Genomic DNA, 115343 nt, shown 5'->3' on the forward strand with positions numbered 1-115343 from the left:
GTACGTGCGAAGCGTGCAATCGCCGAGTCATTGAGCACCTTGCCGATGACGGGGAGCTTCAACAACAGTCGGTCGACAAGATGCTGCAGAGGCACCGAGCGCTTGTAGAAGAACATGAACGCGGCGAAGGCCCCTGCCGCAATGATGGCGATCAGCCACCACCATTTCACGAACTGATCCGATATGCCGAACACCAAAGTAGTGAAAGCCGGCAGATCCGCTCCGAAGCTGATGAAGGTCTCCTTGAAGGTCGGGACCACGAAGACCATGAGGACACCGCAGACGATGATCGCCACCGCGATCACGGCGGCCGGGTAGAACAAGGCCTTCTTGATCTTGCCCTTGATCGACTCGATATTTTCCTTGTAGACCGCGATGGTCTCCAACACTGTCTCCAGCACGCCGGAGGATTCGCCTGCGCGCACCAGGTTGCGATAGAGCTCGTCGAACTGCACCGGGTATTGGCTGAGCGCTTCGTAGATGGAGGCACCGCCCTCGATGTCGTTCCTCACGCCGAGAACCATCTTCTTCATCGCCGGGTTCTTGTTGCCGCTGCCGATGATTTCCAGCGCCATCACGATCGGCACGCCGGACTTCATCATCGTTGCCAGCTGGCGACTGAAGATGGCGATGTCACGCGGGCCGATCTTCTTGGTCGCGCCTCCGAAGAAGGGTTTCGGCTTGGCCTTGACCACGGTCGGGGTGATGCCCTGCTTGCGGAGCTCGGCGCGCAATAGGTTGGCGTTCTTCGCCGTCTGCTCGCCCTTCATGACCACGCCGCGCTTGTCGCGGCCCTGCCAGACGAATTCGACCATCGGGTTCAGGCGGCGGGACTCGGCTTGGGTCCGGGCCTTGCTGATGGCGGCTCTGCGTGCGGACATGGCGATTACCTCAATCCTTGGTGACTCGGTTGATCTCGATGAGACTGGTGATCCCCTGTTTCACCTTGTCCAACGCTGAACCACGCAGGTCGCGGACTCCGCTGCGGAGCGACGCCTCGGTGATTTGCTGGACATTACCACCGGCCAGCACGATCTGCTGGATTTCGTCGTTCATGGGCATCACCTGGTACACGCCGGCACGGCCCTTGTAGCCCTCGGTGCAGTCCTCGCAGCCCACCGCCTCGTAGACGGTGATGCCAGCATGCACTTCGTCCGCGGTGAAGCCCTCGGCCAACAGGGCATGCTCGGGCAGGTGCACCGCGCGCTTGCAGTCGTGCAGGCGACGCAGCAGGCGCTGGGCAATCACCAGGCTGACCGAACTGGTGATGTTGTAGGGCGCGATGCCCATGTTCATCAGGCGTGCGATGGTCTGCGGCGCGTCGTTGGTGTGCAGGGTGGACAACACCATGTGGCCGGTCTGTGCGGCTTTGACCGCGATCTCGGCGGTTTCGAGGTCGCGGATTTCGCCGACCATGATGATGTCGGGATCCTGGCGCAGGAAACTGCGCAGTGCCGCGGCGAAGGTCATCCCGCGCTTGACGTTCTGCTGCACCTGGTTGACCCCGGGCAGGCGAATTTCCACCGGATCCTCGACCGTGCTGATGTTGCGGGTCTCGTCGTTGAGGATGCCCAGCGCGGTATACAGACTGACGGTCTTGCCCGAGCCGGTCGGGCCGGTCACCAGCACCATGCCGTAGGGCTTGTGGATGGCATCCATGAACAGTTTCTGCTGGATCGGCTCGTAACCCAGCTTGTCGATACCCAGCTTGGCGGCGCTGCCGTCCAGGATGCGCAGCACGATCTTCTCGCCGAACAGGGTCGGCAGGGTGCTGACGCGGAAGTCGATCTGCTTGGTCTTGGACAGGTTGAGCTTGATGCGACCGTCCTGCGGAATGCGCTTCTCGGCGATATCCAGCTGCGACATGACCTTCAGGCGCGCGGCAATGCGCTGGTGCAGCTTGACCGGTGCCCGCTTGGCCAGTTTGAGGATGCCGTCGATGCGGAACCTGACCCGATAGTCGGTTTCGTAGGGCTCGAAGTGGATGTCGCTGGCGCCCTTGCGGATCGCATCGACCAGCGCCTTGTTGATGAACTTGACCACGGGCGTGTCTTCGCCCTTGGCGTCCACGCCGGTGTCGTTGCTGAGGTCGTCATCGCCGCCGCTGACTTCCAGGCCTTCCAGGCCTTCGGAATCGGCCATCTCGTCGGCCATCGCCTCTGCGACTTCCAGCCACTGGTCCAGGCAGCGCTTGATGCGCTCGGCATCGACCAGGATCGGCTCCACCGCCAGGTTGGTGTGGAACTTCAGTTCGTCCAGCGCCTGGTGGTCGGTCGGGTCGCTGGTGCCCACGAACAGGCGTCCACCGCGTTTGAACAGCGGCAGGACCTGGTGCTTGCGCAGCAATTCTTCCTTGACCAGCGCAATCGCCGACTGCGACGGGTCGAGCGCCAGCGCATCCACCAGCGGCATGCCGAATTCGATGGAATTGGCAGCCGCGATCGCCGCGGGCGTGACCAGCCTGCGCTCGGCAAGATAAGCCGCCAGCGGCTGCTTCTCTGCGGTGGCGGAATCCATCGCCTTGCGCGCAGCGGCCTCTTCCAGCGCGCCATCCAGCACCAGACGCCGGGCAATGCCGGTAATTCCCATCAAATTGGCGGACGTGACTGCGCTCATCGGTATCCGCTCTCCCCAAGCGTGCGTTCGACTTTACCGCAACCTATCCCCATCCGCGATCTCGGCGTCGTTGGTGGCCTCGAGCGGTGCTTCGGGGTTCGCTTGTGGCGATGCGGCGAGCACCAGCAGCAGGCGGATGGTTTCGCTGTCACGCAGTGACGGATGCAGTTTGTTCCAGTATTTGTTGTAGAGCAGGGGCACGTCGGCATTGCGGCCAGAGGCCATTGCGGCAAACAGCATCGCTCCGAACACATACTTGCTGGACACGGCGCTGCCGGCGACCAGTGCGGCATCGGGGCCGTCGAGCATCGTCCTGCCCACGTCGAGTACGCGCGCGTGGTCATTGCGCGAGGCGGCATCGACGAATGCCAGGGCCTGGAGCAGCAGCGGCGAAGTGGGCGGGCATTCGAGCCACGCCGGCGACTGCCACAGGCCAACCTGCGCCGGGACATCCAGGAAGGCCACGGTGTCGCTCGCCAAGGCGAAGATCAGTTCGGCGTTGCGTCCGGGTGCGCCGTCCAGCCGGCAACTCATGCCCAACCCACGCAGCGCTTCAGCATAGTCGAGTTGCGGGTCATGGGCGTCGACGGCGGGTCGTGCATCACCTTCCACCAGCAAGCGCCTCAATTCGCGCGCGGCCTTCTGCTTGCTATCGCTCACGACCGGACGCCGCACGCCGGGTGGGGGCTGGTCGATGCTGCGTGGGCTGAAGCCGCCCAGGAACGGCACGACCGGCCATGGTGCACCGTGCCAAGGGTTGAGATCCGCCTTGGCTTTCATGAAGCGGGTCGCAGGCGCCTGGAGTTGCAGGATCGGAAAGAAATCCGAATTCGCCTGGGACGGGTGCAGGTTGGCATAGGCCACCAGCGCGCGGCGATCCATGACGAAGGTGTCCTGGAGATCGCGGACATCACGGAACCCGAGGCGCGCCAAGTCGTCGCGCAAGCCGGCATCGCCGAACAGGCGCGCGCCGAGGGCGGGGACTTTGCCCTTCGGGACAGCGATCAGTAGAAGATCCTCGCCGTTGGAGAGGTAGGCCTGGACATCGCTGAAGTGACCAAGCATCGCCCGCAGCACCGAACTGACCAAGGCGGGATTGATTTCGTACGTCTGCACCCATTGCAGGAAGATCCCGTCATCTTCCAGGTGCCTTGGCACGAAGGAATAGAACTCCTCACTGAAGAGCGTGGCGGTGCCGCCCATCCACGGGTTGGACGGCTCCGACACGATCAGGTCGTAGCGTCGCGGCGAGGAAGCAAAGAAGGCCTTGGCGTCATCGATCACGATATGCGAGCGCGGATCCTCGTAGGCGCGGCTGACCCGGTCGCCGAACAGTTTCGCGCCCTCGACCATCATCGGTTCGATTTCGATGGTGTCGACTTGCCCGATCCGCTCGCTGCCCAGCAAGGCGTGCGTGGTGAGGCCCGAACCGAAACCGATGACGCCCACGCGATCGAAGCGATCGCGCATCGACAGAGGCAATGCCGCGGCCATCACCATGGTGTATTCGTCGGCGATGATCTCGCCTTCGGGATGCATCGACAGGGCCGCGTCCACCTTGCCGTTGGTGGAGATCGCGCGCACCAGGCCCTTGCCCTCGCCGCGTTCGTACAGCGCCACCGAGGCGGTCTTGCCGTCGCGGTAGTAACGCATCCTGGTGTTGTCCAGGAACGTGCTGCCGTGTCGGTATACCGACGAGGCCAGCATCAGCGGGTCGAACTTGACCAGCCATAGCGACAGTGCAAGCGCGAAGACCGAAACAAGCGCGGCGAATACCGCCGGCCCCGGCCTGCGCCCGCTCCGTCCCGGGGCCATGACGTGCAGGACGACCACGCCCAGCACCAGATCCACCGCCGCCGCCAGCCACAACGCCAGCTTCAGCCCAAGCATCGGCAGCAACAGGTGTACTGCGACCAGCACGCCGACAATCGCACCCAGGGTATTAGTGGCATACACGCGACCGATCACCCGCTCGCCGCCCCCCTGGCGCAGGAGCTCCAAGGTGAGCAAGGGCAGTGTCATGCCCGCGAAGAACGCAGCGGGGAACATGACCAGCAGCGAGATCAGCCCGCTCGACAGGTTGTAGAGCGCATAACCCTCGCCAGTGCGGGCAATCACCCGCAGCAGCCAGCCGACCCATTCGAAGGCATGGGCATAGACGAACATCGATGCCAACGCCGCCAACCCCATCAACACCTGCACCCAACCCGCAGTGGCGAGTGGCGACTGCAGCCGGTCAGCGCGGTGGCGCAGCCACAGCCCGCCGAAGGCGATGCCGGAAATGAAGGCCGCCAGCATCACTTCGAATGCATGGATGGTGGTCCCCAGTGCCAGCGAGAGCATCCGCACCCAGGTGATTTCGTAGACGAAGGAGGTCGCACCCGTCAGTGCCGCCACCGTGAGCACCAGGAGCGGCGTGGCGGTTCGCATCCGTGTCCGTGGTGCGGCGGCTGGCTTTGGCGTGGCTGCGACCGCACCTTCATGCTTGCTGATGGGGTAGATCGCGACTGCGACCGCGATATTGAGCAAACCGGCGGTCATGATCGCGCCTGGCAAGCCCACTTTCGGCAGCAACAGATACGTGGCGGCGAGTGCGCCGATCGCTGCGCCGATGCTGTTGGCGAAATACAGGCCGGCCAGTACCCGTCCCTCCGACGCCGGCTGCAAGCGCATGTATCCGGCACTCATCAGTGGGAACGTCGCCCCCAGCAGGACGCATTGCGGCAGCACCAGCACGGTGGCCATTGTCCAGCGCAGGCCGTTGCCCGTGGCCGATTGCATGAGGCTCTCGTATGCCCACGCAGTGCCGGCGTGGTAGAGCGGATCGAACAGCAGGCCGAGAACGCCGATCACCAGTTCGATGACGGCATACGCCAGCAGCGGCCGGCGCAGCGACTCGGTACGCCGGCTCACCAGCCAAGCACCCAGCGCCATTCCCCCCATGAACAGCATCAGTACCAACGACTGCGCATACGCCGAGTGCCCGAGGAACAGGCCCAAGTACTGGGTCCAGATCGACTGGTAGATCAGTCCGGCGAAACCGGAGAGCGCGAAGATCCACAGCAGGGCATGGCCCAGGCGAGCCTTGTGTTCGCTCATCGCACGATCCCCTTCCCGAGTTGCAGGTCCGCCATGACGTCGGTGCAACGATAAAGACGCCAGGTCACCTGGGCATCATGGGTCACCGGGTCCATGATCGTCCATGCACCTGCGGCGCGCTGTGGTTGCTCGTAGGGCAGGACGATGTAGTCGGGACGTTCGTCCGCTCCTGCTGCACAGGCCTGCTGCATCGCGGCATCACCGATGTGGCAGCGCGCGCGCTCCTCTGCTGCTCGCGCGCGATCCTTGCAAAATCGATCATCTTCCAGCAGGGATAGAGGCGATTGAGTCGTCGGCGGCCGTCCATTGCCATGTCGCGGTTGAAGACCTGTCCCGACAGCTGATGCGGGCTGAAGAAGCTCGCGCGCTGCAGGACCAGCCACGGCCCGGTCAGCGTCTCATAACCCCACAGCACTTGTGCATCTTCCGGAATGCGCACGCCGAAGATGTCGGTACGGAAGGTCGCCCGCTCGAACGCGAGGACTTCCGGGGAGCGCAGGTCCCAGCGCACGGCGGATACCATCACGAGCGGGCACAGGACCAAGACAAACAGCAGGGTCCGTCCGCCCGTGGCCAATCGCTCCCAGAGCCGGACGCCGAGCAGCGGCAGGCCCAGGGCAAGCGGGGCGAAGACCAGCAGCCGGCGGTCGATGGCATAGAGATCCAGCCGGTAGTGCGCCATGCGGAACATGACGAACTCCGAATATGCATAGCTGGCGAACAGCAGCAGGATGCCGGCAGCCGACATCCATCCGACCAGTCGCTCCACCCGCGGCGGGCGTTCGGCCATGATGCGGGGCAGTGCGGGATAGAGCAGTGCCGGAGCGAGCCAGAGCCAGCCCCCCTGACCCCATGCGAGCGAGACCGCAAAGGCGAGCAGTAACGCCCGAGATCCGTTTTTCGCCTGCATGTCGCGATGGAGCAGGGCCGCAATCGCCGCCATCGCAAGCCAGTGTGCGAGCCAGTGGACGCGCCACAGCTGCAGACCGGCAGGCAGGATCAAGTGCAGGCCATCGACGAGTAAAAGGGTTGAGCCCAGCCCCAGTCCAAGCCCCGCCAGCCCCGCCACGCACCACGCACCGAACGCGCCGCGCAAGGCATGCCAGCTGTAAGCCAGTACGAGCACATCCATCAACAGAAACCTGAAGTCGTCCGTCGTCCAGCGCGTGAGGAAGAGTTGTGGCGTGTTGTCGCGGAGGATGTAGAGCCAGTTTTCATCCGCCGCCTGCAGCAAACCGGCAAATGGCGGGACGCCGCCAACGGCTAGGCCCAGCAGCGGGATGCCAAACCAGGCCGCATGCAGCCACCGTCGATCCTGCATCACCGCCCAAGGCCAGACGATCAACGCGGAGGCGATGGCTTGCAACGGGTGGAACAGCGCGGCCAGCGCCATGCATGCCGCTGCCAAGAACCAACGCTGGCGCGCCAGCATGCCGATGCCGAGCAGGCATAGTCCTTCGGCAAGCGGGCGCGGGGTGAAGAACTGTTCGCTGTAGCCGAACATCCGGACCATGCCGTACATGGTCGGCAGGCTGAGCACGCCCAGCCAGGCCCAGTAGCGTTGTCCCCGCGGCAGCAATGCCGTGAGGCAGAACCAGCCGGCCGCCGCGAACAGGAGGTGCGCAGCAAGTGCGCCCCACATGAAGAGCGTCGCCGGATCAGTCCACGCCAGTGCTTGCGCGACCAAGCGTGGGAAGAGCGTGTATTGACTCTGTCCCCCGCCGTGGACGAACACCAGGTCGTTGCCGTAGATCTCCGGCCAGCGCCGAACCAGCGCTTGACCGAGGTACAGCACCGAATCGTGGTTGATGCCGGCGTAGCGTCGCAGCTGCAGGATCAGTATCAATCCAAGTGCAGCCGCGGCGATGGCGGTAAGGCGTGAGTGCTGCAAGCGCGGTGGAGCAGGCAGGCTCATGGCGCGCGCGCGCTGCCTTGACCAGTCAAGACATCGGCTTGTTTCAAGGCTCGATTGATCGATGAGCACGAGTATAGTGACCAATCAGCCAATAGTTCGCGTCCGTTCGAGCTCATCCGACGCCACCGTCCCTCGGGTGGGAAGCTCAGGTCGAAGGGCAGCACCAGGAAATCGGGATGCAATACCTCTCCGGGACCGCAGGCGCGCGCAAGTGCAGGATCAGGAATGCTGCATCCCGCATACGTGCCGTCGCGGCTCGATAACTTGCAGCTTTCCACCGAATCAAGCAGCGGTCCTATTCTGCCCAGCCGCCGCCTCGCCTCGCGGATGGTGCCGGGATTGAACGCGATGCCCGAGAGATGTTGTTGGTCGTAGTAGTCGGCCCGTCCAAGCACCAACCATGTCGCCACCAAGCTCATGTCGTGCCAGTACACCTGCGCGTGTCTTGGCAGCGGCGTGGCGAACAGTTCGGGGTGGCCGGCCTGCTCGAGCACAAGTCGGCGTTGCGGGATCTGGATATCCCAGCGGAGGGCCGCAAGGGCCACCAGCGGTACCAGTCCGGCTACGGCGAGCAGAGCCCTCCCACGTCCTTCGATTCGCTGCCAAGCCATGGCTGCAGCAAACGGTAACCCGAAGGCGAGCAAGGGATACGCAAGGATGCGACGATCAATTGCGAAAGCGTCGAGCCGATAGTTGGCCAGCCTGAACGTAACCAGTTCCATAGCGATGTGTTGCACCAGCAACAGCGAAATCGCGATACCGATCAGGCTTGCCAGAACACGCAGTATGCGTGGCTGGAGTTGCGGCCCGACCCGTGGCCAAGCCCAGTAAAGCAAGGCAAACGGAACCCACGCCCAAGCAATTGCACCCCACGCCAGCAGGCCAGTGAGTGTCAGGAGCGCTGCCCGAAGGTGCGCGCGCTCGAGCAGGTCCCTTGAGATATGCAGGGCAAATGCGGCCATTGCGAGCCAGTGGGCAAGCCAGTGAACTCGCCACAACTGCAGGCCGGTCGGCAGAATCAGGTGCAGCCCCTCCACTAACACCAGGCTGGCACCAACTCCGAGCAACAATCCGACGAGCGTCGCAAGGCAAAGTCGGCCGAAATCGTCCTGGCGGGCGTGCCAGGCGTAGGCCAGCAGCGCCGCATCGAACACCAGGTACTGATAGTCCAACCTTGGCCAGCCAGTCACGAAAAGCTGGCCGGTGATGCCCCTGAGCTCGACCCACCAACTTTGATCAACGCGCAGTAGCAGCCCGTCGAATGGGGCCAGCCCCATCAATGCGGCGCAACAAATCGGCAGGATCAGCCAGAGCGCATGGAGCCAGCGCCGATCCTGAAGCACCGCCCATGGCCAGAGAACGAGCGCCGCCGCGAGCGCCTGCAGCGGATGCAACATCCCTGCAAGTCCCAAGCAAGCAAGCGCACCCAAAATATTTCGACGCAAGCCCAAACCCAACGCCACCAACGCCAAGGCTTCGGCGAACGGCCGCGGAGTGAGAAAAGGTTCTGCGTAGCTGAAGATCACTGTGCGGCCGTACGAAGCAGGCAGACCCAACACGCCCAGCCACGCCCAGTAACGTTGCCCGCCGGGAAGCAGCGAAGACAGGCAAAACCAGCTGGCCCATGCAAAGGCGAGCAGGCCCGCAAGTCCGCCCCAGAAGAACAGCGCCGCCGGATCCAGCCAGCCCATCAGCTGGGCCAAGACCCAAGGGAAAAGCGTGTATTTGCCCTGGCTTCCGTGGGCGAAATACAGGTCGTGGTTGTAGATGTCCGGAGACAGGAGGCGCAGCGCTTCGCCCATGTAGAGGGTGGCGTCGTGGTCGATGCCCCAATAGCGATGAGTCAGCAGCAGCATGGCTAAACCCAAAAGTGCGGCCGCAAGTCCGGTTCGAGCATTTCCTGGTTTAGCGATGGGTAGCATTGACAGATCTTCGTTGAAGTTCAGGTGTGCGTAGGACACAAATGCCGTTTGCGTCAGGCCCTAATCGCTTTGCGTTCTAATCCTTTATTCTGTCTAGGGCAATCTTCTGGCCGCACGGATGACTCGAATCGCAGTAGTACTTCCTGCTTACAACGAGGAAGAAACACTAGCAGCCACCATCGCGGGATTTCACTCGGCTCTTCCGAGCGCAAGTATTTGGGTGGTCAACAATAGGTCTACGGATCGAACCGAGGCCATAGCCGCGGAGACTATTCGTAAGCTCAAGTGCTCGGGGGAGTAATCAACGAGGACCGCGGTGGTAAAGGCAATGCCGTGAGACGAGCTTTTATGGATGTTGACGCGGATGTGTACGTTCTCTCTGATGCTGATTTGACTTACCCGGCGATGCAGGTAGGCGAATTGCTTGCTCCGATTTTCGATGGTAGGGCCGAGATGGTGGTTGGAGATCGCCACAGCGGAGGGAACTACGCCATCGAAAACAAGCGAGCTCTCAATGGCTTCGGAAATCGCCTGGTGCGCGGGCTCGTTAACTTGCTTTTCGGCAGTAACCTTGCTGACATCATGAGCGGCTATCGAGCTTTCAATCGTAAATTCGTCAAAAGTTATCCGATCTTGGTCGGCGGCTTTGAAATTGAAACGGATATGACACTTCACGCCTTGGACAAGCGCTTCCGCATCATGGAGGTTCCTGTCGATTATCGGGATCGGCCAGAGGGAAGTGTTTCGAAGCTCAACACGCTACGAGATGGGGCTCGTGTCCTCGCGACGATATTCAATATTCTTCGCCACTACCGGCCACTTCTATTCTTCGGCGGTATCGGCAGTGCTCTTTCTTTGCTCGGTTTGCTGGCAGGAATTCCTGTTGTTTGGGAATGGTTGGAAACCGGCTTGATCTATCGAGTACCAATGGCGATTCTTGCGAGCGGCCTGGAAATCATTTCAGTGTTGCTGGTTGCCATTGGTCTCATCCTTGACTCGATCGCACACCAAAACAGACAGGACTATGAAAGAGATCTTTTGGCGCGAGGAAACCGCTAGTCACTCAGGGGCTGTGGTGCTGCCTCCGATGACTCAGCTCGAGCCTGCTGGGGTCGTGACTCTTTTGCGCGCGAAGGCATGGAGCTCGTGGTGGAATACGGCAGGGCTGAAACGCTCTATCCACTCGCCAATTTGCCCAAGAAAGCGTCCGGCCTCGGTGAGGTGGCTAGGGCCGCGGTGTCTGTAGACAACTGCATCGAAGCCTCGTTCTTCCAACATGCTTGCCAGTAGCCCACGCGTGTTGGCGCGATAAAGCGTCGGAAAGACATCCTCGGATTCATGGGGTTGTCGCAGGAGTTGTCGCACCTTGTAGTGCAACCGATCCGGGATCATCAGCGCGGCCAAGCATGAGTAATGCCAAAGGTTCGGCGTGCGGATGCAGAGAAATCCCCCTGGCTTGATGACTCGACTTAGTTCGTCAAGGCTGTCGCGCGGGTTCGGGAGATGCTCGACTACCCACTCTGTGACAACCAAGTCCACCGATTCGCTTGCCAGTGGAAGCGGTGCGTCCATCGGTGAGATCAGCCGGAATTCGTCAATGTAAGGATTTTCCGCTGCATAGCTGTCCACATCGACACCGACTACGTGCTTCGCCTTCCTCGTGAATACCTGCACGTCGCGGGCGAATCCCCGATAAAGATCCTTGTGGAATCCTCGCCCGCATCCGAAATCACAGACGATCGAATCGCGTCGCAGTAGGGACTGCACTCGTGAATAGAAGGCAACTGCACCGTCTTGGTTCGTATATCCGCCAAATTCGTGCTCGGGGTAAAGAGCCTCGAAGGCACGCGATCTATCGAAATTCCTGTCGGTCATCATGCGTGTGCGCTCAGGTATCACGTAGCCAGGACAAGCCGAAGCTCCATCCTCGATGGACAAGGTAGATTATTGGTGCGGACAGAACACCAACACAGGCAACAGCGAGCGAATAGTGCATATGCATGCTCGTTACAAGCCATGAGCATGCAATCATGCCAACCGCGAGTTGGGTGGCTGTTGTCGCGACATAGCGCAAGAACTCCGGGGTGATCGCAGTTCCCGATTGGCGAAAGGTCCAGGACCTATTTAGCAAGAAGCCAACGATGGTGACGATGAGCGAGCTAAGCGCGAGGGAGACTAGGTAGTGAAAATTGAGATAGTGGGTCAAGATTACGACGATTGCGACGTTGAGCGTGATGCCGAGAAGCCCGGTCGCAATGTAACGACAAAACTCAGCGATCCTCGCTCTCGTTGTCACCTGCATCTCTCAGCCTCAACAGCGTAAACAGCGGCGTTGGTGTCCCGAATCGTGTTAGGGGTCAGGCAGTCTGCTGTCAACGCAAGAACGTTGACAAGGAAGTTTGCCGGTGCGAGCAACACAGACGCAGGCCCCAGTAGTTTCTTCGCCGCGAGCATGGGGAACATCGCCAGCCACGCTGCAGGCCCGCACAGCGGGGTTATGCGAAGTATCACGAAGCCGGCTTGCTCAAGCGTTTCGCGTAAACCATCTTGGGTCCAACGCCAATAATCGGTAGGGTGTGGGTGATATGGCCACACGCCATGAGTAGACAGAAAAAGCCTCCCGTCTCGGGTCAATACACGCCGAGTTTCTTCAAGGTATCTGGGTACTTCCCTTACATGCTCCAGTACCTGGAACGATACGACGAAATTCATGCTCTCATTAGTCAGCGGCAATGGCTGGTCGGCCTCTATACGCAGGTCCGGTGCGCCATCAATGTCTGCGCCGATATACCGTGCGCCTGCAGAAGTGAAAATTGGCCGGTACGGCATTGTGCCGCAGCCAAAATCCAGTACGACATGCTTGTCGAGTTCATTTGCGTGGGCGAACTTCCGGACGGAGTTCTCAAGGGCGGCGGCGACCAAGCCATCAGCCTGCAGCAGATACTTCAGCATATGCATCCTTCAGGCTCGAAAAATTTGCATCCCAATCGAAATGTCGGAGCGCGGTCTGTCGGCAGCGTAACCCCATTTCGAGAACGAGCTTGGGGTCAGACAGAAGGGTGACGATGGCTTTGTTGAATTCTTCTGCTTGCCGAGGACAAAGTATCAAACCATCAGCCATTTCGTTGTTCGTGTAGGCTGCGTCGTCAGTCGTGATCACGGGCAGTTGGCTCGCCATGGCTTCCTGCATTGCCAATGTAAAGATCTCGCCAACTGCGGGAAAGGCGAACACGTCGCAAGATCGGTAAAGTTCAGCCGTCTGGGCTTGGTCCAGTGGGCCGAGCCAGTGGACGCCTTCCATCAATCCATCTTCCGGGACTGGACCGGGTCCTGCAAACACAAGGTCGAAGCTAGGGTCCTTGGCGTTCAGCAGTATCTGGACGCCTTTCTTTTCGACCAGTCTGCCCACGAACAAAATTAATGGTCGATCTAGGGGCAGGCGGAACTGTGCGCGGATCGCGGCACGCTCGCCCTCTGCTGGTGGTCGGAATCTCCGTACGTCGATGCCATTGGTTAGCCATAGGATTTTCTTTTCGTTGATGCCGCGCGATAGGAGGAAGTCGCGAACATTGCGGTTGTACGCAACGATCTTCCTCGCGCTGCCGAAGATCAGCCTGCCCGCCGTCGCATAGACAACTCTTTGCACCCACATCACGAACCTGCTTGGGTGTTCCACTATCGCTACATGCTGCGTCAGTAGCATGGGCTTGCGAGCGACCTTCGCTAGTGCAGCAGATATCCAAGAGCTCATGTAGAAAACATCATGGATATGCACTACATCTGCAGATCGGATCTGCCGCCAAGCATCCACAACAAAGCGCGGGGAAAATATGGGGAAAGGAATGAAGAGAGTGTCCTCGATGACATGCCATGTGGGCACCCGCAACACTTCGATGCCTTCTTTCTCGGTTTCGCGCTGTTGCTTCGATTGCCAGAGAGACGAAATTATACGAACTTCATAGCCATTCCTGATTAGCCCTTGGGCTTGTTGCTGGACGACGATTTCCAAGCCTCCAACATGTGGAAGATAATGATGGGCCACGATCAGTGTGGTTGGCACAAGGCTTTCTCAGGGGCTGTTAGTGCGAGCAATAACCAAGAGTGACGTGCCTCCAAGAATACGAGCCGAAAGCTCCTTGTTCAGCAGGGAGAGCAGTCTACGGGGTAGCCAAAACAAATACTCACTGGTTGTGCGAGGTATATCTGTGAGGCGGCTGATGTATTGGAATTCTGTCACTGTGTAGCCGCAATCAGACAATGTCTCAAACGCTACGGCGGCTGTATAAAAGTGCAAATGTCCGTAATGCCTGCGTGTCCACCTTTGGTGATTGATCAAGATTCCGGCGACATGCATTTCTAGCGGGATATTGAATACGACGACGGGGGCCAATTTTTTGAGGCTTCGCAAAAACGCGAATGGATCTTCGACGTGCTCAAAAACATCCACACATAGAAGCAGATCGAAGCTCTGCCCGGACTTCGTAAGGTCCTCTAGGTGGAAGTTCAGGCGGGGTGATGCGCGCCTGTTGGCCAGATCGATTGCAGCCGGGGCGATATCGAAACCATCGAGCTGAACGTTGTCTGGAAACAGGTCATGAAGCTTGGCTAGTATCCCCCCGCGCCGCACCCGATCTCCGCAATCGACAACGGGGAGGGGAGATTGGATTGGTTCCATAGCTCATGAATGCATCTGGCTTTCCACGCGCTATCTTCTTCGCCCCAGGTCGGATTCGATGCAAGGTATTCGCCATCTGTGTAACGGTCATTTGCGGTTTTTTGCATTTCTTCGCCTGCAATTGATGTCCACCCTCGGTGAGGATACGTGTCTGGTTCGCTTCGCCTGCTGTTAGGCCAGTCGTAAGCTTAGGGGCTTTTGCTCGCGGGGGGGGCTGCTTGCGAGGAATCCGGAATTCTCCAAGAAGAACCACGTTGATCTATTGTCACCAAAACCGCCTCACCCGCGATCTTTCGCATGAGCGCGCGATCAGCTTCAGTTCCCTCGCTCAACATGTTGATGGTGCGTTCTTGGTTTCGTGGATAGTTCCTGACCAGATCGACGCTGTAGAGGGCGGGTCGGTCCGTAGAGAAAAAGACGACGGATCGGCCATCCTCCGGCGTAGGTGGTTGCTGCGCTATTGAAGTGTTGATCGTTTGGCGGGTCGAGTACATGAATGCTGGCATTGCCAGAAGGCCGGCACATATCGCGGTTGCAAGAAAGCTTCGTTGAGGCGATGTGCTTATCCCACGCACGGCAAAGACCCCGGCGGCAACGGCGACCAAGCCCCAAGCTGAGTGGACGTAGCGATAGCCCCAGCCATGCCCTTGGTCGTAAGGAAAGAAAAAGTAGAATCCGAAAGTGATGAGGAATCCCGCCAGCAGCAGACGCTGGATAGTCGTTTGTCGTCTCGCGATCAGCGCAAGGATGAGGGTTCCTGGGGCGGCCCAGATGAGGGCTTTCCACGCGGCATACGAACGGATAACGAGAAGTTCCAGGTTAGGAACGAAAAATATTCCCTGTAGCTTTTCCACCCATGAGGCGAAAAAGCCTGCATGCGTGGCGGTCACGCCAGAGAGGCGCAAGCCCATTGTGCTTGTCAACAGCGGCCAGCCGAGGCAAAGCAGCAATGTCAGTGGTAGGTATCCGGCTGCGAGAGGAACCAAGCGGCGGCGGCGCTCGGGATCGGCCAGCATCCAGATGAATACCGGGACTGCGAACAATGCATGAGGCACTGGGTTGTGCAATACGAGCGCGATGCTGCCGACTACGCCTGCAAGCATTGCCTGGCGCCATCCCGGCCGAAGCAGCAGCCAGAGGAACAGCAAGTTGAGGGTAAGCAGTGCCGACATCGCGTAGTAGGACATCGCGTTGATGCTGTACTGCGGGCAGGCCATTGCGACCAAGAACGCCCAACCAAATGCCTTGTCGGATCCACTTGCCTGCTTGGCCAGATCACCGATCAACCACAGGCCGATCGCACCCATCAAGGGGTTGAGCAACCATTCTCCACCGAACAGGGCAAATGGCGTCATCAAAAGGGCCAAACCGGGCCAATAGGCGGAGGCTGCCTGTCCCGTGTCATGGTTAACAAGGATGAAAACTCCTTGGAAGCCAGGGACCACCATTCGATCCATCAGTTCAGGAGGGTAGGTCGCCGTGAGGGCCCCGCTTGCAAAAATACGCGCTTGGAGCAATGGGGCGTATTCGTCCATTGCCAGCGGAAAACCTTGATACACGACGCGCGAAGCAATCGCCAATATGGAGAATGCGGCAATGCAAGCGGTTATCGGACGATTGGTGATCGAGTCGGCCAGTTGTTCGATGAATCGGTGCAGTGGGCGTAATGCGAATGCCAGCAGCAGCGCCCCAAGCATCGCAAGTGAATTCGTGAAGTCGTTGTAGAACAGCAGTCGGTAATAAATCTGGTAGTCGAACTCCCCGAGACCCGGCACGCGCCCGGAATACATGGCGAGTGGTGCTGCGATCGATAGCAGCAGCGTTAACGCCAGCAGACCCGTCGGCCATTCCGGCCGCTCTCGGCAATTCGGTCCTGTTGCAACCTCGGTTGCTTGCTGGCTCACCTCACTTCTCCTCGTGGTACTCGTCGTCCACGTTGATCCCCCAGATCGCCGCCTTGTCCACCTGGCCGCTGGTGATCTGCCGCGCGGCTTCCTTGGCGGTCAGCATCGAATGATCCTGGTTGTTGTAACGGTGCATGCCGTTGCGACCGATCAGGAACAGGTTGGGCACCGCGTCCAGCGCAGACTGCAATTCCTCGAAGCGCTTGTAGGCTTCGCCGAAATAGCCCGGGTAGGCCTTTGGCACGCGCAGCACCACGGCATCGCGCGGCGCATCTGCCTGCACCAGCCCGATCTGCACCATCTCCCGGTGGCCGAGCGCCTTGAGCGCTTCATCGTCCATGGTCCACAACGGGTCGCCTTCCTTGCAGAAGAACTCCAGGCCCAGCCACAGGGTGCCGGGATCCGCAACCATGTGCGGGCTCCAGTTGTTGAAGACCTGTACACGGCCCACGTTGACACCGGGCTCCTGGATGTAGATCCAGTTGTCGTCCAGTTGGCGCGGGATGGCGCTGCGCGGGTACAGCAGGCCGACGGTGATGAAATCGCGGTAGGAGAGGTTGCTGGCGATCGCACGCACCTCGTCGGGCCAGGCCGATGCGGAGGCTTGCACCAGGTCCTTGATCGGCATGGTGGACAACAGGTGCGTGCATGGCAACGCGTGCTCGTTGCCGTCCGCATCCCGGTAGGCCACGCCCAGCACTTGGCCGTTGACGATGTCGATGCGTTCCACGCGGCTGCGCATCAGCAGGGTCCCCCCTTGCTCGACAAAGCGTCGCGCTGCGGTTTCCCACATCTGCCCGGGTCCGTACTTCGGATACAGGAAACTTTCTATCAGGGACGTCTGTTCCGCCTTGCCGCCCAGGCCGAACACCTGCTTGAGCGCATGCAACAAGGCCTTGGTGATCGACAGGCTCTTGATCCGTTGCGCGCCCCAGGCGGCGCTGATCTCGTTGCAGGGCACGCCCCAGACTTTCTCGGTGTATTCCTTGAAGAATTGGCCATAAAGCTTGCGTCCGAAGCGGTTGACCAGAAAGTCTTCCAGCGAAGCTTCAGGACGTCGCGGATTGACCCGCGCCCACACGTAGCTCAGGCCGAAGGTGAAGGTCTTCCAGGGCCCCAGCTTGAGGAGGGTGTCGGGGTTGAGCTTGAGCGGATAGTCGAAGAACTGCTTGTTGAAGTAGATCCGCGACAACCTGCTGCGCAACAGCATGACGTCGTGGTCGGTCTCGCTTGCGGTCGCTGAAGGCGCGTCTGCCACTGCGCCCTGGTAGCGGAGCTCCCGTGCGGCATCCGGATCCGCGGAGGCGGCCACGGGCATCATCCCGCGCCACCAGTCCATCACCCAGTCCGACTTGGAGAAGAAACGGTGGCCGCCGATGTCGATCCGGTTGCCGTGGTGCTCGACCGTGCGCGAAATCCCGCCGACTTGATGATCCGCCTCGATCACGGTGATGTCGTGGACGCCGGAAGCCTGCAGTTCCAGTGCGGCCGTCAGGCCGGCGGGACCGCCACCAACGATGACGATGCGGGTTGTGGTGTTCATGCGCTGTCCTTGCTGGTCCGTAGTGCGCGCGCGGAGGCTGCGAACAGCAGGGTCTTGCGCACCAGGTAATTGAAGACGAAGGTCACGATCGCCGCGGCCAGCTTCACCAGTTCGGGCAACAGGTGGAGTTTGACGACGCCAAGCCAGAGCAGGACTTGAGTGATGCCCAGCCCGGCAATTCCGATCCCGACGAAGGCCAGGAACTCTACTGCCGGCGCGTCCGCGAAGGCGCGTTGACGGAACACCCAGCGGATACTCAGCAGGTAGGCGACCAACGCGCCCACGGCGAATCCGATGGACGCCGACCAGCCCAGGCTGAAATGCAGCAGCCGCAGGCAAGTAGACAGCGTGCCGAGGTCCGCCAGCAACGCAAGCACAGAGGCGGCGAAATAGCGAAACAGGTCATGCCGCAGCCATGCGGCGATAGGAAATCGTGTCATTGCGCCCCGGATCCGTCAGCCATGGGAAGGGCTGTTGCTCCCCATCCCTCGCGCCTGTCCCGATGATAAGGGACGCGGTTCACCAAGTGTTGTCGGTGGCAAAACACGTGGCGTCGATCACATGGCCGCGTCGCCACTCCGTTGCTGATGTTCCTTAGGAGCGATCGAGTGACGCGCCTTTGCGCATCGCTTGGCTCAGACCGACGGCGTCATCGTGCAGTTGCTGTTGTCGGCCCTGCAGCTCGTGCTCGCCGTTCCTGGTGCCTTGGGCGCAAAAGTGATGACAGTGCCGCTGGCGACGGCGGCGGCATCAATGGTGCCGGTCATGGAGCTGCATGCTTGGTTCGACGGTGCCGGGAAGCCTGCGAAGCTATTGGTCACGGCCACGATGGCCTGGTTCATGTAAGCCTTCGCTTCCGCTTGGCATGCGCCTTCCGCCGATCGAACCCGATAGTTGTTGTAGGCCGGTAGCGCAATGGCGGCGAGGATGGCGATGATGGCCACCACGATCATCAGTTCGATCAGGGTGAAGCCTTGCGAATTCCTGTGCATGTCGATTCCCCGGGGGCGTTTTTCGCTGGTAACAAACCATTACGCAATAAGCGGGCCAAGCGTCACGTGATGTGGCGTTGATTGCGTGTTTCCGTGATGCTGATCACTAGCCGATCGGCGTAGGTCGATGATCGGTAGCAACCAGCCTATTAGCGGCGCGGGAGCGCCGAGCGCGCTGCCATATCCAAGGCAAAAAAAAGCCCCTCTTGCGAGGGGCTTTCGGAACCATCCTTTCGGACGACTACGGTCGATTAGACCGACGGCGTCATCGAGCAGGTCGCGGTCGCGGCATTGCAGATGGTGGAGCTGACGCCCGGGGTCTTCGGGACGAAGGTCACGTTGGACGAGCTGGTGATGTCCCCGCTGGTGATGGTCGGGGCCGTAGCGCAAGCACCGGTGGTCACCGCAGTCGGAATCACCATCTGCGACTGGCCAGCAGCCACGGCCGAGTTGGTGTAAGCCTTGGCTTCAGCCTGGCAAGCGCCTTCGGCCGAACGGATGCGGTAGTTGTTGTAGGCCGGCAGCGCGATGGCGGCCAGGATGGCGATGATCGCGACAACGATCATCAGTTCGATCAGGGTAAAGCCTTGCTGCTTCTTCATGGTGTATCCCCTAGGGTTGGTTGGTGTGATCCACGTGTCGCGACATCCCGCTGTAACGGTCCTTCGGCAGCCGGATGGCTTTGGCACGTGCGAGAGTTATAACGCAGGATGCATGCCAATTCAGGACAGGTTGAAACTGAGCGCAATTCTGAAAGCGCGGTCACGTTTCTGGCCTGTGCTTGCTTATGAAATGTGACCATTTGCGTCAATAAACTGACGCATATCGTCACATTGTCAGGTCTGATTCAGGTACGCGCGCATGTCCGTGAGTAGCGACAGTCAATCGATCCCGAGTTTCTTCAGCTTGTACCGCAGCGCGCGGAAGGTGATGCCGAGCTGCGCGGCGGCGCGGGTCTTGTTGTAGCGGTTGTCGGTCAGGGCCTGCTCGATCGCCTTGCGCTCGATTTCCTCGATGAAGTTCGGCAGGGCGCTGGTGGCGGACTCGCGCGGATCGATCCGGGACGGGTCCATCGCGGCGGCGGCGGCTTGCGCGGGTGCGCTGGGGCGCATTTCCGGCAGCCGCAGGTCGGCGGCGCGGATGCCGTCGTCGTCGGCCAAGGCGAAGGCACGCTCCAGGATGTTCTCCAGTTCGCGCACATTGCCGGGGAAGTTGTAGCGGGCCAGTGCCTCCAGGGCATCCGCATGCAGGACCGGTTTCGCGCGGTGCTGGGCGTTGGCCAGGCGGGCGAGTATGGCGTCGGTGAGTTGCGCCACGTCCTCGCGTCGGTCGCGCAATGGCGGTACGCGAAGCTCTATGACGTTGATGCGGTAGTACAGGTCGTGGCGGAAGCGGCCGTCCTCGACCAGTGCCGCCAGGTTCTTGTGGGTCGCCGAGAGGATGCGCACGTCCACCGGCACTTCTCCATTGGCACCGACGGGACGCACCGATTTTTCCTGGATCGCGCGCAGCAGCTTGACCTGCATCGGCAGCGGCAACTCGGCCACTTCGTCCAGAAAGAGGGTGCCGCCTTCGGCCGCCTGGAACAGGCCGGGTTTGTCGGCATGGGCGCCGGTGAAGCTGCCTTTCTTGTGGCCGAAGAACTCGCTCTCCATCAATTCCGCGGGAATTGCGCCGCAGTTCACCGGCACGAATGGTCCGGCGGCGCGCATGCCCTCGTCATGGATGGTCCGCGCCACAAGTTCCTTGCCCACGCCCGACTCGCCGGCGATGTAGATCGGCGCTTGGCTGCGGGCGACCTTGGCGAGGGTCGTGCGCAGGTCGGCCATGGCCATCGAGCTGCCCAGCAGGCGGGCCATGGCTGGCCCGGCGGCGTCGGCGAGCCGGGATGCACCGCCAGCGGAGGCCTCCAGGCCCAGTTTCAGCGCGTGCTGGACCAAGCCGCGCAGCACCGACAAATCCACCGGCTTGCTGACGAAATCGAACGCGCCGGCCTTGAGCGCGCCGACGGCCGCTTCCTGATTGCCGAAGGCGGTGATCATCGCGACCGGGGTCTGCGGGTACAGCTGGGAAATTTCGCGCACCAGATCCAGCCCGGAACCGTCGGTCAGCCGCATGTCGGTCAGGCACAGCGCATAGGTGTTGTGGCGAAGCAGTGCCCGAGCGTCATGCAGGGACGAGGCGGTATCGCACTTCAACCCCATCCGTCCGAGCGTCAGGACCAGTAATTCGCGGATGTCGCGCTCGTCGTCGACGACCAGGGCGCAGGCTTGGGTGTTGCGGGCAGGGGCGCTCATGTCCGTCCACGATAGCGCGTTGCCGTGTTGCGTCCAAGTGCGACGCAGAGCGGCACTGCGCTGGGTTCGCCCCGTCAGACGGTGGTGATCGCGCGCGCGCCGGCCAGGCGGATGCGAAAGCAGGCACCACCGGCCGGCACCGGCACATAGTCCAGACTGGCCTGATTGGCCTGACAGAGCTCGCGGGCGATATAGAGGCCCAGCCCGGTGCCATGCCCCGAGGTCGTGAAGAACGGCCTGAACAGCTGGGCGGCGACCGTTTCCGGGATGCCGGGTCCACGATCGGTGACGTCCAGCACGGGTGCGCCGGCGCTGTCGAGGTGGGCATGCACGCCGATCCGTGCCGGTTCGCCGGGCAGGCGCCCGTACACCAGCGCGTTGTGGACCAGCACGGTGACCACCTGTTGCAGCTGGCGGCGGTCCACCATGGCCGCTACGGCAGTCCGTGGCAGATGGCCGTCGAGCCGATCGTTTTCCAGCGGATGACTCTCCTGGTATTCGGCGACGAAGCTGCGGACGAACTCGCCCAGATCGACGTGTTCGGGGCGGGCAGCCTCGCGGCGGGCCAGGCCGAGCACGTTCTCGACGATGCCGTTCATGCGATGGGTCTGCTGGTAGATGATCTCCAGCAGGCGACGGTCGGCTTCGGGGATGTCGCGGGATTCCTCCAGCAACTGGGTGGCGTAGCTGATCGCGGCCAGCGGGTTGCGGATTTCGTGGGCCAGGCTGGCCGAGAAGCGCCCCAGGGTGGCCAGGGTCAGAGACTCCGCGCGCCGCGACGCCAGCGAGGCATCGTCCAGGAACACCAGGACCTGGTCGCTGCCGGCCAGCAGGCGGGTGAAGCGCGGCAGGACTTCCGGCAGGCCGGGGCTGAGCTGCAGCGGCACCGGATCGCCATCGCCTTCCTGCTGCCAGCGCTGCAACTGCCGGGCCAGGTCCGGCGCAGCGGTGGCCAGTGTGCGCCGACCTTCGCCGGAGCTGCCCAGTTGCAGCATCGCCGCCTCGTTGGCCAGGCGGATCTCGCCGTCGCCCTCGATCAGCAGCACGCCGGTGCGCATGCGCCGGATGATCAGCTCGTTGACCTCGGCCATGTTGGCGACCTGGCTGCCGCGCTCCTCGGCCAACGCCTGGCTGGCGCGCATCTGCCGGCCGACCACGCTGGTCAGGGTGGCGATGGCGAGGTAACTGACCGCGAACATCAGGATCTCGGCCAGCGGCCGGTCGCGGCCATGGCCGGCCAGCAGCGTCCACATGTGCTCGCCGACCAAGGCCGCGCCGGCCACGGCGGCGATGGCCAGGCTCCAGCGCAATGGCAGCAGCAGGGCGGCGGCACCGACGTTGAACAGCAGCATCATCGCGATGCCGGCTGCGGCGTCGGGCAGGGCGTGCATGGCCAGCAGCGACGCCGCGATATCCAGTGCGATCCCGAGCAGGACCATCGGCCTGACATGCCCGCGCCTGCGCAGGAAGAACAGCAGGCACGCGGCCAGCAGGTAGACCGCCGCGACCGCCGACGCCAGCACGGGATGGCGCGGCAGGCCGCCAAGCCAGACCCCGACCGGACTGAACACGGTCAGGCACAGCAGCGCCCCCTCCAGCACCCGATAGAGGGTGAAGAAGTGCAGTTCGCGACGAATCGCGGCCTGGATCGGGCTGGGGCTGGGCGAGGACATCGGCCCGAGTATGCAAGATGGCTGGCCAATGCCGACGATGGTCGGGTCTGCATGCGGCGCTGCAACACGCTAAAATGCCGATCCGCCCGCAACCGGCCACCTGCCGGCCACGCGATGCGTCCATGCCGGCATCGGCAATCCTCTTCCCGGGTGACCCATGAATTTCCACGAATACCAGGCGAAACAGCTGTTTGCCGATTACGGCATCACGGTACCGGCCGGGCGCGTCGCGCGCTCGCCCGAAGAGGCCGTCGACGCGGCCAAGGCGATCGGTGGCGAGGCCTGGATGGTCAAGGCACAGATCCACGCCGGCGGGCGCGGCAAGGCCGGCGGGGTGAAGTACTCGAAGTCCTTCGACGAAGTGCGCGAGTACGCCAAGGGCATGCTCGGCACGAAGATGGAAACCTACCAGTCGGCGGGCGTCGCGCTGCCGGTGGATTCGGTGCTGGTCACCCAGGCCACCGACATCGCCCAGGAGCTGTACCTCTCGGTGATGGTGGATCGTTCCACCCAGTCGATTACTTTCATCGCCTCCGCCGACGGCGGCGTGGAGATCGAGAAGACCGCGGTCGACAACCCCGACGCGATCAAGACCCTCGTCGTGAACTACGTGCAGGGCCTGCAGCCGTACCAGACCCGCGACATGGGCTTCGCGCTGGGGCTGAACGCCAAGCAGGTGAACCAGCTGAGCAAGATCATGCTCGGCCTGTACAAGCTGTTCAACGAGAAGGACCTGGCGCTGGTCGAACTGAACCCGCTGGCGATCCTCACCGACGGCAACCTGGCCGTGCTCGACGGCAAGATCAACTCCGACGACAACGCCAACTTCCGCCACCCCGAGCTGGTGGAGATGCGCGACATCAAGCAGGAAGACGAGACCGAAGTCTTGGCCTCGAAGTACGACCTCAACTACGTGACCATGGACGGCAACATCGGCTGCATGGTCAACGGCGCCGGCCTGGCGATGTCGACGATGGACGTGATCAAGCTGGAAGGCGGCACGCCGGCCAACTTCCTCGATGTCGGCGGTGGCGCCAACAAGGAGAAGGTGACCGAGGCGTTCAAGCTGATCCTGCGCTCGCCCGACGTGAAGGCGATCTTCGTCAACATCTTCGGCGGCATCGTCCGCTGCGACATGATCGCCGAGGGCATCATCGCCGCGGTCAAGGAAGTGGGCGTCAAGGTGCCGGTGATCGTTCGCCTGGAAGGCACCAATGTCGATGCCGGCAAGGAACTGCTGAAGAACTCCGGCCTGGCGATCACGTCGGCCGACGACATCAACGACGGCGCGAAGAAAGCCGTCGCCGCCGCTGCTGCAGCCTGAGGCCCGAACCCATGTCCGTTTTGATCAACAAGAACACCAAGGTCATCGTCCAGGGCTTCACCGGCTCGCAGGGCACCTTCCACGCCGAGCAGATGGTCGACTACGGCACCCAGGTCGTCGGCGGGGTGACGCCCGGCAAGGGCGGCACCCAGCACCTCGGCCTGCCGGTGTTCAACACCGTCGCCGAGTCGGTCAAGGCCACCGGTGCCGACGCTTCCGTGATCTACGTGCCGCCGCCGTTCGCGGCCGACGCGATCCTGGAAGCGGCCGATGCCGGCATCAAGGTGATCGTCTGCATCACCGAGGGCATCCCGGTGCTCGACATGCTGCGGGTCAAGAACACCCTGAAGGGCTATCCGGACGTGGTGCTGGTCGGGCCGAACTGCCCCGGCGTGATCACCCCGGGAGAGTGCAAGATCGGCATCATGCCGGGCCACATCCACATGCCCGGCAAGATCGGCATCGTCTCGCGCAGCGGCACCCTGACCTATGAAGCCGTGAAGCAGACCACCGACGCCGGCCTCGGCCAGTCGACCTGCATCGGCATCGGCGGCGATCCGATCAACGGCACCAACTTCATCGACGCGCTGAAGCTGTTCCAGGCCGACCCGCAGACCCTGGGCATCATCCTGGTCGGCGAGATCGGTGGTTCCGCGGAAGAAGAAGCGGCCGACTACATCAGCAAGCACGTCACCAAGCCGGTAGTCGGCTTCATCGCCGGTGCGTCGGCGCCGAAGGGCAAGCGCATGGGCCATGCCGGCGCGATCGCCTCGGGCGGCTTCGGTACCGCGGAAGGCAAGTTCGCCGCGCTGGAAGCGGCGGGCGTGACCACGGTGAAGAGCCCGGGCGACCTGGGCGCGGCGATCGCCAAGCGTCTCGCCGGCTGATTTCGTTCCACATGCTGTGATCGACAAGCCGCCTCCGGGCGGCTTCGTCGTTTCCGGGCATCGTGGCGCGGCGTTGACGCGCGCATCGGCATGGTGCCGCGATGTCGGACAAACGCCAACCGCTGACACCCGAAGCCGCTTCCGCACGCCAAGGCGGACTGGTTTACGTCAGCGATACCGACCCCGGGTTGCGGCGTCGCACGGCAGGAAACGTGTTTCGCTACCTCGATGCACGCGGCCGCGCGATCCATGATGACGCGACCTTGCAGCGCATCCGCATGCTGGCGATTCCGCCGGCCTATCGCGATGTCTGGATTTGTCCGCGCGTGAACGGTCACTTGCAGGCCACCGGCCGCGACGCCCGCGGGCGCAAGCAATACCGTTATCACCCGCGCTGGGCCGAAGTGCGCGATCGCGAGAAGTTCGGACGCATCGAGGCCTTCGGCGCGGCGTTGCCGCGCTTGCGCCGACACCTGCGTCGCGACCTTGCGTTACCCGGTTTCCCGGAGCAGAAAGTTGCGGCGATGGTGGTCGCGGTGATGGCGGACACGCTGGTGCGCATCGGCAACGCCGGTTACGCGCGCGCCAACAAATCGTATGGCCTGACCACGTTGCGCAATCGCCATGTGCAGTTCCTGCGCGGCGGGCGTGCAAGGTTCCGCTTTCGCGGCAAGGGCGGCATCGACCACGACGTGGTCCTGGACGATGCGAAGCTGGCCCGGCTGTTGCAGAAGTGCCAGCAGTTGCCGGGCCAACACCTGTTCCAGTACCACGATGACGAAGGCCAGCTGCATCCTGTCGGCTCCGCGCAGGTCAACGACTACCTTCGTGACGCGATGGGGGCCGACTTCACCGCCAAGGACTTCCGTACCTGGGGCGGCACCCTGGCGGCGATCCGCCTGCTCGCCGAAATGCCATGGGACGAGGCCGGCGCCAGCCAGCGGGCAATGGCGGCCATGCGCAAGGCGGTCGAAACCGACGTGGCCCGCCAGCTCGGCAACACGCCGGCGGTCTGCCGCAAGTCCTACATCGACCCGCGCGTATACGCGGCGTGGGAGGGCGGCTGGCTGGCCCGCGCGTCCAATGGCGTACGCGGGCCGCGGCAGTGGGAAGCAGTGGCGCTGAAGCTGTTGCGCCGGCGAAGCAAATGACCCGGGCGACGACGACGGCTAGACTGCACGCATGACCCTACGCATCGCGATGGCGCAGTTCGATTTCCCGGTCGGCGACGTGGCCGGCAACCGCGACAGGATCGCGCGCATGATCACGGAGGCGCGCGACGAACACGGCGCCGACATCGTGCTGTTCCCCGAGCTGGCGCTGTCCGGCTATCCGCCGGAAGACCTGCTGTACCGGCCGTCGTTCCTGCGTGATTGCGAAGCGGCATTGAATGACATCGCGGCGAATGTGCAGGGCATCGTTGCGGTGGTCGGATGGCCGCAGAGCGCCGGCGCGGTGGTCTACAACGCCGCCAGCGTGCTGCGCGATGGTGTCATCGAACAGACCTATCGCAAGCGCGAATTGCCGAACTACGCGGTGTTCGACGAGCGCCGCTATTTCGATGTCGATCCGGATCGCGACGATTGCGTGTTCGAGGTCAATGGCACCCAGGTCGGGCTGGTCATCTGCGAGGACCTGTGGTTTGCAGAACCGATTGCTTCGACGGTGGCCAAGGGCGCACAGCTGGTGCTGGTGCCGAACGCCTCGCCGTTCGAGCGCGACAAGCATGCGCAGCGAGATGAATTGCTCGCGCAGCGCACGCGCGAGACCGGTGCGGCGATTGCGTATCTGAACGTGGTCGGCGGACAGGATGCGCTGGTGTTCGATGGCGCGTCGGTGGTGGCCGATGGCGATGGCAACGTGCATCCGGCCGCGGCGGCGTTCACCGATCAATGGCTGTTGGTCGATTTCGATCCGGCGTCGCGCCGCTTCACTCCGGTGCAGTGGATGGTGGACGGCGACGAAAGCCGCGATGCGCTGGCCTGGCGCGCGGTGGTGCGCGGCACCCGCGACTACTTCGCCAAGAACGGGTTCAAGCATGCCTGGCTTGGGCTGAGCGGCGGCATCGACTCGTCGCTGGTGCTGGCCATCGCGGTCGATGCGCTCGGTGCGGAGAATGTCACCGCGGTGCGCATGCCCTCGCGCTACACAGCCGATCTCTCGAACGACCTGGCGCAGGAACAATGCGACGCGATGGGCGTGACGCTGATCGCGCTGCCCATCGAAAAACCGTTCCAGGGTTACCTGGACACGCTGGCCGAGACCTTCGCCGGCAAGCCGGTCGACACCACCGAGGAAAACCTGCAGTCGCGCACCCGCGGCGCATTCCTGATGGCGCTGAGCAACAAGTTCGGCGGGCTGGTCCTGACCACCGGCAACAAGAGCGAGTACGCGGTCGGCTACGCCACCATCTACGGCGACATGTGCGGCGGCTACGCGCCGATCAAGGACCTGTACAAGACCGAGGTGTTCGCGCTGGCACGCTGGCGCAACACCGTCGGCGACCGGGTGGTGCCGGAGGCGGTGATCGAGCGGCCGCCGTCGGCGGAACTGCGCGACAACCAGAAGGACCAGGATTCGCTGCCGCCGTACGACGTGCTCGACGCGATCCTCTTGCGCCACGTCGACCAGGAGCAGTCGCGCGAGGAGATCGTCGCCGCCGGCTTCGATGCCGCCACCGTCGACAAGGTGCTGAAGCTGGTGCGCATCGGCGAATGGAAGCGGCACCAGGCCGCGCCGGGTCCGAAGGTGAGCCGGCGCGCGTTCGGGCGCGAGCGGCGCTATCCGATCACCAACGGGTATCGCGACTGAGAGGAAAGGGGAAAAGTGGGGTCAGAGTGGCCTTTTCTGCGAAGCGAAAAGGCCACTCTGACCCCACTTTTTGATTACTGCGCGATCCGCGGCTGCCTGGTCGGTCGGCAGACGCCGCGGTCATAGGCGCCAGTGCGGCGCAGGATGTCGTCGGCCTGCGGTTCGATGCGGCGGCCCACCAGCAACGATCCCACCACGCGTTCGATCAGGCCGTCCAGCCGGGTGACCACGTAGCAGGGCACGTCAGGTTCGTCGTGCGGCAGGCCGACGCCGCTGTCGTCGGTGAGGAACAGGTAGCGGCTCTGGGTGACCGCTGCCATCGAGCGCATCAGGTATTGCGCGTCATCGGCCACGCCACTGGCTGCGACCGGCACGATGTGCACGCCGCGCGCACGCAGGGCCAAGGCCTGTTGCCACGCGTCGTCGGCCAGTTCTGCGTGCGGCGGCGCATCCGCGACATGCAGCAGCACTTTGGCCGCATCCGTGCGCCAATCGAAGCGGTTGGCCTCGACGAAGGCACGATCCACCGCTTCGGGATAGTCGCCGCCACCGCCGGCCTGCTGGTCGCCCAGGTGCTCGCGCAGGTCTGCGAGGTTGCGGGTGAACTCGAAACGCCGGATGACGTACTCGTCTCCCTGATCGCGATACACCAGCAGGCCCACACGGATGTCGGTGTCCGTGCGGATGCGCCGCAGCGTGGTCACGATGCTGTCCAGTTCCGCCTGCAGGTAATCCAGTTCATCGCTCATGCTGCCGGTGGTGTCGATGGCCAGCAGGAGGTCGAGTGCCTCTGGAGCGCGACCGGCGATGGGCAGGGTGATGCTGATCGTGCGATCCGCGCCACGCCGCTCGAGGTCCACGCTGCGCTGGATCGGCTGCGATCCACCTGCGTCCACGGCGAGTTGCAGGTGCCCCGCCAATCCGTCCAGTGACGGGAAGAACACCGCCATGCCATTGGCGGCGGTCGGCAAGTGCAGGGTGCGTCCGCGACCGTCGCTGACCGACACATCCGCGAAGGCCACCGGTTGGCCGTTCTTGCCAACCACCCGCACCTGCAGCGGCGAGCGCGTATCCACGAACGGCAGGCCGGTTTGCGTGCGACCTTGCAGATAACGCTCGGCGTAACGTGCGTACTGGCCGGGGTTGAGCAGGTCGTCGTAATCGCCGGCGGTCAGGGTGCCGGACTGCACCTGCTGGCGGGCGTCGCCATGTTCCGGTTCACCGGGTGCGATGGATTTCGCTTCGGCACTGGCGCGAATGCGGCTGCCGCTGACCATCACGCTTTCCAGTCTCGCGCTGCTCGCGGCGGCATCCGCAGCGGGTGCCATCAGCCCGACGGGTGCGGCTGGTGCCGGTGGTGCGGGCGGTGGCATCGCCTCGCGTGCAGCATCGGTCGTGGTCGCCTCTGTGCCGGCAACCGTCTCGCGATGGGCGGCGCAACCCGCGAGCAGCAGGCCGGCGATGGCCAGGGGGAGCAAGCGTGCTTGGAAATGCGTGGTCATCGAGGGCGTCCTCTGCAGTGGCGTTCAACCGGCGAGCCGGGCGTGCCAAGCGGAAACGCGGGACGACCTCAAACGGGGTTGCGACCCATCAAATGAAAAAGGGTGGCGTGATGTTCCGAAGAACCTCACGCCACCCTTGTTGTTCGCTGCACGTGTGCGGCGTTGGCCGGTCAGTTGCCGTTGAGCGGGTTCAGGCGGGCTATGATGCCCTTGCCCTTGGGCCAGTCGCCGGCCAGCCACGGATGCTGCGGGTCGTTCTGCTGCAGCACCCGCTTGGCATCGGCGGCCAGGGTCGCGTTGCCCATCCGCGTGTAGGACTCGGCGAGCAGGGCGACGGCGTCGTTCTGGTATGCGGTCTGCGGGTAGGTTTCCAGCAGATGGGTCGCACGGTCGCTCGCTGATACCCAGGCACCGCGCTGCAGGTAGTACAGGCCGGTGTTGAGCTCGAAGCGGGCGAACTCGTTGCGCAGGAAGATCATGCGCTGGCGGGCGTCGGCGTCGTAGCGGCTGTTCGGATAGCGCGTGGTCACGATGTTGAAGTCGTTATAGGCCTGCTGCGGGGCCTGCAGGTCGCGCGTGCTCATGTCCAGCTTGAACGCCTTGGACAGGAATACCGTGTTGCGGCTCATGTTGCTGAGGCCGCGCAGGTAATAGAGGTAGGCGATGTTCTTGTGGGTCGGATACGTGCGGATGAAGCGGTCGATGGTCGACACCGCTTCGTCGTACTTGCCGGCCTTGTGCTCCGCGTAGGCCTGTTCCATCAATGCCTGTTCGGTGTACGGGCCATACGGGTACTGCGCGATCAGCCGGCCGAAGGTCTCGACCGCAGTGCTCCAGCGGCCCTGCTCCATCGATCCGTGGGCCTTGTCGTAGAGCTGGCTGACCGGCAGGCCCTCGTTCTTGTCCTTGTCCTTGAACATGCCCTTGACGCTGGAACAACCGCTTGCGGCGAGGACCAGGGCGACGAGCAGGGCGGGGCGCAGCAGGGTGGAACGGGCGGGCATGAGCATCGAGTCGGCGCCTGGAGGCACGGAGGCCTGGAGAGGGTGGGATAATACCAGCCCGTTTTGAGTGTCGGGCCGCCGCCGCTGTGCGGCGCCTGAACCGCCAGCCTGATCCCATGACCGAATCCGTAAGCCCCCGCCACGTCATCGTCCCCCAATCCGCAGCCGGCCGCCGGCTGGACGCGGTGCTGGCCGAACTGTTCCCGGAGTATTCGCGCTCGCGGTTGTCGGCATGGATCAAGTCCGGCGATGTCACCGTCGATGGCGCTGCGCCACGTGGTCGCGATCCCGTCCGCGGCGGCGAGGAAATCACCCTCTCCGCGGTGCAGGAAACCCAGACCCACGCGGTCGCCGAGGACATCCCGCTGGACATCCTGTACGAGGACGAGCACGTCTTCGTCCTCGACAAGCCGGCCGGGCTGGTGGTCCATCCCGGCGCAGGCAATCCGACCGGCACCCTGGTCAATGCCCTGCTGAACCGCGATGCCAGCCTGGAATTGTTGCCGCGTGCCGGCATCGTCCATCGCTTGGACAAGGACACCAGCGGGGTCATGGTGGTGGCGCGCACCCTGCCGGCGCATACCTCGCTGGTGGCGCAGCTGTCCGCACGCAATGTCCATCGCCAGTACCTGGCGATCGTCGCCGGTGCGCTGGTATCGGGCGGCAGCGCGCGCACCGGGATCGACCGCCACCCGCGCGACCGCCTGCGCATGGCCGTGCGCGAGGACGGCAAGGACGCAGTGACCCATTACCGCCTGCGCGAACGCTTCCGCAACCACACTGCGCTGGAATGCCGGCTCGAGACCGGCCGCACCCACCAGATCCGCGTGCACATGAACCACCTCAAGCACCCGATCGTCGGCGATCCGTTGTACGGCGGGTCGTTCAAGCTGCCCAAGGCCGCCAGTGACGACTTCATTGCGGCGCTGCGTGGGTTCAAGCGGCAGGCGCTGCATGCGGAAGTGCTGGAATTCACTCATCCGGTGACTGCCGATCCGATCCGTTGCAGTGCGCCGCTGCCCGCGGACATGCAACACCTGCTGCGCCTGCTGCGCGAGGATGCCGCGGCCCACGCGGAGGCGGAGCGCCAGCGTCGATGAGCGCCTGGCTGGACGCCGACTGGCCCGCGCCGCCCGGCGTCCGCGCGCTGACCACCACGCGCCACGGGCTGGGCGTCTCGCAGCCGCCGTTCGATACGTTCAACCTCGGCGCGCGCTGCGGCGATGACCCGGACGCGGTGATCGAGAACCGCCAGCAGTTGGGGCTGCCTTGGACCTGCCCTCGCTACCGCGCTGGCTGCGGCAGGTGCATGGCGTGGAGGTCGCATGCGAGCCAGGCTTCGATGAACCCGAAGCCGATGCCTCCGTCACCACCTCGCCTGGCACCGTCCTGGCCATCCTCACCGCCGACTGCCTGCCGGTGGTGTTCGCGGCACCAGGCGGCGGTGAAATCGCCGCTGCCCACGCGGGCTGGCGCGGGCTGTGCGCGGGCGTGCTGGAAGCGACGGTGGCGGCGATGCGGACACCGGCGGACAAGCTCGTCGCCTGGCTCGGCCCGGCCGCCGGACCGCAGGCCTACGAAATCGGTGAAGAGGTCTTCGCGGCCTTCGTGTCGCGCGATGCCGGTGCCGGCGCAGCGTTCGCGCCGACTCGGCCCGGCCACTGGAAGGTCGATCTGTATGCGTTGGCGCGTCGCCGCCTTGCTGCGGTCGGCGTCACCCAGGTGCATGGCGGTGCGTTCTGCACGATCAGCGATCCGGCGCGGTTTTTTTCCCATCGCCGCGATGGGCGCAGTGGCCGCATCGCCACCGTTGCGTGGATCGAGCGGTGAGCCATCCCGTGCCGCCCACCTTGTTCCAGCAGGCGCTGGGTGCGGCGTTCTTCAAGTTGCCGGCACCGGTGCGCACCCTGCATGCGGTGCGCGGTACCGCGCGCTACGCCGGAATCGCCAGTGTCGAGCGCGGACGCAATCCGCTGGCACGGCTGTGCGCACGCATCGCCGGCTTGCCCGGCGCGATGCAGGACGTGCCGATCACCGTCGAATTCACCGCCGACACGCGCAGCGAAACCTGGCATCGCGATTTCGCCGGCACGCGCATGCACTCGCGGCTGGCATACAAGAATGGCCTGCTCCGCGAGCAGATCGGCCCGCTGCAGTTCCGCCATGCGCTGCTGGCCAATGCCGGTGCGATCTGGTGGCGGGTCGCGGGCGTGCGCGTGTTCGGCGTGCTGCCACTGCCGGCGCGCTGGTTCCGTGGCGTGCGCTGTCGCGAATCCGAGCACGAAGGCCGCTACGAATTCAGCATCGATGCGCGCCTGCCGCTGGTTGGCCGCGTCATCCGCTACCAAGGCTGGCTGCTGCCGGTGGACGATGCCGCAGGCTGAGCCCGGCGGCGCGGTCATCGTGTTCGATGGCGTGTGCGTGCTCTGCAACGGCTGGGTCGGGTTCCTGTTGCGGCACGACCGTCGCGCTCGCTATCGCTACGCCGCGATGCAATCGGATACGGGCCGCGATCTGCTGGCTTCGCATGGGCTGGATCCCGACGACCCGGCCTCGTTCCTGCTGGTCGAACAGGATGTCGGCAACTCGCCGCGCATCTCCACCGATTCCGATGCGATCCGTCGCGTGTTGGCGGGACTGGGTGGCGGTTGGTGCGCGGCGCATGTGATCGCGCTTGTTCCGCGCCGCGTTCGCGATGCGGCGTATCGCTGGCTCGCCCGCAACCGCTACCGCTGGTTCGGACGCAACGAGGCCTGCAGCGTGCCCGCGCCCGAGCATCGCCAGCGCTTCCTCTGAATCCGGCCGCAGGCGATGTGCACGCGTGCCGTCGTCAGCGCGCGCGATATGGATCAGGCGGATTCCAGCGCCTGCAGGTAACCCCGCCGCCACGCATGGATGTCGTATTCCAGCAGTCGCGCCATCATGGCCTGCCAGCGTTCCTTGCGCTCGGCCAGCGGCATTGCGGCAGCGGTGGCGATCGCATCGGCCACGCCATCCACATCATGCGGATTGACCAGCAAGGCTTCCTTCATTTCCAGCGCGGCACCTGCGAGCAGCGACAGGATCAGCACGCCGGGATCGCCCGGATCCTGTGCCGCCACGTACTCCTTGGCCACCAGGTTCATGCCGTCGCGCAGCGGCGTGACCAGGCCGATGCGTGCCATGCGGTAGTAGCCGGTCAGCATCGCGTGCGGGATGTTGCGGTTGACGTAACGCAGTGGCGTCCAGTCGGGTGCGGCGTGGCGGCCGTTGATGTGGCCGGCGATCTGTTCCAGTTGATTGCGCAGGTGCTGGTATTCGTTCACTTCCCCGCGCGAGACCGGCGCGATCTGCAGATACGTCAGGCTGCCTTTCTGCTCCGGATGGCGCTCCAGGTAACGTCCGAACGCCTGGAATCGCTCCGGCAAACCCTTCGAGTAGTCGAGCCGGTCGACGCCGATCGCCAGCATCCGTCGTTCCAGGCTGTTGTGCAGGTTGCGCAAGGCAGACTTGCCGCCAGCCGCGGCCGCCTGCCGCGCGATGTGCGGGGTGTCGATGCTGATCGGGAAGGCAGCGGTGCGGATGCGTCGTCCATCCGCCGCCTCGATGAGGCTGTCGTCCACGATCCTGCCGCCGCCGTACAGCCGCACGTAGGTGCGGAAGCGGTCGTTGTCGCGACTGGTCTGGAACCCGAGCAGATCGTAGGCATACAGGGTGCTGAACAATCGCGCGTGGTCCGGCATCGCCATCAACAGATCGGCGGACGGGAGCGGAACGTGCAGGAAGAAACCGATCCGGCAGGTCACGCCGCGTTCGCGCAACAACGCCGCCAGCGGGATCAGGTGATAGTCGTGGATCCAGACGATGTCGTCTTCCCGCAACTGCGGTGCCAGGGTGTCGGCGAAAAGGGCGTTGACGCGCCGGTAGCCCTCGCGGGTGGCGCGGTCGTAGTCGACCAGGTCCAGGCGGAAATGCAGCAGCGGCCACAGCGTGCGATTCGAGAACCCGTTGTAGTAATCGTCCACGTCGGCCCGGTTGAGGTCGATGGTGACGTAGCGGATCCCGCCGTGCTGCTGTTCGTGGACGTCGCCGCTGTCGCCGCGCACGGTCTTGCCGCTCCAGCCGAACCACACGCCGCCGCGCTCGCCCAGCGCGGCCTGCAGGGCGACCGCCAATCCGCCGGGCAGGCTCTCGCCGGGAATGGCGACGCGATTGGACACCACGACCAGGCGGCTCATGACGCCTCCTGCCAGGAACGCGACAGCCGCATCGCGGCATTGATCAGGCCCACGTGCGAATACGTCTGCGGGAAGTTGCCCCAGCCTTCGCCATCCTCGAAGGCCATGTCCTCCGACAGCAGCCCCAGCCGATTGCGGCGCGCCAGCACGCGTTCGAACAACTCGCGCGCCTCGTCCTTGCGCCCGATCGCGGCCAGCGCGTCGATGTACCAGAACGTGCAGATGGTGAAGCTGGTTTCGGGTGCGCCGAAATCGTCGGGTGCCACGTAGCGGAACACGCCATCGCCGTGCCGCAGTTCGCGGCCGATCGCCTCGACGGTGGCCGCATAGCGCGGATCGTCAGCGGACAGGAAGCCGATATCCGCCAGCAGCAGCAGCGAGGCATCCAGATAGTCGCTCTGGAATGACGCGCTGAAGTGGTTGGCATCCGCCCGCCAGGCGCGTGCCAGGGTGATCGCGTGGATATGGTCGGCGCACTCGCGCCAATGCGCCGCGCGATCGTCCAGGCCGAGTTTCGACGCAATCTTGCCGAGACGGTCGCAGGCCGCCCAGCACATCGCCGCGGTGTAGGTATGCACTTCGGCGCGGCCGCGGAATTCCCACAAGCCCGCATCGGGGACGTCGAACAGGGCGAACGCGTGTTCGCCCAGTGGCTCGAGCCGGGCGAAGGTGCCGGCATCGCCGGGATCGGCCAGGCGCTGGTCGAAGAACAACTGGGTCGATGCCAGCACCACGCTGCCATAGACATCGTGCTGCTTCTGGATCCAGGCCAGGTTGCCGCGACGCACCGGGCCCATGCCGCGGTAGCCGGCCAGCGATGCGACCTCGTGTTCCTCGAGTTGTTCCTCGAAACCGATTCCATACAACGGCTGAAGGCTGCCGTCGTGGGTGGCGATGTTGAAGATGTAGCGCAGGAACTCCTCCATGCTGCGGGTCGCGCCGAGTCGGTTGAGCGCGCGCACCACGAACGCCGCATCGCGCAGCCAGCAATAGCGGTAGTCCCAGTTGCGCGAGGAGCCCGGTGCCTCCGGGATGGAAGTGGTCATCGCCGCGATGATCGCGCCGCTGTCTTCGTACTGGCAGAGCTTGAGCGTGATCGCGCTGCGGATCACCGCGTCCTGCCATTCCAGAGGGATCGACAGATAGCGCACCCATTCGCGCCAGTAATCCAGGGTGCGGCCCAGCGCCTCCTCGACGTAACCATCGATCGAGCGAGCCAGCGTTTCGTCCGGGCCGAGCACCAGATGCATGCGGTGGCCGAGCACGAATGGCAGGCTGTCGCGCAGATAACGCACCGGCACGTCGGTGGTCAGGCGCAGGGTGAACGCCGGCAGCAGCCAGCGAATGTGATTGCTGCCCCAGGTCTGTTCGGGCACGCGCCCCCCCAGTCGGCCAGGGGCCGAGCCAGGACGCGAATGCGCGGATTGCCGGACAGCGGGCTGATCCGCCGGACGATCGAGACCGGACGATAGAAGCGTCCGTTCTGCCGCCAGCGCGGAGCGAAGTCGACGATCTCCAGCGATCCGCCACGCGTGTCGTGGAGCACCGTGCGCAGCACGGCGGTATTGGCGATGTAGGCCTGTTCGGCGTGCGAGAAATCCTCCAGCTCGATGCCGAAATCGCCGCCCTCGTGGTCGCGGGGCGACAGCAGCGCACAGAAGGCGGGGTCGCCGTCGAAGGCGGGCAGGCAGCCCCAGACCACGCGACCATGCGCATCCACCAGCGCGCCGAAACTGCCATTGCCGATGACCCCGAGTTCGAGTCCGAAGTCGGCTTTGCCGTTGTTGGTCGACGCGTGATGCGGGTTCATCGGGCAGGGTCTCCGTCGTCGTGGTCGGTGCCGGGCATGCCCAGCCACGCACGTACATCAGCCGGGTCGAGCAGGCCGAAAGTCGCTGCGCTGTCCGGGCGTTTGCCGACAAGCACGCTGGTGCCGGCACGCGCATTGATCACGCGGAAGCCGGATTCGTCGGTGAGGTCGTCGCCGGCGAAAACCGGATGCCGCCCGGCGAACGGCGCTTCCTCCAGGAAGGCTGCAATCGCACCACCCTTGTCGCCGCCGACCGGCAGTAGTTCAACTACCCGGTCACCGTGCTGCAGCCGATAGCCGACCAACTGCGACAACGCGCTTTCGGCGAATGCGCGCATGGCGTGCTCCGCCTGCGGCGCTGCGCGCCAATGCAAGGCGAATCCGGCACGCTTGTTCTCCACCATCGCACCACGATGATCGATCGCCAGCGTTTCCGCCTCGGCGCAGAGGCGGCGCAACAGCTGGCTTGCGATCGGTGCGCGATGTTCGACATTGCGCGAGCGTCGCTCCAATCCATGCAAGCCGGCGGCCGGCAATCGCAGCGGCCAGAACAGGTCGTCCAATGCCTCCAGCGAGCGGCCACTGACCAGCGCCAGGGCACCGTCCAGTTGCTCCGACAGTGCGTGCAGACGCTCCCTCAATCCGAGCGGGACGATCACCTTGTCGGGTGCGTCGGCGAATTCCAGGAGACAGCCATCCACGTCGAGAAACAAGGCCCAGCCCTGATCGGGCGGACTCGGACGCGGCCGTTGAGGTGCGGACCGTGCGTGCATCGGCGCAGTATGGCCAATGCGGTGTTAGCAGCAGGTTGATGCCGCCTTGCGATGCGGCGTCATCGCCGGAACCGTCATCGATCGAGCATGGGCTGCGGATCGGCCAGCAACCAGTCCAGCTTGCGTGCCTTCGGCTGTCGTTTGAGTTCATGCTCGGCGCGCGAAGCGCTGGCGCGATCCGGGTACGCACGACTGCCGAGCACGCATTCCGGCGGATGTGCACGGGTGTATTTCGCGCCGCGGCCGGACGCATGTTCGCGGAAGCGGCGTTCGATGTCGGTGGTGATGCCGGCATACACGCTGCCACCGCGACAGCGCAGCAGGTACAGGTGCCAGCCTTCGCTCATCGCGGCGTGCGCGACAGCCGGTCGATCAGCACGGCGCTGCGCAGCGCCTGGCGGGGGATGCTGGTGAGGTCGACGCTCTCTCCCTCTGCATGCGAGCCCGAGCCTGCGGCGCCCAGGCCGGCAAGCACGTCGACATCGGCGGCGACGAAGCTGGAATCGGCGGCGCCGCGCTTGGCTGGATCCCATTCGCCCATGGCCGGCAGGCCGAGGTCGGCATTGACCTGGTTGAGCATCGCGAGCAGCGCGCGGTTGCCGTCGGTCGGGGCCATCGGCGGGTAGGAGTCCTCGAACACCAGCGACGCGCCGGTCTTCGGCAGGTGCTGGGCGACGATCGCCTGCATTCGCGTGCGTGCTCGCGCTTCCTGCTCTGGCGTCAGCGTGCGCAGGTCGCCGCGCGCCACGGCGCGCTCGGCGATGATGTTGGTCTTGCCCGAGGCGCTGCCGCGCGCACCGCCCGCGTCCAGCGTTGCGGGCGTGCCGCCGACCATCAGGCCGACGTTGAAAGTGACATTCGGCTCCGGGAGTTCGCGCCGGAAGGTGTCGAGGATGCGCACCAGCTCGTAGTTCGCGCCGTAACCGAGTCCATCGCCGAACACGCCACTGGAATGCCCGGTCATGCCTGTGGTGGTCATCTCCCAGTCGGTCACCCCACGGCGCGCCACCGTCGCGAAGTCCTGGCCGCCGTCGACGATCAGGCCTTCGTATTCGAGGGCGACGTCCGCCCATTTCCCGGCCGCGACCAGGTTGGCGCGCGCAGCGTCGAGCGGCGTGCCGGCCGATTCCTCGTCGCCGGTCAGCACGACCTTGATGTCGGCGTCGCGCAGGGTGCCGGTGGCATGCATCGCGCGCAACGCGCTGACGATGATCACCACGCCGCCCTTGTCGTCGCCGATGCCGGGGCCAGTCGCGTTGTCGCCATTGCGGACGAAGCGCTGGAACGTGGAGTCCGGTTCGAACACGGTGTCCAGGTGGCCGATCAACAGCAGGCGCTTGCCGCGGCCCTTACCCGTATGCGTCGCGACCAGATGACCCGCGCGTCCGGTTGCGCGCATGTCGATCCACTGCACGTCGAAGCCGAGCGGTTCCAGTTCGGCGCGGACCATCTCGCCGACCGCGGTGACGCCGGCAATGTTGAGCGAGCCCGAGTTCTGGTTGACCAGCCGCTCCAGCAAGGCGATCGCATGCGGCTGGTCGGCCTGGATGGAGTCGCGCAGCCGTTGCTCGGTCGCGGAGGGCGTGGCGGCGAGGCAGGGTGCTGCGGACAGGGCCAGCAGCAGGCCGCAGGCGAGCGTGTGGAAACGAGTCATCGAGCGGGCTCCGCAAAAGGCATGCGCGACCATAACCGACGCCGAACCGGCGCGTCCGATTTGACTTGAATCACGACGAGGCAACCGCATCTGGAACACATTGGCCGCGAGCGGCCCATTCCCTTCAAGGATTTCCCCATGCGCATGGACAAACTCACCTCGCGCTTCCAGCAGGCCATCGCCGACGCCCAGTCGCTGGCCGTGGGTCGCGACCACACCATCATCGAACCCGCACACCTGCTGCTGGCGCTGCTCGACCAGCGCGGCGGCGGCACCCGCCCGTTGCTGGCCCAGGCAGGCGTCAACGTGCCCGTGCTGCGCGAGCGCCTGACCGAAGCGCTCGACCGGCTACCGAAAGTGACCGGCCAGGCCGGCAACGTGCAGGCCGGCAACGACCTGATCCGCCTGCTCAACGTCACCGACAAGCTGGCCCAGCAGCGCGGCGATGCCTACATCGCCAGCGAATTGTTCCTGCTCGCCGCGCTCGAGGATTCCGGCGATGCCGGCAAGGCGCTGAAGGCCGCGGGCGGCAACAAGGCCAGGCTGGAACCGGCCATCGACAAGCTGCGCGGCGGCGAGAAGGTGCAGGACGAGAACGCCGAGGACGCACGCCAGGCGCTGGAGAAATACACCATCGACATGACCGCGCGCGCGGAGAGCGGCAAGTTCGATCCGGTGGTTGGCCGCGACGAGGAGATCCGCCGCACCATCCAGGTGCTGCAACGGCGCACCAAGAACAACCCGGTGCTGATCGGCGAGCCCGGCGTGGGCAAGACCGCGATCGTCGAAGGCCTGGCCCAACGCATCATCAATGGCGAGGTGCCGGAAGGCCTGAAGGGCAAGCGCCTGCTGTCGCTGGACATGGGCGCACTGATCGCCGGCGCCAAGTTCCGCGGCGAATTCGAGGAGCGCCTGAAGGCCGTGCTCAACGACCTGTCGAAGAACGAAGGCCAGATCATCCTGTTCATCGACGAGCTCCACACCATGGTCGGCGCCGGCAAGGCGGAAGGCTCGATGGATGCCGGCAACATGCTCAAGCCGGCTCTTGCGAGGGGTGAACTGCACTGCATCGGCGCGACCACGCTCGACGAATACCGCAAGTACGTGGAGAAAGATGCCGCGCTCGAGCGTCGCTTCCAGAAGGTGTTCGTCGGCGAGCCGAGTGTCGAGGACACCATCGCGATCCTGCGCGGGCTGAAGGAGCGGTATGCCGTGCACCACGGCGTGGAGATCACCGACCCCGCCATCGTCGCTGCGGCGACGTTGAGCCATCGCTACATCGCCGACCGCCAGTTGCCCGACAAGGCCATCGACCTGATGGACGAAGCGGCCTCTCGGATCCGCATGGAGATCGACTCCAAGCCGGAGGAAATGGACCGCAAGGAACGTCGGCTGATCCAGCTCAAGATCCAGCGCGAGGCGCTGAAGAAGGAGAAGGACGCCGAATCGAAGCAGCGCCTGGCCGACCTGCAGGAACAGATCGACGTGCTCGAACGCGAGTACAGCGACCTGGAGGAAGTGTGGAAGGCCGAGAAGGCGACCCTGCAGGGGGCGACCCGGATCAAGGAGCAGATCGAGGCCGCGCGCCTGCAACTGGAAGCCGCGCAACGCACGCAGGACTACGCACGCATGAGCGAGATCCAGTACGGCACGCTGCCGGAACTGGAGAAGCAGCTGGCCGCCGCGCAGGAGGTGGAGCACAAGGGCTTCACCCTGCTGCAGGACAAGGTCACCGCCGAGGAAATCGCCCAGGTCGTGGCGCGCTGGACCGGCATCCCGGTGAGCAAGATGCTGGAGGGCGAGCGCGAGAAATTGCTGGCGATGGAAGCGCAGCTGCACAGCCGGGTGGTGGGCCAGGAAGAAGCGATCAAGGTCGTGTCCGATGCGGTGCGGCGTTCGCGCGCCGGCCTGTCCGATCCGGACCGGCCGAGCGGCTCGTTCCTGTTCCTCGGCCCGACTGGTGTGGGCAAGACCGAACTGTGCAAGGCGCTGGCCGAATTCCTGTTCGACAGTACCGACGCGATGGTGCGCATCGACATGAGCGAGTTCATGGAGAAGCACGCGGTGTCGCGGTTGGTCGGCGCGCCTCCGGGCTACGTCGGCTACGAAGAGGGTGGCTACCTTACCGAAGCGGTGCGCCGCCGTCCCTACAGCGTGATCCTGCTGGACGAGGTGGAGAAGGCGCATCCGGACGTGTTCAACATCCTGTTGCAGGTGCTCGACGACGGTCGCCTGACCGATGGCCAGGGCCGCACGGTGGATTTCCGCAACACCGTGATCGTGATGACCTCGAACCTTGGGTCGCAGCACATCCAGGAGCTTGGCAACGACGACAGTCCCGAGGCCTACACGCAGATGAAGGCGGTGGTGATGAGCGTGGTGCAGTCGCACTTCCGCCCGGAATTCATCAACCGGCTGGACGACATCGTGGTCTTCCATCCGCTGGACAAGCAGCAGATCAAGGCGATCGCGCGCATCCAGCTGCGTGGACTGGAGAAACGCCTGGGCGAGCGCGGCATCCGCATCGAGTTGAGCGACAAGGCGTTCGAGCTGCTGGCGAATGTCGGCTTCGACCCGGTGTACGGCGCGCGTCCGCTGAAGCGTGCGATCCAGCAACAACTGGAGAACCCGCTAGCCCAGGCGATCCTCTCCGGCGCGTTCGCCAGCGGCGATAGCGTGCGGGTGGATGCGGAGGGCGGCAGGTTGGTGTTCGCGAAGGACGCCGCGACGAAGTAGCGAAGCGACGCCGCACCGCGGCGATGAAGCGGTTGGTGTCTAATCCCGGCATCACATCGGGAGCGTTGCCATGTCGCCATCACGTCAGTCGCGGTTCGCACGCATCGTCTTGCTGTCGTGTTGCCTGTTGTCGCCGATGGTGGCAAGCGCGCAAGGCACCCGTCACGTCGAGGTCCGGCTGGATGCCGCAGCGATGCAGCCCGCGGTATCCGGTCGCCTGCTGGTGTTCGCGATGCCGGTCGACAAGGCGGAAGCGGCGGCGAAGGATGGCAAGGTCGAGGCGGTGAACGCCAGCGCGATGACGCCCGAGGCGGTCACGTTCGCCGCGATGGACCTACCGCACCTGGCATCCGGTGCCAGCGTGGTACTGGATGCCGATGCGATCGCGTTCCCGCAGGGGTTCTCGCGCTTGCCGGAGGGCGAGTACTACCTGCAGGCGGTGCTCGATGCCAACCACGACTACAACTATGGCGGGCGTGGTCCCGGCGATCTCGTCAGCGAGCCGACCAAGGTGCGACTGGGCGCATCGCAGCGAATCCCGTCGCTGGCGTTGACCCGCGTTCTGCCGGAGCGGCCGGATCCCTGGCTCGTTCCCGAGGATGCACCCGCGGACGCGCGCGAGGCGATGGCCGCTGCGCGTGCGCAGACCGAACTGCTCGACTTCATCAGTCCGGCGCTGAGCAAGTTCTGGGGCCGCGACATCCACATGCGCGGCTGGGTGTTGCTGCCGCCTGGCTATGCCGATGCCGGCAATGCGCGCGCACGCTATCCGACCGCGTATTTCACCCATGGATTCGGCGGCAACCTGCCGGGCCTGGTGCGGAGCGTGGTGTACGTGGCGGACGCGATGCGCGACGGCAGCATGCCGTCGATGATCTGGGTGTTCCTGGACGAATCCAGCGCCACCGGCACCCATGAGTTCGCCGATTCGGTGAACAACGGACCGTGGGGCCAGGCCTTGACCAGCGAATTGATTCCGTCGCTGGAGGCGCGTTACCGGATGGACGGCAAGGCCTCCGGGCGCTTGCTCAATGGCCACTCGTCCGGCGGCTGGGCCACGCTGTGGCTGCAGGTCACGTATCCGAAGCTCTTCGGCGGCACCTGGTCGACTGCGCCGGATTCCAGCGACTTCCACGATTTCACCGGGCCGGATCTGTACGCATCGAATGCCAACGTGTATCGCAAGCCCGATGGCAGCGCCTGGCCGCTGGTACGGGTGAACGGCGAAGTGCTCTCGACGTTCGAGCAATACGCGCGGCAGGAAGCGGTGAAGGGCGCGGTCGGCGGACAGTTCGCGTCGTTCGACTGGGTGTTCTCGCCGCGCGGCGGCGATGGCCGGCCGGTGCCGATGTTCGATCGCGCCACCGGCAAGGTCGATCCGATGGTGGTTGCCTATTGGCGCGAGCATTACGACATCGCCCACAAGTTGCAGACCCAGTGGCAGGCGCTGAAGCCCGATCTCGATGGCAAGATCCGGGTGATCGTGGGCGATGCCGATACCTTCTACCTGGACGGGGCCGCGCGCCGGCTCAAGGCCGTGCTGGACGGGCTTGGCGCAAAGGCGGAAGTGCGCTTCCTGCCCGGCAAGACGCACTCCGATTTGTATGTCGAAGGCGATGACCGTCGCGCGCTGTTGAAGAAGATCGCGTGGGAGATGCATGCGGTCGCGCGGCCCGACGGCAAGCCACTCGCCACAGGCGCGAACGGCAAGTAAACGCGCTCAACTCGCGGCAGTTGCGGCCTCGGCCCGCGGCGTGCGCCACGGTGGGGTGGCCATCATCATGTCGACCAGCGAATAGGCCAGCTCGCGTTCGGCCAGCACCGCTGCATCGGCACCGTGGGCCAGCAGATGCTTGACCTCGGCGTCGCTGTGGGCGCGTGCCAGCACGCTGATGCCGGGGTGGATCGCCTTCAGGCGGGCGATGATCTCGCCGGCTTCCAGCGCCTGCGGCATCGCCAGGATCGCCAGCTGCGCGGTTTCCGGGCGCGCCGCCTTCAACACGCCCGCGGCGGCTGCATTGCCGCGCACCGTGACCAGGCCGTTCTTGCGCGCGAACTCGACCCTGTCGGGATCGCTTTCCACCAGCACCAGCGGAATCCCGCGATCCTGCAGCAGTCGCGTGAGTTCGCGACCGACCCGGCCATACCCGATCACGATCGCGTGACCGCCCATGTCCTCCGGCACCTCCGACAGCGGCTGGGTCACGGTGGTCACTGCCGTGCCCGGTTGCTGGCGTTTCTGCCACGCATCCAGCCAGGCGAACAGGAACGGGTTGGCGATGATCGACAACAGCGCGCCGGCCAGGATCAGGTCGTGCGCTTCCTGCGGCAGCAGCTTCTGCGACAGGCCCAGGCCAGCGAGGATGAAGGAGAACTCGCCGATCTGCGACAGGCTGGCGGAGATGGTCAGGCCGGTCAGTTTGGGCAGGCGCAGCAGGCGGACGATGGTGTAGCCCACCAGAGCATTGCCGAACACGATGATGGCTACCGTCGCCAGCACCAGCAGCGGCTGTTCGACCAGGATCGCCGGGTTGAACAGCATGCCGACGGAGACGAAGAACAGCACCGCGAACGCATCGCGCATCGGCAGCGAATCCGCCGCGGCCTTGTGGCTCAACTCGGATTCGTTGAGCAGCATCCCGGCGAAGAACGCGCCCAGCGCGAAGCTGACATCGAACAGATAGGCCGCGCCGAAGGCCACGCCCAGCGCGATGGCCAGCACGCTGAGGGTGAACAGCTCGCGCGAGCCCAGGCCAGCCACGTGCTCCAGGATCCACGGAATCGCACGCTTGCCGACCACCAGCATCACCACCACGAACGCGGTGACCTTCACCAGCGTCCATACCAGCGCACCGGCGATGCCGGCCGCACCGATCTTTTCGCCTGCGCCGAGTGCGCCGGCGATCGCCGGCAGCAAGACCAGTGCGAGCACCATCGCCAGGTCCTCGACCACCAGCCAGCCGATCGCGATCCGCCCGCGCCGGGTATCCAGCAGCCGGCGTTCCTCCAGCGCGCGCATCACCACCACGGTACTGGCCACCGACAGCGCCAGCCCGAACACGATCGCGCCCATCAGGTCCCAGCCATGCCACAGGCCGAAGCCGGTGCCGACCGAGGTCACGAAGGCGATCTGCCCCAGCGCGCCGGGGATGGCGATGTTCTTCACGTCCAGCAGGTCGCGCAGCGAGAAATGCAGGCCCACCCCGAACATCAGCAGGATCACCCCGATCTCGGCCAGCTGCGGGGCCAGGCCCTGGTCGGCCACGAAGCCCGGAGTGAACGGCCCGACCACGATCCCGGCCAGCAGATAGCCCACCAGCGGCGACAGTTTCAGTCGCTGGGCGAGCAACCCGAGCACGAAGGCCGAGACGAAGCCGACGCTGAGCAGGGCGATGAGCGAGGTGTGATGCGGCATCCGGGTTCCATCATCGCGGCGGCCCATGATCGCATGGCGGTCGTGGCCGCCGTCCGAATTACAATGTGCGAATGATTTCCTTCCGTAACTTCGCGCTGCGCCGCGGCGAGCGCCTGCTGTTGTCCGATGTCGACCTCACCCTGCACGCGGGGTGGCGGGTCGGCGTGATCGGCCGCAACGGCGCCGGCAAGTCCTCCCTGTTCGCTGCGCTGATGGGCGATGTCGAGCCCGACAAGGGCGACCTCGACCTGCCCGGCAAGGCGCGCATCGCCAGCGTGGCCCAGGAAACCCCGCACCTGCCGGACCCGGCGCTGGACTTCGTCCTGTCCGGCGATGTCGACGTCCACGCGGCCGTGCAGGCCGAAGCCAACGCCTTCGCCAATGAAGACTGGGAAGCGGTCGCCGAGGCCCACCACCGGCTGGAGGAGCTGAACGGTTACGACGCCTCCGCGCGCGCGGGCCGCCTGCTGCACGGTCTGGGGTTCCCGGCGGAAACGCATGGCAAGGCGGTCTCGGATTTCTCCGGCGGCTGGCGGGTGCGGCTCAACGTCGCCCGCGCGCTGATGACCCCGTCCGACCTGTTGCTGCTCGACGAACCGACCAACCACCTCGACCTCGACGCGGTCGTGTGGATGGAGGAATGGCTCAAGCGCTACGACGGCACCTTGCTGGTGATCTCGCACGACCGCGAATTCCTCGACAACGTCACCACCCACATCCTGCATCTGCATGATGGCCGGGCGAAGCTGTACGTCGGCAACTACACCGACTTCGAGCGCCAGCGCGCCGAGCACCTGCGCCTGCAGCAGATCACCCATCTGAAGGAACAGGCCGAGCGCGCCCACCTGCAATCCTTCATCGACCGCTTCAAGGCCAAGGCCAGCAAGGCCAAGCAGGCGCAGTCGCGGATGAAGCGGCTGGCCAAGCTGGCCGGCACCGAGGCGGTGCGCGCCGAGCGCTCCTTGCACATCACCCTGCCGGAACCGCTGAGGCTGCCGAATTCGCTGCTGTCGCTGCACGATGTCGAAGCCGGCTACGGCGCGGATGCGGTGATCCTGCACAACATCAATTTCGGCCTGGAAGCCGGCGACCGCATCGGCCTGCTGGGCCCCAACGGCGCCGGCAAGTCGACCCTGGTGAAGACCCTGGTCGGCGAACTGGAACCGCTGGACGGCGAGCGCAAGGCGCACCCGGACATGCGCATCGGCTATTTCGCCCAGCACACGGTGGAATCGCTGGTGTTCGGCACCACGCCGCTGGATCACCTGCGCACGCTGGCGCCGGACGTGTCCAACCAGGAACTGCGCGACTTCCTGGGTCGCTGGAATTTCCCGGGTGATCGCGCGTTCGAAATCATCGACACCTTCAGCGGCGGCGAGAAGGCGCGGCTGGCGCTGGCGTTGATCGCGTATCGCCGGCCCAACGTCATGCTGCTCGACGAACCCACCAACCACCTCGACCTCGACATGCGCGAGGCACTGGCCGAAGCGCTTTCCGATTTCGACGGCGCGATCGTGATGGTCAGCCATGACCGACACTTGATCGGACTGGTCTGCGACGAATATTGGCGCGTGGCCGGCGGCAAGGTCGAGCCGTTCGATGGCGACCTCGACGAATACGCCGCGTGGTTGCGCTCGCGCCCGGGCAGCGACAATCCCAAGACCCCGGCACCGAAAGCGCAGCCGGCGATCGCGGCCGCGCCGGCCAAGCCGGTGTCGAAGGTCAATCCGCACAAGTTGCAGAAGGCGGAAGCGCTGGTGGCCGACCTGGAAGCCAAACTGGGCGGCATCGACACCCAGCTCGCCGATCCGAAGATTTATGGCAACGCCGGACGCGTCGCCGAACTCGGCCGCGAGCAGACCGCATTGCGCAGCAAGCTTGAGACCGCGGAAGCCGAGCTGCTGGCGTTGTACGACTGAGACGCCGCTTGCCGGTTGTCTTGGTGGCCGCTAGGTTGCCCGCATGAATCGATTCGCTGCTGCTTCCATCGTCGCGTTGCTGGCCGCGCTGGCGGGCTGCGCGCATCCACCGTCGCGTGCGCCGCTGGCCCCGGCGGATGCCTTCCTGTCGGCGATTGCCCGCCATTGCGGGCAGGCGTTCGCCGGGCGGGTCATCGCCAACCTGCCGACGCCGACCGCGCCGGATGCGTTCGAGGGCAAGTCACTGGTCATGCACGTGCGCGGTTGCGAGAACCCCGCGCAAGGCTTGCGCGTTCCGTTCCATGTGGGCGACGACCATTCGCGGACCTGGGTGCTGACGCGCACCGCCCCCGGTCTGCGGCTGAAGCACGATCATCGGCACCAGAATGGTTCCGCGGATGCCGTGACGATGTATGGAGGCGACAGCGTGGATGCCGGAACCGCGTCGCGACAGGCGTTTCCGGTGGATGCCGAATCCGTGGCGATGTTCCAGCGTGAAGGACTGGCGGCATCGGTGACCAATGTCTGGGCCATGGAGATCGAGCCGGGGCAACGCTTCGTCTATGAGCTGGCGCGGCCGGGCGGGCGGTTGTTCCGGGTGGAATTCGACCTGTCGAAGCCGGTGCCGTTGCCGCCTGCGCCCTGGGGCGGTTGAATTACGCCGCGCGAGCCCCAGAATCGACGCTCGGTCCCCGGAAGTCGTTCGATGCCCATCTATGCCTTTGCCTGCGCTGCCTGCGGGCACCACTTCGACCGCTTGCAGCGTTTGTCGGATGCCGATCCGATCCAGTGTCCGTCCTGCGCCGTCGATGGCCAGGTCCACAGGCAACTGACCGCCCCGCAGTTCCGCTTGGCGGGCGGCGGCTGGTACGAGACCGACTTCAAGAAAGACGGCGACAAGAAGCGCAACCTGGCGGGCGAGGGCGGCGAAGGCGCGAAACCCGCCGCTGATCCCAAGCCCGACGCGAAACCTGCCGCGGCGGCTCCCGCCGCCAAGGTCGAGCCTGCCAACCCGGCCGGGGGCAGTGCCCCGGCCGTTTGAATCACGCCGTCAGCGGTTGCCGAAGCGGGCGCGGCAGCCGTGGTTCACCCACAGGCCGGTGCGCGCTGTATAGCCCCAGGAATAACCTTCCCGGCAGGCGTCCTTGGACAGCTGCTGGATCAACCGCGGCGAGCCATAACGGGCATCCCAGGCGCAGGTCGTGTAGCGGTCGCGGTCACTGGAGCAGGTCACGGTGTAGTTGCCGCCCTGGCCGCCGCCGCGGGTGCGGGCCAGGAACACGCCGCGGCAACCGTTGTTCACCCACACGCTGCCATTGCGCAGGCCGAAGTTGCTGTTCTCGATGCAGCGCTGATTGGACAGCTGGCGCTGCAGCTGGGCGCGGCCGACCAGGTTGCTGCCGCAGGTGCGCAGGCGGCCGTCGCTGCTTTCGCATTGCACGGTGATCTGTTGACCACCAGGACCGGGACCGCCCGGGCCGCCCATCCCTGGACCGAACTCGGCGCGACAGCCGCCACTGACCGTGACTTGTCCTGCCCTGCTGAACCAGTTCTGCCCGGCGATGCAGCGCGCACTCGACAGCTGTTTGGTCAACTGCGACTGGCCCCGCCACGGCGTGGCACACACACGGCTGCGGCCGTCGTTGCTCTCGCAGCGAATGGTCTGTGGGCCAGGTCCCGGACCGGGGCCCGGATTCCAGCCGCCGTTATTGCCCAGTGACTTGGCGATGTCCTGCTTGACCTTGCTGAAGGTCCAGCGCGACTGGCGCACCTGGTCCAGGTAGAAGCGCAACTGGTCGCTGGGAATGTTGCGGCCGCTGGACTGCTCGCGGTATTCCAGCGAAATCACCCGCGTCTGGTCCGCGGTGTTCAGCGTCCACAGGTCTTCCGGCGCATAGGCGCGTGCGCCGACTTGGGCTTCGGCGGGGATGGCCAGCGCCAGAAGGCCGCCTGCCATGCTGAGCGTGAGCAAGGACGCGAACAGCAGGCGCTGTGAAGTGGGACTTGGCATGGTGATACCCCGGGGCAGGTGGTCGTTGGATGGGAGCCGGGGCGGATCACCCGGTCGCCGGCACAGTAGCGCTGCACCCCGTTAAAATGGCGTTTCCGCGGCAGACCCAGATGTCGCCGCCCGAGTCATCTCCGGAGTTCCCATGCGTACCCATTTCTGCGGCCTCGTCGACGAGTCCATGGTCGGCCAGACCGTCACCCTCTGCGGCTGGGCCGACGTCGCCCGCGACCTTGGCGGTCTGTGCTTCATCGACCTGCGCGATCACGAGGGCATCGTCCAGGTCGTGGCCGAACCGGATGCCGCCACCGCCGGCAATGCCGATGTGATCGCCGCCGCATCGAGGGTGGGCTACGAGGACTGCCTGCGCATCACCGGCACCGTGCGCGCGCGGCACGCGGTCAACGACAAGATCAGGACCGGCAAGGTCGAAGTCGTCGCCGAGAAGATCGAGCTGCTGAACAAGGCGGAGCCGCTGCCGTTCCACCACCACGAGAACCCGGGCGAGGACGTGCGCCTGAAGTACCGTTACCTGGATCTGCGCAGCCCGGCGATGCAGCGCAAGATGCGCACCCGCACCAAGCTGGTCAGCGCGCTGCGCCACTACCTGGACGCGCGCGGTTTCCAGGACATCGAGACCCCGATCCTGACCAAGGCCACGCCGGAAGGCGCGCGCGATTTCCTGGTCCCGGCGCGCATGCATCCGGGCGAGTTCTACGCCTTGCCGCAGAGCCCGCAGCTGTTCAAGCAGATCCTGATGATGGCCGGCTTCGACCGCTACTACCAGATCGCGCGCTGCTTCCGCGACGAGGCCCTGCGCGCCGATCGCCAGCTGGAATTCACCCAGCTCGACATGGAGTTCGCCTGGGTCGGCGAAAACGAGGTGCAAGGCCTGACCGAGGACATGATCCGCCACGTCTTCCGCGAGGTGATGGGCGTGGAGCTTGCCGCCGAGTTCCCGCGGATGACCTACGCGGAGGCGATGCGCCGCTACGGTTCCGACAAGCCGGACCTGCGCATCGCGCTGGAGTTCGTCGACGTCGCCGAACAGGTCAAGGGCTGCGACTTCGCGGTGTTCACCGCCGCCGCCAACGATCCCGACGGCCGCGTGGTTGCGCTGCGCATTCCGGGTGGCGCGTCGGTGTCGCGCAAGCAGATCGACGACTACGCCGCGCATGCCGCCAAGTTCGGTGCGAAGGGCCTGGCCTACGCCAAGATCGACGAGGCCGGCGCGGTCAATTCGCCGGTGGCCAAGTTCTTCGCCGAGGGCGCGTTCGATGCATTGCTCAAGCACGTCGGCGCCGGCAGTGGCGACCTCGTGTTCTTCGGCGCCGGTGCGTACAACAAGACCAGCGACTTCATGGGCGCGGTGCGGCTGAAGGCCGGCAAGGACTTCAACCTGATCGCCGATGGCTGGGCGCCGCTGTGGATCACCGACTTCCCGATGTTCGAGTGGGACGACGAAGAGAACCGCTACGTCGCCCTGCACCATCCGTTCACCGCGCCGTCGGTCGATTCGATCGACGACCTGCGCGCGAACGCGAAGACCGCGGTGTCGCGCGGCTACGACATGGTGCTCAACGGGAATGAAATCGGCGGCGGTTCGATCCGCATCCACAACTCGGCGATGCAGTCGGCGGTGTTCGAGCTGCTCGGGATCGGTGCCGAGGAAGCGGAGGGCAAGTTCGGTTTCCTGCTCGACGCGTTGAAGTACGGCGCGCCGCCGCACGGCGGCATCGCCTTCGGCATCGACCGCATCGCCGCGCTGATGGCCGGCAGCGACTCGATCCGCGACGTCATTGCCTTCCCCAAGACCACGACCGCGCAATGCCTGATGACCGGCGCGCCCAGCCCGGTGCCGGACAAGCAGCTGGCGGAAGTGCACGTGTCCGTGCGGGCCCGCGAGAAAGCTTGATGGGTGATGCCGCGTCGCCCCTGCGAGGTATTGCCTGATGACAGCAACCATCCGTCGCGCTGCCAACGCCGATGCACCCGCGCTCGCCGAGCTCGGGTCGACGACCTTCATCGAAAGCTTCGGCCAGCTCTACGTGCCGCATGACCTGCAGGCCTTTCTCGACGAAAGCCACACTCTCGAGGCGTACGCGAAAGTGCTGGCGAACCCAAAGTACGCGCTTTGGATTGCCCTTCGTGACGGGCGGGCAATCGGCTATGCACAAGCCGGCCCCTGTGGCCTGCCGCACGAGGACGTGCAGCCCGGCGACGGCGAATTGAAGCGGCTCTACTTGCTCAAATCCGAGCAGAACGGTGGCGTCGGCCGCGCCCTGTTCGAGCAGGCGCTGGCCTGGCTTGAGCGCGACGGCCCGCGCACGCTGTGGATCAGCGTGTGGTCGGAAAATCTGGGTGCGCAGCGCTTCTACGGTCGCTACGGCTTCGAGTTCGCCGGCGAGTACGACTTCATCGTCGGCGAGCAGCGCGACCGGGAATTCATCTATCGGCGGCATCCGCGCACCGGCTGATCCGGATACGAAAACGGCCACCTCGCAGTGGCCGTTTCCGCATGCAGATGCGCAGTGCGATCAGTCGGCGACGACCAGGGTCACGTCGATGTTGCCGCGGGTGGCATTGGAGTACGGGCAGACGATGTGGGCGGCATCGACCAGCGCCTGCAGTGTGTCGCGCGGCACGCCGGGTGCCTGGATGGTCAGTTCGGCCTCGATGCCGAAGCCGGTCGGGATGGCACCAATGCCGACCTTGCCGGTCACGGTGGTGTCGGCGGGCAGGGCGACCTTCTGCTTGCCGGCCACGTGCTTGAGCGCACCGAGGAAGCAGGCCGAATAGCCGGCGGCGAACAACTGCTCGGGATTGGTGCCCGGATTGCCGGCACCGCCCAGGCCCTTGGGCACGGTCAGGGCGACATCGAGCACGCCATCGGACGACACGGCGCGGCCATCGCGGCCTCCGGTAGCGGTGGCGGTGGCGGAATACAGGACGGTTTCGATCGACATGGCGGGGGTTCCTGGGGCGGGTCGGATGCCAAGCGTACTATCCGGGCCATCGACAGGGGGCAGACGTGCAGGACGACATCAGTGAGTGAAGGCAAGCCGCGGGTTGTCCTGGTGCATGGGCTGCTCAACGCCGACTGGTGGTTGCTGCCGCTGTCCGCGCGGCTGCGCGCGGAGGGCTTCGATACCGCGCTGTTCGGCTATTCCAGCGTGCTGGATGGGCCGGAGCGGGCGGTGCCGAAGCTGCTGGAACGCCTGCGCCGCGAGCCGGCCGATGCACTGGTCGGCCACAGCCTGGGCGGTCTGATCGCACTGGAATCGTTGCGGCAGGCGCCGGAGCTGGCGGTGTCGCGGGTGGTCTGCCTGGGCTCGCCGCTGCGTGGCAGCCAGACCGCGCGCAACCTGGCCACGCGTGGCTGGGGCCGGCCGCTGCTCGGACGCAGCGCGTCGATGCTGTCTGGCGGGATGGCCGACTGGAGCGGACAGGCACAGGTCGGGGTGGTCGCCGGCGACGTGGCCCGCGGGTTGGGACGGCTGTTTGCGCGCTTCGATGGCGCTTCCGATGGCACGGTCGGCCTGGAGGAGACCCGCCTGCCGGGACTGGCCGACCATTGCACCGTGCACAGCAGCCATACCGGGCTGGTGTTTTCGCCGGACGCCGTGCGCCAGGCCGCGCATTTCCTGCGCCACGGCAGGTTCGAACGTGAGGCCGGGCACCCCGACGGTCCCCGCGCCGTATAATCCGCGCCCTCAGGTTTCCGCTGGACGATGCAATGGGTCGTGGTCCTTCCATCGAAGGTCGCAAGAACGCGGTCGACGCCAAGCGCGGCAAGATCTTCACCAAGGTGATCCGCGAGATCTCGGTCGCGGCGCGCGCCGGTGGCGGCGATCCGGCCAGCAACCCGCGGCTGCGCAGTGCGATCGACAAGGGCCTGGCGGTCAACATGACCAAGGACGTGATCGAGCGCGCGGTCAAGAAGGCGACCGGCGAGCTGGAAGGCATCGAATACGAGGAAATCCGCTACGAGGGCTACGCGCCCGGTGGCGTGGCGGTGATCGTGGACTGCCTGACCGACAACCGCGTGCGCACCGTGGCCGATGTCCGCCATGCGTTCGGCAAGTTCGGCGGCAACATGGGCACCGAAGGCTCGGTCGCCTTCATGTTCAAGAAGCAGGGCGTGCTCAGCTACGACAGCGGCGCGAATGAAGATGCCATCACCGAGGCCGCGATCGACGCCGGCGCGGAAGACGTCACCGTGTACGACGACGGTGCGATCGACGTGATCACCGCGGCGGACAGCTACGGCGAAGTGAAAGCCGCGATGGAAGCCGCGGGCCTGGCCCCCGGTTTCGCCGAAATCACCCTGCGTGCCGACAACGACATCGCGGTCGAGGGCGACACCGCCGAGCAGGTGAAGAAGCTGCTGGCCTGGCTGGAAGACATGGACGACGTGCAGCACGTCTCCTCGAACGCCGACCTCGGCGACGCTGCGTAAGATCGCCGGCCGCCCGCGAATCCCGACGTGACCCGCATTCTCGGCATCGACCCCGGTTCGCAACGGACCGGCGTGGGCATCATCGACGTGGATGCCACCGGCAAGGTCACGCATGTGCACCACCAGCCGATCAAGCTGCTGGATGCCGAATCCTTCCCGCTGCGCCTGCGCCTGCTGCTGGACGGCCTGTGGGCGCTCATCGAACAGTTTTCACCGGACGAAGTCGCGATCGAACAGGTGTTCCTGTCCAACAACGCGATGTCCGCGCTCAAGCTCGGGCAGGCGCGTGGCGCCGCGATCGCCGCCTGCGTGGCGCGTGACCTGCCGGTCAGCGAATACGCGGCCAAGGAAGTGAAGCTGGGCCTGGTCGGCAGCGGTGGCGCGGACAAAAGCCAGGTGCAGCACATGGTCGGGATCATGCTGGGCCTGCAAGGCAAGCTGCAGGCGGATGCCGCCGATGCGCTGGCGGTGGCGATCACGCATGCGCATGTGCGCGTCAGTGCCAACCGGCTGGGCGTGGCCACGCGCACGGCGTGGCGGAAATCAAGGTGAGGTGCCAGATGAGAGCCGCACGATGATCGGTCGTTTGAAAGGCGTACTGATCCACAAGGCTCCGCCTTGGCTCGTCGTCGACGTGCATGGCGTGGGCTATGAACTCGAAGCGCCGATGAGCACCTTCTACGACCTGCCCGAAGTGGGCCGCGAGGTGTTCCTGTTCGTGCACCACGCGCAGAAGGAAGACAGCGTCTCGCTGTACGGTTTCCTGCGCGAGTCCGAACGACGCCTGTTCCGCGATGTGCAGAAGGTCTCCGGGATCGGCGCGAAGATCGCGCTGGCGGTGCTGTCGGGCACCAGCGTCGACGAGTTCGCGCGGCTCCTGCAAACCAGCGATGTCGCCGCGCTGACCCGCATCCCCGGCATCGGCAAGAAAACCGCCGAGCGCATGGTGGTGGAACTGCGCGACCGCGCCGCCGGCATGGCCACCGGCCTGCCCTCCGGTGCGGCGACATTGCCGAACGATCCCTTGTCCGAAGCCATCAACGCCTTGCAGGCGCTGGGCTACAAGCCGGCCGAAGCCGACCGCATGGCACGCAAGGCCGCTGCGGACGGCGACACTGCCGAAACCATCATTCGAAAAGCGCTACAGTCCGCGCTTCGCTGAGGCCGGGAACCCCGGAATCGCATGTCCAATTCGCACTCCAGCCAGCCGCACGACCCGCATTCGCATGGCGATGGCCATGGCAAGGTGGGCCTTGCCGGACTGATCGTCGGCGCAATCGGCGTGGTGTTCGGCGACATCGGAACCAGCCCGCTGTACACCCTGCGCGAGGCTTTCAGCCCGCATTACGGGCTGATCGCCAACCACGACACCGTGCTCGGGATCCTGTCGCTGGTGTTCTGGGCGCTGATGCTGGTGGTCACCGTGAAGTACGTGACCATCATCATGCGTGCCGACAACGACGGCGAGGGCGGGATCATGGCGCTGATGGCGCTGGCCCAGCGCAGCCTGCCGAAGGGCTCCAAATCGACTTACGCGATCGGCATCCTCGGCATCCTCGGCGGCTCGCTGTTCTTCGGCGACGGTGTGATCACCCCGGCGATCTCGGTGCTGTCTGCGGTCGAGGGTCTGGAGGTGGTGGCACCGCAGCTGCACAGCTGGATCGTGCCGATTACCGTGCTGGTGCTGGTGGCGTTGTTCACCACCCAGCGCTTCGGCACCGCCAAGGTCGGCAAGGTGTTCGGGCCGATCACCATTCTCTGGTTCACCTCGCTGGCCGTGCTGGGCGTGATCAACATCCTCCACGAGCCCGAAGTACTGCACGCGATCAACCCGATCTGGGCGATGCGTTTCTTCGCGGAACACACCTGGGGCGGCGTGTTCATCCTCGGCGCGGTGGTGCTGGCGGTGACCGGCGGCGAAGCGATCTATACCGACATGGGCCACTTCGGTGCCAGGCCGATCCGCTATGCCTGGTACTTCTTCGTGCTGCCGGCGCTGATGCTCAACTACCTGGGCCAGGGTGCGCTGGTGCTGGAGGATCCGTCCGCGATCCGCAATCCGTTCTACATCGGCGTGCCGGAGTGGGCGCGCTGGCCGATGATCGCGCTGGCGACCGCAGCGACGGTCATCGCCTCGCAGGCGGTGATCACCGGCGCGTTCTCGATCGCGCGGCAGGCGATGCAGCTGGGCTACATCCCGCGCATGCGGATCAAGCACACCAGCCGCGACACCATCGGCCAGATCTACATCCCCGGCATCAACTGGCTGCTGATGGTGCTGGTGATCGTGCTGGTGCTGACCTTCCGCACTTCCACCGCGCTGGCCACCGCATACGGCATCTCGGTGTCGATGACGATGCTGATCGACACCCTGCTGCTGGCCATCGTGGCGCGCGCGCTGTGGAAGCGCTGGCGCTGGTGGGTGCTGCCGCTGTGCGTGGTGTTCCTGGTGGCCGATGTCGCCTTCGTGATCGCCAACGGCGCCAAGATCCTGGCGGGTGGTTGGTTCCCGGTGGTGCTGGGCGCGGCGCTGTTCACCCTGATGCGCACCTGGCGCCGCGGCCGCGAGTTGCTCCGCGAGGAAATCCGCAAGGACGGCATCCAGCTCGCCACCTTCCTTCCGGGCCTGATGCTCGCGCCGCCGGTGCGCGTGCCCGGGACCGCGGTGTTCCTGACCGCCGATCCCACCGTCGTGCCGCATGCGCTGATGCACAACCTCAAGCACAACAAGGTGCTGCACGAGCACAACGTGTTCCTGACCGTGGACACGCTGAATGTCCCGTATGCGCCCAAAGATCAGCGGCTGAAGATCGAATCGATCGCAGGCGAGGACTTCTACCGGGTGGTGGTGCGCTACGGGTTCATGGAAACCCCGGACGTGCCGTTGGCATTGATGCGCAGCTGCGACCAGTGCGACCTGGTCTTCAATCCGATGGACACCACGTATTTCGCCAGCCGCGAGACCATCGTCGCCGGCCACCATCGCGGCATGCCGATCTGGCGCGACAAGCTGTTCGCGCTGATGCATCGCAATGCCGCGCCGGCGACCGGGTTCTTCCGCATCCCGGGCAACCGCCTGGTCGAACTGGGCGCGCAGGTCGAAATCTGACGGTGCGCCGCACGGGTTGATTCCGGCCGTCAGCGTCTGCATCTCTTCGGGATGCAGACCATCCCGTTCTCCCTGCTCGACCTCGCTCCGGTCTGTGAGGGCAGTACGCCCACGCAGGCCTTCGCCAACGCCCTCGACCTCGCCCGCCACGCCGAAGTGCTGGGCTACAAACGCTACTGGCTGGCCGAACACCACAACATGCCGGGCATTGCCAGCGCGGCGACCTCGATCCTGATCGGGCACGTTGCCGCCGGCACCTCGCGGATCCGCGTAGGCGCGGGTGGGGTGATGTTGCCCAACCACGCGCCGCTGCAGGTGGCGGAGCAGTTCGGCACGCTGGCCGCGCTGTATCCGGGGCGCATCGACCTGGGCATGGGCCGCGCGCCGGGCACCGATCAGGCCACCGCCAAGGCGTTGCGCCGCTACTACGACAACGCCGATGCCTTCCCGCGCGATGTGCAGGAAGTGCTGCATTACTTCGAGCCAGTGCAGCCCGGGCAGGCCGTGCAGGCAGTGCCTGGTAGCGGGCAGGACGTGCCGGTGTGGATCCTCGGCTCCAGCCTGTTCGGCGCGCGCCTGGCCGCTGCGCTGGGCCTGCCGTACGCCTTCGCCTCGCATTTCGCGCCGGCCGCGATGGACGAAGCGCTGGCGCTCTATCACCGCGATTTCCGGCCGTCGGCGCGATTGCGTACGCCCTACGCGATGCTCGCGCTGAACGTGTTCGGCGCCGATACCCGCGCCGAAGCACGACGCCTGGCGACGACCCAGCAGCAGAGCTTCGTGCGCCTGCGCCGCGGCGAGCTCGGCTTGGTGCCGCCGCCGATCGACGACATCGAGGCGTTCTGGACGCCGGCCGAAAAGTCGATGGTGGCCGAGGCGCTGGCCTGCAGCGTGGTCGGCGACGCCAGCGACCTGCGCGAGGGCATCGCCGACTTCGTCGAGCGACATCGCCCGGACGAACTGATGCTGACCGGCAACATCTTCGACCACGCCGCGCGCAGGCATTCGTTCGCGCTGGCGAGTCAGGCCTTCATCGACACGCGGCTGGCGTAGCGATCCGCCCGCCTTGCCGCGCGGACGAAGGGGCATGGCAAAAGCGGCGATAATCCCCGCATGACCGAAGACCGCATCATCGGCGCCGGCGCCACCCGCGAGGACGAGGCCGCCGAGGCCAGCATCCGCCCGCGCAGCCTGGGCGATTACCTCGGCCAGCAGCCTGTCCGCGAGCAGATGGAGATCTACATCCAGGCCGCCAAGGGCCGCGGCGAGGCGCTCGACCACGTGCTGATCTTCGGCCCGCCGGGCCTGGGCAAGACCACGCTCAGCCACGTCATCGCCAACGAGCTGGGGGTCAGCCTGCGGGTCACCTCCGGCCCGGTGATCGAGAAGGCCGGCGACCTGGCTGCGCTGCTTACCAATCTGCAACCGTTCGATGTGCTGTTCATCGACGAGATCCACCGGTTGTCGCCGGTGGTCGAGGAAATCCTCTATCCGGCGATGGAGGATTACCAGCTCGACATCATGATCGGCGAGGGTCCGGCCGCGCGTTCGATCAAGCTCGACCTGCCGCCGTTCACCCTGATCGGCGCGACCACCCGCGCCGGCCTGCTGACCGCGCCGCTGCGCGACCGCTTCGGCATCGTCCAGCGCCTGGAGTTCTACTCGCCGGAGGAGTTGACCCGCATCGTCCGCCGTTCCGCGCGCATCCTCGGCATCGAGTGCGATGCCGACGGTGCCGGCGAGATCGCCCGCCGCGCACGCGGCACCCCGCGCATCGTCAATCGCCTGCTGCGCCGTGTCCGCGACTACGCGCAGGTCAAGGGCACCGGCGGGATCGACGCCGGCATCGCCCGCGCGGCGATGGACATGCTGAAGGTCGACCCGCAAGGCTTCGACGAACTCGACCGGCGCATGCTCGGCATCATCATCGATGCCTTCGACGGTGGGCCGGTCGGCGTGGAATCGCTGGCCGCGGCCCTCAGCGAAGAACGCGGCACGCTGGAAGACGTGATCGAGCCGTACCTCATCCAGCAGGGTTATCTGGTGCGCACCGCGCGTGGGCGCATGGCCACCGCGAAGGCGTATCGCCATTTGGGTTTCAAGCCGAAGGCGAACGGCAATACGGAATTGTTCGATGGCTGAGGCGTTTCACTGGCCTGCCCGCGTCTACTGGGAAGACACCGACGCCGGCGGCGTGGTCTACCACGCGCGCTACCTCGCCTTCATGGAGCGCGCGCGCAGCGAATGGATGCGCGCGCTCGGCTGGGATCAGGGCGTGCTGCGCGACCGCGATGACCAGGTCTTCGTGGTGCGGGCGATGGATATCGACTTCCGCGCCCCGGCCCGGCTCGACGATCAGCTGCAGGTCAGCGTGCGCCTGCTTGAATGCCGCGGGGCCAGCTTCAGCGTGGGCCAGCGCATTGAACGCGATGGCAACTTGCTGGTCGAAGCCCGGGTCCGGATCGCCGCGGTGCGCGCGTCCGACTTCAGGCCCCGGCCGATCCCCGCTGCACTGCTCACCGAATTGAAGCCCTTGCTGGAGACTCCTTGATGCCCGTCGCGATGCTGCAATCCATGCCCCAGCCGCTCCCGGAAGAGGCGGTGGCAACCACCACCGAACTTGCCGCCAACGCGGCGACGTCCGCGATGGCGGCAGGCGCGCATGACGGGATCAACTACATCGACCTGATGCTCGAGGCCAGCCTGCCGGTGCAGCTGATCGTGGCCTTGTTGTTGGTGGGGTCGTTGATCAGCTGGGTGATCATCTTCCGCAAGTCGCGCGTGTTCAAGCAGGCCAACGAGGAGGCACGCCAGTTCGAGGACCGGTTCTGGTCGGGCACCGATCTCAACAAGCTCTATGCCTCTGCCAGCGACCGCAGTCGCGTGTCCAGCGGCCTGGAGGCGATCTTCGAGAACGGTTTCCGGGAGTTCACTCGTCTGAAAGACAGGCGTGATCTCGAGGGTCGCGTGCAATTGGAAGGCGCGCAGAGGGCGATGCGGGTCGCCGGCACGCGCGAGATCGACCAGCTGGAACGCAACCTGGAGTTGCTCGCCAACATCGGCTCGACCGCCCCCTACGTGGGCCTGGTCGGCACCGTGTTCGGCATCATGGTGACCATGCACGACATGCTCAACAGCGGCGAACAGGCAGGCATCGCTGCGGTTGCGCCTGGTATTTCGGAAGCACTGTTCGCCACCGCCATCGGCTTGTTCGTGGCGATCCCGGCAGTGTGGGCCTACAACCGCTTCACCACGCGGGTGGAGCGGCTGGCCGTGCGCTACGACAGCTTCGCCGAGGAACTCAGTTCCATCCTGCAGCGTCAGGCAACGACGGGCTGACCGGGGTACTCCATGGCCGGAATCGCGATCCATCGCAAGCGTCGCAAGCTCAAGTCCGAAATCAACGTCGTGCCGTACATCGACGTGATGCTGGTGCTGCTCATCATCTTCATGGTCACCGCGCCGCTGCTCAACGTCGGCGTGGACGTCAACCTGCCGCAGGCCAATGCCAAGGCCCTGGACAGCAAGAAAGATCCGGTGGTGGTGCAGGTCGACAAGGACGGCAACCTGGCGTTGATGCACGAGGGCTTCGACCGGCCGCGTGCGGTGTCCCGCGAGCAACTGCTGAACATGGTGCGAGGCTTCAAGAGTGCAGACGCCGACCTTGTCGTCTACGTGGCAGGTGATCGTGACGCCCGCTACTCGGAAGTGCTTGACGTGATGGCGGATCTGCAAGGTGTCGGGATCGCTCGCGTCGGTCTGATGGGCGAAAAGACGGCGGGTAGCGCGGGCAAGTGAACGCAGATCGTCGAGGCAACCCGCAGGCAGGACGGGAATCCAGTACCGGCGTCAGTGTGGCGGTGTTGCAGGCGGTCGGCCTGCACCTCGGCCTCCTCGTCTTGCTGTGGGTCGGCGTGGACTTGCCGCGCGAATCGGTGGACGAGGCGGCGCGTGGCGAAGCGGTTTCCGCCGATCTGGCCACGGCATCCGAGCTCAGCGCCAGCATGCAGCGCGCGCTGCGTCGTGATCCCGAGCCGCTGCCACAGCCGATCGTCGAGCCCGAACCGCTGCCGCCGGATCCCGAGGACTTGCCCGAGCCGGTGATCGAGCCGCCTGTCGAGGAACTGCCGCCACCTGTGCCGGACCCGGCACCGGTCGAACAGGAACATGTGCAGCGTGATGCCGATTCCCCGCAGGTGGCCGATGTTGATCGCGAGCAGGAACAGAAGCGCAAGCAGGTCGAACAGGCAGAATTGGATGCCCAGCGCCGCCGCATGGAAGCGTTGGCCGAGATCCGCCGCCAGCGTGAAATCGCCGCGCGCGAGCGCACCATGGCCGAGCAGCGCGCGCAGCAGTTGAACGATGCGCGCACCACTGGCACCGCGCCCACCCGGCCACCGCCCGGCAATCCGGACAGCCGATCGTCGCAGAGCGCCGCTTACAGCGTGGCGCTGAAGGACGCGATCACCCGGCAATGGACTCGCCCGGAATCGATCCAGGTCGGGGTGCCATGTCAGGTGCGCATCCGCCAGATCCCGGGCGGAGAAGTGGTGGAAGTACAAGTCTCGGGAAGTTGCCCTTACGACGCATTGGGGAAGCGTTCTTTGGAAGCCGCGGTGCTGAAGGCTTCGCCGCTGCCATACGCGGGCTTCGAAGATGCGTTCAACCGCGACGTGATTCTCACGTTCCGTCCGGAAGATGTGGATGATCTGCGGCGATGAGGCGGTCCGTTGGTGTTCATCCTCGCTACCATCCGATGGGCGACTCTTCTCATCATTCAGAATCGGAGTTCCGCAGCTCATGATGCGATTTCGCCGTCGCCCGTCGCTCCCGCGCCTGTTGGCAGTCCTGTTGGCGGTACTGCCGCTCCATGCGTTATCGCAATCGCGGCCGCTCGAGATCGACATCGTCGGCGGCAACGCCGCGGCCCTGCCGATCACGGTAGTGCCGTTCGGTGGCAGCACCGGTGAAACCGATGTCGACGACATCGTCCGCGCCGATCTGGCTCGCTCCGGCCAATTCCGCACGTTGGCCGAGGCAGGCCTGCCGGAACGCCCGACCCAGAGCAGCGAAGTCGCGTATCCGACCTGGCGCATGCTCAAGCAGGATTTCCTGCTGGTTGGCCGCAGCGTGCCGAGCGGCGATGGTTACCGCGTCGAATACGAATTATTCGATGTCGCCAAGCAGCAACGCCTGCTCGGCTTTGCCCTGACCGCGCCGGCCAGTGCCATGCGCGACGTGGCCCACCAGATCAGCGACGCGGTGTACGAAAAGATCCTGGGCATGCCGGGCGCGTTCTGGACCCGGATTGCCTACGTCACCTCCAGCGGCCTCGGTCGCAATGCGAAGTACGCGTTGATGGTGGCCGATTCCGACGGCTTCAATCCGCGCACGGTGGTGAATTCGACCGAGCCCCTGATGTCGCCATCGTGGGCACCGGACGGGCGTCGTCTGGGCTATGTCAGTTTCGAAGGCGGCAACTCGGCGGTCTACATCCAGGACATCGCCAGCGGCGCGCGCGAGAAGGTCGCCAGCTTCCGCGGCATCAACGGTGCACCGAGCTTCTCGCCGGACGGCAACCGGTTGGCGCTGACCCTGTCGAAGGGCGGCAATCCGGACATCTACGTGATGGACCTGGGCAGCAAGCACCTGACGCAGGTCACCAACCACTTCGGCATCGACACCGAGCCGACCTGGAGCCCGGACGGTGCCAGCCTGGTGTTCACCTCCGACCGCGGTGGTCGGCCGCAGCTGTACCAAGCCCCGGCCGGTGGTGGCAGCGCGACCCGGATCAGCTTCGAGGGCACGTACAACGCCAGTCCGTCGGTGAGCTTCGACGGCAAGAAGATCGCGGTCGCGCAGGGCGCGGGCAATACCTATCGCATCGCCTTGCTGGATCGCAGCCTGGGCAGCCCGCGCTGGAGCCTGCTGTCGCCGGGCTCGCTGGATGAATCGCCAAGCTTCGCCCCGAATGGTGCGATGGTGCTGTACGCAGCGCGTGAAGGTCGCCGTGGCGTGCTGTACGCGGTGTCCGCAGATGGTCGCGTGCGCCAGCGCCTGGTGCTGGCCGAGGGTGACGTGCGCGAGCCGGCCTGGTCGCCCTACCGCAAGCGCTGACCGTCGCGCACCGATAACACTGCCGGACTAGACTGCAAGCCCATTCAGGCCCCTGAATCGAACGATCGAACGAGGAACTCCCATGAACGCATCCGCTTCCCGCATCGCCCGCACCCTGCTGCTCGCCGCACTGGCCTCGGCCATCGCCGTTGGTTGCAGCAAGAAGGTCAAGGAAACCCCGCCGACCGACACGGGCCCGAGCACCGGCACCACTACCACACCGGTCGATGATGGCGGCGCGACGCGTCCGGGTGCCTACGGCCCCAACGACCTCGACACCGATGCCTGCTTGCGCAACCGCGTCGTCTACTTCGACCTGGACCAGGACGCGCTGAAGCCGGAGTTCCAGGCGGCGATGGCCTGCCACGCCAAGTACCTGCGCGACCGCCCGACCGCGCGTCTGCGCCTGGAAGGCAATGCCGACGAGCGCGGCAGCCGCGAATACAACCTGGGCCTCGGCGAGCGCCGCGGCAACGCGGTGTCCTCGGCACTGCAGGCCAACGGTGGTGCCGCCAGTCAGCAGACCGTGGTCAGCTATGGCGAAGAGCGCCCGGTCTGCAACGAAGGTGGCGAGAGCTGCTGGTCGCAGAACCGTCGCGTCGAACTGGTCTACAGCGCCAAGTGATGCGCCTGGGAACCACCGTGGTGATGGTGGCGGCGATGCTTGCATCGCCGCTGGCCATGGCCCAGCGAGCAAGCCTGGCGGATCGCGTGGCCGTGCTGGAACAGCGCGCGGCCGGCGATCAGGGCGCGACCGAACTGGTCAACCAGATGACCCAGCTGCGCACGGAAGTGCAGGCGCTGCGTGGCCAGATCGAGGAACTGCAGCAGCAGCTCGAACAGGCGAAGCAGGGCCAGCGCAGCCAATACCTCGACCTAGATGGCCGGCTCAATCGACTGGAGGGCGGGGCACCGGCGGCGGCGTCCTCGACCTCATACCCCCTTCCCAGGCCCCCATGCAGCCGGCACCGGTTGCATCCGCCGGTACGCTGGCACCGTCGGAATCGGTGGGCGGGGTGATGGCCGGGATGGACGAACGCGGTGCGTACGATCATGCGTTCGAGGCGTTGAAGTCCGGCGACTACGTCGAGTCCTCGCGCCGCTTCCGCGATTTCCTCGCGGTATTCCCGGGCGGGCAATACGCACCCAACGGGCTGTACTGGCTGGGCGAGAGCTACTACGTCACCCAGAACTACGCGTTGGCCGGCGACCAGTTCCAATCGTTGCTGGACCGCTTTCCGACCCACGACAAGGCTCCGGGTGCGTTGCTCAAGCTGGGCCTGTCCCAGTATGGGCTCAAGCAGTACCCCGCCGCCGAGGCGACGCTGCAGCAGGTGCTCCAGCGCTACCCGGGTTCGGACGTGGCGCGCACCGCGGACGACCGTCTGCGTGCGATGCAACTCACCGGTGCCCGCTAAACTAGGCGCATGAATGCCGTCGTCGATGCGGCCGCCGCATCGGCGACCCAGCTCCAGCCCGAGCGGCTGAAACTCACCGAGATCTTCCTGTCGCTGCAGGGCGAAGCCCGCGATGCCGGCTGGCCGACCGTGTTCGTGCGCCTGACCGGCTGCCCGCTGCGTTGCCAGTATTGCGATACCGCCTACGCCTTCCACGGCGGAGAATGGTGGGACATCGACGCGATCCTGGCCGAGGTCGCCTCGCACGGTGCCCGCCACGTCTGCGTGACCGGCGGCGAGCCGCTCGCGCAGAAGCGCTGCCTGACCCTGTTGTCGAAGTTGTGCGATGCCGGTTACGACGTCTCGCTGGAAACCTCCGGGGCGATCGACGTTTCCGGCGTCGACCAGCGAGTGTCGCGGGTCCTGGACATCAAGACCCCCGGATCCGCCGAAGTCGACCGCAACCTGTGGAGCAACCTGCCGCTGCTTACGCCGCGCGACCAGGTGAAGTTCGTCCTCTGTTCGCGCACCGACTTCGACTGGGCGAAAGACATCGTGACCGAGCATCGCCTGCACGAAGTCTGCGACGTGCTGTTTTCGCCCAGCGCCACGCAGCTGCCCGCACGCGAACTCGCGGACTGGATCGTCGCCGGGAAACTGCCGGTGCGCTTCCAGATGCAACTGCACAAACTCTTGTGGAACGACGAGCCCGGCCGATGAACGCATCCCGCAAACCTGCCGTGGTTCTGGTGTCCGGTGGCATGGACTCCGCCGTGGTGCTGGCGATCGCCCGCGAGGCCGGCTTCGATGTGCATGCACTCAGCGTGCGCTACGGCCAGCGCCACACGTCCGAGCTCGACGCCGCATCGCGCGTCGCTGCCGCGCTTGGTGCGGTCGCGCACAAGACCGTGACCGTCGACCTGCGCAGCATTGGCGGTTCCGCGCTGACCGAAGACGGCATCGACGTACCCACCGACGATGATGGCCACGAAATCGGCGTCGGCATCCCGTCCACCTACGTGCCGGCGCGTAACACGATCATGCTGTCGGTCGCGCTGGGTTGGTCGGAGGTGCTGGGCGGCACCGACTTGTTCTGCGGTGTCAATGCAGTGGATTACTCGGGCTATCCGGATTGCCGGCCGGAATTCATCGACGGCTTCGAGCAACTGGCCAACCTCGCCACCAAGGCCGGTGTGGAAGGCAGCCGTTTCCGCGTGCATGCGCCGCTGATGCGCATGTCCAAGGCCGACATCGTCCGCGAAGGGCTGCGTCTGGGCGTGGACTTCTCGCAGACGGTCAGTTGCTACCAGGCCGATGCCGATGGCCGCGCCTGCCGCCACTGCGATGCCTGCCGGTTGCGCAAGCAGGGCTTCGACGAGGCCGGCGTGTCCGATCCCACGCGCTACGTGGACGGAGTCATCGGTTAGAATGCGCGCCCGCGCCGGTTGCGCGGCACCCGATGGGTCGTTAGCTCAGTGGTAGAGCTGCGGACTTTTAATCCGTAGGTCGATGGTTCGAATCCATCACGACCCACCATCTAGTCTTGACGCCTTTTCTCTGTCCCAGGCATCGCTGGACAACTCTTTAGTAATCAAAAGGTTGCCGGGTCTTTGCTGGTTGAAGAGAGCCAATTGGTGGCTCACTTTGCGATGTTGCGTCCCCTATTCTCAGGCGTCGCGTTTTGCCGACCAAAACACGCTCACTCTTTTGTTTTCAGCTCTAAGGGCTAATCCGCGCAAGCGCCCCCCATGGGGCAGGGCAGCCGGCCAGCGAACAGACGAATGAGAGCCGCAACGCTGCGGCGAAATGACGATCCCGCGCAGGGCCCTCGTGTCGGCGAGGACCCTGCCGTGAAGCGCCTTACCTCTTGCCTTTAGGCTTGTTCGCCGCTTGCGTCAGAGCGGAGGCGGCGACGGCCTTCTGCGCCGTGGTGCTCTTAGGGTTGCTCAGCTGCTTCGAAGCTTTCGAAGCAACGCTGGGGCTAGTCTTCTCGTTCTTAGCCATCAGTGCCATTCCAGGTGTCTGCGGTCGATCCCGCAGTACCGGCATTGGGGCGTAAAGCCAGCAATGCAATCCGGTCGCGACAACGATTTTGAGGCACCGCACAACGTCCGGAATGGCGCGCATTCCAGCCTCCAGAGCGCTGCCAGCAGCTTGGTCACCCCCTCAGCTCAGGGCGCCCTCAGCCGGGTAACCAGCTTCTTCTTGACGGTGTCACCTGCGTATGACTTCTCGACCTTCGATTCGCAGGGTCGCGTTTCAGCTGAAGGAAGCCGCAATAGTCACAGGCGATGTTGTATCTGAGAGGCATGAACTTGGCGCCTGACCGTATGACTTCATCTTGGCTGTGCGCGGTCTCGAAGAGTGAGACGCATGCTCGTAAAGTAAGGTGTCAAAGAGCCAACAGGGGCTAAGGATGCTCATATCGCGCTATTTCAACCTTAGTCGCAATCAGGCGACCCTCGATTTTCTCGACACCCACATAGACAGGGACATCCCCGTCTTTGTTGATCCGGCGGCATTGAGGTCTTTGCAGACCGATTGGGGGCAGCATTGCGTTTGGCTTCTTCAAAACTATTTTGAAGAAGTACTGGATGCCATTCGGAAAGGGAATGATGGCCGAGCAAAGCAACTCCTGGCCTGCCTCAACGAGCGCAATGAGTTTCACATTGGCTTCTCCAAGAAAAAGCCGAGGGGGCGCGGGCTAGGAGAAGTCTCGGCTGAGGACATCTGGGAGTCCCTCTCAAAGAGCAATGCGGCAACAACAGGCGCATTGCATGACTTGGAAGACACCATTCTTTTCGTCGACGGAATCGGGCCCGACAAACTCTCCGACGCGGTATGCAACATCATTCGTGGCCCATTGATTCAGTACACGCATCAGGCGTGCAATTACTACAGCGTCCCGCTGACCGCAGGCATCAACTCCGGTCCTATCTGGAACTCAAGGGATAAGAAGTGGGAGAGCAGTTTTATCCAGCTGCCGATGACCAAGCACGGCCCGCTCATCCTCATTCCCAAGGTCATAGTCCGTGCGAAACAATCCTATGGACACGAAGAATACTATCGGCACTACCTCATGCCTGTGCTACAGCAGCATCACAAAGATATTAACTCGTCCTTGGTGCACGTTCTGAAAAGCAAGAAGAACGAGGGCGTCAAGAAAGTCCACAAGACTGAGTTGTATGACCTATACGGTGCCAATAAGCTCGCGTCCGCAAAGCTTACTAGCCAGCACCCGCAAGCATTGACCAATTACCGAGAGGCTAAGAACGCAACCCCGTCTCGCCCTCTTGATCACTCAGCTTTTGCAGAAATCGAGAACGTTCCGACACCAGACTTCTCGTCTTTATTGAAGGATGTCACATCGCTTAAACCGGGCCAGAAGGACGCGACAGCGTACGAGCACGCAATCGAGAAGCTCCTGTCAGCTTTGCTATATCCGGCTCTTTCGTTTCCAGTGAAGCAGGACAAGATCCATGACGGTAGAAAGCGCATCGACATCACGTATGTGAATGATGCGAAGGATGGATTCTTTAGCTGGGTTGCCAGGAATCACCCTGCATCCCACGTCTTTATCGAGTGTAAGAACTACGGGAAGGAGATCGGAAATCCCGAAGTCGATCAACTCGCCGGTCGATTCTCTCCGTCTAGGGGGAAACTTGGCATCCTCGTGGTGAGGTCTATAGAGGATAGAGTCCATCTCCTGAAGCGCTGCAAAGACACAGCCATCGATCAACGTGGCTTCATCCTTGTGCTAGATGACACCGATCTGGTCGAGTTGATTAATCAGCGACACGCGCTAATGTACGGATACGGTGAGACCTCGCTGTATCAGCAGTTCAAGCTTCTTATCTCGTAGAGCATTCACCCGTGGACGGTACGCCACGTAGCCGGTATTGGTTAGTAGCGCTGTGCTTCGCCGGATCATACGGCCGCGCAAATCAAACGCTCGACAATCACGCGTCGCCCTGCCGCCTTAAACTCAACTACCACTACCTTCACTCATTCCGCTTGTATGCGCCGCAAAGAGCGCGCGCCAATATCCATGCGTAAGGCAAGCGCTGATCGGTGCGGCGGTCGTGCGGGGTCCGTTAGCGTAGTGATCTAGTGCAGTCGCTCCAGATCAGAGCCTCAGCTATACCCGATTGTCATTGGATCGAGACAGTGGGCTAGGATAGATCGACTATCGAAGGGGAGTTCAAATGGATGCGGTGACTTTGACGGCTGCCGAGCGGCTCTTGCTGACACGGGTTCTGGATCTACGTCTAAGCCTCTCTCGCAAGTCGACCCCGATGCTGCAACCGCTGTCCTTCTATAGTTCTGAGCTCAAGGGAACGAAACAAATCGCGGGCACATTGGATGCCGTGGCCACGACCGGCAAGCTCGCGGACGACAAGACGAGTCGCGATCGATATTTTAATTCACTTTCGAACCAGGGACTGGTTGATGGCTCCTCGCTTTCCCCAAAGCTCACACCCCTTGCTGATTTCTATCTCAGTGCTTGGAACACTGACAAATCCGATACCTTCTGGCGAGGCGCAGGGGGCAATGCAGTAGAGCTAAACGTCATCCGAGCGCTCGTCGATCAAATGCGCTCCGGCAACCTCGTCAGCGACGTGTTCAAGCTTGTCTGGTTTAACGCACAGACTTTCTTTGACAATGTCCCACCTCCCGCACTTGCTGAGGTACTGCCCTACCCGATGCGACTGTTAGCGTTGTTCCGAATAAATTCCCACGGATGGGAGATTGCTCGCTACTTTCGACTGAGCGCTGATGAGCGGGCGCAATTTGATGAAGCCTTTGCAAAGGTCCGTCCCAGCGATCAATGGACTCCATCAAAACAAATTGAAACTGCTGCCGCTCAGTACAAAGACGCCGCCAGAACCATCCAGGCTGATGTGCGGTTTCGCATTAGTGGCTTTCTAAATGCCTTTGATCAACTTCGTACTGACCTTGGGGCCGACCTGCCTCGACTTGATCGTCAGCTCGTTCTGAGATCTAGCACATCGGCAGGGGCCGGTGCTAAGAAGCTTGGAAGCAATGGCGGCGTATCACTTGGGACAGGTTCTCTGCCTCACCCCCATCAGCTGATAGTGACAGGCTGCCCAGGGTCCGGGAAAAGCTACTACGTAGATCAGTTGATTCAGTCCACGGGATGCACAGTCTTTCGCACGCAGTTCCATCCAGAGTCGTCTTTTTTTGACTTCGTAGGAGCATACAAGCCGCAGCCGGTCTATGAAGCTGTGGACCCTGCCCACCAGCTAGAAGAAGGTGACGGGAAACGTTTTGGTCGCGGTCGGCCCATCATCGACTACCGCTTCGTACCAGGGCCGCTCACAAGCGGATTGGCGCATGCCCTCGCCAACCCCAACGAAAACGTAGTCGTGCTGATTGAGGAGATCAACCGTGGTAATGCCGCAGCGATCTTTGGGGACACCCTGCAACTGCTTGATCGTGACGAGACCGGAGCGAGTCGCTATGGAGTCACTGCATCACCAGACATTCGCAGCTACTTCGCAGGAATAGGGCAGCCGCTCGAGACGATTCGGCTCCCAGGCAACCTGTACTTGTGGGCGACGATGAACAGCGCTGATCAAGGGGTATTTCCCCTGGACACCGCGTTTCGTCGACGGTGGAATTACGTATACAAGGGATATACAGAGCCATGCTTGTATCCCGAAGAATTGGCACGCATCCGTTACGCTGACCAGGTATACCCATGGGACGTGTTCCGCCGAGCGCTCAACGACAAGCTCGTTGAGCTAGGGATACATGAGGATAAGCTGATCGGCCCATATTTCTTGACGAGCGACCAGCTCAGGAATCCTGAGAGCATTCTAGAGAAGCTGTTTCTTTACCTGTGGGACGATGTGCTTCGCTTCCGCCAAGACTCGCTTTTTACTAAAAAGAGCTTCTCTTTGGTTGGAGCCCTTTGGACGAACGGTGCCGGCAGTCCCCTTCAGTTGACGCTTTCCTCACCCATCGCAGAGCCCGTGGTTGCAGAGCCTGGCGAAGAGCCATTCGATTCTCAATCGCCGTCTGCGGGCCAAGTTGCACAGGCGTAGTCGTGGGTCTTGTCACGTTGTGTGAGGGGCGTTCGCTGGGGCTTCCAGAGTGGGGGTCGTGCCTAGGCATCGACGCGACCACGCTGAAGCACCTCATCCATCTTCGCATTCTTCGCGAAACGATATCGGGAGACTTCGTACTTTCGTTCGCAGGGATAGTCATTTTCTCTGATCGTGTTCTGTTCGCAAAGCCGAAGTTTGGCGACGAGATCGCTATCGATCTTGGTGGGCTCCTGAGAGTGCTGCGAGCGTACTTCACGCGAAGCGCGTCCCGTCGCCCTACTCTTGATTACACCCGCGATCCTGAGTTTGGAAGCGCCGACGTTCTTCGTGAGTTCGACGCTTTAATTGGGCTTCAAGAGTGGTTTTACGCGCACGGACTATATCGATCTGAGCAGACGCGCAGTAGCGATCGTGGTCGTCCACACTGGGTCAAGACAGTAGCTCGGGCTCCCGCGTTGGTTATGCAGGGATCTGTCGTCTATCCGTCGACCGTAGGGGTGCGGACCGAAGGAGTCCTCAACGACATTAGTGCCCTGCAGGCAAGCTTGCTGCGGTTACTCTTACTGCGATATGGCTTCCCGGTTCCCGCCGCCATCCGAAACGCGGAACTGGCAACAGGCGCGGCAATTGACAAATGGCCGCTTGATGAGGACGCCCGCAAGTATTACCAACGCCGGCTGCAGATTGAACAACGCAATGTATATCGCTCCGATACCTTGCGCCTGTTCAAAATTCTTCGAGAACTACTGGGCACGCAACTGGCCGAGCCAACAGCGCAGGCGCAAATTTATGGAACGACGGCGTTCTATAGCGTATGGGAAGACGCTTGTCGCACGGGAGTGGCGCAGGACTTAGATCCGGCGTCTGTCACTTCGATCGGACAGCCCACTTGGTGGGTTCCCGAGAGCGGTGGAAAGAGTCCTATTTCGCAGGGTCAAACACCCGATCTAATTGTTCTTCGCGATGAGTGGCTACTTGTACTCGACGCAAAGTACTACTTCCCATTCCCCCAGGGTCGACCGGGCGGCCCCGACATCATCAAGCAGGTCTACTACGCGGAGTCGCTGGGGCATACGGAAGGAAAGGTTCTATCTGTGTTCTTGCTGCCGCGGCCTGGAGCGAAAGCTCCGGAATTCTTGGGCTACGCCACAATTGAAGGCGCACAGCGTGCCTTCGATAGGGTCGAAGCGTGGGGCCTAGACCCGGAACTCCTGTTACGCGACTATCCGAACCTGTCACCCAGTCGCTCGAACTCCTTGATCGACTTCATCGTTGCCAGCCGCAGTCGTGTGAACGAACTTGTCGACCAGCCCCCAACGGGAGTTGGTAACTAGCGGGGATACACATTCCGAGTTCGCCCTGGCGATACGATTACGGCGAACACCGTGAAACAGGTATTCATTGACTAGGCCCTTCTGTTCGCCCACACGGCTCTGATAGTTCTTTCGTATTTCGAGTGCTGGCACTACCTCGGAGTGAGAAAACAAGTCAGAGTCATCGAAGAGAGTGCGCAACTCCTCAAGACCTTCATCCGTCGGCTCATCGACAGACGCCCAATGATTCCAGTGATTGCGCCCTCCGTAGTAGCTGAGGACGACATGGTCGGCGTCTATGTTCTCAATCAATCGACGGAGAGAAGTGACGAACTTGCGCCGATAGCAAAAGTCGCTTGCGAAATCGTCTTCAGGATGCTGGCCTCGCACATGTGAGAGGCCTGAAACGTACGCTTCGACATCCGAAAGAAAAGGATAGGCAGCCACAAAATTCAGGAAGTGATAATAGGCGCTGTACTGCCTGAAATTGTAAGGAGGGTCGAGATAGGCGATGTCGTGTCTTGCAAATACCCTTGCTACGTCGACAGCGTCAGCGTTAGCAATCTCACCAACTGGTTGTGAGCACGACACGAGTGGCACCCTTAGCTGAAAATTCTGTTCCGCATTGGGCCAAATTCGATCACGGTTGAAGTCATGAAACGTCCCATTGACGTTCGCAGTGATGACCACTTCCTCCAGAACCGCGGTCATTAATAGAAACACCTCATTACGCGTCAGCTGCCCATCCGCCCACCACTTCCTTATCGTCGCGAGGACGCCGTCTAGGAACAAGGCGTTCTGCCTCGAAAAATAATTTCGCGCGCCCTTTGCACCGCGCTGGCTTTCATACTTGGATCTACTTCCCCATTGAGTGAAGCAATCAGTAATTACCCCAGAGCTAGTGTTGCTCTCTCCGATTAACTGGAGCCTCACGAGAACATTCGCGAGTGCCGACAAGTCCACAAATGCTTCCGCAGCAGAGACATTTGGCAGGTACGCGTGGCCAAACCTCGCTACCGAGCGGGCGAGTTCGTGTTGCATGTGACGCATGCGAAACGCGTTGACTCTACGAGTGCGTACCGCTGAGAAGATCGGAGGCTCGTCTGTCCCCAAATAGGCTTGGGCCAAGACGTAGCTAAAACGATTGACGTCGCACGCAGCTGTCGTCCAACCCCGCCCCCGAAAATAGCGCGAGACGTTATTCGTCCCCGCAAAAACATCCGAAATTCGGTTTGCAGTTGGGATACGAGACTTGAAAAAGCCCTCGATCAGGGGAAGCAAGGAAGACTTGTTTCCGAGATACTTTTCCATTCATGCCTCGCAGATAATGAGTCTTTCAGCGTCGCTTCTAATGGTCGTGTTTTGAGCCTTTGCGTTCAGTTTCCTATGGCTATGTCCGGTAATTTCCATAACCGAGACTCGCCTGTAAGACCGGCCGGCCGTCGCAACCAAGTCCTTTAGGGGCATTAACCGAGCGCGCTGTCCTTCATTCTCGTCATAAGGCGAGTAGGACATGACAAGCGCCGCCCCGTGCTTCGCGGCACCAGAAAAGAGGTGAGCGAACGCCTGGGGTGCGGTCGATGGAACGCAAAAAAGCGACTGATGACGATCAGCTCGATACACCCCTCTCATAACTGCGATGCGCCCACTCTTCGTCATCTCAGCGAGCTTTGGCGAGTCCCGTAGAACTAGAGTCTCTAGGACATGGTAGAAGCGGGAGTAGTGATCAATCGTGTACGGCGGGTCAGCGTAGTACATCCGGCAACTTCGATCGCGCTCAACAAAGTCCAGTACGTCACCTCGAACGACGTCATGTCTACAAGGACCCGAGAGAGCTTGCTCTTGATAACGTGCCGCCCAGGCTTGAAACATGCCGATGGCATCGAATGCACGGTCGCGTAGCGCGCGACGCAGCAAGAGCGCAGGAACACTACCGTCCGCTTTCTTCAGTCGCATCGGCTGCGCAAACTGCTTACCAACGGTGTTTACGATCTCGCTCGCGGTGCTCAGTAGTACCGCCATTGCGTGGCGCTTGGACGACGCGTTCTTCAACATTCGTGCAGAGATATAGATTGCGTCTAAAGCAATAGCCTGCCTATAGGCGAAGTAGGGCCCGCCAAAATATCTCGTCGCAGTTAGGTCTCTCACCGTGAAGTCGCTCGCGTCCAGTTGGGCATTTGCCTGACTTAGAAGCCGGGACAGAGATGAGGGGCAGCTTTCGTGAGGACGTTGGTTATGGATGGCTAGCGAACCGAATTCCATCAGGTCAACAAGCTTTTCTGGATTCCCCGTCACAGCGTCCTGCAACGCTTCGCCCTCGACAGCGAGCAGCGGAGATAGGTGCATTTCGATCTGCGAAGCGATAGATCTTGCGCGCTCAATGAAGGTCCTGTGCGTCAGTCTCGCGTAGTCCTCAGCCCGTCCCTCTAACAAAGCGGTTGTTAACACCTCTGAAAACGCCTGCACATCCACAGCCGTCACAGGACGATCCCGCCCTATGAACGCGCTTACAACCCCGCTTCCAGCGAACAGATCGCCCACACGATCTGTCCCCGGAGCAACCTCTGCAACTACGGCGGCGATGGTTTCCGCCAACCGCTGTTTGCTGCCCAGATACTGGATTGGTCGAAACGCCGCCATTGGGGTTTTATTCGCGGGAGCAGATGATGCTAGGGCGGCAAGTTCAACCAAGCGCCGTCTCGCTGGCTGCGACCGTCCATTCTCCCAGTATCCGACCGTTATTTGAGTCACGCCGAATCGCCGTCCGAACTGCGCTTGGGTCTCTCCGAAACGAGCGCGCAGCTGGCGAATGTCGGATGAATTCATGAGATGTGTTATACAACACATCTACATTAGGCGGTAGTGGCCTGTTGGGTCGTCGCATCAAGGGGAGTCGTTTACGCGCGAGCGTGAAGCGCGGCGAGCGTAAAGGCGGCCAGGTCAGAGGTGGGCTATTCGGTCAGGGCTGCCGTCAGTCTCGACATCCCTGCGGAGACCCGTCGCGGCTGGATTACCTGCTTCCTAGGCCAGGTGCCGCGCGTTAGCGACCAGATCGGAGTAGCGCCACGCCACGGGCGAAAGGATTGGCAAAGCCGCAACCGAGCGTAGGGCTTCCTTTACGCTGTATCTAATGCTCGGGAATTTGCTACACCCGGTGTAGGACCGTTTCGGGGCGGGCCGGGAATCCGCGGGCCTCCTTCTGGGAAATGCGGTCAGATCCTCGCCACTCTGAAATTGCCTGATTCCAGTTCCCCTCACTCATTGATCGTATGGCTGCCCACGTCATAGTTGGAGGTGCTTTACCTTCGGCAAGGCGAGCGACAAGGTCAGGTGGTACGCGCAAGCACTTCAGTCCTCGTGTGACGTGGGCACCCGCAATACCCGTCCTATGGACGATCTCCTCTGCCGAGAAATGCTCGCCGGTCGTTAGCGCCCTGGCCCATGCCCGCCCCTGTGCAATCGCCATGAGTAGGGTTTTGTGTCCAGGGGTTAGGGCTGCAGCAATCGGGACTGTTGATTCTTCGAGGATGCGGGTTTCCCCCGCCGCCTTCATCAGGTTTGCATCGACAGCCTTAACTAAACGACCCTTTCGTCCAGCCTCCGTTCGACCTGCTGAGGCGGTCGTTTTCAGGAGTAAGGCAGCGAGCTGCTCTGGTCCTGCGGAGAGTTCGACGTGTCGCTCGTCGACGACCACTCGGGCACCCACTTTGAATAGGAGCTCGCGTTGCTTGGATCCGCTCAGTGTCTTCCAACGCTCAGCGAGTTGCTCAGCCGCTCTTCGCAGCGCCGCGCTGTCATCAGGCCCTTCAATCTTAAGTTGCAGATCCAAGTCGCGGGCGGTCAGCAAGGCCAGCCACTGCTCGGTCGCAATGCGCTCCAAATCAAACGCCGGCAGACAAAGCCGTTTGATGGCGTCGCCGCCGGCTTCGCACTCCCCAGGGCGCAGGAGGTAGTAGCGATAACGCTTGCCGCCCTTCGAAGTGTGGACTGGCATCAGCCTGTGCCCGTGAGGATCAACCACGAGGCTCGCGAGAAGGCTCGGGTTGCGGGTGTTCGTGCCCAGCTTCCTGGTATGCCGTTTGGATGCAAGCTGGGCTTGGACCTTCTCCCAGAGAGCGGCCGGCACAATGGCCGGATGTTGACCAGGGAACCACTCGCCTGCGTGATGCGTCTCCCCTCGGTATAGGCGCTGGTTGAGGATGGCGTACAACCCACCGCGCGAGAACGATGCTGAGGTTGTGGAGCCGCCCCGCTGCAAGCGAACTCGGCCGCGGGTGCCGGCGGCATCCAACTCGCGCTTCAGGGCTTGGACACATCCGAGTACTAGATAGCGCTCGTAGATGCGCGTGACCAAGTCCGACTCCTCAGGGTCTACGACCAGCTTCTTCTCGAGCAAGCCATAGCCCAGCGGGGCGTTCCCACCCATCCACATGCCCTTACGCTTCGAGGCTGCGATCTTGTCCCGGATGCGTTCACCGGTGACCTCGCGTTCGAACTGTGCAAATGACAGCAACACGTTCAGCGTCAAGCGCCCCATGGAAGAGGTTGTGTTGAAGTGTTGGGTGACCGAGACGAACGAGGTCTCGTGCTGGTCAAAGACTTCAACCAGTTTGGAAAAGTCCATCAAGGAGCGCGTCAGGCGATCGATTTTGTAGACCACCACCAGATCGATCAGGCCCGCTTTGATATCCGCCATCAGGCGCTGCAGGGCAGGGCGGGTCAGGTTGCCTCCGGAGAACCCGCCATCGTCATAGTGGGTGGGCATGACCTTCCAGCCCTCATGCCGCTGACTGGCGGCATACGCCTCACAGGCCTCTCGCTGGGCATCCAAGGAGTTGAAGGCCTGATCGAGCCCCTCTTCGGATGATTTACGGGTGTAGATGGCGCAGCGAACGGCACCTCCATCGCCTTTTTGCATCAGGTGGCCGCCTTCGCAGAGGCCACCTTTTTCAACCCAAAGAACACTGGCCCAGACCAGGGGGTTCCCGTGATTTCCCGGGCAATGACCGAAAGGCTGCCGTAGGTCTTGCCCTCGTAGACAAAACCCGGGTCCGCGACGGTCACGGTGTACGTCTTGCCCTGCCAAGCGCGCAGGAGACGAGTACCGGGTTTCAGCCGGCGCATGGGGCGGGGACGGCCTGTGGGCCCTGACCCCGGCGCTTGGGGAGCAGCGTCGCGAGATAGGCCTCCACTGGCGCCGATAGGCCGCCGTGCGCGACTTCCTGGGCATGAAAGCGAAGCAGTAACGCGGCCACCGGGCGGCGCATCTTGGGAGAGAGGGGGCGGTTGAAGGCGGCCTGCCAAGCCGCCGCCAGCTCGGGGCGGCTAGCAAGGGGTGAGGCCGGTGATTCTTGGGGCTTGTGTACGTGTGTTCGGCTGGTTGGCATGGCGATCTCCTTTCCACCATGCACGCTCTGGTCGGGCATAGAGTCAAGTCAAAAAAGAGACCAGCGCCAGCTTAGAGACCAAAGATCTCTTGAGCCCGATTTGACAGCAGAAAATGGTCGAACTCGTGCAGGTGAGACGGCAGCTTGTCCTTCCGAGGGGCGGGGCGGGGGTCGGTACGCATGTAGAAGTGGACTCGGCCACTCGATCTTTGCTGCGCATGCGAGAGAAGCTCGCCATGGGTCAGCAGCCAGACCATTTCGGTAGATAAATCCACCAATGCGACCAGTTGGGCAGGCGAGGCCTCCGGAACCCACCAGTCCAAAGCAAGTTTGCCGCGACCCCCTCCGGGCTTCGCCTTGAGATTCGCTTTGACCTGGATGGTGAGGGCAGTCTGCAGCTTAGGTGCGTACACGACCAGGTCGATACCGGTGTCCGTGCTCATCGGTGCGGACTCGATGCCCAGCAACAAGAGCCGGTATTGCACGAGCAGCTCGCCACACTTGCCGATCTGGGCGGGCTTGAGCGACGTCGGAATCGAAGTTGGCATCGTGGCGAACAGTATCCTAAATTGGGATAAACCCGGGTTGGGATTACTAGGTAGGTCGGTTCCCGCTCCGGCCTACCACCTTGAAGTCGATCTACCAGGATGCTTACCAGAGCTTGTTGACACTCTTGGTCGAGGCCCGAAACACCAGTGGCCTCACCCAGCAGCAGGTCGCCGACAAGCTAGGGCGGCCCCAATCTTTCATTTCTAAGATCGAGAACGGGGATCGCCGACTTGATGTCATCGAGTTCTTGGAAATCTGCCGCCTGCTCGACACCGATCCACATGCTCTCCTGAAGCGCATCGACGGGACACGTAAACGCCGGTGACCTAGGTGCAATGCACGCTCTAACGGCGCGCACAGTCAAGACCTGGTAGCAGTGGTTTTCTAGCGGGGAATTTCGCGTTGCGGAAGGCGCGTTTTGACGCTCGAAGGCGGCGCAAGCTTGTGTCTGCGTGGATGCGGAAGGCTCGCCTAACCTCTTCTGGTAATGCCAGTCACTACAAGTTTCATCGCGATGGGCACACGGTCAAACTAAATACCCAGATTTATGCCCCCGGCCAGAGCGATCTGAGGGGGTGGGGAAAAGGACCTCGCTGCCTAGAGTGGTCATTGACGTCAATCGCGTGGAAATGTACATTTAAACGATGAAGGATCCATTCAAAACTCGTCCACTCTCATTCGGGCAGGTCGTGTATGCGATCTCGGGTTCAGCGCAGCCAAGCCCCGTCCTGATTGATCGACTGCGTTACCTAAGCCGGTTGGGCATTCCCTTTGCGCCTGAGGAAGCCACTGGAAGCGGGAATCGACGGGGCTACACATTCGATCATTTGTTTGAATGTGGTGTAGCGATCGTTGCCTGGGACTTCGTGAAACCAAGGGACCTCCAGCAGATCGTCGCGAATCATCGAACAGCGCTGCGCAAAGTGGGGCGCGATACGTTGTCGCTGATCGGGCCCGAGTGGGGGCGTTCGTGGTCAATCCCGAGCCGGACCGTATGCCTGGCGATGATCGCCGTATCGTCCTGACAGATCGGCATGATCCAGAACCATGCACGTTCTATCTGCTGGAAGGCGCTGACCGAAAGCCTGGAAGATCTACCGTGCATGCCCTTCATCGACTTCCGCATACAGCAAGAATCACGGGGCGTCACATTGCGCTCAAGTCGCTCGTCGCGACGCTCGTATTTCGGGGCATGGAGGCGCCGGAGACAAAACCCGGGCGCCAGTAATATTGGGCCATATAAATGTAAAACGACATACGAAGGAGACGCACATGGCTAGTCAGTCCTTGAACATTGAACAACGCAGCATCGATAGCTTCACCCCTTGGGCAGGCAACCCACGGAGCCACTCAGACAAGCAGCTCGCCCAGCTCGCGAAGAGCATCCAGACCTTTGGGTTCAATTGTCCGGTACTTATCGACGCAAACAACAATGTCATCGCCGGTCACGGCCGGCTCCTGGCGGCGCGCCAGCTAGGGTGGACGCAAGTGCCCGCCATTGCTCTGGAACACCTAACGCCCCAGCAAGTGCAGGCCTACAGGATTGCGGACAACCGGCTCACCGACCTCTCTGAGTGGGACGACGCTCTGCTGGCAGGTGAATTGAAAGCCCTGCATGAGGCCGATCTCGACTTTGACCTCACCGCGATCGGCTTCGAGCTGCCGGAGATTGATCTGCGTATCCAGAGCTTGTCGCTGGATGGGACGGAGGCGCCTACGCCGCCGACGCCCTCCCATGGCGAGACAGTCACTCAGCTGGGCGATCTTTGGTTGCTGGGAAAGCACCGCATGGTTTGTGGCAACGCGTTGGATGCAGCGGCCTACGCCGTGCTCTTGGCTGGGGAGCGAGCAGATCTGGTCATCTCAGATCTACCATTCAACCGCTCGGTGACTCGCGACCTGAGCCACAACGGCAAGGTCCAGCACGACGAATTCCCGATGGCTAGTGGCGAGATGACATCAGCCGAATTCACGAGTTTTCTGGCGCAAACCTTCGGCCAGGTGCAGGCGCATTTGGTGGATGGCGCTTTGGTCTATGCATTCATGGACTGGCGTGGAATGACCGAGATCCTGACCGCCGGCCAAGCGCTTGCGTGGGAGCTGAAGAACCTGGTGGTCTGGAACAAGGGCGTTGGCGGGATGGGCTCGTTCTATCGCAGCCAGCACGAGCTGATCTTTCTCCTCAAGGCCGGCCGAGGTAAGCACACCAACAATGTCCAGTTGGGCCGGTTCGGCCGCAACCGGACCAATGTTTGGGACTACCCAGGATCGAATGCGTTCTCGCGTCAGGGTGCGGAAGGCGAACTGCTCAAACTGCATCCCACGATCAAGCCCTTGGAATTGATCGCCGATGCCATCCTGGACGCCTCTGAGCGAGATGGCGTGGTGCTGGATCCCTTCGTGGGGAGCGGCACCGCGCTCCTGGCGTGTGAAAAGACGGGGCGTCGGGGGCGCGCCATTGAGCTGGACCCGCGCTATGTGGACCTCACCGTCCTGCGCTGGGAACACATGACTGGCCAGAAAGCCGTCCATGCCGAGACGGGTTTGAGCCGGGATGCACTGCGCGACTCGCGTGCCGAAGGAGGTGCGTCGTGACGGACTACGACGTTGGCTACCGGAAGCCACCGAAGTCGAGCCAGTTCCAGAAGGGGCGGTCCGGCAATCCCAAGGGCCGCCCAAAGGGGACGCTCAACTTGGCTACGGCATTCAATCGTGCGCTCAGCGAGAAGATCGAAGTCGTTGAAAACGGTCGTAAGCGCAAGATGACGAAGCTGGAGGTGGCGGTCACCGCGATGGTGAATCGTGCCGTCAAAGGCGACGCCAAAGCGATGCAGCAGATGCTTGTCTTGTCTCCGCTCGTGGGGCTGGAAAGCGCGCCTGCCGGTCAACTTCCCGAGACCGATGCCATGGTGTTGAAGGGCCTGCTGGAGTCTTTGCACGCAGGAGAGCTGCCATGACAATCTCAGTAGAGCAGTACAACGCATTGCTACGTCAGGATCTTGGGCTCTTCATTCGGCGTACCTTTGCGCACCTCGATCCGCAGACAACGTATGCGCACAACTGGCATATCGATCTATTGGCAGATCGACTTATGCAAGTAGCCGACGGCAAGATCAAGCGCTTGATCATCAACGTGCCGCCTCGAAGCCTGAAGTCGATCATGGCCTCGATTGCGTTTCCCGCCTGGCTGCTCGGTCGAGAGCCAACGAAGCGGGTCATCTGCGCAAGCTACGGGCAGGATCTGGCCACAAAGCTGGGGCGAGATTGCCACGCGGTCATTAGCTCGGATTGGTATAAAACCGCGTTCCCGACGCGCCTCATGACCAGTCGCAGCCCCATCGCAGATTTCGAAACCCTGCAGCGAGGAGGGCGCTTGGCAACCTCAGTCGGTGGCGTGCTGACAGGGCGTGGCGGTGAAGTTCTGATCATTGATGATCCGGTCAAACCGGATGAGGCGATGTCCGACAGTCAGCGCAAAGTCGCCAACGAGTGGTTTGACAACACCCTGTACAGCCGCCTCAACAACAAAACCACCGGTGCAATCATCATCATCATGCAGCGGCTGCATCTCGACGATCTGGTCGGGCACGTCTTAGAGAAAGAAGGCTGGGAGGTCGTCAGTCTGCCCGCGATTGCGATCGAAGATGAGACATGGAAGTACCAAGTACTGACCAAACCCCGGGTGTACGTGCGTGCGGCGGGCGAGGCACTGCATCCGAACCATGAGACGCCCGAGGCACTCGCGGCGCTCAGAAGCACGCTCGGTGAGTATGCGTTCTCCGCACAGTATCAACAGAGCCCTGTGCCTATGGGGGGCGGTTTTATCAAGGAGGCGTGGTTGCAGCGCTATACAGACAAGACGAAGCCGAAGTCCTTTGAATACATCATGCAGAGCTGGGACACGGCCAACAAGGCGTCTGAGGTCGCGGACTACAGCGTCTGTACGACGTGGGGTATCAAGGACAAGAAGATGTATTTGCTCGAAGTGATTCGCGAGCGTCTTGAATACCCAGAGCTCAAAAAACTGGTGCTCTTGAACCGGGACAAGTGGGATGCGAGGCACGTACTGATTGAAGACAAGGCATCAGGCGTGCAGTTGATTCAAGAACTCCAGCGAACAAGCTACAAGATCATAGGCATCAAGTGCGCCGGTGAGAAAGCGATGCGGGTGCTGGAGCAGACACCTGCGATTGAAGCGGGCAAAGTTTTGTTCCCGGAAGCAGCCCCTTGGCTCAATGGCTTCTTGAACGAGGTGCTGACGTTTCCGTTCGGGAAATATGACGATCAAGTGGATTCAATGGCGCAGGCGATCAAGTGGATCGAGACCCATATTGAGTACGCCACACGCATTGATGTGAGGTGGCCGTAGCGGTACTGATAGCCAGGGGCTTCGGCAAGTGAAAATCAATGCTACGTGCCCAAGGTCGTGAAGCGGTCTCGGCTTGAACGAAGTGTTAGAGCGCGGGAAAAAGCATGTCGAATAGCTGCTGCCAGTTGAGAGGACCTTGGAACTGGCTCACGCGTACATTGCGGTAGTTCTCGCGGATTTTTCGTGTTCCGTCAGGTGCTCGTCTCCCAGGAGACTTCGAGACGACGAAACTAGCGATATCTGGCATGGGTTCGATGGGAGTCGTGCCGCCGTAGAAGCGGAAGCTTGATAGCGAAAGATCATTGAGACCATGCGACATAAGGACGACGCATGCTCCTGGGAGCAAAGCAAATGGAGCGCGGACGGAGACATGCGAGGGTGTCTTCTCGGCATGAGCTTGCTTGAGTTGAACGTAGCGGAGTTGGTTCTCGCACGCCAGGATGATGTCAAAACCTGCGTCGTCAACCTCCGAATTGAAAACCTGAAGCGAGCGCTCGGGATCTCGTTGCCAGAGCAAAGATGAAAGGCCCGCAACCAAGGCGTGACAGAGCACGTTTTCAACGTAGCTTGATCGCTCCGCTAGCGCCTTAATTCGTACATCGCGCGAGACATCATTCATTCGGTCTAAAACCTGAATCAAGCGGGACCGGTTTGCGGCCTTGGGCAGGTGAAAATTTATAGCACTTGCATGAGGCCGCGAAGCGATGGCGCAAGAGATCAAATGAGTGGGGACGCATGTGGAGTATGCGACATCACTCAATGTTCGCTGGGTGTATTGAGGCTGGAGACGTGTTTCGAAAGCTTTAGGGCTGTTACAGCTTCGCAGTTATGAAAGCATCAGTAGCGCCGACAAGATCTCGGATAAAGCGGATGTGCTTTCGCAAGTCTTCGCGAGTTACTGCGTGCGGGGTCGGTTGCCCAGCGATAGGGCGCCAGGAGCGGTGCGCAATGTCTCCTCGCTTTCGGGCAAGTTTATTGAGCTCGCTTCGTGCTCGGACAGGATCGTAGTGGTTCCAGACCCAGCCTTCCGTGATGTCGATGCAAAGTACTTGTCGAAGATTGCCCGGATGCGGTCGGTGCTAGGCGTGTGGAAAAACTTAAGATCATTCTCTAAGGATGACTTATAGAACTTGGATAGACGGCTTGCGTCTGACCCGAGACCCGCCACTGCGTTGGCAGCCTCGACAACTCGATCTTCGACGTAGGTCTCTAGCGCTGCGAGCGCCATGACTAGGCTTGCGCGCTTGAGAACCTCGGCGTCAGGCCGCGGGGGCTGGCTGTTGATTGAGTCAAAGTGAGCCAGCAGGTCAACGGCGTCCTGAATGGCATGCTCGAATGATTCTAAGGCGGTTGAATTCATACGCAATCTCAAACATCTCAAGGATCTCTGACCTTCGCTTGTGACGAACAGCCCGAGGGATTAGACGGAGTGAAGAGCAAACGTCTCCCGATATCAATAGTGTGCGTCAGGGCGCCCGCACCGTGTGGTGCGCCAGGATTCCACGCAGCCACTCTTCGGACTCAGGATATTGCTCGGCCGGAAGGACAAACTCTTGCCCTTTGGCGACGCTCTGGAGCTCACAATTGTCGGCCCCAATGACCACCGATCTAGGCGCTGATGATAGGAAAGTGCTTGACGATTCGTTGTGGGATAGAACCATCGGGGCAGCTGCCAGGCGCTGCGAGATTTGCCGGGGGCGGTTAATCGCAGTGGGTCCCGCAGATGAGGAAAGAGACCGCCACCTGAGATCTGAGGCACAAAGCGTGAGCGCTCGCTGGCGATATAGAGAGTGTTAGCTCTGTGGGTGTAGTGCGCGGGGCTAGCAACGTGCGGGTGATTCCCAATCCAGGGGTACTGGTGCATGGCGCGGTCACGATCAATGACTACCGCTAGAACGTCCCCGACCTCTAGCCATCCAAACAGCACATGGAGGTGAGGGGCATTTCGAGCGTACCGCCACTGTCCCTGCACATTTTCGACTTGTCGAAACCACCCAAAGAACAAGAACACGTCACCGACGCCGACCTTCTGTGACGCAAGATGGCTCTGTGCTGCGCCCGTCTGCCCGAGCGAGGGGCGCCAGCCCGGTAGTTGGAGATCAGGCCGGCGATTCAAATCTGGGTCGAGATGAATGGTGGTCGCCAGTGAATGTCGCCCTTGGCTTAGATCAGAGATCAGCGCGCCCAGGTCAACTCCATCTACCGCAAGATCCTGCATGCGAAAGACGTCATGCGATGAGGGAATGGGTAGGGGAAGCAGTCGTCCATCAGGAAGAATGGGGCTCGGCATCCCACCGTACTGGCTGTCAAAGCCCTTCCTTGAAAAGATGATCCGGCCATCAAAGCCGGATGACTCCGCCGGGTGCAAGTGAGTAGGCGACCTACGCTGGGGTGAACAGGAAGGCATGGGTCGATCGACCTTTGCCTTTTGGTGTTTGGCACTCGTCGAACCAGGCTCCGCCACGGAAACGGCAGGAGCGATGACTTTCGCATCAATGGGCATGCCATGACGACCCGTTGGCCAGCTGCGCAACCAGCCAACTAGCTTGCGGACATCGTCCTTTTTTCGGTTGACGTGAATGGCATGCCCTTGAGTGGTATGCACAAGGTGCAGGAGTTCATTAGGAAGCGGAACGCTGTTGGCACCGAAGTACCAAAACCGTTCGCTTAGTAGTACATATCGACCACTAATGTCCCTTTGGGCATTGTCGGGTGTGTGAACAACGTTAGGTACCTGCTGCAAGCCGCCATAAGGATCAGGCTTGTAGATGTTGTCGGGTGGTGAGGCATGTCCAGGTTTGCGTGCGGCGAACCGCGGATCTTCCCAGTACTCGCTCAAGGTGAGACGCTCAGAGACCTGCATTGCGTATAGGACCTCGCCGGGGTGCTTGGACCGGAAGCCCACGATCCAATCTCCCACCTGCGCACTGGCGCGGATCTTGGGTTTACAGATCGCAAGCGAGCACAAGCCGTCGTAAGGTCGAGGCGCAGTCCCACCGTCATAGGCCACCACATAGCGATAGATTCGTGTATCTGGCGAGGCAGACTCAGGAGCCATTTCTATTTCCAACCCAGAATGGGGCTGCACGTGAATGAGATACCAGGAAAGAAGGTGTAGACAGGGTCTGTCATGGCACCAAAGGCACCTGTCCATGAGGGTCTGGAGAAAAATCCGGGTACAGAGATCTTCCTCGTAGGGTGACGGGATCAAAGCTAAAAGCATGCTCCAGTGGACTATCGCTACAACGTCCGATCAATCGCCCGGGGAACGCTTCGCCGCCGTCAGCGATCTCCACGTCGCCCGAGCAAATCGAGCACGAGGCGTGATGCCTTACGAGCTGGAACCAGCCACCTGCCAGCTTGCTCTTCGCATCGCGCACTAGTTTGAATTGGCCATGGAATTGGTCGTAGGCAAGCAATATGTCATTCGCAATGGTGACTCTGTCAGCTGGAAGCCGGATGAGGGGCCTCATGGCCTGCACCCAGAGGTAGCTCAAGGCGGCTGCTGTCAGAAGGTAGGAAAGGTCGCCGGCACTTAAAGGCCGTGATCCTCGCATCGTAACGAAGGCCACGAACCAGAGCAGGAGCAGAGCCAATGCTTCAAGGATGGTGGCGCCGACGAGCAGATAGCCGCGCCAGCTCCTCATTCGAAATGGCTGCTTCCCAAGAATGGGACGTAGCCACCAGGCGGCCTTCGCGGGTTCAACTTGGTATTCAACTAGCCCTGAGGTCGCGGTCCTCGATTCGGGGTAAAGACGATCGTCGGAGGTGTCATCTATCGCTGGCAGTGGCAGGAAGTCCAATCGATAGAGCGTCGTATTTCCGCGCCCACCACCGGTCTGCAGGGTGAGCTGTGGGATGACGGAGAGCTCCGCGTGGCGGCAGGCTTGTTCCAGGGACGCTTGCCGCGCATCCCACCACCGGCGGACCTCGGCGCTCGGGAGCCAGCGAGAGGCCGGTGTCTCAGGCATTCGTCCGCCGTACTTGTCGTAGTAGTACTTGCGTAGCGTATCCGCGTCCAGGGCGGGGCTGGCATGTCCCCCTGCAGGTAGCTTGCGGTGTCTGCGGCTAGAAGTGCTAGCGCTTGGGCAGGACGATTGTTGCCTCCGACCTGATCTAGCCACGCCCGCAGCATGGTGGCGGCTGCAATCTCCTGGGAACCGGTTTGTGAGGGTTTCGGGCTGTTTGCGTCCATGGCGGCTCCCCAGGCTTGTCCTTCCCGCAGTCTGGAAGGAAAGCCGTCATGCGCCAAGGTTCGTTTCCCTCGTCCGATGCCTCATCGCAGGCAACCCGCCCCATGCTGGGCGTCCTCAAGGTCCCCTTCGGCCTGAAAGCCGGCCGGATGTGGAGCCCCAAACAGGTGGCCGCGGGCCGAGAGTGCGGCTGCGTCTGCCCGGCCTGCGAGGCACCCTTGGTGGCCAAGGCAGCCGATAGCACCTGTAGGCGCCCACATTTCGCCCACCTGACGATGACCGATTGCCGGGCCGGCTACGAGACCGCGCTCCACAGGAAGGCTAAGGAATTGCTTGCCGAGCATGCTGCCCTCCTGCTGCCTGCTTGGGACGGTGAGGCAGACATGCCCAATCCCCCACAGCTGCAGGACGACACGGGCCAATGGATGTCCGGGACGCGGGTGGAGTTCCCCAGCCGGACGGCTGGTTTGCGGAATATCCGGTTGGAGGAAGCGCAGGGCGACTACACCCCTGACGTGATCGCTGAAGACGAGGCGGGTGAGCTCTTGATCGAGATCCGGGTCAGCCACGCGGTCGATCCACTCAAGCGCCGACGCATTCAGTCTGAGGGCAAGCGCCTGATCGAAATCGACCTGTCGCGTCTGGACCCGGACGCTCTCCAAGACGACGTTCGGCTCGTTCAGGCGGTCCTGCATGCGCCAGAGAATCGTGTCTGGCTTGCGTGCCCTGAGGCCACCGACGCGTGGCGAGAGTCCTTCAGGGCCCTCAAGGCCCAGGTGGCCCAGCGAAATCTGGAGATTGCGCAGCTGCGGCAACGCCAAGAGGAAGCACAGAGGGCCCAAGCGCGTGCGGCCGATCACACCCAGGCGCAGCAGGCCGAGCGCTTGGCGCAACGAGAACGCTACCGGGCGCAGGAGCGCGCCCCATATCAAGAAGCCCTGGAGGATCTGCCGACACTGGTCTCGATCGCGCGTATCGAGACCTTACTCGCGGAGTACTTGGCTCGGGACGGGGAGGAGGCAGACCAGTTGATCGCCCAGATTCCGTCGCAGACGGTGCAGCAGGCAGTGCGCCACTACGGTACGCACGCCTGGCTCTACCAAGTCCATCCGCGCCTTTGGCAGGGCGCCTGTTACCACCGGTTCGTGCTCGGACAACCTGCGGGCAGCCAGTTCAACCAGCGAGAACTGGCGCGCTGGGTCATGCAGCGGTTTGGTCGGGACGAGGTGTTGTTCTCACTGTTCCGGGCGCAGTACAGCTTCCGGGATCGGGCGCGGAAGGCTGGTTTTCAGAAGCGGCGCATCTCGCATTGGGCGTTCACTGACCTCGAGAACCGGCAGGTTCCGGATTTCTACAAGCCCATCAATGCGTTCGTTGACCGGCTTGTCTACGCTGGTGCGTTGCAACCCGTGCCGGGACTTCTGGGTGAGATCCGCATCAACGATGCGATGTGACGCGGTTTCTCGCGTGGAGGCGCTTTGTGGAACGCCAATTCTCACGACAAGAGTTCTTCGATTTGATGTGGTCCAAGCCAATTAAGGACCTTGCGCCCGACTTTGGGATTTCAGACGTGGCCTTAGCCAAATTCTGCCGAAAGCACAGCGTCCCGCTGCCTGGGCGCGGCTATTGGGCCAAGCTGAAAGCCGGGAAGCCAGTGATGGCGTTTACGTTGCCGCCTCGGGGCCTTGGTCAGCACGAGACGATCAGCATTGGCCACGATGAATGGCGGCGGCGAGATGAGCAGGAAGCACGTCTGAGGGAGGAGGAGATTCCGCCACCGCCTGAGTTCCCCGAGACGCTGGTTGAACTCAGGCAGCGAGTTGCCAAGCTGGTAGGCAAGGTCACTTATTTGAAGGGTCTCGATCGCACTCATCGTGTAGTCGCAGCCTTACTAGAGGCAGACAAGGCCCGTATTGAGAAGCGAAGCGCTTCTTCATACCCCTCTATTTTCGACGAACCATTCTTTTCGTCTCCCTATGAGCGCCGCCGACTCAAGCTGTTGAATTCAATCTTTCTTGCCCTAGCGAAGTTGGACGTTTCAGCGTTTGCCCAAGGCAAGAACCCAAGTGATTTCGAGATCCGAGTTGGGGACTCCAGTCTGACGTTGCGGCTGGACGATCCAAAAATTAAGAAAGAGCGCGAGAGCTGGCGTCCTTCGTCGGATATTCGTCGTCCCGCCTCGGATCCATTACAAATGTCGATCTCCTGGCACCTGGAGAAAGTCGACGGTTTGCGCCTCCTGTGGAGTGATAGCAAGGAGGCGGCGATTGAGGGGTTCTTGCGGGAGATCGTTGTCGAACTAGTTGTTGCGGGGGACATGCAGATCAGAATGGCAGAGCTCCGTCACCACGCATGGCGCGTCCAGCGCAAAGCGGATCTGATTGAAGCCGCCAGGAAGCGCGAAGAAGAAGCCAGGCAAAAGGAAATTGCTCGTCTCCAGCGTCTTGAAAAAGCCAGGATTGATCAGCTATTTGAAGACGCGATATGCCTGCGTCTCTCTAATGATCTACGCGCGTATGTCGAGGCGGTCCAAGTAGCCAATACATCCTCTGAGACACCTGTTTCAGAGCAGGAGATGTCGCAATGGATTGTTTGGGCGCTGGCGCAAGCCGACCGGATTGACCCGGTTCGGACTCATTCGCTCTTGCGACAAGTCGTGGACACCGGTGAGGAGTCCGAGAAGGATGGCGCGCGGCCGCTCACCCAAGGCCAATCTGATCTTGAGCTAGCTAAATCGGCATGGCACCCAAACCGTTGGTACACCAGACTTCATCGATAGATGAGCTAGGGACAGCGACTGCCAACGGACCGAGCCTTGGACATGCGAACATTCAAGGACCTTTCCTTCACGTTCGATCTCCAACGATGAAATATCCCAAGACGGCCGCGACAGGGCATGCTGGCGAGTTTTTCTTTGCCTACCAAGTCGCCAAGGTTCTAGGCTGGCCGTGCCGCATTTTCGACATCGACATCGGTGTCGACGCGCAGGTGGAAGTCCTTAACGCCAAGTGCGAGAGCACCGGGAAGTTCGTTGCTTTTCAGATCAAGACCACGGCCATCGAGGGCGTGAAAGGACGATATGTCGACCCGGAGCAACTCGCCTACTGGAAGGGCCTAGAGCACCCGGTTTTCCTAGTGCTAGTCGATCTGGAAGACGAATCGATGTACTTGCACCGCATCGATCGCCGGAGACAATACCCCAAGACGAAGGGCGGTCTAGTCCACATAGCCTTCGACCGACAACGAAATCGCTTTGGACCGGACAGCGAAAGAGACTTCAGCGCGGCGGCGGATGAAGCGCAGCTTCAGGCTGTCGAAGTTCACCTCGATCGTGTTCGAACCTTTACCAAAGACATCGAGATCGAGCTGGCTCGCCAGGAGTCTGCACCGGACCCGAGGGGTCTGATCGAAGTCATGCGATGTCGGAGTGCGGCTCGCGAGCATGTGCTCCGCGCGGAAGCTTTGGTGCGCAATAGTGGTGTGGGCCTCGATTCGTATCAGCGGGTCGAACTAGCTTTCGAGCGAGCGCTTGGTTTGCTCCGGCACCGCATGTGCGACTGGAACATGGAGGAGGACTGGGATGGCGCGCGGGATGGCGATGGCGACATTCGTCGTTTCCTTGACGAAGGCGACACTGTCGATCCCGGCGACTGATACGCGTGGCGACAGCGGCGCTTGCTACCATCGCTTCGGAAGGGGCTTGACGATCGTCATCCTGTGTCGCTCGTCTTTAAGAACGAAACCGCCACGAATCAGATCGCGCAGGATGTGGTTCACCATCACGCGAGTGGCTCCCACTTGATTGGCGATTTCCAGCTGCGTGAGATGGCGCGGAACGCTCCTCTCTGTAGCTACTTCGATCGCCGATTCTTCCAGCAAGGCCGCGACGCGTTCGTAAACCCCATCAAGTGCTAGGCCACGTATTTTCCGCGTCGCGAGTCGAAGCCGAGAAATCAATTGCAATACGAGGCACTCAGCAAATTGGGGATGCGCGCGCATGAGCTCGCGTATCTGGTCGCCGTCGACGATAAGACACTCTGAAGGCGCAACCGCTTTGACCGAAGCAGATCGCGTGCCACCGTCCAAAAACATCTCACCTAATACTTCGCCAGGATCGAGCGTGTTGTACACGACTTCGCGGCCGTTCTCTTTGGTGGAATACACCTTGAGTCGCCCAGTGACTAGGACGTACAGCGTTTCGGAAGCGTCCCCCTCTTGAAATAAAACATCACCGGTCGCGAACTGATGCGTATCGCCGTTCGCAGCTAACTGCGCTAATAGCTCCGGCGGAAAGGAGATGGAATCCACATGATCCATGGTGTGGCACCTGCTCGAAGAGATTCATTTCATGAATAGGCTTAGCCCAAGTGAAGGCTCGTCATCGGTCGCCTTGCGGAGATGTAAACAATTGACGTTGCGGTAATGCGCAATCTACGTCATTAGGAAGAGCTGGGGCTCGAATCGATGCGCGAATCTTCGCGCCGAACGTCCGTGCACCAGAGCCAAGGGGTTGGCTTGGGGAACGAGCACGGTTTGGCAGTGTCATCACGCCGTAAACGGCGCTTTGTTGGATAGATCAGCTGAGGGCCTCGCTTTTCCCGAGGGTGACACTGGTGTGGAGCGTTCTCATCTCAATCTAAGGGATCGTCTTACGTTCGAATCCTTGGTGTGCTGAGGGCTAACGGTAGGAAGCCGAGATGACCAACTCAAATGCGTTGCTCGTAAAGGTTCGCGGCAATGGGCACAGCGTGACGCAGGCCTTGGCGGCTGGTGGGGATGGTTGGCAGGTCGAGCCGATCTTGTCGGTCCCTGCCCGGGATACGAACGGAAAGGCATTGGGCGCTGGTGGCACTGAGCCCTCTACGTGGCTGCGCGTGAATCGAGGCGGGGGCGCAGGGACGGCTTGGGACAAGGCGCACGCGTTAGTGGGTCCAACCAGTCCCTTGGCAGGCGCTATGGGGTTGCAGGAAATCGAGGCCGTAGAGCCCGATCTGGAGCAGCAATGGGAGTTCCAGGGTGACCAAGGGTCACGTGATGCCGCATTGGCGGCCGCGGACCGCTGCAGGTTCGAAACGCAAACCCGTGAAGGGGGCCGCGCGCTGGGCCAAGGTTTGGCGTGGCACTTAGGCGATGACTTCTCCGGGCTGCGGGCAGCCCGCCATCAGGTAGATGACAAGCAGCGGGTCATTCGCGTCGCCCACTTGGACACCGGATTCGACCCGCAGCATGTCATTCGGCCGAAGGGGCTCCGCCTCGACCTGCAGCGCAACTTCATGCGCGGCGAGCAAGCCAATGATGCGAGTGACCAAACCCCGCCGGGTATGGCGTGGAAGCGCAATCGTGGTCACGGCGCGGCCACGCTTGCACTGTTGGCCGGCGGTGGATTTCCAGCGACGCCACCTGATTGGTCGGGGTTTACGGGTGAGTTTGGAGGCGCGCCTGACGTCGAAGTGATCCCCATTCGGATCGCAGACTGGGTCGTGCGCTTCACGGTGGGCACGATGGTCCAAGGTTTCGACTATGCGCGTGCGAACGGTGCCCATGTCCTATCTATGAGCATGGGCGGGGTGTCGTCCCAGGCACTCACGGACGCTGTCAACTTGGCCTACGACGCCGGCATCGTGATGGTGACCGCCGCCGGCAACAATATTTCACGCAGGCCGACGCCCAAAACCGTCGTGTTCCCGGCCCGGTTTCGGCGCGTGCTGGCGGCCTGCGGCGTGATGGCCGATGGGCGGCCCTACACGGGCCTGGACGCCGGCACCATGCAAGGCAACTTTGGGCCAACAGAGAAAATGGCCACTGCGCTTGGGGCCTATACGCCTAATGTGCCGTGGGCCAAGATCGGGTGTGGCACCGTGGTGGACATGGATGGCGCCGGCACGTCGTCTGCGACACCGCAAATCGCCGCCGCCGCCGCCCTGTGGCTTGCCGAGCATTGGGAAACGGTGCGCCAGTACCCCCATGCGTGGATGCGGGTGGAGGCGGTACGCCAGGCGCTTTTTTCCACCGCGGGGAAGACGACAGGGCAGATGGGCCCGGAGCGCGTGTTTGAAACGCTCGGGCAAGGGACCGTACGCGCCCACGCTGCATTGGCCTTTCAGCCGCTTGCTAGCACACGCCTAGTCAGGGCCGCACCTGCCGAAGCCTCGTGGTCCTGGCTCAACGTGTTGTTCGGGCAAGGGGGCGTCAGCCTGACGCAGCGCTGGACGCCTCAGCAACGCGCGATGCTCGCGCTTGAACTCACGCAGATGGCGCAGCGGGCGCGGGAAGTCGATGACGCGATTGACGATCCCGATCGGCCGGCAGAAGACATTCCTCCGGCGGCACGGAACCGGTATCTAGAGGCTGCCTTGGCCGCAGGGAACCCGTCCAAGCCAGCAAGAGAATTTTTGGAATCGGTCTTGGGCAAATCCGGGCCGACAAGCGCGACTAAGGGCATCGTGCGTGCGCCGGTCAAACGCCGGACCCGCGCAGTTGTGCCACCCAATCGACGCTTGCGCGTGTATGCCCTCGATCCCAGCCTGGGTCGGCGATTGGAATCGTCGGCGCTGCGCGAAACCGTCCTGACCTTGCCTTGGGACGATGAGCCCCTCAACAAGGATCCACTCAGGCCTGGCCCGGTTGGGGAGTATCTGGAAGTCATCGATATCGATCCGGCCTCGGGGAAGATCTACGAGCCGGTCGATTTGAACGACCGCTTCTTGCTTGCGCAAGACGGGCTTCCGCCCTCCGAAGGGAACCCGCAGTTTCATCAGCAAATGATCTACGCGGTCGCGATGACCACAATCGGCCATTTTGAGCGTGCATTGGGCCGACCTGCCCTGTGGGCGCCGGACGGGGATAAGGAGACGCGGCGCTTACGCATCTACCCGCACGCCCTGCGCGAAGAGAACGCGTACTACAGCCCAGAAAAGCGGGCGCTGCTCTTTGGGTACTTCCCCGCACGTTCCGATCGAGGCGACAGCGTTGCGCCGGGCTCGATGGTGTTCACCTGCTTGTCCAGCGACATCATCGCTCATGAAATGAGCCATGCACTCCTGGACGGGCTGCATCGTCGCTTCGAGGAAGCATCTAATCCTGACGTCGTCGCGTTTCATGAAGCATTCGCAGACATCGTGGCGCTATTCCAACACTTCACGATCACGGAGTTGGTGCGCTTCGAGATCGGCAAGGCGCGTGGCGACCTGTCCGCTGCAAAGTTGCTCGGAGGCTTGGCGAAAGAATTCGGCGAGGGCGCAAATCGTCGCGGACCGCTGCGCGACTACGTGGGTACGGATATCACGCAACTTGATTACGAAACCACGACACAGCCTCATGCCCGCGGCTCGATCCTCGTCCATGCGATCTACGAAGCGTTTCTAAGTGTGGTTTCCAGGCGCACCGCGGATCTCGTGCGGATGGCGACGGGCGGGACGGGTGTACTGCCCGCTGGGGCATTGCACCCGGATCTCGTGGCGCGTTTATCCACCGAGACCTGCGCAACGGCGACCTATTTCCTGCAAATGTGTATTCGCGCGCTCGATTACTGCCCGCCGGTCGACATTACGTTTGGCGAGTTCCTGCGCGCAGTCATCACGGCTGATCGCGATCTGGCTACCAATGACGCCCACGGCTATCGCACGGCGATCCTTGAGGCCTTTGGCAGACGAGGCATCTTGCCGTCCGGCATTCGGACGGTCTCGGAGGAAACGCTCGCTTGGGGCACCTTTGAGGATTCAAGGCCTACGTACCTTCCAAAGCTGACCGCCGCTATCCGAATTCCTTGGGCCAAGGAGCTTGATCGCTCGGAAATCTTCAAACTCAGTCAACGGAATCGATGGGCACTTTGGACCGCGTTAGGAAAAGTATTTGCCGAACACCCCGAGGCGCTGAGGGAATTCGGGCTTGCCCCGAACATGCCGCGCTACAAGCGAGACGGGTCAGCCATGGGGGACCTCAAGCCCGGCAGCACGACCTTTGAAGTACATAACGTGCGCTTTGCGCGACGACTGGCACCGGACGGCTCATTCCGCACCGAGGTGATTGCGGTCATCACCCAGCGACAGCCGTTGTGGCGGGACCCCAAAGATCACAGCAAGGGATTCACCTGGTTCCGCGGGGGCGCCACGCTGATCTTGGATCCGCGCGAAGGCAAGGAAGAGATTCGGTACAGCATCATCAAAAACAGCGCGAGTACCTCGCGTCAAGCTCGGCAACACAAGATGGGCGAGCGCGGTTATCTGTCGCCCTTACGGAAACTATATTTCGGCGAAGACACCGCTGAGCCCTTTGCGCTGATCCATGCGGATCGGGGAGGCGAGCATGGCCACTAGGAAGACGGCAAAGCGTGCGAGCCCCAAGGCTCCAGCACAGGCCACGGTTCGCTTTTACTGCCAAGGCATTGGTGATAGTCATCTGCTGCGTTTTCAGAAGGCGGATGGCAAAGATTTCTGGATGCTGATCGATTGCGGCATCCACACCTCGGTCAAAGGCGGACCTCGCACGGTGGATGCCATCGTGGCCGATATTTCGTCAGCAACGGATCGCCTGGATGTGGTGGTGGGCACCCATGAGCATTGGGACCATCTTTCAGGCTTCTGGACGGCCCGCGAGGCCTTCAAGAACATCAAGGTGGACGAGGTTTGGGTCGGGTGGACGGAGAACCCTGAGGATGCCCAGGCGCAAGAGCTGGACAAGTTCAAAGGTAAAGCCCTCGCAGCCCTCCAAGGGGCACAAGACAAGCTCTCAAAGACTGATTCCAAGCACCTCGCCGCCGTGCGTGACGGGGTCAATGGACTCCTCGGATTCCATTTTGGGCTGGAGGGGCAGAAGGTCCGTGCATGTCGAGACGCGCTTGTGGGTATGGCGAGCAAGAAGGTCCGCTACCTTGCGCCGTCAAAGCGACCTCTAACGATTCCAGGGCTGCCAAACCTTCGGGTCTACGTGATGGGACCGCCACGCGACGAGGGCTATATCTCGATTCGAGAACGAAAGAGTGAGATGTACGGGCTCGGACAAGCGCTGGCCCGGGCCGAAAGCCTAATGGCCGCCATGCAGTCTGAAGATGGGGGGCGCAGGACTCATCCGCACCTTTTGAACCCAACATGGGTATTGAGCTAGAAGCCATGTTGAATGGTGCGGTAGACCTGGCTGACGAATCCATTCGACGAACACACACGCTACTGAAAGCGTCTTACCTGGATGAGGCTTACCGCCGGATCGATTACGACTGGCTAAGTGCCAGTGCAGAGTTGGCGCTTCAACTGGATGATCGGACAAACAACACGAGCCTGGTTCTGGCCTTTGAGTTTGTCGACACCGGTCGCGTCATGTTGTTTACCGCTGATGCTCAGGTCGGCAACTGGCTGAGCTGGCAGGACCTCTCCTGGACTGTCGACGGCGCGAAAGTCAGCGGCTCGGAGCTGCTCGGGCGGACCGTGCTGCTCAAAGTGGGTCATCACGGCAGCGAGAACGCGACGCTCAAGGAGAAAGGTCTGGAGCTCATGAACCACCCGGACTTCAGTGCCTTCATCCCGACCAATAAGGAGGACGCCACCAAGGTGAAATGGGGTGAGATGCCTTACGAGCCAATTCTGGAGGCTCTGGATGCGCGTGCGGGGAAGCGCGTTTTGCGCGCTGATGATCCGTGGGCGCAACACGCGACAGGCTCTCGTGCGCCGTTCAGAGCGCCCTCTGGGTCATTGAGGGCGATTCGCCGCAGTAATACGAAAGGCTTGTGGGTCGAGGTGGACGTTTCCTAGTGCACGAGGGCGCGTTACCGCGAGTCGGCGAAAAACTGGACAGTTTGACTCAATGAAACTCGGCAAAGACATCTAGAATAACTCTGAAAAATCTCAATTAGACAGCGAGGCTGATGCACGGTTGGCAAGACTAACCTTCGCGACTGACAAATCTTCCCCGAATATAAAATTTACATAAGTGGAAGGGGAATAAGTTAAAAGAGTTCTTATATCTGGGTCGGAAGTATCCTCAGCATGCCTCTGCGCGAGTAGGGGAGGTTCATGCGCGAAACTTTATTTGCCGGTCCTCTTCTAAACAGTCAAGCTCTTGGTTTCGCCTTCATGTTTTTTGCAGGCGGTCTAGCTAATTAGACTTTCTCAGTCTCTGGTTGCTTGTCTATCGACCCTATTAAAATCTGCATCGTGGCCACCACAGGTGGCGCAATTAGCGAATTTAATCACGAGGCCTGCTAATCCATCTGCTGGACAAGAAAAAATGATTAAGCTAAATCGCGGCGCAGCGCCTGTCATTCTATCCAGTGAAACCGCGGAGGAGGTAAGCGCCGACTTAAGAGACTTCTATTTAAAGCCATCCTTTGAAAGGTCTCAGTCGAAGTTCGCAAGTGGATTAATGTCAACGAGACTTTTCACTAAGATAAGGCCGATCCTGTACCGGCGCTTTGACAGAAAATGCGTCTATTGCGAAACAGTGATAGAGCGCCCTGATTTAGAGTTCTTTAGGCCGCGCGCAGTTTCCACCAACTTGGACGGCACCGTGGATAGCGACCACTACTGGTGGCTAACACTCGAATGGAGGAACTATCTTCAGGCGTGCTCAGTTTGTAATGCCCTCAAAGGAAACAGATTCCCAGTAAATGGGAAGCGCTGTCAGATCGAAGCAAAATTTGAGGAGGTAATACTTGAAGATGCCCTTCTGCTCGATCCTTGTATTGATGACCCTCAAGAATATCTGATCTTCCTAGAAGACGGGCGTGTCACGGGCAATCACGCTCGCGCCCAGGTCACAATTGACGTTCTTGGGTTAAACCGTAAGACACTAGTAGAGGCGAGGAGTCGAAGCCTCACCTCGTTCAAAATAATGTTGGATCTCTTTGGGCGAAAGAAAAGCAGAGAGGACAGCGTAAGAGCCATCACCGGCCGGGTTGCTTCGCATGCCGAGTTTGCAGCGATGCATCGGCAATTTGCCGCAGCCATTCACCGAGATCTTACCGACGCCGCCGCAGATGAAGTTACGCTATTCGATCTGCTGAATAGGCCGGCTCTGACAGGGCCGGGTTCTGACACTAGCGAACAAGCTCTGAAGCACGAAAGCTCAAAACTCGACAAGCGCACTAAGCGGGAAGAATCATTTTCTTTGAATGCTAATAATGTGTCCGAACGATATTACAGGAGATCTCAATACATAGAGAAGATAGAGGTTACAAATCTTCGTGGTATTAGAAATATAGAGTTGAAGCCCGAAATTGGGGAAAAAGGAGGCTCCTGGCTCGCCATTGTGGGTGAAAACGGGACCGGCAAGAGCTCGCTCTTGCAGATGCTCGCATGTGCCTTGAGCGGAAAACTCATCACGAGCAGAATGAAAATTGTGGCTTCCTCATATGTAAGCGAAGGCTGTGAAAGCTGCAGAGTAGCGGTTCATCTAACCGGCCTATCCGATCCTATAGTTTTGACGCTTGCATCAAGAGACAACTTAATAAATATTGAGCCCGCGAGCCCAAAGGTAATAGTTCTGGCATACGGAGCCACCCGATTGCTATCAAGGAATGGGAAGGGCTCAACTGACGGCGCGCGCCTGAATATCAGAAATATATTTGACCCATTTTCGCTACTTGCAGATGGACGCTCATGGCTGCTCGGCTTAGAGATCGCAGACTTCGACCGTGCATCGAAAGCACTTTCCGCATTGCTGCCGGTTTCGGACGGTGTAAGGTTAGTAAGAGTCGATGGAGAGGTCTATATACAGTCAGGGGGCCGAGCCGACTCGCTGTTCGAATTGAGTAGTGGTTACCAGGCGATACTCGGGTTAGCTCTCGATATTATGAGTTTCTTCAGAAGAAGTTGGGAGGATATGGAGTCGGCGGAAGGGATTGTACTTATCGATGAAATTGACGCACATTTGCATCCACGCTGGAAATTGAGGGTTGTAGGGAAGCTACGCGAAGTATTTCCCAGAATTCAGTTCATCGCCTCAACTCACGATCCACTTACATTACGTGGCTTGGAAGGGCACGAAGTCGCTGTGATACGACGCGACTTAAGTGGCACCTCTAGGCTTGTCGATCCGACGCCTAATTTTATATCTCCAAAGCACATGGGTGTAGAGCAGTTGCTAGCTTCGGAGTACTTCGGATTAAACTCTACAGAAGATACAGAAGTCGATCATATATACGAGCGCTACTATCAGCTGCTTGGAAAAAAAGATTTGCATCCTGATGAAGAGGAAGAACTCTCGAGCTATCGCTCAAGACTTGACCATAGAGGTCAATTTGGCGCCACTCCACGTGAAAGGATGATTTATGAGGCTGCTGACGAAATAATCGCAGATGGTAAACGACAAGAAGGAACTGTCGACAGGGCTGCTGCTAGGGAAAAGCTAAAGTCAGTGTGGCGAGAAGTGAGCCTCCAGTCCGCCAGTCAGAAAAAGGCTGGAGAATAAATATGATCAGATTGGTGCGAGGGGCGTGTCCTCAAAGCCTGTTCGGGGAGAGTTCTAAGGGTGGAAGAGAGGCTAAAGAGGCTGCGGCAGCATTCGCCGCTGGTATTAAATATGACTCATTCGTTGCATATAAGAGTAAAGATGTGGTGCATGCGCTTAGAGCTATGACAAATGGCAAATGTGCATATTGTGAATTTAACTATAGTCCTGGAGGACCGGAGGATGTTGAGCACTTCCGGCCTAAAGGAGCGATATTAACCCAGGCTGGCGTTAAACTCAGCGGTTACTATTGGCTTGCGGCAGTTTGGGAGAATTTGCTGCCTTCATGTATTGACTGTAATCGAGCGCGAACTCACGAGTTTGAAAACCAGGCCGAGGGTGTTTCGGGGAAAGCAAATAAATTCCCTATTAAGGACGAGCAACATCGTTGGGTCGATCCAGCAGTATCTGTGACCGAAGAGTGCTTGCTTCTGAACCCTTGTGAGGTAGACCCAAGCTTACACATTGAGTTTATTGAGAACGGACTCATACGCCCACGAACGGCTGCCAATAATCAAGAAAGTATTCTGGGCAGAACGACGATTGAGGTGCTTGGGCTGTCAAGGCGAGCGCTGGTTCAAGATAGAGCGTTCGTCGATAGAATGGTTCGTTCATTCATTGTCTCGGCGATAGAGGCGTGCGATAAAGAACTAATGACGACCGACGCGTCCGAGAAAGCAGGCTGGCATGCCCTAGCTGTTAGTTGGTTGACGGCTGCAAAGGCGTATCTTGAGCCTGAACGCCCGTACTTGGGCATGGTAAGGTCGATATTCAATGAGTATGGTATTACTATATAACCGAGTTAGTATAAGGGTGACTTGAAGTTTCTGAGTGTCATATAATGGACGCTCACCCAGAGCTGACCAACTTAGGGTCGTGATGCGAGCGTAAAACTCACCCGCCTGAAGTCGCATCCTTGAAAGGGCAGTGATTCCTGGCGCTTCCGCAGTAGCACCACTGCCGGTCGACGCCGCTCGGAACCCGAGCCAATGGAGACCTCCCGACACACCGACAAGTGACAACCTCCCTTGTTCCGTGGGGCAGTTCTCAACGCGCAGATCGGGTAAGTTTCACTTGCGCGTCAACAGCCTGCTTCTGATCTAAGGTGAAGGTCGACGACTTAGGCAGTCCCTGCGAGCACGCGGGTAACAGTCGCCGCGTCAAACCCTAGAAATGGGTTGGGCGTAGTGCCGCTCCATAGCGGGCTGAAATCGTCGACGCCTCGGGCTTCGGCCTCGGCCCTTAACGGATCCAGTGGCTGGGAGGTCCAGGGAAACGCCGGAGGCAGCGTCGACATCGCGCCCAAGTCGCGCATAAAGCGGTTCACGAGTCCGCGTGCGGGCGGCCGGTGAACAAATTGGTGATTTCCGAGGCTGGGGCGGGTTGCTGCAGCGCCGTGCGATGTATCTCCGTCGTCCTCGCCTCGGGACACAGCAAATACGCTGTACCTGGCTGAACGGCAACGGCGCCTGCAGCTAGCATCGCCAACACGTCCGCCCTGTTTCCGATGCCGCCAGCCGCGACGATCGGTACCGTGAGTGAACGTGATAGCCGCGCAACAAGGTCGGCTGTCGACAATTGCAGCGTCAGGTCGTGTGACAGGAAGTGGCCGCGGTGCCCACCCGCCTCGATGCCTTGGGCAATGACAACGTCCGCGCCATGGCGCTCGAGCCAAGCGCCCTCATCGACCGTCGTCGCCGAGGCCAGCACCGTTGCGCCCCAGGCCTTAATCCGATCGAGGTGGGCCGGTGCAGGAAGCCCGAAATGGAAACTCACGATGCGCGGACGGAACGCCTCGAGAAGATCAACCGTCGTAGCGTCGATCGTTCGCCGCGCTACGGCGGTGCTGGGCTCGGGCTGTTGGAGGCCAAGTTCCAGATAATAGGGTTCAAGCGTCTGGTGCCAGCGCATTACCTCGGCGGGCTCAGGTTCGGCCACCTGATGGCAGAAGAAGTTGAGATTGATGGGTCGCGCCAGCGTGGCGAAGCGTTGCAACGCCGCTTCAAGCCGAACTCCATCAAGCATGGCGCAGGGCATGGAACCCAGGCCGCCGGCCTCGGAAACGGCGATGGCGAGGGCCTCGTCCTGTACGCCGGACATTGGGGCCTGAATGACTGGAAGTTCGGCATCAAGCAGTAAAGGCGATCGGGCGCACGTGGCAAGCTCCTACAGCGCCTCATTAATGCTACGCCGATGTCCGCGCCCGACCAAAAGCGAACTCTCAGCTGTGGCAACTCAGTGCCTAACGCTCAGCCAAGGAGGTACATCGGCCCCTCGATAACTTGAGTCAGGCCTCGCGCACCGTCTCCCAGTCCAACCCGAATCGGGCCAGGTACTTGCGCAGTCGGTCGGCGTCGTTGGTGCTGGCACGCTGGCCGCGTGATACGGCGAACAGCTCGCGCCCGGCCTGCGACATCGACTTGCAGCGTGTGCAAAGCGCCACCACGTCCTCGAGCTGCACGCGGTCGAAGCGGTCAAGCGCGGCGTAGCGCTCGCCAAGTAGCGCTTCGAGCCGGCTCGGCGCAACGCCTCCCTGCCATTGCCGGCGTAGGCGGGCGATCTCCTCGTCGACCTGTGCAACCTGGATGCGCCCAGCCTCGGCGAGGGTGGCAAGGCGCTGCACCGAGGCACCGAGGTCGCGGAAGTTGCCGGCCCAGAGCGCCTCGGGACCCGCCGCAAACGTCACGTATCGGGCCCGCGCTTCGCGGTTGAACGCCACGCGCTGGTGCTGCTCGCGCGACCAGCGCTCGAGCTCGAAGTCGAGGTTGGGCTCGATGTCCTCGCGCCGCTCGGCGAGGCCGGGCAGCCGATACGTCCACAGGTTCAGGCGCGCCAGCAGGTCGTCGCGGAACCGGCCAGCGGCCACCGCGACGTCGAGGTCGCGGTTGGTGCCGGCAATGAGCTGGAAGTCGCTCTCGACCTCCTTGTCGCTGCCAACCGGCAGGAAGCGCTTCTCCTCGAGCGCCCGCAGCAGCATCGCCTGCTCATCCAGGCCCAGTTCGCCGATCTCGTCGAGGAACAGCAGGCCCCGGTGCGCTGAGCGCAGCAGACCCGGGCGGTCGCCGACGGCACCGGTATACGCGCCCTTGATGTGACCAAACAACGTGCTCATGGCGCCGTCGCCTCGCAGCGTGGCGCAGTTGACCTCGACGAAGCGGCCCGGCAACTGGTGTCGCGCTGCCTTCAGCTCGAACACGCGCCGCGCGAGCTGGCTCTTGCCGGCACCGGTCGGTCCCATGAGAAGCATCGGAGCGCGCGAGCGCGTGGCCACTGTCTCGATTTGCTCGATCATGCGGTTGAAGCCGGCATTGCGCGTGGCGATGCCGTTCTTGAGCAGCTCCCGGTCAGTGAGCTTGCGTTGCGCGAAGCGCTGCGCGATGCGGTCGTAGCGCGACAGGTCAAGGTCGATCACGGTGAAGCTGCCGGGATTGCCGCCGGCCTGCGTGCGGGGTGGAGATGTCTGCAGCAACTTCCCGGGGAAGTGCCGACTCTCGGTCAGCGCGAACCAACAGATCTGCGTGACGTGCGTGCCGGTGGTGATGTGGACGAAGTAGTCCTCCTCCTCCGGCTGGAAGGCGTAGTCGCGCAGGAAGTCGTGCAGCGCGGCGTACACACCCTCGAAATCCCATGGATCGGCGAGCGCGAGGTCGTGGCGACGCACCTGAGTCTCCGGCGAAACCTGAGCGAGGTCCGCGACTGCGACGTCGGCGTGCTTGCCGAACTTCGCCTCGTCGACGAGCAGCTCCATCCGGTCCACCTGCCAGTGCTCGTGCATGCCGAGCGCGACCGTCGGACGCCATTTTTCCCACCGGCCCGGGCCGGTGCCCGCGTCGATTTGGGTGCCGAACATGCCGAGGATCACCTGGCGGCGGGCCATATATCCATTTCGATAAAACGCGCGCGTCAAATATACATATCGCGGCAACGCCTGTCGCGGGGGAAATTTGGTATTCCTTTGTATATCAATGCGATAGGTGTGATGAGGCTGGGTTGGCACGATCGGTGCTCTATGGAAATCGTCCCCAACCACCGAGGAATGCCCAAATGGCCAACACGACTCTCTTCAGTTCCCTGCGCGGCGCGTTCGTGCCGAACGCCAGCGCCCGTAATGAAGCGGGTGGCCTGGCCTACGTTCGCACGCCGGAGTCGGCGCTCGCCCTCTACGCGGCGACCGGTTGCCTCAACGGCACCTTCTACGCGTCCGCTGCCGAACAGCTCGACAAGGCGCTCGCGTTGGCCGCGCAGTGCGACCCCGCGTTCGTGGCCCGCACGGCCGTGTACGCCCGCCAGGTCGCGCACATGAAGGACATGCCTGCGCTGTTGCTGGCGACGCTGAGCACCCGCGACCGCGAGTTGCTTGCGAAGGCCTTCCCGCTCGTGGTCGATAACGGCCGCATGCTGCGCAACTTTGTGCAGATCGTCCGCAGCGGCGTCGTGGGCCGCAAGTCCTTGGGCTCGCTGCCCAAGCGCTTGGTCCGCCAGTGGCTGGAGCGAGCGTCCGTCGACGCGATCGTGCAGGCGGCGATCGGCAACCAGCCGTCGCTGGCCGACGTGATTCGCATGGTCCACCCGAAGCCGGTGGACCCCGCGCGCCAGGCGCTGTATGCCTGGGTCGTGGGCAAGCCGTTCGACATAGAGGCGCTGCCGGCCAAGCTGCAGGCGTACGAGGCGTTCAAGCGCGTGCCGGTCGGCCAGCTGCCGGACCTGCCGTTCCAGTACTACACCTCGCTGCGCCTGTCGGCGAAGCAGTGGCGCGTGCTGGCCCGCAACGCCTCGTGGCAGACGTTGCGCCAGAACCTCAACACGTTCGCCCGCAACGACGTGTTCACGGACGGCGAGACGGTAAAGGCGCTGGCGGCGACGCTACGCGACCCGGCAAAAATCGCCAAGGCGCGCGTGTTCCCGTACCAGTTGATGATGGCGTACACGGCTTCGGGTGGGGGCGACGTGCCGACGGCAATCCGCGAGGCCCTGCAAGACGCGATGGAAGTCGCGACTCGCCAGGTGCCGAAGCTGGATGGTCGCGTCGTGGTCGCGGTCGACGTGTCGGGCTCGATGGGCTCGCCGGTGACAGGCCATCGCAAGGGGGCCACCACGTCGGTGCGTTGCGTCGATGTCGCGGCCCTCGTGGCGGCGTGCGTCCAGCGCAGCAACCCGGACGCCCGCGTGCTGCCCTTCGACACCGACGTGCGCCCGCTGCAGCTCAACCCGCGCGACAGCGTGATGACGCAGGCGAAGCAGCTCGCGTCGTTGTGCGGCGGCGGCACCTCGATCAGCTCGCCGCTGGCGCGCTTGAACCGCGAGGGCGCCATCGTTGACCTGCTGGTGATCGTGTCCGACAACGAGAGCTGGGCCGACACCCGTGCGGGCGGCGCGACCGAGACGATGCGCCAGTGGGCGCAGATCAAGGCGCGCTGCCCGCAGGCGAAGCTGGTCTGCATCGACCTGCAGCCGGTGGCGACGAGTCAGGTGGTCGAGCGCGATGACGTGATCCATGTCGGCGGCTTCAGCGACGCTGTGTTCGACTTGCTCGCGGTGTTCGCGGCGCAGGGCGCCAATAGCCCGCGCTGGGTCGACAAGATCAGTTCGATTGAGCTGTAGCCAACAGGAGAATGCCCGTCCGCAATGGGGTGGACGGGCTTTAGGAGGAAGGCTTCATCCCGAATTCAAATGACGTTGGCGGTACGCGAATGCCGCCGGAACTACATCACTCTTAATGACCAGGTCGCGGGTTCGAATCCCGTCCGCCCCATTCGACGGGGCGGTAGCTCAGCGGTAGAGCAGGATGTTCCGGCAACTTTCGTCGCGTAGCGGCAACGGCAAGCGCGGTAACCGGCGTCGCCGCCGAATGCCGATGGAACTACAGAATCGCCAGGTCGCGGGTTCGATTCCCGCCCGTCGCGAGACGGTAGCTCAGCGGTTAGAGCAGACGACAATGTTCCATCACCTTCGTCGGCAGCGGCACCGGACTAATTCAACTGCAACAGGAGTCATACCGTTTCGCCGCGTCGGACACGAATGCCGACAGGAACTACACCTTTTGACGGTCGAGGTCGCGGGTTCGAGTCCCGCCCGCCCAGCCATGTGGGGCGGTAGCTCAGCAGGCAGAGCGCGAAAAATACGTTCCTTCACTTTCGTCGTGCCCGGCACGGTTTCTTTTCAAGCGGTGAATGCCGTCGGAACTACACTGGTTCCCCCGCAAGGGGTTGGGTTCAAGTCCCACTGTCGCAAGGCAGAGCGTTCCGACACTCTCGTCACCGCCCTTTTTGCCCGATTCGGCGCAGTTGGGCGCAGGAGCCGGCGGATGCCGGCCCGACTACAGTCAATTGTCCGGCCTCAACCTGGCCGCCGGCTTCTGCGCCCAGCATCGCTTCAACATGAGAATTATCAAATGAGCCAGCAGAGTTACGACGTCATCAACGAGCCGGGCGCCGCGCCGATCAAGCTGTGGACCCGTGGCGTGCCTTTGGAGGACGAGGCGCGCAAGCAGCTCGTCAACATCGCCAAGCTGCCCTTCATCTACAAGTGGCTGTCGGTAATGCCCGACGTGCACCTCGGCAAGGGCGCGACCGTGGGCTCGGTTGTGCCGACCATCGGCGCGATCGTGCCGGCCGCGGTCGGTGTCGACATCGGCTGCGGGATGATCGCGGCGCGTACCACGCTGGTCGCGTCCGACCTGCCTGACAATCTCGCCCCGCTGCGCAGTGCCATCGAGCAGGCCGTGCCGCATGGCCGCACCGCCGGTCCCCGTGACAAGGGCGCCTGGGAGAATCCGCCGGCGCTAGCGATTGAGGGCTGGGCGCAGCTCGAGCGCGACTTCGAGCGCATCAAGGCCAGCCACCCGAAGCTCGCGAAGACGAACAACCTCGTCCATCTTGGGACGCTCGGTACGGGCAATCATTTCGTCGAGGTGTGCCTGGATGAGGAGGAGCGCGTGTGGTTCATGCTGCACTCTGGCTCGCGCGGCGTCGGCAATGCGATCGGCATGCACTTCATCGAGTTGGCCAAGCAGGACATGCGCCGCTGGATGATCAACCTGCCGGACCAGGACCTGGCCTATCTGCCGGAAGGCAGCGAGCACTACGAGGATTACGTATTTGCGGTCGATTGGGCGCAGCGCTACGCACGCATCAACCGCGAGATCATGATGAAGCACGTGGTCGAGGGTGCGCGCAAGGTGATCACGAAGCCGTTCGAGGCCCAGGCCGAGGCGGTGAATTGTCATCACAACTATGTGCAGCGCGAGCACCACTTCGGAAAGGACGTCTTCATCACCCGCAAGGGCGCGGTGAGCGCGCGCAAGGGCGAGCTCGGCATTATCCCCGGCAGCATGGGCGCCAAGAGTTTCATCGTGCGCGGCCTAGGGAATCCGGACAGCTTCAACAGCTGCAGCCACGGCGCCGGTCGCGTCATGAGCCGCACGCAGGCCAAAAAGTTGATCAGCGTCGAGGACCACGCGAAGGCGACCGCGCACGTCGAGTGCCGCAAGGATGCGGACGTTGTCGACGAGTCGCCCGCCGCGTACAAGCCGATCGAGGCGGTGATGGCGGCGCAGAGCGACTTGGTGGAGATCGTGCATACGCTCCGCCAGGTAGTTTGTGTGAAAGGCTGAAATCGACGCGGCAAATGCCGCAAATACGTTTTTTGGAGTTGCAGATAGATGGAGATGCTCGAACTTGATGGTGCCCCAGGCGGCGGCCAGCTGCTGCGCAGCGCGCTGTCGCTTTCGCTGTGCACGGGCATCGGCTTCACGTTGCAGGACATCCGCGCGAAGCGCTCGAAGCCGGGGCTGATGCGTCAGCACCTGACGGCCGTGAACGCGGCTGCGCAGGTCGGCGGCGCGCGCGTGCACGGCGCCGAGCTAGGCGCAACGTGGTTGCGCTTCGAGCCTGGCGCCATCCGCGGCGGCGATTACTCGTTCGCGACGGGCAGCGCCGGATCCTGCACGCTCGTTCTGCAGACGATACTGCCGGCGCTGTGGCGCGCGGACGCGCCGTCGCGCGTGCGCCTGGAGGGCGGCACCCATAACCCGCTCGCTCCGAGCGTGGATTTCCTCGCAGACAGCTTCGTGCCGCGCCTGCGCGACTTCGGCATCGAGGTCGGTCTCGCGCTTGAGAGCCCCGGCTTCTATCCGGCCGGGGGCGGCGTGCTGCACGCGACCGTGCAACCCGCCGGTGAGCTCCGCGCGTGCGCGTTCGAGGCGCGCGGGGAGCTCGAGCGCATGGATGGCACCGCGCTGTTGTCGGGACTCTCTTCGGACATCGGCCTGCGCGAACTCGCCGTGCTGCAGGCCCGCTTCGGCCTTGGCGAGGACGCGCGCCACTTGCGCCAGGTGCGACCCTCCCGCGGCCCGGGCAACGCACTCATGCTGCGCGTGCGCCACGCGGCCCACGGGACGACGTTTACCGGGTTCGGCGAGCGCGGCAAGAGCGCCGAGGCGGTCGCCACGGGCGTGGCCGACGAGGCTCAGACGTACCTCGCGTCCGGCGCCTGCATCGACGAGCACCTCGGCGACCAACTGCTGCTGCCGATGGCACTGGCCGGGAAGGGTAGTTTCACCACGACCGCGCCGAGCGACCACCTGCGAAGTAACGCGGCACTGATCGAGAAATTCCTGCCGGTGGAGATCTCGTGGGACCAACAGGACGAGACAACGTGGCGCGTGATAGTAGAAGAATGACGCATTTACACTCAAGACGGCTGCAACAAAGGATCTCGATGTTCGCCGTGTGTAGGGCGGTCTAGATTTTCCGTGCTGCCGATCGGAGTTAGCAAGCCACTGAGGGCGCCATGAAATTGAAGTACCTTCGTCCAATCGCCTTAGCTGCGACGTTTACTAGCATGTCGATGGCTTCCCCAAATGGGATGACCCTAGAGCGTGAGCGTTATGCGGCACCTAGTGGCTCGTGCGATGGATATCCGCGGTTGGACATTGGGACGATAAAGGGGATGTGCGCTGGCCTAGTTAGTGGCCCCACGTTGGGCAGCAATCATCGCAAAATGGCGTTGCCACGCTCGCTTGTTCAGCTCGATGATCGCACATGGCTTGTCACTGATCTGGGCTCGTGGGATCTCCCTCGCGGGGTTGTGTGGAAGCTCGAAAGTCAGCGAGGCGAGGAAGCGATTCTCACTCCACTGATTCGAGACCTGAATCTTCCGCACGCTCTATCAATAGGTCCGGATGGCCTGGCCTACGTAGGCGAAATGAGTCGCATTATTCGATTCGATCCGCGCGCACCAAATCCCGTCGATACGATCGAAGTCGTAGTTGCCGGGCTACCTGACAACAAACTTCACGACAACCGTCATCCATTGTCCAAGTTTGTGTTTGCACCAGACGGCTCATTGCTTGTGAATATTGGTGCACCATCCGATCAGTGCGTGAATTCGCGTGGACAGGCACTTGGAAAGGTCTGCCCCGAAAGCGAAGAGGGTGAGCAGGCGGCCAGTATTCGACGCTATGCGCTGATCTCGCCCGGGCAGTGGGCGCCTGAATATACAGTCCACGTGCGTGGGCTTAGAAACTCTGTTGCCTTGGCCGTCCATGCCTCTGGCACCATCCTCCAAGCTGAGAATAGTTACGACTTCGCCACTCGCTGGAGTCCGTTTGAAGAGCTAAACGTCATTCGTGTTGGTCACCACTATGGCTGGCCCTATTGCGCCGACATGGGAGCTGCCACTCCCGCATGGAAATCAAAGGCGAGTTGGTGCAAGTCGAACGAGCATGAGCGACCAGCGATCTTGCTGCCGCCTCACACGGCGCCGCTGGATATGCTCTGGTACGACGGAGCGATGTTCCCGAGCTTGCAGGGTCGTCTCTTGATGTCATGGCATGGCTATCGATCTGTCGGAGGACGAATTGCTTCCTATGCCGCTGACGAAAATGGGGTTCCGGTCTCTGATAAGGACGCCTCATTTCCGGTCTATGGTGCAAAGGCGCGCCCCTTTGGTGCGAGCCCTGCCGCCACTCCTGTCGTGCTTACACCCGGCTGGGGACTTGTGCCTGGTAAGCGACCCCAAGGGTCGCCAGTTGGTTTGGCGATCGCGAAGGATGGCGCTATCTGGACGACCGATGACCGGGCGGGGCTCGTCATTCGACTCGCACGAGATCAATAAATACTGCGTCCGGCACCGGCACGTGAGGTTCTTGCCCCGCCATCCCATAGCTATAAGCGAGCGATCTCAGGCAGGCTATGGCAGTGCCTGTTGCGCAGGCGCTGGTTCAAATAGTGCAGCTGGCGGGCTTGGGTCGGACAGGGCCAGCGCTAACGAACGAGACTGAGACGATGTGCTTCCAGTGAAGCCCCGTACCAATGGCGCGAGAAACTCTCGCTGTGCTTTGCTTTGCGGCTTGGTCCCGTCACTCCTTGCGTGTACCGCGACGGCGTCGGGACAAGACAGAGCCGAGCTAGGTGATCAGGCGAAGACGCTGGATGCTGTGGTTGTCACCGCACGCCTGGATCGGGTGCCGGCCTTCGAGGTGCCTGCTTCGATCACCACCGTCGAGATCGAAGGACGGAGCGGATTCAACTTGGGGCTCCCAAAGCAGCTTGGTCGGGTCGCCGGGGTGAGCGCGCGGGACCGCCAGAACTTCGCGCAGGACATGCAGTTGTCGATCCGAGGCTTCGGCGCGCGAGCCACGTTCGGCGTGCGCGGCATTCGCTTGTATGCCGACGGCATCCCCGCGACGATGCCGGACGGGCAGGGCCAGGTGTCGCATTTCAGCTTGCTGGGTGGTGGCAGCATCGAAGTGCTGCGCGGCCCATTCTCGGCGCTGCATGGCAACTCGTCAGGGGGCGTGGTGCAGTGGCGCAGCGCTGAGCCGACCCCGGAGCCGGAGCTGCTGGTCCAATCCAGTATTGGCCGGGATGACTACCATGCGCTTGGCGCGCGCCTGCGGGGCACTACGGGCAGCAACGGCTACAACATCGCGGTGCAGGGCTTCGAGACACAGGGCTACCGTGACCACAGCGCGGCGCGGCGCACCCAACTGCACGGCAAGGTCGGGTTCGACTTGGGTGCCGGCGGTACCCTGGACGTCGTGGCCAGCAGACTGGATGCCCCTAATGCGCTCGACCCGTTGGGCCTGACCCGCGCGCAGGTCAGCGAGGACCCGACGCAGGCGACCGCTGCCGCCCACGCGTTCAACACCCGCAAATCGGTGATGCACCAGCAAATGGGGGTGCTGCATACGCTGGCACTAGGTCCCGGGACGCTGCGCACGACGACATCGGCAGGCGAACGCCAAGTGGAGCAGGTGCTGGCGGTCCCGGTCGCCGCCCAAGCGAACCCGCTGAGTGCGGGCGGCGTGATTGCGCTGGCCGACCGCTTCTCCGGGATGGACGCGCGCTGGTCTTGGCAGGGCACCTTGGCCGGCAGAGCTGCCGAAATGACCCTTGGCATTAGCGTCGAGCGGCAGCGGCAACATCGACGCGGGTTTGAGAATTTCGATGGCGCTACCCTCGGCGTGCGGGGTGCGCTGCGCCGCGATGAACGTGGCCAGGTACTGGCCGTGGACCAGTACGCCCAGGCCTGGTGGCATGTCGCATCCAAGTGGTCGATCCTGCTGGGCGCTCGCCACAGCACGGTTCGTTTCCAGGCATCCGACCAGTACGTCACCGCTGCCAATCCTGACGACAGCGGGCGCGTTCGCTACTCGCAAACCACGCCGGTAGCCGGGCTGGTCTACGCACCCGGCGAGAACCTGCGTCTTTACCTGTCGGCCGGGCGCGGGTTTGAAACCCCGACCTTCAACGAGCTCGGCTATCGCGCCGATGGCGGGGCCGGCCTGGCCCTCGATCTGCGGCCGGCCGTCAGCCACAACCTCGAAGTGGGTGGCAAGTGGCGGCACGCCAGTGGGGCGCGCATCGAGGCCGCGTTGTTCCGGACCGATACCAGCGACGAAGTGGCGGTCGCAAGCAATGTCGGGGGACGCAGCACGTACCGCAACGTGGGCGCATCACGGCGTGCTGGTGTCGAACTCATGTTGGATGTGCCAGTCTCGCAGCGGTGGACGTTGCAGGGCACGTACACCGGCTTGGACGCACGCTTCCGCACGGCGTTCCCGATCTGCGCGGCAGCGGGTTGCCAACAGCCGGGCGTGCTCGTTGCCGCCGGAACGCGGATTCCCGGGGTTGCACGCCAACAGTTGCAGGCCTCTGCCCAGTGGCGGAGCGGGGCATGGTGGGCCACGATCGAGGGAAGCGCCGTGGGCGAGGTCTCGGTCAACGACCAGGGCGATGAACGCGCGCCCGGCTACGCACTCGCCAATCTTGCGGCTGGTTGGCGTAGTCGCCTCGCTAACCAGCGAGTGGATACGTTCGTACGCATTGAAAACCTGCTCGACCGCGCGCACATCGGCTCGGTGATCGTTAACGAGGGGAACCGTCGGTATTACGAGCCCGGCGCCGGCCGCGGGATCCAGATCGGTGTGCGCTGGACTTGGGATGCCCCACCTTCACCGTGATGCCACGGCTCCGGGCGTGTTGTTGGCTGATCCACCCACTAGGGCTCGGTACTTGTCCCGTCATCGCGGAGAGATAGCCGTCAGGCGCCAAGGGCTTCCAGCGCCCGACGAGCGAATGAGCGGAATCGCCGGGAACAGATTTCTTTCCCTGATCGATTCCCTGTTATGCGAAGTGGCGATTCGCTAGCTCAGGATGGATGAGCCTGTAAATCCTGTCCTATTCCGGCTTCGGCGACGAAGCGAACCCAGGATTCGCTGAAAATTTCCCTGAAATGGGGAAAAGGGGCAGAGAAGGGTTAGCCCTGGACTGCGTCCACCACCATCCGCCGCCATGCATCACAGGCTGGATTGCCAGCCCAGCGCTTGCGTGCGCGGCGTTCAAGCGGGCGCGAACCGATGGTTCGCAGGCAGCCCGCTTTCACCCATCACAACCCACCATCGCAGAACCTCAACTTGCCGCTTCCAGCGCCGCGATCACCTCGCGCCCATAGCGCTCCAGCTTGCTGGCCCCCACGCCACCGATGCCGGCCAATGCATCGAGGTCGCCCGGGGATTCGATGGCGATGCTGCGCAGGGTGGCGTCGTGGAAGATCACGTAGGCGGGGACGTTCTGCACGCGTGCGGCTTCGGCGCGCCAGGTGCGCAGGGCGATGAAGCGGGCGCTGGCGTCGGCGGGCAGTTCGACCGCGGGTGGCGCGATGCGCGCAGAGCTCTTGGCCTGGTTACGTCGAGATTCGCGCTTCGGCGCTTCCGCGCGCAGTTGCAGGCGGCGTTCGCCGCGCAGCAGCGGGGTGGCCTCGGCGGTGAGTCGCAGTGCGCCATGGCCTTCGATGTCGGGCTCCAGCAGGCCGGCGGATACCAGTTGCCGGAACACCCCGCGCCACTGTTTGGCGTCGAGGTCGCCGCCGATCCCGTAGGTGCTCAGCGACTGATGGCCGAACTGGCGCACCTTGGCGGTGTCCGCGCCGCGCAGCACGTCGATCAGGTGGGCGGCACCGAAGCGCTGCTCGGTGCGATACGCGCAGGACAGCGCCTTGCGCGCGGCCTCGGTGGCATCCCAGGTTGCCGGCGGCTGCTGGCAGTTGTCGCAATGCCCGCAGGCACCCGCATGCGCCTCGCCGAAATAGGTGAGCAGGGCTTGCCGGCGACACGCGGTGGATTCGCAATAGCCGATCAGCGCGTCGAGCTTCGCGTGCTCCAGCCGCTTGCGTTCCTCGCTGGCATCGCCATCGCCGATCATCCGCCGCAACAGCACCGCATCGCCCAGGCCGTAGGCCAGCCATGCTTCGGCGGGGTCGCCATCGCGGCCGGCGCGGCCGGTTTCCTGGTAATAGCCTTCCAGGGATTTCGGCAAATCCATGTGCGCGACGAAACGCACGTCGGGTTTGTCGATACCCATGCCGAACGCGATCGTCGCCACCATCACGATGCCGTCCTCGCGCAGGAAGCGGCGCTGGTGTTCGGCGCGGACGCTCGCGTCCAGGCCGGCGTGGTACGGCAAGGCGCGCAGGCCGCGTTCGGCCAGCATGTCGGCGGTGGCATCGACCTTGCGCCGCGACAGGCAATAGACGATGCCGCTGTCGCAGCGATGGTCGTCGAGGAAATCGAGCAGCTGGCGACGGCTGTCGTCCTTGGCCACCACGGTGTAGCGGATGTTCGGGCGATCGAACGAACTGATGAACTGGCGTGCGTCTTCCAGTGCGAGGCGCTCGATGATCTCGCGTCGCGTCGGCGCATCCGCGGTGGCGGTCAGCGCGATCCGCGGCACCTCCGGCCAGCGTTCGTGGAGCAGGGTCAGTTGGCGATATTCGGGGCGGAAATCGTGGCCCCATTGCGAGACGCAATGCGCCTCGTCGATGGCGAACAGGGCGATCCGGCTGCGTTCCAGCAGCGACAGGAAGCGCGATGTCAGCAAGCGCTCGGGTGCGACGTACAGCAGGTCCAGGTCGCCGTCGACCAATTGCCGTTCAACCTGCGCGGCAGCGCCCGAATCGAGACTGGAATTGAGGAACGCGGCACGCACGCCGAGCTGGCGCAGCGCTTCGACCTGGTCCTGCATCAGCGCGATCAGCGGCGACACCACAATCCCCGTGCCCTCGCGCAGTAGCGCGGGCAACTGGTAGCACAGCGACTTGCCGCCGCCGGTGGGCATCAGCACCAGGGCATCACCACCGGCGAGCACCTGTTCGACGATGTCGCCCTGTTCGCCGCGGAAGCGGTCGTGGCCGAAGACGCGGCGGAGTTCGGCAAGGGCAGGGGATGACATGCGCATAGGGTAACAAGCGAGGCGATCGCGGCCCTGCGAATCGCGGCCGAAACGCGCGTGCATGTTCATCGACGCCGCAGCGCGCGACGTGGCGTTTGGCTCAGGCCTTGGCCTTGGCGATGCGTTTGCGCGGGGTGGCGTGGGCCTTGTTGGCGGCCGGCCGTGGCGCGGGGCTTTTGCCGGGGGCGGCGCGACGGTGCTGCCGGCCTCGTCGCCGTGCAGGGTCATCAGCGATTCCAGCAATTGCTCGTCGGAACTCGAGCACACGCCGAGCAGCAGGGCTTCCTCGCAGCCCTCCGCGGCGATGTAGGCATGGCCCATGTTGGAGTCGATGTACACCGATTCTCCGGCCTGCAACACGATCGGGTCGTAGAACTCGGTGTGGACCTGGATGCTGCCTTCGAGCACGTGGATGTACTCCTCGCCCGAGTGATGCACCAGTTCGCCGAACTCCTCGATGCTCTTCGCGCGCACCCGCGTCAGCACCGGGATCATCCGCTTGCGGCGCAGTTCCGGGCACAGGTAGTAGTAATCGTAGTTGTCGGTGTTGACCCGGATCGCGTCCTCGATGCGGCCGATGCTGCGGCGCGCGGTGACCGGCGGTTCCGGTGCGACCTCGTCCTGTTCGGCGAACAGTTCCGACATCCGCAGTTGCAACCGCTGGCTGAGTTGCAGCAGCTTGTCGTAGCTCAGTGTCAGGCGGTCGTGTTCGACCTTGGACAGGGTCGACAGCGGGATGCCCGACTGCTCGCTCATCTGCTTCAGGGTCCAGCCCTTGCGGGTGCGCAGCGAGCGCAACAGGCCGCCGATGGTGGGGTGGGGCGATGTCATCCGTTCCGGCTCCTTGGCCCGCTTGGCCATGCGGCATGCCGCCGCGGGACCATCATCGCCTCCATGGGCCTGCTTGGGGAAGAGTGGTCCGGATGGGTCGTTTGTCCGTTGACAATTCTCTAATTAGGATCATTAATACCGAATCAGGATCGTCGGTCGTGCCCCGCGCCTGCTTGGCAATGGCGGCGCGACTCTGCGACACCACCACCACAGGCCCTCGGGAGAGGGCGGAGACCCGCACGATGCGCCCCATTCGCACCCTCCTTACCGGCATCCTGTCGGTCGCCCTGCTCGGTCCCGCACTGGCGCAGGCACCCGCACCGGTGGCCCCGGCCACGCCGATCCCGGTGGCGGCACCCGCGACGCCCGTCCCGCCGGCCGACAAGCTCAACGCCGCCGACCTTGAGGCCTGGCTCGATGGCCTGGTGCCCTACGTGCTGGAACAGGCCGACGTGGCCGGCTCGGTGGTGGTGGTGGTGAAGGATGGCCAGGTGCTGCTGGAGAAGGGCTACGGCTACGCCGACCTGGCCGCGAAGACCCCGGTGGATCCGCAGGGCACGTTGTTCCGCCCCGGATCGGTGTCCAAGCTGTTCACCTGGACCGCGGTGATGCAGCTGGTCGAACAGGGCAAGCTGGACCTCGACAAGGACGTCAACACGTACATCGACTTCAAGATCCCGGACTACCAGGGCAAGCCGGTGACCCTGCGCAACATCATGACCCACACCACCGGCATGGAAGAGCAGATCCGCTGGCTGATCGCGACCGACCCGAACGCGGTCGCGCCGCTCGACGCCGCACTCAAGCACTGGGTGCCGGAACGCATCTTCGCGCCCGGCGGCACGCCGGCGTATTCCAACTACGCCACCGCAGTGGCCGGCTACATCGTGCAGCGGGTGTCGGGCGAGCCGTTCGATGCCTACATCAAGCGGCACATCTTCGATCCGCTGGGGATGCAGCATTCGAGCTTCAGCCAGCCGCTGCAGCCGGCGCTGCTGGCGCAGATGTCGAAGGGGTACATCACCGCGTCCGACGGCAAGCCGCAGCCCTACGAGCTGATCAACATGGCGCCTGCGGGCAGCCTGGCCGCGAGTGGCGCGGACATGGGCCGCTTCATGATCGCGCACCTGCAGAAGGGCGAATACAACGGCGCGCGCATCCTCTCCGAGGCGACCGCGGTGCAGATGCACAGCACCGCGCAGGCGTCGGTCGGCCCGCTCAACAAGATGATGCTGGGCTTCTACGAAACCACGGTGAACGGCCATCGCGCGATCGCGCATGGCGGCGACACCATGTGGTTCCACAGCGATCTGCAGCTGTTCCTGGACGATGGCATCGGCATCTACGTGTCGACCAACAGCGCCGGCAAGGACGGCGCGGCGCGCAACGTGCGCGCATCGCTGGTCACCGGGTTCGCCGACCGCTACCTGCCGTTGACGGGCGCGCTGCCCGCGTCCACGGTCGATGCTGCCACCGCCAGGCTGCATGCGCAGCAGGTCGCCGGTGCCTACATGAGCAGCCGGCGGGCGCAGTCCAACTTCATGTCGATCCTCAACGTGGCCGGGTTGGTCAAGATCGTCGCCAACGAGGACGGCACCATCAGCGTGCCGATGCTGACCAAGTTCAGCGGCGCGGCGCGCAAGTGGCGCGAAGTCAGTCCGTACGTGTGGCGCGATGTCGAT

General features: G+C 62.7%; 92 protein-coding genes, 1 tRNA gene and 6 pseudogenes (2 of these 99 cut by a window edge). 57 read left to right on the forward strand and 42 right to left on the reverse strand.

All coding sequences use genetic code 11. The annotated features are described in order from the left end of the window. The 5 genes from H9L16_RS08055 to H9L16_RS08075 form a co-directional block, all read right to left on the reverse strand. Positions 1-881, reverse strand: partial view of a type II secretion system F family protein gene (locus H9L16_RS08055; RefSeq protein ID WP_187551213.1) — the 5' portion only. 388 nt of this gene lie to the left of the window's left edge; only the first 881 of its 1269 coding nucleotides appear in the window; the start codon lies at positions 879-881; the stop codon falls past the left edge of the window. A gap of 10 nt (positions 882-891) precedes the next feature. After that, the gene (gene pilB, locus H9L16_RS08060) at positions 892-2616 is read right to left on the reverse strand and encodes a type IV-A pilus assembly ATPase PilB (protein WP_187551214.1); all 1725 of its coding nucleotides are present in this window, start codon (positions 2614-2616) and stop codon (positions 892-894) included. Positions 2617-2649: 33 nt separating this feature from the next. After that, a complete protein-coding gene (locus tag H9L16_RS08065; protein ID WP_187551217.1) occupies positions 2650-5715 on the reverse strand; it encodes a fused MFS/spermidine synthase in 3066 nt (1021 codons plus the stop codon). A gap of 82 nt (positions 5716-5797) precedes the next feature. Continuing rightward, positions 5798-7630, reverse strand: coding sequence for a hypothetical protein (locus tag H9L16_RS08070; RefSeq protein WP_187551219.1), 1833 nt, complete (start codon positions 7628-7630; stop codon positions 5798-5800). Further along, complete coding sequence (locus H9L16_RS08075) at positions 7627-9591, reverse strand: hypothetical protein (protein ID WP_187551220.1); 1965 nt, start codon at positions 9589-9591, stop codon at positions 7627-7629. Before H9L16_RS08075 ends, H9L16_RS08070 begins: the two co-directional genes overlap by 4 nt. 79 nt (positions 9592-9670) lie before the next feature. On the opposite strand from H9L16_RS08075, the gene H9L16_RS16485 reads away from it, so the two are divergent. Both H9L16_RS16485 and H9L16_RS08080 read left to right on the forward strand, forming a co-directional pair. After that, entirely contained in the window at positions 9671-9853 is a 183-nt protein-coding gene (locus H9L16_RS16485; RefSeq protein ID WP_223158125.1) for a glycosyltransferase, read from the forward strand. Between the two features lie 47 nt (positions 9854-9900). After that, entirely contained in the window at positions 9901-10611 is a 711-nt protein-coding gene (locus tag H9L16_RS08080) for a glycosyl transferase (RefSeq protein WP_267904671.1), read from the forward strand. A 33-nt stretch (positions 10612-10644) separates the two neighbouring features. Here H9L16_RS08080 and H9L16_RS08085 read toward each other — a convergent pair whose 3' ends face one another. From H9L16_RS08085 to H9L16_RS08140, 13 genes and pseudogenes are all read right to left on the reverse strand, one after another. After that, positions 10645-11427 carry a class I SAM-dependent methyltransferase gene (locus H9L16_RS08085; RefSeq protein ID WP_187551222.1) on the reverse strand — a complete coding sequence of 261 codons (783 nt, stop codon included), beginning with the start codon at positions 11425-11427 and terminating at the stop codon, positions 10645-10647. Between the two features lie 13 nt (positions 11428-11440). Further along, positions 11441-11854, reverse strand: a complete 414-nt coding sequence (locus H9L16_RS16490; protein WP_187551224.1) for a GtrA family protein — start codon at positions 11852-11854, stop codon at positions 11441-11443. Next, positions 11845-12504: a class I SAM-dependent methyltransferase gene (locus H9L16_RS08095; protein ID WP_187551226.1), complete on the reverse strand. Its 660-nt coding sequence runs from the start codon at positions 12502-12504 to the stop codon at positions 11845-11847. The genes H9L16_RS16490 and H9L16_RS08095 overlap by 10 nt, the downstream gene beginning before the upstream one ends. After that, a complete protein-coding gene (locus tag H9L16_RS08100; protein WP_187551227.1) occupies positions 12479-13561 on the reverse strand; it encodes a glycosyltransferase family 4 protein in 1083 nt (360 codons plus the stop codon). The genes H9L16_RS08095 and H9L16_RS08100 overlap by 26 nt, the downstream gene beginning before the upstream one ends. A gap of 60 nt (positions 13562-13621) precedes the next feature. Next, positions 13622-14227, reverse strand: coding sequence for a class I SAM-dependent methyltransferase (locus tag H9L16_RS16495; protein ID WP_187551229.1), 606 nt, complete (start codon positions 14225-14227; stop codon positions 13622-13624). Between the two features lie 188 nt (positions 14228-14415). Then, positions 14416-16131: a hypothetical protein gene (locus H9L16_RS08110; protein WP_187551231.1), complete on the reverse strand. Its 1716-nt coding sequence runs from the start codon at positions 16129-16131 to the stop codon at positions 14416-14418. A gap of 1 nt (position 16132) precedes the next feature. Next, a complete protein-coding gene (locus H9L16_RS08115) occupies positions 16133-17626 on the reverse strand; it encodes an NAD(P)/FAD-dependent oxidoreductase (protein ID WP_325065077.1) in 1494 nt (497 codons plus the stop codon). Continuing rightward, a pseudogene (locus tag H9L16_RS16390) lies at positions 17612-17704 on the reverse strand (hypothetical protein); the annotation flags it as partial. The pseudogene H9L16_RS16390 and the gene H9L16_RS08115, both read right to left, overlap by 15 nt. Continuing rightward, positions 17671-18114, reverse strand: a complete 444-nt coding sequence (locus H9L16_RS08120) for a GtrA family protein (RefSeq protein ID WP_187551234.1) — start codon at positions 18112-18114, stop codon at positions 17671-17673. The gene H9L16_RS08120 and the pseudogene H9L16_RS16390, both read right to left, overlap by 34 nt. Before the next feature lie 195 nt (positions 18115-18309). After that, complete coding sequence (locus H9L16_RS16395; RefSeq protein ID WP_308427066.1) at positions 18310-18666, reverse strand: prepilin-type N-terminal cleavage/methylation domain-containing protein; 357 nt, start codon at positions 18664-18666, stop codon at positions 18310-18312. Positions 18667-19168: 502 nt separating this feature from the next. After that, a pseudogene (locus H9L16_RS15995) lies at positions 19169-19268 on the reverse strand (prepilin-type N-terminal cleavage/methylation domain-containing protein); the annotation flags it as partial. Positions 19269-19547: 279 nt separating this feature from the next. Beyond that, positions 19548-20963 carry a sigma-54-dependent transcriptional regulator gene (locus H9L16_RS08135; protein WP_187551237.1) on the reverse strand — a complete coding sequence of 472 codons (1416 nt, stop codon included), beginning with the start codon at positions 20961-20963 and terminating at the stop codon, positions 19548-19550. Between the two features lie 74 nt (positions 20964-21037). Further along, positions 21038-22636 carry a sensor histidine kinase gene (locus H9L16_RS08140; RefSeq protein WP_187551239.1) on the reverse strand — a complete coding sequence of 533 codons (1599 nt, stop codon included), beginning with the start codon at positions 22634-22636 and terminating at the stop codon, positions 21038-21040. Positions 22637-22793: 157 nt separating this feature from the next. Here H9L16_RS08140 and sucC point away from each other — a divergent pair, with 157 nt between their 5' ends. From sucC to H9L16_RS08160, 4 genes are all read left to right on the forward strand, one after another. Continuing rightward, entirely contained in the window at positions 22794-23960 is a 1167-nt protein-coding gene (gene sucC, locus H9L16_RS08145) for an ADP-forming succinate--CoA ligase subunit beta (protein ID WP_187551241.1), read from the forward strand. Positions 23961-23971: 11 nt separating this feature from the next. After that, positions 23972-24847, forward strand: a complete 876-nt coding sequence (sucD, locus tag H9L16_RS08150) for a succinate--CoA ligase subunit alpha (protein WP_187551243.1) — start codon at positions 23972-23974, stop codon at positions 24845-24847. A gap of 101 nt (positions 24848-24948) precedes the next feature. Then, positions 24949-25998 (forward strand): DNA topoisomerase IB, encoded by a 1050-nt coding sequence (locus H9L16_RS08155; RefSeq protein WP_187551244.1) that lies wholly within the window; start codon positions 24949-24951, stop codon positions 25996-25998. A gap of 31 nt (positions 25999-26029) precedes the next feature. Next, positions 26030-27658, forward strand: coding sequence for an NAD+ synthase (locus H9L16_RS08160; RefSeq protein WP_187551246.1), 1629 nt, complete (start codon positions 26030-26032; stop codon positions 27656-27658). A gap of 74 nt (positions 27659-27732) precedes the next feature. Here H9L16_RS08160 and H9L16_RS08165 read toward each other — a convergent pair whose 3' ends face one another. Together H9L16_RS08165 and H9L16_RS08170 are read right to left on the reverse strand one after the other, a co-directional pair. After that, a complete protein-coding gene (locus H9L16_RS08165) occupies positions 27733-29160 on the reverse strand; it encodes a vWA domain-containing protein (protein ID WP_187551248.1) in 1428 nt (475 codons plus the stop codon). 170 nt (positions 29161-29330) lie between these two features. Then, positions 29331-30164: an outer membrane protein assembly factor BamD gene (locus H9L16_RS08170; RefSeq protein ID WP_187554113.1), complete on the reverse strand. Its 834-nt coding sequence runs from the start codon at positions 30162-30164 to the stop codon at positions 29331-29333. A gap of 116 nt (positions 30165-30280) precedes the next feature. Here H9L16_RS08170 and rluD point away from each other — a divergent pair, with 116 nt between their 5' ends. From rluD to H9L16_RS08190, 4 genes and pseudogenes are all read left to right on the forward strand, one after another. After that, positions 30281-31264, forward strand: coding sequence for a 23S rRNA pseudouridine(1911/1915/1917) synthase RluD (rluD, locus tag H9L16_RS08175; RefSeq protein ID WP_187551249.1), 984 nt, complete (start codon positions 30281-30283; stop codon positions 31262-31264). Further along, positions 31261-31994, forward strand: a pseudogene (gene pgeF, locus H9L16_RS08180) (peptidoglycan editing factor PgeF). The gene rluD and the pseudogene pgeF overlap by 4 nt, the downstream one beginning before the upstream one ends. Then, complete coding sequence (locus tag H9L16_RS08185) at positions 31991-32548, forward strand: DUF4166 domain-containing protein (RefSeq protein WP_229796615.1); 558 nt, start codon at positions 31991-31993, stop codon at positions 32546-32548. The pseudogene pgeF and the gene H9L16_RS08185 overlap by 4 nt, the downstream one beginning before the upstream one ends. Then, positions 32535-32960 carry a thiol-disulfide oxidoreductase DCC family protein gene (locus H9L16_RS08190; protein ID WP_187551253.1) on the forward strand — a complete coding sequence of 142 codons (426 nt, stop codon included), beginning with the start codon at positions 32535-32537 and terminating at the stop codon, positions 32958-32960. The genes H9L16_RS08185 and H9L16_RS08190 overlap by 14 nt, the downstream gene beginning before the upstream one ends. Before the next feature lie 53 nt (positions 32961-33013). Here the strand turns inward: H9L16_RS08190 and otsA are convergent, their stop codons facing one another. The 5 genes and pseudogenes from otsA to H9L16_RS08215 all read right to left on the reverse strand — a co-directional run bounded on the left by otsA (position 33014) and on the right by H9L16_RS08215 (position 38618). Beyond that, a complete protein-coding gene (gene otsA, locus H9L16_RS08195) occupies positions 33014-34381 on the reverse strand; it encodes an alpha,alpha-trehalose-phosphate synthase (UDP-forming) (protein ID WP_187551255.1) in 1368 nt (455 codons plus the stop codon). Further along, a pseudogene (locus H9L16_RS08200) lies at positions 34378-36191 on the reverse strand (glycoside hydrolase family 15 protein). Before H9L16_RS08200 ends, otsA begins: the two are co-directional and overlap by 4 nt. Next, complete coding sequence (gene otsB, locus H9L16_RS08205) at positions 36188-36964, reverse strand: trehalose-phosphatase (RefSeq protein WP_187551258.1); 777 nt, start codon at positions 36962-36964, stop codon at positions 36188-36190. The pseudogene H9L16_RS08200 and the gene otsB overlap by 4 nt, the downstream one beginning before the upstream one ends. A 74-nt stretch (positions 36965-37038) precedes the next feature. Further along, positions 37039-37311, reverse strand: a complete 273-nt coding sequence (locus H9L16_RS08210) for a GIY-YIG nuclease family protein (protein ID WP_187551259.1) — start codon at positions 37309-37311, stop codon at positions 37039-37041. Then, on the reverse strand, positions 37308-38618 hold the full coding sequence (locus H9L16_RS08215) for a M20/M25/M40 family metallo-hydrolase (protein WP_187551260.1): 1311 nt from the start codon (positions 38616-38618) through the stop codon (positions 37308-37310). Before H9L16_RS08215 ends, H9L16_RS08210 begins: the two co-directional genes overlap by 4 nt. A 138-nt stretch (positions 38619-38756) precedes the next feature. On the opposite strand from H9L16_RS08215, the gene clpB reads away from it, so the two are divergent. Continuing rightward, the gene (gene clpB / locus H9L16_RS08220) at positions 38757-41354 is read left to right on the forward strand and encodes an ATP-dependent chaperone ClpB (RefSeq protein WP_187551261.1); all 2598 of its coding nucleotides are present in this window, start codon (positions 38757-38759) and stop codon (positions 41352-41354) included. 70 nt (positions 41355-41424) lie between these two features. Further along, positions 41425-43068 carry an alpha/beta hydrolase-fold protein gene (locus tag H9L16_RS08225; protein WP_187551262.1) on the forward strand — a complete coding sequence of 548 codons (1644 nt, stop codon included), beginning with the start codon at positions 41425-41427 and terminating at the stop codon, positions 43066-43068. A gap of 6 nt (positions 43069-43074) precedes the next feature. On the opposite strand, the gene H9L16_RS08230 is transcribed toward H9L16_RS08225, so the two are convergent. Beyond that, the gene (locus H9L16_RS08230) at positions 43075-44769 is read right to left on the reverse strand and encodes a cation:proton antiporter domain-containing protein (protein ID WP_187551263.1); all 1695 of its coding nucleotides are present in this window, start codon (positions 44767-44769) and stop codon (positions 43075-43077) included. Positions 44770-44840: 71 nt separating this feature from the next. On the opposite strand from H9L16_RS08230, the gene H9L16_RS08235 reads away from it, so the two are divergent. From H9L16_RS08235 to H9L16_RS08245, 3 genes are read left to right on the forward strand one after another with little or no spacing between them, the layout of a single operon-like run. Beyond that, on the forward strand, positions 44841-46688 hold the full coding sequence (locus tag H9L16_RS08235) for an ABC-F family ATP-binding cassette domain-containing protein (protein WP_187551264.1): 1848 nt from the start codon (positions 44841-44843) through the stop codon (positions 46686-46688). A 43-nt stretch (positions 46689-46731) separates the two neighbouring features. Next, on the forward strand, positions 46732-47343 hold the full coding sequence (locus H9L16_RS08240; protein ID WP_187551265.1) for a hypothetical protein: 612 nt from the start codon (positions 46732-46734) through the stop codon (positions 47341-47343). 51 nt (positions 47344-47394) lie between these two features. Further along, positions 47395-47730 carry an FmdB family zinc ribbon protein gene (locus H9L16_RS08245; protein WP_187551266.1) on the forward strand — a complete coding sequence of 112 codons (336 nt, stop codon included), beginning with the start codon at positions 47395-47397 and terminating at the stop codon, positions 47728-47730. A gap of 9 nt (positions 47731-47739) precedes the next feature. Here H9L16_RS08245 and H9L16_RS08250 read toward each other — a convergent pair whose 3' ends face one another. Next, positions 47740-48645 (reverse strand): DUF3011 domain-containing protein, encoded by a 906-nt coding sequence (locus H9L16_RS08250; protein ID WP_233449378.1) that lies wholly within the window; start codon positions 48643-48645, stop codon positions 47740-47742. A gap of 196 nt (positions 48646-48841) precedes the next feature. Between H9L16_RS08250 and aspS the strand changes: the two genes are divergently transcribed. Beyond that, the gene (gene aspS / locus H9L16_RS08255) at positions 48842-50611 is read left to right on the forward strand and encodes an aspartate--tRNA ligase (protein WP_187551268.1); all 1770 of its coding nucleotides are present in this window, start codon (positions 48842-48844) and stop codon (positions 50609-50611) included. A 37-nt stretch (positions 50612-50648) separates the two neighbouring features. Then, the gene (locus H9L16_RS08260; RefSeq protein WP_187551269.1) at positions 50649-51173 is read left to right on the forward strand and encodes a GNAT family N-acetyltransferase; all 525 of its coding nucleotides are present in this window, start codon (positions 50649-50651) and stop codon (positions 51171-51173) included. A gap of 60 nt (positions 51174-51233) precedes the next feature. Here the strand turns inward: H9L16_RS08260 and H9L16_RS08265 are convergent, their stop codons facing one another. Continuing rightward, entirely contained in the window at positions 51234-51662 is a 429-nt protein-coding gene (locus H9L16_RS08265) for an organic hydroperoxide resistance protein (protein ID WP_187551270.1), read from the reverse strand. Positions 51663-51743: 81 nt separating this feature from the next. Here H9L16_RS08265 and H9L16_RS08270 point away from each other — a divergent pair, with 81 nt between their 5' ends. The 21 genes from H9L16_RS08270 to H9L16_RS08365 all read left to right on the forward strand — a co-directional run bounded on the left by H9L16_RS08270 (position 51744) and on the right by H9L16_RS08365 (position 71183). After that, the gene (locus tag H9L16_RS08270) at positions 51744-52400 is read left to right on the forward strand and encodes an esterase/lipase family protein (RefSeq protein ID WP_229796614.1); all 657 of its coding nucleotides are present in this window, start codon (positions 51744-51746) and stop codon (positions 52398-52400) included. 32 nt (positions 52401-52432) lie between these two features. Then, a complete protein-coding gene (locus tag H9L16_RS08275; RefSeq protein ID WP_187551271.1) occupies positions 52433-53155 on the forward strand; it encodes a YebC/PmpR family DNA-binding transcriptional regulator in 723 nt (240 codons plus the stop codon). A gap of 27 nt (positions 53156-53182) precedes the next feature. Beyond that, positions 53183-53707 (forward strand): crossover junction endodeoxyribonuclease RuvC, encoded by a 525-nt coding sequence (gene ruvC / locus H9L16_RS08280; RefSeq protein ID WP_187551272.1) that lies wholly within the window; start codon positions 53183-53185, stop codon positions 53705-53707. Positions 53708-53729: 22 nt separating this feature from the next. Continuing rightward, positions 53730-54317, forward strand: coding sequence for a Holliday junction branch migration protein RuvA (gene ruvA / locus H9L16_RS08285; RefSeq protein ID WP_187551273.1), 588 nt, complete (start codon positions 53730-53732; stop codon positions 54315-54317). 21 nt (positions 54318-54338) lie between these two features. Continuing rightward, on the forward strand, positions 54339-56264 hold the full coding sequence (locus tag H9L16_RS08290; protein WP_187551274.1) for a potassium transporter Kup: 1926 nt from the start codon (positions 54339-54341) through the stop codon (positions 56262-56264). 51 nt (positions 56265-56315) lie between these two features. Next, the gene (locus H9L16_RS08295; RefSeq protein ID WP_187551275.1) at positions 56316-57317 is read left to right on the forward strand and encodes an LLM class flavin-dependent oxidoreductase; all 1002 of its coding nucleotides are present in this window, start codon (positions 56316-56318) and stop codon (positions 57315-57317) included. Between the two features lie 60 nt (positions 57318-57377). Continuing rightward, positions 57378-58406, forward strand: a complete 1029-nt coding sequence (gene ruvB, locus H9L16_RS08300) for a Holliday junction branch migration DNA helicase RuvB (protein ID WP_187551276.1) — start codon at positions 57378-57380, stop codon at positions 58404-58406. Next, complete coding sequence (ybgC, locus tag H9L16_RS08305; RefSeq protein ID WP_187551277.1) at positions 58399-58815, forward strand: tol-pal system-associated acyl-CoA thioesterase; 417 nt, start codon at positions 58399-58401, stop codon at positions 58813-58815. Before ruvB ends, ybgC begins: the two co-directional genes overlap by 8 nt. A gap of 23 nt (positions 58816-58838) precedes the next feature. After that, a complete protein-coding gene (tolQ, locus tag H9L16_RS08310; RefSeq protein WP_425507184.1) occupies positions 58839-59603 on the forward strand; it encodes a protein TolQ in 765 nt (254 codons plus the stop codon). A gap of 12 nt (positions 59604-59615) precedes the next feature. Continuing rightward, positions 59616-60062 (forward strand): protein TolR, encoded by a 447-nt coding sequence (gene tolR / locus H9L16_RS08315; RefSeq protein WP_187551279.1) that lies wholly within the window; start codon positions 59616-59618, stop codon positions 60060-60062. Then, complete coding sequence (locus tag H9L16_RS08320; RefSeq protein WP_187551280.1) at positions 60059-60985, forward strand: cell envelope integrity TolA family protein; 927 nt, start codon at positions 60059-60061, stop codon at positions 60983-60985. The genes tolR and H9L16_RS08320 overlap by 4 nt, the downstream gene beginning before the upstream one ends. An 82-nt stretch (positions 60986-61067) precedes the next feature. Then, positions 61068-62381 (forward strand): Tol-Pal system beta propeller repeat protein TolB, encoded by a 1314-nt coding sequence (gene tolB, locus H9L16_RS08325; RefSeq protein ID WP_187554115.1) that lies wholly within the window; start codon positions 61068-61070, stop codon positions 62379-62381. An 82-nt stretch (positions 62382-62463) separates the two neighbouring features. Beyond that, entirely contained in the window at positions 62464-63006 is a 543-nt protein-coding gene (gene pal, locus H9L16_RS08330) for a peptidoglycan-associated lipoprotein Pal (RefSeq protein WP_187551281.1), read from the forward strand. After that, positions 63006-63401 (forward strand): YbgF trimerization domain-containing protein, encoded by a 396-nt coding sequence (locus H9L16_RS16500; RefSeq protein ID WP_233449379.1) that lies wholly within the window; start codon positions 63006-63008, stop codon positions 63399-63401. The genes pal and H9L16_RS16500 overlap by 1 nt, the downstream gene beginning before the upstream one ends. Continuing rightward, positions 63338-63799, forward strand: coding sequence for a tol-pal system protein YbgF (ybgF, locus tag H9L16_RS16505; RefSeq protein ID WP_233449380.1), 462 nt, complete (start codon positions 63338-63340; stop codon positions 63797-63799). The genes H9L16_RS16500 and ybgF overlap by 64 nt, the downstream gene beginning before the upstream one ends. A gap of 9 nt (positions 63800-63808) precedes the next feature. Then, a complete protein-coding gene (queE, locus tag H9L16_RS08340; protein WP_187551282.1) occupies positions 63809-64498 on the forward strand; it encodes a 7-carboxy-7-deazaguanine synthase QueE in 690 nt (229 codons plus the stop codon). Then, the gene (gene queC / locus H9L16_RS08345) at positions 64495-65205 is read left to right on the forward strand and encodes a 7-cyano-7-deazaguanine synthase QueC (protein ID WP_187551283.1); all 711 of its coding nucleotides are present in this window, start codon (positions 64495-64497) and stop codon (positions 65203-65205) included. The genes queE and queC overlap by 4 nt, the downstream gene beginning before the upstream one ends. Positions 65206-65239: 34 nt before the next feature. Then, positions 65240-65314, forward strand: a tRNA-Lys gene (locus H9L16_RS08350). A gap of 880 nt (positions 65315-66194) precedes the next feature. Continuing rightward, entirely contained in the window at positions 66195-67640 is a 1446-nt protein-coding gene (locus H9L16_RS08355) for a restriction endonuclease (RefSeq protein ID WP_187551284.1), read from the forward strand. A gap of 343 nt (positions 67641-67983) precedes the next feature. After that, entirely contained in the window at positions 67984-69846 is a 1863-nt protein-coding gene (locus H9L16_RS08360) for an AAA family ATPase (RefSeq protein WP_187551285.1), read from the forward strand. A 2-nt stretch (positions 69847-69848) separates the two neighbouring features. Further along, on the forward strand, positions 69849-71183 hold the full coding sequence (locus H9L16_RS08365) for an LlaJI family restriction endonuclease (protein ID WP_187551286.1): 1335 nt from the start codon (positions 69849-69851) through the stop codon (positions 71181-71183). Here the strand turns inward: H9L16_RS08365 and H9L16_RS08370 are convergent. The 5 genes from H9L16_RS08370 to H9L16_RS08390 all read right to left on the reverse strand — a co-directional run bounded on the left by H9L16_RS08370 (position 71085) and on the right by H9L16_RS08390 (position 77097). Further along, positions 71085-72473, reverse strand: coding sequence for a DNA adenine methylase (locus H9L16_RS08370; protein WP_187551287.1), 1389 nt, complete (start codon positions 72471-72473; stop codon positions 71085-71087). The genes H9L16_RS08365 and H9L16_RS08370 overlap by 99 nt on opposite strands. Next, complete coding sequence (locus H9L16_RS08375; protein ID WP_187551288.1) at positions 72474-73988, reverse strand: DNA adenine methylase; 1515 nt, start codon at positions 73986-73988, stop codon at positions 72474-72476. Between the two features lie 319 nt (positions 73989-74307). Then, positions 74308-76080: a recombinase family protein gene (locus H9L16_RS08380; RefSeq protein WP_187551289.1), complete on the reverse strand. Its 1773-nt coding sequence runs from the start codon at positions 76078-76080 to the stop codon at positions 74308-74310. Next, complete coding sequence (locus H9L16_RS08385) at positions 76080-76286, reverse strand: DUF2924 domain-containing protein (protein WP_187551290.1); 207 nt, start codon at positions 76284-76286, stop codon at positions 76080-76082. The genes H9L16_RS08380 and H9L16_RS08385 overlap by 1 nt, the downstream gene beginning before the upstream one ends. A gap of 334 nt (positions 76287-76620) precedes the next feature. Then, positions 76621-77097: a hypothetical protein gene (locus H9L16_RS08390; protein ID WP_187551291.1), complete on the reverse strand. Its 477-nt coding sequence runs from the start codon at positions 77095-77097 to the stop codon at positions 76621-76623. Between the two features lie 80 nt (positions 77098-77177). On the opposite strand from H9L16_RS08390, the gene H9L16_RS08395 reads away from it, so the two are divergent. The 5 genes from H9L16_RS08395 to terL all read left to right on the forward strand — a co-directional run bounded on the left by H9L16_RS08395 (position 77178) and on the right by terL (position 81467). Next, positions 77178-77423 carry a helix-turn-helix domain-containing protein gene (locus tag H9L16_RS08395; RefSeq protein ID WP_187551292.1) on the forward strand — a complete coding sequence of 82 codons (246 nt, stop codon included), beginning with the start codon at positions 77178-77180 and terminating at the stop codon, positions 77421-77423. 319 nt (positions 77424-77742) lie between these two features. Beyond that, on the forward strand, positions 77743-78123 hold the full coding sequence (locus H9L16_RS08400; RefSeq protein ID WP_187551293.1) for a hypothetical protein: 381 nt from the start codon (positions 77743-77745) through the stop codon (positions 78121-78123). Between the two features lie 247 nt (positions 78124-78370). After that, entirely contained in the window at positions 78371-79693 is a 1323-nt protein-coding gene (locus H9L16_RS08405) for a site-specific DNA-methyltransferase (protein ID WP_187551294.1), read from the forward strand. Beyond that, positions 79690-80055: a DUF5681 domain-containing protein gene (locus H9L16_RS08410; RefSeq protein ID WP_187551295.1), complete on the forward strand. Its 366-nt coding sequence runs from the start codon at positions 79690-79692 to the stop codon at positions 80053-80055. The genes H9L16_RS08405 and H9L16_RS08410 overlap by 4 nt, the downstream gene beginning before the upstream one ends. Beyond that, complete coding sequence (terL, locus tag H9L16_RS08415) at positions 80052-81467, forward strand: phage terminase large subunit (RefSeq protein WP_187551296.1); 1416 nt, start codon at positions 80052-80054, stop codon at positions 81465-81467. Before H9L16_RS08410 ends, terL begins: the two co-directional genes overlap by 4 nt. An 85-nt stretch (positions 81468-81552) precedes the next feature. On the opposite strand, the gene H9L16_RS08420 is transcribed toward terL, so the two are convergent. The 4 genes and pseudogenes from H9L16_RS08420 to H9L16_RS08440 all read right to left on the reverse strand — a co-directional run bounded on the left by H9L16_RS08420 (position 81553) and on the right by H9L16_RS08440 (position 85438). Beyond that, a complete protein-coding gene (locus H9L16_RS08420; RefSeq protein WP_187551297.1) occupies positions 81553-82086 on the reverse strand; it encodes a hypothetical protein in 534 nt (177 codons plus the stop codon). A 193-nt stretch (positions 82087-82279) separates the two neighbouring features. Continuing rightward, positions 82280-82827, reverse strand: a pseudogene (locus H9L16_RS16510) (HEPN domain-containing protein). 93 nt (positions 82828-82920) lie between these two features. Then, positions 82921-84690 carry an Nmad3 family putative nucleotide modification protein gene (locus tag H9L16_RS16515; protein WP_425507185.1) on the reverse strand — a complete coding sequence of 590 codons (1770 nt, stop codon included), beginning with the start codon at positions 84688-84690 and terminating at the stop codon, positions 82921-82923. Beyond that, positions 84596-85438, reverse strand: a complete 843-nt coding sequence (locus H9L16_RS08440) for a hypothetical protein (RefSeq protein WP_187551298.1) — start codon at positions 85436-85438, stop codon at positions 84596-84598. The genes H9L16_RS16515 and H9L16_RS08440 overlap by 95 nt, the downstream gene beginning before the upstream one ends. Before the next feature lie 272 nt (positions 85439-85710). Here H9L16_RS08440 and H9L16_RS08445 point away from each other — a divergent pair, with 272 nt between their 5' ends. From H9L16_RS08445 to H9L16_RS08455, 3 genes are all read left to right on the forward strand, one after another. Then, positions 85711-87114, forward strand: coding sequence for a competence protein CoiA family protein (locus H9L16_RS08445; protein WP_187551299.1), 1404 nt, complete (start codon positions 85711-85713; stop codon positions 87112-87114). A gap of 26 nt (positions 87115-87140) precedes the next feature. Continuing rightward, complete coding sequence (locus H9L16_RS08450; RefSeq protein ID WP_187551300.1) at positions 87141-88439, forward strand: hypothetical protein; 1299 nt, start codon at positions 87141-87143, stop codon at positions 88437-88439. An 86-nt stretch (positions 88440-88525) separates the two neighbouring features. Beyond that, a complete protein-coding gene (locus tag H9L16_RS08455; RefSeq protein ID WP_187551301.1) occupies positions 88526-89314 on the forward strand; it encodes a DUF4365 domain-containing protein in 789 nt (262 codons plus the stop codon). Positions 89315-89338: 24 nt separating this feature from the next. Here H9L16_RS08455 and H9L16_RS08460 read toward each other — a convergent pair whose 3' ends face one another. Next, positions 89339-89977: a Crp/Fnr family transcriptional regulator gene (locus tag H9L16_RS08460; protein WP_187551302.1), complete on the reverse strand. Its 639-nt coding sequence runs from the start codon at positions 89975-89977 to the stop codon at positions 89339-89341. Positions 89978-90357: 380 nt separating this feature from the next. On the opposite strand from H9L16_RS08460, the gene H9L16_RS08465 reads away from it, so the two are divergent. The 5 genes from H9L16_RS08465 (at position 90358) to H9L16_RS08485 (ending at position 98895) form a co-directional block, all read left to right on the forward strand. Next, the gene (locus H9L16_RS08465) at positions 90358-93975 is read left to right on the forward strand and encodes a S8 family serine peptidase (RefSeq protein WP_187551303.1); all 3618 of its coding nucleotides are present in this window, start codon (positions 90358-90360) and stop codon (positions 93973-93975) included. Beyond that, complete coding sequence (locus tag H9L16_RS08470) at positions 93965-94762, forward strand: MBL fold metallo-hydrolase (RefSeq protein ID WP_187551304.1); 798 nt, start codon at positions 93965-93967, stop codon at positions 94760-94762. The genes H9L16_RS08465 and H9L16_RS08470 overlap by 11 nt, the downstream gene beginning before the upstream one ends. Continuing rightward, a complete protein-coding gene (locus H9L16_RS08475) occupies positions 94747-95403 on the forward strand; it encodes a ComEC/Rec2 family competence protein (protein ID WP_187551305.1) in 657 nt (218 codons plus the stop codon). The genes H9L16_RS08470 and H9L16_RS08475 overlap by 16 nt, the downstream gene beginning before the upstream one ends. Before the next feature lie 475 nt (positions 95404-95878). Then, positions 95879-98059: an AAA family ATPase gene (locus H9L16_RS08480; protein ID WP_187551306.1), complete on the forward strand. Its 2181-nt coding sequence runs from the start codon at positions 95879-95881 to the stop codon at positions 98057-98059. Positions 98060-98061: 2 nt separating this feature from the next. Next, positions 98062-98895, forward strand: coding sequence for an HNH endonuclease family protein (locus H9L16_RS08485; protein ID WP_187551307.1), 834 nt, complete (start codon positions 98062-98064; stop codon positions 98893-98895). A 526-nt stretch (positions 98896-99421) separates the two neighbouring features. On the opposite strand, the gene H9L16_RS08490 is transcribed toward H9L16_RS08485, so the two are convergent. Next, the gene (locus H9L16_RS08490; protein WP_187551308.1) at positions 99422-100198 is read right to left on the reverse strand and encodes an NAD(P)H-dependent flavin oxidoreductase; all 777 of its coding nucleotides are present in this window, start codon (positions 100196-100198) and stop codon (positions 99422-99424) included. Between the two features lie 187 nt (positions 100199-100385). Further along, positions 100386-101975, reverse strand: a complete 1590-nt coding sequence (gene rtcR / locus H9L16_RS08495) for an RNA repair transcriptional activator RtcR (protein ID WP_187551309.1) — start codon at positions 101973-101975, stop codon at positions 100386-100388. A 167-nt stretch (positions 101976-102142) separates the two neighbouring features. Here rtcR and H9L16_RS08500 point away from each other — a divergent pair, with 167 nt between their 5' ends. The 5 genes from H9L16_RS08500 (at position 102143) to H9L16_RS08520 (ending at position 110564) form a co-directional block, all read left to right on the forward strand. Continuing rightward, positions 102143-103699, forward strand: a complete 1557-nt coding sequence (locus H9L16_RS08500) for a vWA domain-containing protein (protein WP_187551310.1) — start codon at positions 102143-102145, stop codon at positions 103697-103699. A gap of 790 nt (positions 103700-104489) precedes the next feature. Continuing rightward, complete coding sequence (locus tag H9L16_RS08505; protein ID WP_187551311.1) at positions 104490-105710, forward strand: RtcB family protein; 1221 nt, start codon at positions 104490-104492, stop codon at positions 105708-105710. A 48-nt stretch (positions 105711-105758) separates the two neighbouring features. Then, positions 105759-106778, forward strand: a complete 1020-nt coding sequence (gene rtcA / locus H9L16_RS08510) for an RNA 3'-terminal phosphate cyclase (RefSeq protein ID WP_187551312.1) — start codon at positions 105759-105761, stop codon at positions 106776-106778. 320 nt (positions 106779-107098) lie between these two features. Then, complete coding sequence (locus H9L16_RS08515; protein WP_223158129.1) at positions 107099-108214, forward strand: PQQ-dependent sugar dehydrogenase; 1116 nt, start codon at positions 107099-107101, stop codon at positions 108212-108214. A 181-nt stretch (positions 108215-108395) separates the two neighbouring features. Then, on the forward strand, positions 108396-110564 hold the full coding sequence (locus H9L16_RS08520; protein ID WP_425507186.1) for a TonB-dependent receptor family protein: 2169 nt from the start codon (positions 108396-108398) through the stop codon (positions 110562-110564). Positions 110565-111012: 448 nt separating this feature from the next. Here H9L16_RS08520 and recQ read toward each other — a convergent pair whose 3' ends face one another. Then, entirely contained in the window at positions 111013-112830 is a 1818-nt protein-coding gene (gene recQ, locus H9L16_RS08525; protein WP_189375927.1) for a DNA helicase RecQ, read from the reverse strand. A 333-nt stretch (positions 112831-113163) separates the two neighbouring features. Next, a pseudogene (locus H9L16_RS16005) lies at positions 113164-113691 on the reverse strand (helix-turn-helix domain-containing protein); the annotation flags it as partial. Positions 113692-113903: 212 nt separating this feature from the next. Between H9L16_RS16005 and H9L16_RS08530 the strand changes: the two are divergent. Next, on the forward strand, positions 113904-115343 hold the 5' portion of the coding sequence (locus H9L16_RS08530; protein ID WP_187551316.1) for a serine hydrolase domain-containing protein. 552 nt of this gene lie beyond the right edge of the window; only the first 1440 of its 1992 coding nucleotides appear in the window; its start codon is at positions 113904-113906; its stop codon lies off the right edge, out of view.

It is taken from the genome of Thermomonas carbonis (assembly GCF_014396975.1).
GTDB lineage: Bacteria > Pseudomonadota > Gammaproteobacteria > Xanthomonadales > Xanthomonadaceae > Thermomonas > Thermomonas carbonis.

Coding starts and splice junctions, on each gene's coding strand:
- H9L16_RS08470 (WP_187551304.1), top strand. CDS start 93,965: ATGGCCACTAGGAAGACGGCAAAGCGTGCGAGCCCCAAGGCTCCAGCA.
- tolQ (WP_425507184.1), top strand. CDS start 58,839: ATGCCCCAGCCGCTCCCGGAAGAGGCGGTGGCAACCACCACCGAACTT.
- rluD (WP_187551249.1), top strand. CDS start 30,281: ATGACCGAATCCGTAAGCCCCCGCCACGTCATCGTCCCCCAATCCGCA.
- clpB (WP_187551261.1), top strand. CDS start 38,757: ATGCGCATGGACAAACTCACCTCGCGCTTCCAGCAGGCCATCGCCGAC.
- H9L16_RS08500 (WP_187551310.1), top strand. CDS start 102,143: ATGGCCAACACGACTCTCTTCAGTTCCCTGCGCGGCGCGTTCGTGCCG.
- H9L16_RS16490 (WP_187551224.1), bottom strand. CDS start 11,854: ATGCAGGTGACAACGAGAGCGAGGATCGCTGAGTTTTGTCGTTACATT.
- tolR (WP_187551279.1), top strand. CDS start 59,616: ATGGCCGGAATCGCGATCCATCGCAAGCGTCGCAAGCTCAAGTCCGAA.
- H9L16_RS08190 (WP_187551253.1), top strand. CDS start 32,535: ATGCCGCAGGCTGAGCCCGGCGGCGCGGTCATCGTGTTCGATGGCGTG.
- H9L16_RS08385 (WP_187551290.1), bottom strand. CDS start 76,286: ATGCGCCGGCTGAAACCCGGTACTCGTCTCCTGCGCGCTTGGCAGGGC.
- H9L16_RS08490 (WP_187551308.1), bottom strand. CDS start 100,198: ATGTCCGGCGTACAGGACGAGGCCCTCGCCATCGCCGTTTCCGAGGCC.
- H9L16_RS08235 (WP_187551264.1), top strand. CDS start 44,841: ATGATTTCCTTCCGTAACTTCGCGCTGCGCCGCGGCGAGCGCCTGCTG.
- H9L16_RS08480 (WP_187551306.1), top strand. CDS start 95,879: ATGATTAAGCTAAATCGCGGCGCAGCGCCTGTCATTCTATCCAGTGAA.
- otsA (WP_187551255.1), bottom strand. CDS start 34,381: ATGAGCCGCCTGGTCGTGGTGTCCAATCGCGTCGCCATTCCCGGCGAG.
- H9L16_RS08505 (WP_187551311.1), top strand. CDS start 104,490: ATGAGCCAGCAGAGTTACGACGTCATCAACGAGCCGGGCGCCGCGCCG.
- H9L16_RS16500 (WP_233449379.1), top strand. CDS start 63,006: ATGCGCCTGGGAACCACCGTGGTGATGGTGGCGGCGATGCTTGCATCG.
- rtcR (WP_187551309.1), bottom strand. CDS start 101,975: ATGGCCCGCCGCCAGGTGATCCTCGGCATGTTCGGCACCCAAATCGAC.
- otsB (WP_187551258.1), bottom strand. CDS start 36,964: ATGCACGCACGGTCCGCACCTCAACGGCCGCGTCCGAGTCCGCCCGAT.
- ybgF (WP_233449380.1), top strand. CDS start 63,338: ATGCAGCCGGCACCGGTTGCATCCGCCGGTACGCTGGCACCGTCGGAA.
- sucC (WP_187551241.1), top strand. CDS start 22,794: ATGAATTTCCACGAATACCAGGCGAAACAGCTGTTTGCCGATTACGGC.
- H9L16_RS08230 (WP_187551263.1), bottom strand. CDS start 44,769: ATGCCGCATCACACCTCGCTCATCGCCCTGCTCAGCGTCGGCTTCGTC.
- ruvA (WP_187551273.1), top strand. CDS start 53,730: ATGATCGGTCGTTTGAAAGGCGTACTGATCCACAAGGCTCCGCCTTGG.
- pal (WP_187551281.1), top strand. CDS start 62,464: ATGAACGCATCCGCTTCCCGCATCGCCCGCACCCTGCTGCTCGCCGCA.
- H9L16_RS08080 (WP_267904671.1), top strand. CDS start 9,901: ATGGATGTTGACGCGGATGTGTACGTTCTCTCTGATGCTGATTTGACT.
- H9L16_RS08160 (WP_187551246.1), top strand. CDS start 26,030: ATGACCCTACGCATCGCGATGGCGCAGTTCGATTTCCCGGTCGGCGAC.
- H9L16_RS08390 (WP_187551291.1), bottom strand. CDS start 77,097: ATGCCAACTTCGATTCCGACGTCGCTCAAGCCCGCCCAGATCGGCAAG.
- H9L16_RS16485 (WP_223158125.1), top strand. CDS start 9,671: ATGACTCGAATCGCAGTAGTACTTCCTGCTTACAACGAGGAAGAAACA.
- H9L16_RS08250 (WP_233449378.1), bottom strand. CDS start 48,645: ATGGCAGGCGGCCTTCTGGCGCTGGCCATCCCCGCCGAAGCCCAAGTC.
- H9L16_RS08085 (WP_187551222.1), bottom strand. CDS start 11,427: ATGACCGACAGGAATTTCGATAGATCGCGTGCCTTCGAGGCTCTTTAC.
- H9L16_RS08295 (WP_187551275.1), top strand. CDS start 56,316: ATGCAGACCATCCCGTTCTCCCTGCTCGACCTCGCTCCGGTCTGTGAG.
- H9L16_RS16495 (WP_187551229.1), bottom strand. CDS start 14,227: ATGGAACCAATCCAATCTCCCCTCCCCGTTGTCGATTGCGGAGATCGG.
- H9L16_RS08140 (WP_187551239.1), bottom strand. CDS start 22,636: ATGTCCTCGCCCAGCCCCAGCCCGATCCAGGCCGCGATTCGTCGCGAA.
- H9L16_RS08245 (WP_187551266.1), top strand. CDS start 47,395: ATGCCCATCTATGCCTTTGCCTGCGCTGCCTGCGGGCACCACTTCGAC.
- H9L16_RS08265 (WP_187551270.1), bottom strand. CDS start 51,662: ATGTCGATCGAAACCGTCCTGTATTCCGCCACCGCCACCGCTACCGGA.
- H9L16_RS08065 (WP_187551217.1), bottom strand. CDS start 5,715: ATGAGCGAACACAAGGCTCGCCTGGGCCATGCCCTGCTGTGGATCTTC.
- H9L16_RS16395 (WP_308427066.1), bottom strand. CDS start 18,666: ATGCACAGGAATTCGCAAGGCTTCACCCTGATCGAACTGATGATCGTG.
- H9L16_RS08095 (WP_187551226.1), bottom strand. CDS start 12,504: ATGCTGAAGTATCTGCTGCAGGCTGATGGCTTGGTCGCCGCCGCCCTT.
- H9L16_RS08135 (WP_187551237.1), bottom strand. CDS start 20,963: ATGAGCGCCCCTGCCCGCAACACCCAAGCCTGCGCCCTGGTCGTCGAC.
- pilB (WP_187551214.1), bottom strand. CDS start 2,616: ATGAGCGCAGTCACGTCCGCCAATTTGATGGGAATTACCGGCATTGCC.
- H9L16_RS08465 (WP_187551303.1), top strand. CDS start 90,358: ATGACCAACTCAAATGCGTTGCTCGTAAAGGTTCGCGGCAATGGGCAC.
- H9L16_RS08170 (WP_187554113.1), bottom strand. CDS start 30,164: ATGCCCGCCCGTTCCACCCTGCTGCGCCCCGCCCTGCTCGTCGCCCTG.
- H9L16_RS08370 (WP_187551287.1), bottom strand. CDS start 72,473: ATGGAAAAGTATCTCGGAAACAAGTCTTCCTTGCTTCCCCTGATCGAG.
- H9L16_RS08260 (WP_187551269.1), top strand. CDS start 50,649: ATGACAGCAACCATCCGTCGCGCTGCCAACGCCGATGCACCCGCGCTC.
- H9L16_RS08475 (WP_187551305.1), top strand. CDS start 94,747: ATGGGTATTGAGCTAGAAGCCATGTTGAATGGTGCGGTAGACCTGGCT.
- H9L16_RS08165 (WP_187551248.1), bottom strand. CDS start 29,160: ATGACCACGCATTTCCAAGCACGCTTGCTCCCCCTGGCCATCGCCGGC.
- H9L16_RS08375 (WP_187551288.1), bottom strand. CDS start 73,988: ATGAATTCATCCGACATTCGCCAGCTGCGCGCTCGTTTCGGAGAGACC.
- H9L16_RS08460 (WP_187551302.1), bottom strand. CDS start 89,977: ATGGATCATGTGGATTCCATCTCCTTTCCGCCGGAGCTATTAGCGCAG.
- H9L16_RS08070 (WP_187551219.1), bottom strand. CDS start 7,630: ATGAGCCTGCCTGCTCCACCGCGCTTGCAGCACTCACGCCTTACCGCC.
- tolB (WP_187554115.1), top strand. CDS start 61,068: ATGCGATTTCGCCGTCGCCCGTCGCTCCCGCGCCTGTTGGCAGTCCTG.
- H9L16_RS08515 (WP_223158129.1), top strand. CDS start 107,099: ATGGCGTTGCCACGCTCGCTTGTTCAGCTCGATGATCGCACATGGCTT.
- H9L16_RS08380 (WP_187551289.1), bottom strand. CDS start 76,080: ATGCAAAAAGGCGATGGAGGTGCCGTTCGCTGCGCCATCTACACCCGT.
- terL (WP_187551296.1), top strand. CDS start 80,052: ATGACAATCTCAGTAGAGCAGTACAACGCATTGCTACGTCAGGATCTT.
- H9L16_RS08225 (WP_187551262.1), top strand. CDS start 41,425: ATGTCGCCATCACGTCAGTCGCGGTTCGCACGCATCGTCTTGCTGTCG.
- queE (WP_187551282.1), top strand. CDS start 63,809: ATGAATGCCGTCGTCGATGCGGCCGCCGCATCGGCGACCCAGCTCCAG.
- H9L16_RS08440 (WP_187551298.1), bottom strand. CDS start 85,438: ATGCCTGAGACACCGGCCTCTCGCTGGCTCCCGAGCGCCGAGGTCCGC.
- H9L16_RS08240 (WP_187551265.1), top strand. CDS start 46,732: ATGAATCGATTCGCTGCTGCTTCCATCGTCGCGTTGCTGGCCGCGCTG.
- recQ (WP_189375927.1), bottom strand. CDS start 112,830: ATGTCATCCCCTGCCCTTGCCGAACTCCGCCGCGTCTTCGGCCACGAC.
- ybgC (WP_187551277.1), top strand. CDS start 58,399: ATGGCTGAGGCGTTTCACTGGCCTGCCCGCGTCTACTGGGAAGACACC.
- H9L16_RS08355 (WP_187551284.1), top strand. CDS start 66,195: ATGCTCATATCGCGCTATTTCAACCTTAGTCGCAATCAGGCGACCCTC.
- rtcA (WP_187551312.1), top strand. CDS start 105,759: ATGGAGATGCTCGAACTTGATGGTGCCCCAGGCGGCGGCCAGCTGCTG.
- H9L16_RS08445 (WP_187551299.1), top strand. CDS start 85,711: ATGCGCCAAGGTTCGTTTCCCTCGTCCGATGCCTCATCGCAGGCAACC.
- H9L16_RS08210 (WP_187551259.1), bottom strand. CDS start 37,311: ATGAGCGAAGGCTGGCACCTGTACCTGCTGCGCTGTCGCGGTGGCAGC.
- sucD (WP_187551243.1), top strand. CDS start 23,972: ATGTCCGTTTTGATCAACAAGAACACCAAGGTCATCGTCCAGGGCTTC.
- ruvB (WP_187551276.1), top strand. CDS start 57,378: ATGACCGAAGACCGCATCATCGGCGCCGGCGCCACCCGCGAGGACGAG.
- H9L16_RS08405 (WP_187551294.1), top strand. CDS start 78,371: ATGGCTAGTCAGTCCTTGAACATTGAACAACGCAGCATCGATAGCTTC.
- H9L16_RS08275 (WP_187551271.1), top strand. CDS start 52,433: ATGGGTCGTGGTCCTTCCATCGAAGGTCGCAAGAACGCGGTCGACGCC.
- H9L16_RS08215 (WP_187551260.1), bottom strand. CDS start 38,618: ATGACTCGTTTCCACACGCTCGCCTGCGGCCTGCTGCTGGCCCTGTCC.
- H9L16_RS08485 (WP_187551307.1), top strand. CDS start 98,062: ATGATCAGATTGGTGCGAGGGGCGTGTCCTCAAAGCCTGTTCGGGGAG.
- H9L16_RS08455 (WP_187551301.1), top strand. CDS start 88,526: ATGAAATATCCCAAGACGGCCGCGACAGGGCATGCTGGCGAGTTTTTC.
- H9L16_RS08290 (WP_187551274.1), top strand. CDS start 54,339: ATGTCCAATTCGCACTCCAGCCAGCCGCACGACCCGCATTCGCATGGC.
- H9L16_RS08420 (WP_187551297.1), bottom strand. CDS start 82,086: ATGAATGATGTCTCGCGCGATGTACGAATTAAGGCGCTAGCGGAGCGA.
- H9L16_RS08400 (WP_187551293.1), top strand. CDS start 77,743: ATGAAGGATCCATTCAAAACTCGTCCACTCTCATTCGGGCAGGTCGTG.
- queC (WP_187551283.1), top strand. CDS start 64,495: ATGAACGCATCCCGCAAACCTGCCGTGGTTCTGGTGTCCGGTGGCATG.
- H9L16_RS08360 (WP_187551285.1), top strand. CDS start 67,984: ATGGATGCGGTGACTTTGACGGCTGCCGAGCGGCTCTTGCTGACACGG.
- H9L16_RS08120 (WP_187551234.1), bottom strand. CDS start 18,114: ATGACACGATTTCCTATCGCCGCATGGCTGCGGCATGACCTGTTTCGC.
- H9L16_RS08155 (WP_187551244.1), top strand. CDS start 24,949: ATGTCGGACAAACGCCAACCGCTGACACCCGAAGCCGCTTCCGCACGC.
- H9L16_RS16515 (WP_425507185.1), bottom strand. CDS start 84,690: ATGCTTTTAGCTTTGATCCCGTCACCCTACGAGGAAGATCTCTGTACC.
- aspS (WP_187551268.1), top strand. CDS start 48,842: ATGCGTACCCATTTCTGCGGCCTCGTCGACGAGTCCATGGTCGGCCAG.